The 115,343-nt window shown below is 56.3% G+C and carries 98 protein-coding genes, 3 pseudogenes and 2 riboswitches (2 of these 103 only partly in view); of the genes and pseudogenes, 69 read left to right on the forward strand and 32 right to left on the reverse strand.

Annotated features, from left to right (window positions below; all coding sequences use genetic code 11):
* The 9 genes from EH164_RS07550 to EH164_RS07590 form a co-directional block, all read left to right on the forward strand.
* Positions 1-1,073, forward strand: the 3' portion of a protein-coding gene (locus EH164_RS07550) for a YbfB/YjiJ family MFS transporter (RefSeq protein ID WP_124967811.1). 76 nt of this gene lie to the left of the window's left edge; only the last 1,073 of its 1,149 coding nucleotides appear in the window; its start codon lies beyond the left edge, outside the window; it ends in the stop codon at positions 1,071-1,073.
* Between the two features lie 103 nt (positions 1,074-1,176).
* Entirely contained in the window at positions 1,177-1,842 is a 666-nt protein-coding gene (gene folE / locus EH164_RS07555) for a GTP cyclohydrolase I FolE (protein ID WP_042717583.1), read from the forward strand.
* Positions 1,843-1,858: 16 nt separating this feature from the next.
* A complete protein-coding gene (gene yeiB, locus EH164_RS07560) occupies positions 1,859-3,019 on the forward strand; it encodes a DUF418 domain-containing protein YeiB (protein ID WP_124967812.1) in 1,161 nt (386 codons plus the stop codon).
* A gap of 155 nt (positions 3,020-3,174) precedes the next feature.
* The gene (galS, locus tag EH164_RS07565) at positions 3,175-4,200 is read left to right on the forward strand and encodes an HTH-type transcriptional regulator GalS (RefSeq protein WP_023479773.1); all 1,026 of its coding nucleotides are present in this window, start codon (positions 3,175-3,177) and stop codon (positions 4,198-4,200) included.
* Between the two features lie 295 nt (positions 4,201-4,495).
* Entirely contained in the window at positions 4,496-5,494 is a 999-nt protein-coding gene (mglB, locus tag EH164_RS07570; RefSeq protein WP_023479914.1) for a galactose/glucose ABC transporter substrate-binding protein MglB, read from the forward strand.
* An 84-nt stretch (positions 5,495-5,578) separates the two neighbouring features.
* Entirely contained in the window at positions 5,579-7,099 is a 1,521-nt protein-coding gene (mglA, locus tag EH164_RS07575; RefSeq protein WP_124967813.1) for a galactose/methyl galactoside ABC transporter ATP-binding protein MglA, read from the forward strand.
* Between the two features lie 15 nt (positions 7,100-7,114).
* Entirely contained in the window at positions 7,115-8,125 is a 1,011-nt protein-coding gene (gene mglC, locus EH164_RS07580) for a galactose/methyl galactoside ABC transporter permease MglC (RefSeq protein ID WP_023479719.1), read from the forward strand.
* Positions 8,126-8,265: 140 nt separating this feature from the next.
* The gene (locus EH164_RS07585; RefSeq protein ID WP_023479777.1) at positions 8,266-8,502 is read left to right on the forward strand and encodes a bssS family protein; all 237 of its coding nucleotides are present in this window, start codon (positions 8,266-8,268) and stop codon (positions 8,500-8,502) included.
* A 186-nt stretch (positions 8,503-8,688) separates the two neighbouring features.
* A complete protein-coding gene (locus EH164_RS07590) occupies positions 8,689-9,138 on the forward strand; it encodes a hypothetical protein (protein WP_241175038.1) in 450 nt (149 codons plus the stop codon).
* Positions 9,139-9,147: 9 nt separating this feature from the next.
* On the opposite strand, the gene sanA is transcribed toward EH164_RS07590, so the two are convergent.
* The 4 genes from sanA to EH164_RS07610 form a co-directional block, all read right to left on the reverse strand.
* Positions 9,148-9,861 carry an outer membrane permeability protein SanA gene (sanA, locus tag EH164_RS07595; RefSeq protein ID WP_124967814.1) on the reverse strand — a complete coding sequence of 238 codons (714 nt, stop codon included), beginning with the start codon at positions 9,859-9,861 and terminating at the stop codon, positions 9,148-9,150.
* A 123-nt stretch (positions 9,862-9,984) separates the two neighbouring features.
* Entirely contained in the window at positions 9,985-10,866 is an 882-nt protein-coding gene (gene cdd / locus EH164_RS07600) for a cytidine deaminase (RefSeq protein ID WP_124967815.1), read from the reverse strand.
* A gap of 129 nt (positions 10,867-10,995) precedes the next feature.
* Positions 10,996-11,691, reverse strand: coding sequence for a CidB/LrgB family autolysis modulator (locus EH164_RS07605; RefSeq protein ID WP_042715907.1), 696 nt, complete (start codon positions 11,689-11,691; stop codon positions 10,996-10,998).
* Positions 11,688-12,086, reverse strand: coding sequence for a CidA/LrgA family protein (locus EH164_RS07610; protein ID WP_054804179.1), 399 nt, complete (start codon positions 12,084-12,086; stop codon positions 11,688-11,690). Before EH164_RS07610 ends, EH164_RS07605 begins: the two co-directional genes overlap by 4 nt.
* A gap of 231 nt (positions 12,087-12,317) precedes the next feature.
* On the opposite strand from EH164_RS07610, the gene dusC reads away from it, so the two are divergent.
* The 6 genes from dusC to EH164_RS07640 all read left to right on the forward strand — a co-directional run bounded on the left by dusC (position 12,318) and on the right by EH164_RS07640 (position 20,070).
* Entirely contained in the window at positions 12,318-13,256 is a 939-nt protein-coding gene (gene dusC / locus EH164_RS07615; protein ID WP_124967816.1) for a tRNA dihydrouridine(16) synthase DusC, read from the forward strand.
* A gap of 328 nt (positions 13,257-13,584) precedes the next feature.
* Entirely contained in the window at positions 13,585-14,913 is a 1,329-nt protein-coding gene (locus EH164_RS07620; protein ID WP_124967817.1) for an OprD family outer membrane porin, read from the forward strand.
* A gap of 11 nt (positions 14,914-14,924) precedes the next feature.
* The gene (gene surE / locus EH164_RS07625) at positions 14,925-15,797 is read left to right on the forward strand and encodes a 5'/3'-nucleotidase SurE (RefSeq protein WP_124967818.1); all 873 of its coding nucleotides are present in this window, start codon (positions 14,925-14,927) and stop codon (positions 15,795-15,797) included.
* Positions 15,798-15,853: 56 nt separating this feature from the next.
* The gene (gene bglG, locus EH164_RS07630; protein ID WP_124971347.1) at positions 15,854-16,687 is read left to right on the forward strand and encodes a transcriptional antiterminator BglG; all 834 of its coding nucleotides are present in this window, start codon (positions 15,854-15,856) and stop codon (positions 16,685-16,687) included.
* A gap of 116 nt (positions 16,688-16,803) precedes the next feature.
* A complete protein-coding gene (bglF, locus tag EH164_RS07635; protein ID WP_124967819.1) occupies positions 16,804-18,663 on the forward strand; it encodes a PTS beta-glucoside transporter subunit IIABC in 1,860 nt (619 codons plus the stop codon).
* Positions 18,664-18,678: 15 nt separating this feature from the next.
* Positions 18,679-20,070: a glycoside hydrolase family 1 protein gene (locus EH164_RS07640; protein WP_124967820.1), complete on the forward strand. Its 1,392-nt coding sequence runs from the start codon at positions 18,679-18,681 to the stop codon at positions 20,068-20,070.
* 16 nt (positions 20,071-20,086) lie between these two features.
* Here the strand turns inward: EH164_RS07640 and EH164_RS07645 are convergent, their stop codons facing one another.
* Positions 20,087-21,001, reverse strand: a complete 915-nt coding sequence (locus EH164_RS07645) for a LysR family transcriptional regulator (protein ID WP_042715922.1) — start codon at positions 20,999-21,001, stop codon at positions 20,087-20,089.
* A gap of 72 nt (positions 21,002-21,073) precedes the next feature.
* Here EH164_RS07645 and EH164_RS07650 point away from each other — a divergent pair, with 72 nt between their 5' ends.
* On the forward strand, positions 21,074-22,030 hold the full coding sequence (locus EH164_RS07650; protein ID WP_124967821.1) for an MBL fold metallo-hydrolase: 957 nt from the start codon (positions 21,074-21,076) through the stop codon (positions 22,028-22,030).
* Between the two features lie 309 nt (positions 22,031-22,339).
* On the opposite strand, the gene yohP is transcribed toward EH164_RS07650, so the two are convergent.
* Positions 22,340-22,444 carry a small membrane protein YohP gene (gene yohP, locus EH164_RS22910; RefSeq protein ID WP_223284180.1) on the reverse strand — a complete coding sequence of 35 codons (105 nt, stop codon included), beginning with the start codon at positions 22,442-22,444 and terminating at the stop codon, positions 22,340-22,342.
* 88 nt (positions 22,445-22,532) lie between these two features.
* Between yohP and EH164_RS07660 the strand changes: the two genes are divergently transcribed.
* Positions 22,533-23,306: an SDR family oxidoreductase gene (locus EH164_RS07660; protein ID WP_124967822.1), complete on the forward strand. Its 774-nt coding sequence runs from the start codon at positions 22,533-22,535 to the stop codon at positions 23,304-23,306.
* Here EH164_RS07660 and EH164_RS07665 read toward each other — a convergent pair.
* A complete protein-coding gene (locus EH164_RS07665; protein ID WP_034813043.1) occupies positions 23,303-23,887 on the reverse strand; it encodes a DedA family protein in 585 nt (194 codons plus the stop codon). The genes EH164_RS07660 and EH164_RS07665 overlap by 4 nt on opposite strands.
* A 158-nt stretch (positions 23,888-24,045) precedes the next feature.
* On the opposite strand from EH164_RS07665, the gene EH164_RS07670 reads away from it, so the two are divergent.
* Entirely contained in the window at positions 24,046-24,633 is a 588-nt protein-coding gene (locus EH164_RS07670; protein ID WP_094421034.1) for a Yip1 family protein, read from the forward strand.
* A gap of 172 nt (positions 24,634-24,805) precedes the next feature.
* On the forward strand, positions 24,806-25,756 hold the full coding sequence (gene pbpG / locus EH164_RS07675) for a D-alanyl-D-alanine endopeptidase (protein WP_094421032.1): 951 nt from the start codon (positions 24,806-24,808) through the stop codon (positions 25,754-25,756).
* Here the strand turns inward: pbpG and EH164_RS07680 are convergent, their stop codons facing one another.
* Positions 25,757-26,311: a GNAT family N-acetyltransferase gene (locus tag EH164_RS07680; protein WP_023479793.1), complete on the reverse strand. Its 555-nt coding sequence runs from the start codon at positions 26,309-26,311 to the stop codon at positions 25,757-25,759.
* Positions 26,312-26,410: 99 nt separating this feature from the next.
* Positions 26,411-28,171: a D-lactate dehydrogenase gene (gene dld / locus EH164_RS07685; RefSeq protein ID WP_124967823.1), complete on the reverse strand. Its 1,761-nt coding sequence runs from the start codon at positions 28,169-28,171 to the stop codon at positions 26,411-26,413.
* 219 nt (positions 28,172-28,390) lie between these two features.
* Here dld and bglX point away from each other — a divergent pair, with 219 nt between their 5' ends.
* The 5 genes from bglX to EH164_RS07710 all read left to right on the forward strand — a co-directional run bounded on the left by bglX (position 28,391) and on the right by EH164_RS07710 (position 34,568).
* Complete coding sequence (gene bglX / locus EH164_RS07690) at positions 28,391-30,688, forward strand: beta-glucosidase BglX (RefSeq protein WP_124967824.1); 2,298 nt, start codon at positions 28,391-28,393, stop codon at positions 30,686-30,688.
* A 140-nt stretch (positions 30,689-30,828) separates the two neighbouring features.
* Positions 30,829-31,746 carry an ABC transporter substrate-binding protein gene (locus tag EH164_RS07695; protein ID WP_124967825.1) on the forward strand — a complete coding sequence of 306 codons (918 nt, stop codon included), beginning with the start codon at positions 30,829-30,831 and terminating at the stop codon, positions 31,744-31,746.
* A gap of 6 nt (positions 31,747-31,752) precedes the next feature.
* Complete coding sequence (locus tag EH164_RS07700) at positions 31,753-32,907, forward strand: ABC transporter permease (protein WP_124967826.1); 1,155 nt, start codon at positions 31,753-31,755, stop codon at positions 32,905-32,907.
* Entirely contained in the window at positions 32,900-33,847 is a 948-nt protein-coding gene (locus EH164_RS07705; protein WP_023479702.1) for an ABC transporter ATP-binding protein, read from the forward strand. The genes EH164_RS07700 and EH164_RS07705 overlap by 8 nt, the downstream gene beginning before the upstream one ends.
* On the forward strand, positions 33,831-34,568 hold the full coding sequence (locus EH164_RS07710; protein ID WP_124967827.1) for an ABC transporter permease: 738 nt from the start codon (positions 33,831-33,833) through the stop codon (positions 34,566-34,568). Before EH164_RS07705 ends, EH164_RS07710 begins: the two co-directional genes overlap by 17 nt.
* Here the strand turns inward: EH164_RS07710 and EH164_RS07715 are convergent.
* Both EH164_RS07715 and EH164_RS07720 read right to left on the reverse strand, forming a co-directional pair.
* A complete protein-coding gene (locus EH164_RS07715; protein WP_023479821.1) occupies positions 34,543-34,656 on the reverse strand; it encodes a protein YohO in 114 nt (37 codons plus the stop codon). The genes EH164_RS07710 and EH164_RS07715 overlap by 26 nt on opposite strands.
* Positions 34,657-34,716: 60 nt before the next feature.
* Positions 34,717-35,451 (reverse strand): MerR family transcriptional regulator, encoded by a 735-nt coding sequence (locus EH164_RS07720; RefSeq protein ID WP_124967828.1) that lies wholly within the window; start codon positions 35,449-35,451, stop codon positions 34,717-34,719.
* A gap of 219 nt (positions 35,452-35,670) precedes the next feature.
* On the opposite strand from EH164_RS07720, the gene EH164_RS07725 reads away from it, so the two are divergent.
* Genes EH164_RS07725 through EH164_RS07735 form a run of 3 tightly spaced genes read left to right on the forward strand, consistent with a single transcriptional unit; the run spans position 35,671 to position 38,595 of the window.
* Positions 35,671-37,359 (forward strand): sensor histidine kinase, encoded by a 1,689-nt coding sequence (locus EH164_RS07725; RefSeq protein WP_124967829.1) that lies wholly within the window; start codon positions 35,671-35,673, stop codon positions 37,357-37,359.
* Positions 37,353-38,072: a two-component system response regulator BtsR gene (gene btsR / locus EH164_RS07730; protein ID WP_124967830.1), complete on the forward strand. Its 720-nt coding sequence runs from the start codon at positions 37,353-37,355 to the stop codon at positions 38,070-38,072. Before EH164_RS07725 ends, btsR begins: the two co-directional genes overlap by 7 nt.
* A 52-nt stretch (positions 38,073-38,124) precedes the next feature.
* Positions 38,125-38,595 carry a DUF1456 family protein gene (locus EH164_RS07735; protein WP_023479843.1) on the forward strand — a complete coding sequence of 157 codons (471 nt, stop codon included), beginning with the start codon at positions 38,125-38,127 and terminating at the stop codon, positions 38,593-38,595.
* Positions 38,596-38,688: 93 nt separating this feature from the next.
* Here the strand turns inward: EH164_RS07735 and EH164_RS07740 are convergent, their stop codons facing one another.
* Positions 38,689-39,144, reverse strand: a complete 456-nt coding sequence (locus tag EH164_RS07740) for a YehR family lipoprotein (protein WP_023479721.1) — start codon at positions 39,142-39,144, stop codon at positions 38,689-38,691.
* Positions 39,145-39,234: 90 nt separating this feature from the next.
* Positions 39,235-41,265 (reverse strand): methionine--tRNA ligase, encoded by a 2,031-nt coding sequence (gene metG / locus EH164_RS07745; RefSeq protein WP_023479910.1) that lies wholly within the window; start codon positions 41,263-41,265, stop codon positions 39,235-39,237.
* A 165-nt stretch (positions 41,266-41,430) separates the two neighbouring features.
* Between metG and apbC the strand changes: the two genes are divergently transcribed.
* Positions 41,431-42,540 carry an iron-sulfur cluster carrier protein ApbC gene (gene apbC, locus EH164_RS07750; protein ID WP_124967831.1) on the forward strand — a complete coding sequence of 370 codons (1,110 nt, stop codon included), beginning with the start codon at positions 41,431-41,433 and terminating at the stop codon, positions 42,538-42,540.
* A gap of 531 nt (positions 42,541-43,071) precedes the next feature.
* Here apbC and EH164_RS07755 read toward each other — a convergent pair.
* The 4 genes from EH164_RS07755 to EH164_RS07770 all read right to left on the reverse strand — a co-directional run bounded on the left by EH164_RS07755 (position 43,072) and on the right by EH164_RS07770 (position 46,317).
* Positions 43,072-43,497, reverse strand: a complete 426-nt coding sequence (locus EH164_RS07755) for a GNAT family N-acetyltransferase (RefSeq protein ID WP_124967832.1) — start codon at positions 43,495-43,497, stop codon at positions 43,072-43,074.
* A 12-nt stretch (positions 43,498-43,509) separates the two neighbouring features.
* The gene (locus tag EH164_RS07760) at positions 43,510-43,845 is read right to left on the reverse strand and encodes an RcnB family protein (protein WP_124967833.1); all 336 of its coding nucleotides are present in this window, start codon (positions 43,843-43,845) and stop codon (positions 43,510-43,512) included.
* Between the two features lie 196 nt (positions 43,846-44,041).
* On the reverse strand, positions 44,042-45,055 hold the full coding sequence (locus EH164_RS07765; RefSeq protein ID WP_124967834.1) for a zinc-binding alcohol dehydrogenase family protein: 1,014 nt from the start codon (positions 45,053-45,055) through the stop codon (positions 44,042-44,044).
* A gap of 149 nt (positions 45,056-45,204) precedes the next feature.
* Complete coding sequence (locus EH164_RS07770) at positions 45,205-46,317, reverse strand: ABC transporter ATP-binding protein (RefSeq protein ID WP_094421008.1); 1,113 nt, start codon at positions 46,315-46,317, stop codon at positions 45,205-45,207.
* Positions 46,318-46,659: 342 nt separating this feature from the next.
* Here EH164_RS07770 and EH164_RS07775 point away from each other — a divergent pair, with 342 nt between their 5' ends.
* The 6 genes from EH164_RS07775 to EH164_RS07800 all read left to right on the forward strand — a co-directional run bounded on the left by EH164_RS07775 (position 46,660) and on the right by EH164_RS07800 (position 53,778).
* Complete coding sequence (locus EH164_RS07775; protein ID WP_076770150.1) at positions 46,660-47,895, forward strand: extracellular solute-binding protein; 1,236 nt, start codon at positions 46,660-46,662, stop codon at positions 47,893-47,895.
* Positions 47,896-47,952: 57 nt separating this feature from the next.
* Positions 47,953-49,260 carry a carbohydrate ABC transporter permease gene (locus EH164_RS07780; protein WP_124967835.1) on the forward strand — a complete coding sequence of 436 codons (1,308 nt, stop codon included), beginning with the start codon at positions 47,953-47,955 and terminating at the stop codon, positions 49,258-49,260.
* A 9-nt stretch (positions 49,261-49,269) separates the two neighbouring features.
* Positions 49,270-50,121 carry a sugar ABC transporter permease gene (locus EH164_RS07785; protein WP_042716650.1) on the forward strand — a complete coding sequence of 284 codons (852 nt, stop codon included), beginning with the start codon at positions 49,270-49,272 and terminating at the stop codon, positions 50,119-50,121.
* Positions 50,122-50,125: 4 nt separating this feature from the next.
* The gene (locus EH164_RS07790) at positions 50,126-51,313 is read left to right on the forward strand and encodes an arabinogalactan endo-beta-1,4-galactanase (protein ID WP_124967836.1); all 1,188 of its coding nucleotides are present in this window, start codon (positions 50,126-50,128) and stop codon (positions 51,311-51,313) included.
* A gap of 30 nt (positions 51,314-51,343) precedes the next feature.
* Positions 51,344-53,401, forward strand: a complete 2,058-nt coding sequence (locus tag EH164_RS07795) for a beta-galactosidase (protein WP_124967837.1) — start codon at positions 51,344-51,346, stop codon at positions 53,399-53,401.
* A 65-nt stretch (positions 53,402-53,466) separates the two neighbouring features.
* Positions 53,467-53,778, forward strand: a complete 312-nt coding sequence (locus EH164_RS07800; RefSeq protein WP_124967838.1) for a glucose PTS transporter subunit EIIB — start codon at positions 53,467-53,469, stop codon at positions 53,776-53,778.
* 137 nt (positions 53,779-53,915) lie between these two features.
* On the opposite strand, the gene EH164_RS07805 is transcribed toward EH164_RS07800, so the two are convergent.
* Positions 53,916-55,181, reverse strand: a complete 1,266-nt coding sequence (locus tag EH164_RS07805; RefSeq protein WP_124967839.1) for a maltoporin — start codon at positions 55,179-55,181, stop codon at positions 53,916-53,918.
* A 268-nt stretch (positions 55,182-55,449) separates the two neighbouring features.
* On the opposite strand from EH164_RS07805, the gene EH164_RS07810 reads away from it, so the two are divergent.
* The 7 genes and pseudogenes from EH164_RS07810 to EH164_RS07840 all read left to right on the forward strand — a co-directional run bounded on the left by EH164_RS07810 (position 55,450) and on the right by EH164_RS07840 (position 62,083).
* Complete coding sequence (locus EH164_RS07810) at positions 55,450-56,523, forward strand: LacI family DNA-binding transcriptional regulator (protein ID WP_124967840.1); 1,074 nt, start codon at positions 55,450-55,452, stop codon at positions 56,521-56,523.
* A 59-nt stretch (positions 56,524-56,582) separates the two neighbouring features.
* Positions 56,583-56,867 (forward strand): annotated as a pseudogene (locus EH164_RS07815) (ISNCY family transposase); the annotation flags it as partial.
* A gap of 76 nt (positions 56,868-56,943) precedes the next feature.
* Positions 56,944-57,039: riboswitch (TPP riboswitch) on the forward strand.
* Between the two features lie 67 nt (positions 57,040-57,106).
* A pseudogene (locus EH164_RS07820) lies at positions 57,107-58,405 on the forward strand (integrase).
* 82 nt (positions 58,406-58,487) lie between these two features.
* Positions 58,488-59,204, forward strand: a complete 717-nt coding sequence (locus EH164_RS07825) for a hypothetical protein (RefSeq protein ID WP_124967841.1) — start codon at positions 58,488-58,490, stop codon at positions 59,202-59,204.
* A 6-nt stretch (positions 59,205-59,210) separates the two neighbouring features.
* Positions 59,211-60,026, forward strand: coding sequence for a hypothetical protein (locus EH164_RS07830; protein WP_124967842.1), 816 nt, complete (start codon positions 59,211-59,213; stop codon positions 60,024-60,026).
* 313 nt (positions 60,027-60,339) lie between these two features.
* Positions 60,340-61,450: pseudogene (locus EH164_RS07835) on the forward strand (IS3 family transposase).
* Positions 61,451-61,624: 174 nt separating this feature from the next.
* Entirely contained in the window at positions 61,625-62,083 is a 459-nt protein-coding gene (locus EH164_RS07840) for a hypothetical protein (protein WP_124967843.1), read from the forward strand.
* A gap of 22 nt (positions 62,084-62,105) precedes the next feature.
* Here the strand turns inward: EH164_RS07840 and EH164_RS07845 are convergent, their stop codons facing one another.
* A complete protein-coding gene (locus EH164_RS07845) occupies positions 62,106-62,357 on the reverse strand; it encodes a hypothetical protein (RefSeq protein WP_124967844.1) in 252 nt (83 codons plus the stop codon).
* 365 nt (positions 62,358-62,722) lie between these two features.
* Positions 62,723-62,819, forward strand: a riboswitch (TPP riboswitch).
* 35 nt (positions 62,820-62,854) lie between these two features.
* Between EH164_RS07845 and thiM the strand changes: the two genes are divergently transcribed.
* The 9 genes from thiM (at position 62,855) to EH164_RS07890 (ending at position 72,307) form a co-directional block, all read left to right on the forward strand.
* On the forward strand, positions 62,855-63,637 hold the full coding sequence (thiM, locus tag EH164_RS07850; protein WP_124967845.1) for a hydroxyethylthiazole kinase: 783 nt from the start codon (positions 62,855-62,857) through the stop codon (positions 63,635-63,637).
* Positions 63,637-64,437, forward strand: coding sequence for a bifunctional hydroxymethylpyrimidine kinase/phosphomethylpyrimidine kinase (gene thiD / locus EH164_RS07855; RefSeq protein ID WP_124967846.1), 801 nt, complete (start codon positions 63,637-63,639; stop codon positions 64,435-64,437). Before thiM ends, thiD begins: the two co-directional genes overlap by 1 nt.
* 153 nt (positions 64,438-64,590) lie before the next feature.
* On the forward strand, positions 64,591-65,643 hold the full coding sequence (gene fbaB, locus EH164_RS07860) for a class I fructose-bisphosphate aldolase (RefSeq protein WP_023478565.1): 1,053 nt from the start codon (positions 64,591-64,593) through the stop codon (positions 65,641-65,643).
* 227 nt (positions 65,644-65,870) lie between these two features.
* Positions 65,871-67,025, forward strand: coding sequence for a mandelate racemase family protein (locus EH164_RS07865; protein WP_124967847.1), 1,155 nt, complete (start codon positions 65,871-65,873; stop codon positions 67,023-67,025).
* A 98-nt stretch (positions 67,026-67,123) separates the two neighbouring features.
* Positions 67,124-68,752: an ABC transporter substrate-binding protein gene (locus tag EH164_RS07870; protein ID WP_124967848.1), complete on the forward strand. Its 1,629-nt coding sequence runs from the start codon at positions 67,124-67,126 to the stop codon at positions 68,750-68,752.
* The gene (locus EH164_RS07875) at positions 68,749-69,786 is read left to right on the forward strand and encodes an ABC transporter permease (protein ID WP_124967849.1); all 1,038 of its coding nucleotides are present in this window, start codon (positions 68,749-68,751) and stop codon (positions 69,784-69,786) included. The genes EH164_RS07870 and EH164_RS07875 overlap by 4 nt, the downstream gene beginning before the upstream one ends.
* Positions 69,783-70,688: an ABC transporter permease gene (locus tag EH164_RS07880; protein WP_124967850.1), complete on the forward strand. Its 906-nt coding sequence runs from the start codon at positions 69,783-69,785 to the stop codon at positions 70,686-70,688. The genes EH164_RS07875 and EH164_RS07880 overlap by 4 nt, the downstream gene beginning before the upstream one ends.
* A complete protein-coding gene (locus tag EH164_RS07885) occupies positions 70,660-71,523 on the forward strand; it encodes an ABC transporter ATP-binding protein (RefSeq protein ID WP_124967851.1) in 864 nt (287 codons plus the stop codon). The genes EH164_RS07880 and EH164_RS07885 overlap by 29 nt, the downstream gene beginning before the upstream one ends.
* 10 nt (positions 71,524-71,533) lie before the next feature.
* On the forward strand, positions 71,534-72,307 hold the full coding sequence (locus EH164_RS07890; protein ID WP_124967852.1) for an ABC transporter ATP-binding protein: 774 nt from the start codon (positions 71,534-71,536) through the stop codon (positions 72,305-72,307).
* A 603-nt stretch (positions 72,308-72,910) separates the two neighbouring features.
* On the opposite strand, the gene yegS is transcribed toward EH164_RS07890, so the two are convergent.
* The 10 genes from yegS to yegD form a co-directional block, all read right to left on the reverse strand.
* Positions 72,911-73,813, reverse strand: a complete 903-nt coding sequence (gene yegS, locus EH164_RS07895) for a lipid kinase YegS (RefSeq protein ID WP_124967853.1) — start codon at positions 73,811-73,813, stop codon at positions 72,911-72,913.
* Between the two features lie 251 nt (positions 73,814-74,064).
* Positions 74,065-75,426, reverse strand: a complete 1,362-nt coding sequence (yegQ, locus tag EH164_RS07900) for a tRNA 5-hydroxyuridine modification protein YegQ (RefSeq protein ID WP_023479137.1) — start codon at positions 75,424-75,426, stop codon at positions 74,065-74,067.
* 117 nt (positions 75,427-75,543) lie between these two features.
* The gene (locus EH164_RS07905; protein WP_206430698.1) at positions 75,544-76,275 is read right to left on the reverse strand and encodes a tetratricopeptide repeat protein; all 732 of its coding nucleotides are present in this window, start codon (positions 76,273-76,275) and stop codon (positions 75,544-75,546) included.
* Between the two features lie 19 nt (positions 76,276-76,294).
* A complete protein-coding gene (baeR, locus tag EH164_RS07910) occupies positions 76,295-77,017 on the reverse strand; it encodes a two-component system response regulator BaeR (RefSeq protein WP_023479172.1) in 723 nt (240 codons plus the stop codon).
* Positions 77,014-78,486 (reverse strand): two-component system sensor histidine kinase BaeS, encoded by a 1,473-nt coding sequence (gene baeS, locus EH164_RS07915; RefSeq protein ID WP_023479228.1) that lies wholly within the window; start codon positions 78,484-78,486, stop codon positions 77,014-77,016. Before baeS ends, baeR begins: the two co-directional genes overlap by 4 nt.
* On the reverse strand, positions 78,483-79,898 hold the full coding sequence (locus tag EH164_RS07920) for an MFS transporter (RefSeq protein ID WP_124967854.1): 1,416 nt from the start codon (positions 79,896-79,898) through the stop codon (positions 78,483-78,485). Before EH164_RS07920 ends, baeS begins: the two co-directional genes overlap by 4 nt.
* Positions 79,895-82,972 (reverse strand): multidrug efflux RND transporter permease subunit MdtC, encoded by a 3,078-nt coding sequence (mdtC, locus tag EH164_RS07925; RefSeq protein WP_124967855.1) that lies wholly within the window; start codon positions 82,970-82,972, stop codon positions 79,895-79,897. Before mdtC ends, EH164_RS07920 begins: the two co-directional genes overlap by 4 nt.
* Positions 82,973-86,095 carry an MdtB/MuxB family multidrug efflux RND transporter permease subunit gene (locus EH164_RS07930; RefSeq protein WP_124967856.1) on the reverse strand — a complete coding sequence of 1,041 codons (3,123 nt, stop codon included), beginning with the start codon at positions 86,093-86,095 and terminating at the stop codon, positions 82,973-82,975.
* Positions 86,095-87,318 carry an MdtA/MuxA family multidrug efflux RND transporter periplasmic adaptor subunit gene (locus tag EH164_RS07935; protein WP_124967857.1) on the reverse strand — a complete coding sequence of 408 codons (1,224 nt, stop codon included), beginning with the start codon at positions 87,316-87,318 and terminating at the stop codon, positions 86,095-86,097. Before EH164_RS07935 ends, EH164_RS07930 begins: the two co-directional genes overlap by 1 nt.
* A gap of 175 nt (positions 87,319-87,493) precedes the next feature.
* A complete protein-coding gene (yegD, locus tag EH164_RS07940; protein ID WP_124967858.1) occupies positions 87,494-88,846 on the reverse strand; it encodes a molecular chaperone in 1,353 nt (450 codons plus the stop codon).
* A gap of 133 nt (positions 88,847-88,979) precedes the next feature.
* Between yegD and alkA the strand changes: the two genes are divergently transcribed.
* Complete coding sequence (gene alkA, locus EH164_RS07945; RefSeq protein ID WP_124967859.1) at positions 88,980-89,825, forward strand: DNA-3-methyladenine glycosylase 2; 846 nt, start codon at positions 88,980-88,982, stop codon at positions 89,823-89,825.
* A 149-nt stretch (positions 89,826-89,974) separates the two neighbouring features.
* On the opposite strand, the gene EH164_RS07950 is transcribed toward alkA, so the two are convergent.
* Positions 89,975-93,304 (reverse strand): diguanylate cyclase, encoded by a 3,330-nt coding sequence (locus EH164_RS07950; protein ID WP_124967860.1) that lies wholly within the window; start codon positions 93,302-93,304, stop codon positions 89,975-89,977.
* A 353-nt stretch (positions 93,305-93,657) separates the two neighbouring features.
* Between EH164_RS07950 and udk the strand changes: the two genes are divergently transcribed.
* The 3 genes from udk (at position 93,658) to asmA (ending at position 96,842) form a co-directional block, all read left to right on the forward strand.
* Entirely contained in the window at positions 93,658-94,299 is a 642-nt protein-coding gene (udk, locus tag EH164_RS07955; protein ID WP_023479149.1) for a uridine kinase, read from the forward strand.
* A gap of 85 nt (positions 94,300-94,384) precedes the next feature.
* A complete protein-coding gene (dcd, locus tag EH164_RS07960) occupies positions 94,385-94,966 on the forward strand; it encodes a dCTP deaminase (protein ID WP_023479188.1) in 582 nt (193 codons plus the stop codon).
* 25 nt (positions 94,967-94,991) lie between these two features.
* Positions 94,992-96,842, forward strand: a complete 1,851-nt coding sequence (asmA, locus tag EH164_RS07965) for an outer membrane assembly protein AsmA (RefSeq protein WP_124967861.1) — start codon at positions 94,992-94,994, stop codon at positions 96,840-96,842.
* Positions 96,843-97,283: 441 nt separating this feature from the next.
* Here asmA and EH164_RS07970 read toward each other — a convergent pair whose 3' ends face one another.
* Positions 97,284-97,868 (reverse strand): NUDIX domain-containing protein, encoded by a 585-nt coding sequence (locus tag EH164_RS07970; protein WP_124967862.1) that lies wholly within the window; start codon positions 97,866-97,868, stop codon positions 97,284-97,286.
* Positions 97,869-98,022: 154 nt separating this feature from the next.
* Positions 98,023-99,606 (reverse strand): TerC family protein, encoded by a 1,584-nt coding sequence (locus EH164_RS07975; protein WP_124967863.1) that lies wholly within the window; start codon positions 99,604-99,606, stop codon positions 98,023-98,025.
* Positions 99,607-100,292: 686 nt separating this feature from the next.
* On the opposite strand from EH164_RS07975, the gene EH164_RS07985 reads away from it, so the two are divergent.
* From EH164_RS07985 to cpsG, 15 genes are all read left to right on the forward strand, one after another.
* A complete protein-coding gene (locus EH164_RS07985; protein WP_023479113.1) occupies positions 100,293-101,435 on the forward strand; it encodes a polysaccharide export protein in 1,143 nt (380 codons plus the stop codon).
* Positions 101,436-101,440: 5 nt separating this feature from the next.
* Positions 101,441-101,884, forward strand: coding sequence for a low molecular weight protein-tyrosine-phosphatase Wzb (wzb, locus tag EH164_RS07990; protein ID WP_023479231.1), 444 nt, complete (start codon positions 101,441-101,443; stop codon positions 101,882-101,884).
* Positions 101,885-101,886: 2 nt separating this feature from the next.
* Positions 101,887-104,055 carry a tyrosine-protein kinase Wzc gene (gene wzc, locus EH164_RS07995; protein WP_124967865.1) on the forward strand — a complete coding sequence of 723 codons (2,169 nt, stop codon included), beginning with the start codon at positions 101,887-101,889 and terminating at the stop codon, positions 104,053-104,055.
* A 106-nt stretch (positions 104,056-104,161) separates the two neighbouring features.
* Positions 104,162-105,007 carry a colanic acid biosynthesis glycosyltransferase WcaA gene (wcaA, locus tag EH164_RS08000; protein WP_023479129.1) on the forward strand — a complete coding sequence of 282 codons (846 nt, stop codon included), beginning with the start codon at positions 104,162-104,164 and terminating at the stop codon, positions 105,005-105,007.
* Positions 105,007-105,498, forward strand: coding sequence for a colanic acid biosynthesis acetyltransferase WcaB (wcaB, locus tag EH164_RS08005; RefSeq protein ID WP_023479173.1), 492 nt, complete (start codon positions 105,007-105,009; stop codon positions 105,496-105,498). The genes wcaA and wcaB overlap by 1 nt, the downstream gene beginning before the upstream one ends.
* Positions 105,495-106,712, forward strand: coding sequence for a colanic acid biosynthesis glycosyltransferase WcaC (gene wcaC, locus EH164_RS08010; RefSeq protein ID WP_124967866.1), 1,218 nt, complete (start codon positions 105,495-105,497; stop codon positions 106,710-106,712). Before wcaB ends, wcaC begins: the two co-directional genes overlap by 4 nt.
* Positions 106,687-107,907: a colanic acid polymerase WcaD gene (wcaD, locus tag EH164_RS08015; protein WP_076770131.1), complete on the forward strand. Its 1,221-nt coding sequence runs from the start codon at positions 106,687-106,689 to the stop codon at positions 107,905-107,907. Before wcaC ends, wcaD begins: the two co-directional genes overlap by 26 nt.
* A gap of 13 nt (positions 107,908-107,920) precedes the next feature.
* Positions 107,921-108,667 carry a colanic acid biosynthesis glycosyltransferase WcaE gene (gene wcaE / locus EH164_RS08020; protein WP_023479138.1) on the forward strand — a complete coding sequence of 249 codons (747 nt, stop codon included), beginning with the start codon at positions 107,921-107,923 and terminating at the stop codon, positions 108,665-108,667.
* A 22-nt stretch (positions 108,668-108,689) separates the two neighbouring features.
* Positions 108,690-109,244, forward strand: coding sequence for a colanic acid biosynthesis acetyltransferase WcaF (gene wcaF / locus EH164_RS08025; RefSeq protein ID WP_042712841.1), 555 nt, complete (start codon positions 108,690-108,692; stop codon positions 109,242-109,244).
* A 25-nt stretch (positions 109,245-109,269) separates the two neighbouring features.
* A complete protein-coding gene (gene gmd / locus EH164_RS08030; protein WP_023479093.1) occupies positions 109,270-110,391 on the forward strand; it encodes a GDP-mannose 4,6-dehydratase in 1,122 nt (373 codons plus the stop codon).
* Between the two features lie 2 nt (positions 110,392-110,393).
* Positions 110,394-111,359, forward strand: a complete 966-nt coding sequence (locus tag EH164_RS08035) for a GDP-L-fucose synthase (RefSeq protein WP_124967867.1) — start codon at positions 110,394-110,396, stop codon at positions 111,357-111,359.
* Between the two features lie 2 nt (positions 111,360-111,361).
* Entirely contained in the window at positions 111,362-111,835 is a 474-nt protein-coding gene (locus EH164_RS08040; RefSeq protein WP_023479130.1) for a GDP-mannose mannosyl hydrolase, read from the forward strand.
* Positions 111,832-113,139: a colanic acid biosynthesis fucosyltransferase WcaI gene (gene wcaI / locus EH164_RS08045; protein WP_124967868.1), complete on the forward strand. Its 1,308-nt coding sequence runs from the start codon at positions 111,832-111,834 to the stop codon at positions 113,137-113,139. Before EH164_RS08040 ends, wcaI begins: the two co-directional genes overlap by 4 nt.
* Positions 113,136-114,572: a mannose-1-phosphate guanyltransferase gene (gene cpsB, locus EH164_RS08050; RefSeq protein WP_124967869.1), complete on the forward strand. Its 1,437-nt coding sequence runs from the start codon at positions 113,136-113,138 to the stop codon at positions 114,570-114,572. Before wcaI ends, cpsB begins: the two co-directional genes overlap by 4 nt.
* A 107-nt stretch (positions 114,573-114,679) precedes the next feature.
* A protein-coding gene (cpsG, locus tag EH164_RS08055; protein ID WP_023479224.1) for a colanic acid biosynthesis phosphomannomutase CpsG crosses the window boundary here: on the forward strand, positions 114,680-115,343 show its beginning. Its footprint extends 707 nt past the window's final position; 664 of the gene's 1,371 nt are visible here — the first part of the coding sequence; its start codon is at positions 114,680-114,682; the stop codon falls past the right edge of the window.

Here is a 115,343-nt window from a genome sequence, read left to right on the forward strand (position 1 = left end):
CACAGGTGCCGTTGATGATCCGCGACGGCCAGCTCACCCTCACCAGTGCCGGGCTGGTGGCAGCCATTAACTACCTTGGTTATCTGCTTGGTGCCTGGGATGCGATGCGCGCGAAGCGGCATATCGAAGTGCGCCTGTGGCTTGGCATTGGCGGCGCGGTGCTGCTCACTTTCCTCTCTGCGCTGGCAGACAACGCGCTGCTGCACGGCGCGATTCGGCTGATTATCGGCGCGATGAGCGGCTGGGGAATGGTGCTGATTGCTGCCTGGACCAATGAGCGGCTGGCTCATGCCGGAAAACCGGGCCTCAGCGCGGCGGTGTTTGCCGGGCCGGGCGCGGGCATCGCGTTAAGCGGCTTGCTGGCGGTGGCGATTCAGGCCAAAGGCTTAAGCGCTGCGTCAGCCTGGCAAGTTTATGGCGTGCTGGCGCTGCTGCTGGTGGCGCTGATTGCCCGCTACTTGCCGAAGCCCGGTGAGTGGCACCGCCCGGAGGTTAAGACGCAGCCTCTGCACCTGACGACCGATCTGAAACGGCTGGTCTGGAGCTATAGCCTGGCCGGGTTTGGCTATATTCTGCCCGCCACCTTTTTGTCGCAGATGGCGGCGCTGCGCTTTCCCGGCAGCCTGTTTGCCCAGTTTGTCTGGCCGGTTTTCGGCCTCGCGGCGGTGATCGGCATTGGCCTTAGTATTCTGCTGCGCCACTGCGGGCAGAGCCATCAGCGGCTGGCGATAGTCCTCTGGTTGCAGGGCGCGGGCGTGCTGGCGGCCTGGCTTCTGCCGGGGTTGAGCGGTCTGGTGTGCGGCGCGGTGCTGGTCGGCGGTGGTTTTCTCTGTGCGGTGCAGCTTTCACTGCTCTATGGCCGCGAGCTGGCACCCTACCACGCGCGTTATATGGCGGGGCTGCTCACCACCGGCTATGCCGTCGGGCAACTGGTCGGCCCGATGACCTCCGCGCTCTCGACCTGGCTTAGCGGACGCCTTGAGCCGGCGCTCGGTATCGCGGCGGTTGCGCTGGCGATTGGTGGTGTTCTGGTGTGGAAACGTCAGCCTGAAAGGCAGCGGCAATTTCAATAATTATCCCCGGCGGGCTGGATTATGTGCGCGACCTCACGCACAATGTTGCCTCACTTCGCCGCAACACGCGAAGCACGCCATACCTGCAGGAGAAGAAGAAAATATGTCATCACTCAGTAAAGAAGCGGCGCTGGTGCACGAGGCGCTGGTTGCCCGTGGTCTGGAAACCCCGCTGCGCCCCCCGGTGCAAATGGATAATGAATCCCGTAAACGCCTTATCGCCGGCCATATGACCGAGATCATGCAGCTGCTCAATCTCGATCTGAATGATGACAGCCTGATGGAAACGCCGCATCGCATCGCCAAAATGTATGTCGATGAGATCTTCTCCGGTCTTGATTACGCTAATTTCCCGAAAATCACCGTCATTGAAAATAAGATGAAGGTCGATGAGATGGTGACCGTGCGCGACATTACGCTCACCAGCACCTGCGAACACCACTTTGTCACGATCGACGGCAAAGCGACGGTGGCCTATATCCCGAAAGAGTCGGTGATTGGCCTGTCGAAAATCAACCGCATTGTGCAGTTCTTCGCCCAGCGCCCGCAGGTTCAGGAACGCCTGACCCAGCAGATCCTCACCGCGCTGCAAACCCTGCTTGGCACCAACAATGTCGCGGTATCGATTGATGCGGTCCATTATTGTGTGAAAGCGCGCGGCATTCGTGATGCGACCAGCGCCACCACTACCACCTCACTCGGTGGCCTGTTTAAGTCGAGCCAGAACACCCGCCAGGAGTTCCTGCGCGCCGTTCGTCACACTAACTGATTGCGGGAGCGCCAACATGGGAAGGAGCGTCACGCTCGATTTTATTCGTGGCCTCGCCATCCTTGGCATTCTGCTGCTCAATATCACCGCCTTTGGTCTGCCGAAGGCGGCCTATCTCAATCCCGCCTGGTATGGCGACATCACCCTGCATGATGCCTGGACCTGGGCGCTGCTCGACCTTTTTGCGCAGGTAAAATTCCTCTCGCTGTTCGCCATTCTTTTTGGTGCCGGGTTGCAGATGCTGCTGCCACGCGGCAAGCGCTGGATCCAGTCCCGCCTGACGCTGCTGGTGCTGCTCGGTTTCATTCACGCACTCTTCTTCTGGGAAGGCGATATTCTGCTGGCTTATGGCCTGGTGGGGCTTATCGGCTGGCGAATGATTCGCGATGCGCAGAGCGTGAAAGCGATGTTTCATACCGGCGTGGTGCTCTATCTCATCGGCATTGTTGTGTTGCTGCTGCTGGGTGCGATCTCCGCTACCACGCCGAACAACTCCTGGCTGCCCGATGCCGCCAACGTGCAGTATGAAGCCTGGTGGCGCACCAGCGGCACGCTGGTGGAGGGGCTGAGCAACCGCAGCGATCTCTTGTCAAACGCCTTGCTGGCGCTCGGCGTGCAGTATGGCTGGCAGCTGGCCGGGCTGATGTTGATTGGTGCTGCACTCATGCGCAGCGGCTGGATGAGAGGGCAGTTCCCGCTTCGCCACTACCGGCGCGTCGGCGCGCTGCTGGTGGTTACGGGAATGGCGGTAAATATTCCGGCCATTGTCGCCCAGTGGCAACTGGGCTGGTCTTACCGCTGGTGCGCCTTCTTTTTGCAGGCGCCGCGCGAGCTGAGCGCGCCGGTGCAGGCCATCGGCTATGCGGCGCTGGCGTGGGGCTTCTGGCCGCAAATCTGCGCCAGTAAACTGGTGAGCGCAATCGCCTGCGTCGGGCGTATGGCGCTCACTAACTATCTGTTGCAGACCCTGATCTGCACCACGCTGTTTTACCACTTCAATCTCTTTATGCGCTTTGACCGCCTGCAACTGCTGGCGATCGTCCCCGCCGTCTGGGCGGTTAATATCCTCTTCTCCGTGCTGTGGCTCAGGCGTTTTCGCCAGGGGCCGCTTGAGTGGCTGTGGCGTCAACTCACCGCCCGTGCGGCGGGCAGCGCATTACCTCCTACAAGCAGATAACGATCTGGATCACAATCGTTAACAAATGCGATGTAACCGTTTCCATTGATGTGATGCCTCTCACGTAGCAAAGCCACCGCGACTGCCAGAATAGCCTCCTTACTTTACCCAGGGGGTGCCTGTGACGTGCCGCCATTCAGACAAGGTGGGAAATAATGATCACCATTCGTGACGTTGCCCGTCATGCGAACGTCTCCGTCGCGACGGTTTCCCGCGTACTCAACAACAGCGCCCTGGTCAGCCAGGAGACACGCGAAACCGTGATGCAGGCGGTCGCCCAGCTCGGTTATCGCCCGAATGCCAACGCCCAGGCGCTGGCGACACAGGTGAGCGACACCATCGGCGTGATCGTAATGGATGTCTCCGATGCCTTCTTTGGCGCGCTGGTCAAAGCGGTGGATACCGTCGCGCAGGAACATCAAAAGTATGTGCTGATTGGCAACAGCTATCATGAGGCGGAAAAAGAGCGCCACGCCATTGAGGTGCTGATACGTCAGCGCTGTAACGCCCTGATTGTGCACTCAAAAGCGCTTAGCGATGAAGAGCTGACGGGCTTTATGGAGCAGATCCCCGGCATGGTGCTGATCAACCGCGTGGTGCCCGGTTACGCACACCGCTGCGTCTGCCTTGATAACGTCAGCGGGGCGGTGATGGCGACGCGCATGCTGCTGAATAACGGCCATCAACGCATCGGCTACCTCGCCTCCAGCCATCAGATTGAAGATAACGATTCGCGCCGCGAAGGGTGGTTCCGCGCGCTGGAAGAGCAGGGCATTGCCGCGCCGGATAGCTGGGTTGGCACCGGTTCGCCGGATATGCAGGGCGGGGAGGCGGCGATGGTAGAACTGCTGGGTCGCAATCTGCAATTGACCGCCGTTTTCGCTTACAACGACAGCATGGCGGCGGGCGCGCTGACGGCGCTGAAAGATAATGGCATTGCGGTGCCACAGCATCTGTCGCTGATTGGTTTCGATGATATCCCGATTGCCCGTTACACCGATCCGCAATTAACCACCGTGCGTTACCCGGTGGCGTCAATGGCGCGGCTGGCGACGGAGCTGGCGTTGCAGGGCGCGGCGGGCAAGCTCGATCCGCAGGCGGCACACTGCTTTATGCCGACGCTGGTACGCCGTCATTCCGTGGCGTTGCGACAAAGTGTGGCACCGATCACTAACTTGTAATGCGCCGCGATGTAACCGTTTTCAATCTGTGAGTAAATTCACAGTATCTTAACAAGGCGCTGACTATGATGTCAGCGTTTTGGAAGCTGAAACACGATGTAACGGTGAGTATTCATTTTTAATGAAACGTTCACGTAAAAGCATCGGATAAAGCGATCTTCTGGAGCGTTACCGAACACGGACGATTGAATTTTTTTAGCGTGGACGTCGGGTGTCAGTAACCTCTTCTTAACATACTGACCCGCCGAGCATTATTCACAAGCACTACCCTGCATATAATAAAACCGGAGATACCATGAATAAGAAGGTGTTGACTCTGTCTGCTGTCATGGCAAGCATGCTGTTTGGCGCAGCCGCACACGCAGCGGATACCCGTATTGGTGTGACCATCTATAAATATGACGACAACTTCATGTCCGTTGTGCGTAAGGCGATTGAGAAAGACGGTAAAGCAGCACCGGATGTGCAGCTGCTGATGAACGACTCCCAGAACGACCAATCCAAACAGAATGATCAGATCGACGTCCTGCTGGCAAAAGGGGTTAAAGCCCTCGCCATCAACCTGGTTGACCCGGCTGCGGCGGGCACGGTGATCGAGAAAGCGCGCGGCCAGAATGTGCCTATCGTCTTCTTCAACAAAGAGCCTTCCCGCAAAGCGCTGGATAGCTATGACAAAGCTTACTACGTCGGCACCGACTCCAAAGAGTCCGGCGTGATTCAGGGCGACCTGATTGCCAAACACTGGGCGGCAAACCCAGGCTGGGATCTGAACAAAGATGGTCAGATTCAGTTCGTGCTCCTGAAAGGCGAGCCGGGCCACCCGGATGCCGAAGCGCGTACCACCTACGTGATTAAAGAGCTGAACGATAAAGGCATCAAAACTCAGCAGCTGGCATTAGATACTGCAATGTGGGACACCGCCCAGGCGAAAGACAAAATGGACGCGTGGCTCTCTGGCCCGAACGCCAACAAAATCGAAGTGGTGATCGCCAACAACGATGCGATGGCAATGGGTGCGGTTGAAGCGCTGAAAGCCCACAACAAATCCGCGATTCCGGTATTTGGCGTCGATGCACTGCCAGAAGCACTGGCGCTGGTGAAATCGGGCGCGATGGCCGGTACCGTGCTGAACGATGCCAACAACCAGGCGAAAGCGACCTTCGATCTGGCGAAAAACCTTGCTGATGGCAAAGGCGCGGCAGATGGCACCACCTGGAAAATTGAGAACAAGATTGTCCGTATTCCTTACGTCGGTGTTGATAAAGACAACCTGGCGCAAATTACCGGTAAATAAGATTCAGTTCGACCGTTCTCACTGGGCGTATTGTTTAATACGCCCTTTTATAAAAATGATATGCCAGGCCAACAAGGTAGAATTATGGTCAGCAATAATACTCAGTCGTCAGGTGAATTCTTGTTGGAAATGAGCAATATCAACAAGTCCTTTCCCGGCGTAAAGGCGCTCGATAATGTCAATTTAAAAGTCCGTCCTCACTCTATTCATGCATTGATGGGTGAAAACGGTGCGGGTAAATCGACATTATTAAAATGCCTTTTTGGGATCTACCAAAAAGATTCCGGCAGCATTCTATTTCAGGGTAAAGAGATCGATTTCCACTCCGCTAAAGAAGCGCTGGAAAACGGTATTTCGATGGTGCACCAGGAGTTGAACCTGGTATTACAGCGTTCGGTGATGGATAACATGTGGCTCGGGCGTTACCCGACCAAAGGCGTGTTTGTCGATCAGGATAAGATGTACCACGACACGAAATCCATCTTTGATGAGCTGGATATTGATATCGATCCCCGTGCGCGTGTCGGGACATTATCCGTTTCCCAGATGCAGATGATCGAAATTGCGAAAGCATTCTCCTATGACGCCAAAATCGTCATTATGGATGAGCCGACGTCGTCGCTGACCGAAAAAGAGGTCAACCATCTGTTTAAAATTATCCGCAAGCTGAAAGAGCGTGGCTGCGGCATAGTTTATATCTCGCACAAGATGGAAGAGATATTCCAGCTGTGCGATGAAATTACCGTTCTGCGCGACGGGCAGTGGATCGCCACCCAGCCGCTGGAAGGGCTGGATATGGATAAGATCATTGCCATGATGGTCGGCCGCTCCCTGAACCAGCGCTTCCCGGACAAGCACAACACGCCGGGCGAGACCATTCTGGAGGTGCGTAATCTCACCTCCCTGCGTCAGCCGTCGATTCGTGATGTGAGCTTTGATCTGCGCAAGGGCGAAATTCTCGGGATTGCCGGGCTGGTGGGCGCGAAGCGTACCGATATCGTGGAGACGCTGTTTGGTATCCGTGAAAAATCGGGCGGCACTATTAAGCTGCACGGTAAAGCGATTAATAACCATACCGCCAACGAAGCCATTAATAACGGCTTCGCCCTGGTCACCGAAGAGCGTCGCTCGACTGGTATTTATGCTTATCTGGATATTGGATTTAACTCATTAATCTCCAATATTCAGAACTACCGTAACAAAGTGGGCTTACTGGATAACAGCCGCATGAAGAGCGATACCCAATGGGTAATTGACTCAATGCGCGTAAAAACCCCTGGCCACCGTACGCAAATTGGTTCGCTCTCCGGCGGTAATCAGCAGAAAGTGATTATTGGACGCTGGTTATTAACCCAGCCGGAAATTTTGATGCTTGATGAACCGACGCGCGGTATTGACGTGGGTGCGAAGTTTGAAATTTATCAGCTGATTGCTGAGCTGGCGAAAAGAGAGAAGGGGATCATTATTATCTCCTCTGAAATGCCTGAGTTGTTAGGCATCACTGACCGTATTCTGGTAATGAGCAATGGCCTCGTCGCTGGAATTGTTGATACTAAAACGACAACGCAAAACGAAATTCTCCGTCTTGCGTCTTTGCACCTTTAAGATCAGGGGCTCCTCATGAGTGCGTTAAATAAAAAGACTTTTCTCACTTATCTGAAAGATGGCGGTATTTACGTCGTTCTTTTAGTGTTGCTGGCCATTATTATTTTCCAGGACCCTACGTTCTTAAGCCTGCTGAACTTAAGTAATATTCTGACCCAGTCTTCAGTGCGTATTATTATCGCACTCGGCGTCGCGGGCCTGATTGTTACCCAGGGCACCGACCTCTCTGCCGGACGTCAGGTCGGGCTGGCGGCAGTGGTGGCGGCAACGCTGCTGCAATCGATGGAGAACGCCAACAAAGTGTTCCCGGAGATGGCGACGATGCCGATTATCGTGGTGGTGCTGATCGTCTGTGTTATCGGCGCGATTATCGGCCTGATCAACGGTATTATCATCGCTTACCTGAATGTGACGCCGTTTATCACCACGCTGGGCACGATGATTATCGTGTACGGTATCAACTCCCTCTATTACGACTTTGTCGGCGCGTCGCCGATCTCCGGCTTCGACAGCGGCTTCTCCACCTTTACCCAGGGCTTTATTGCGCTCGGCAGCTTCCGCCTCTCTTACATCACCTTCTACGCGCTGATCGCCGTGGCGTTTGTCTGGGTGCTGTGGAACAAAACCCGCTTCGGTAAGAACATTTTCGCTATCGGCGGCAACCCGGAAGCGGCAAAAGTGTCTGGTGTGAACGTCGCGCTGAACCTGCTGATGATCTATGCCCTCTCCGGCGTCTTCTACGCCTTCGGCGGGCTGCTGGAAGCGGGCCGTATCGGCTCGGCGACCAACAACCTCGGCTTTATGTATGAGCTCGATGCGATTGCCGCGTGCGTGGTGGGCGGCGTCTCCTTCAGCGGCGGTGTCGGTACCGTGCTGGGCGTGGTGACCGGTGTGATCATCTTTACCGTTATCAACTATGGTCTGACCTATATCGGCATCAACCCTTACTGGCAGTACATCATCAAGGGCGGGATCATCATCTTCGCCGTGGCGCTGGACTCCCTGAAATACGCGCGCAAGAAGTAATCCTTCTGCTCCGCTCTCAAGCCCGCCCTGTGCGGGCTTTTTTATTGCTCTGCCATTAGAAAACTTCATCTATTCAACATGGAGAAATCCCGCGTCGCTGCTACGCTTTATTAAGTCCCAACATTTATAAGGAGATTAGGATGAAGAATGAATTCGCTTTTCCGGCATTCCCCGTCACTGGATGGCAAGTGGGCGCGGTAGACAAGCAGCAGAGCATCGTTGTGAAATTTGGTTACAGCACTTCGCCTTATGGCCCGGGTGCATCGACTTTTGACTCGCAGTTTTTCAGCTTAACTCCCGATATGGTGCGCAGCCTGATCTACGATTTGCAGCGCAGCCTGACGGAGCATGAAATCGAGCACGAAAAAGTCGCCTGAGTTTCCCCTTTTTACCTCCGCAAAGGCACGTGTCATGCAGCTTGCGCTGCGTTGTCGTGTGCCTTGTTTGTGCTTTTAAAATCCCGCTCTGCGCGCATCTTATTGAAGAACCGATCAAATTTAAGGGGATTCTGAAGGCCTTCATCGCAGCGGCTACATACGCTTAAAGGACAATCTTTGAGAGTTGTGATTGCAGCTCAAGGGGCGCTTATGAATTTTGTTTTTTTTAGAGTTGACCACGCACCGCATGAAAAAACCAGTCAGGTGAATTTCGTTTTAAAAAATGTTGAACTGCTTCGTGATGGCGAAGTGATTGCTGTAATCGGCGATCTCACCGTCACGTCATTGCCGTTTTTCTACTTCTGCTCGGTGCAGACCGGGTTTCGCAAGATCGAGTACAGAATGGCTAACAACCCGCCGGCACGGATCACCTGCAGCGCAGGCTATCTGAAAACGGGTGACTATCTGGTGGAGACGCCGGAAGGGGAGAAGGTGATGCAGTTTAATGCGCTAAACGGCACATGGACGCTGGAGCGGAATGCCTCCGCCGTAATCGATCACCAGGGATTTCTTGCCCGTGATTTCACGCTTGTCCGCCCGGCGAAAAGCAGTGGCCGTACGGTGCCCTTCAATTAATCCGCTCTGCTACTTCTTTTTTTGCATATCAACTAACTGCTCGGCCGTGACTGCCGGATAGCCCTGAGCATCCTCCGGCACTTCATGCATCGCAGGGATCGGCACCAGAGGCCCAAGGAAGCGGGGTTCACGTTTAAACAGATAGAGATCTGCAATCGTCCCGAGCCGGGCGCCAAATTCGCGCGCCCGCACGCTCCACATATCTTTAGGCGACGGCACGGCGTAGCACTGCGCCTGAATGCCTAAGTGGCGGGCGATAAACAGCGCGCGTTCACAGTGGAAACGCTGGGTGATGATAATGAAGTCATTGGTGTCGAACACCTTGCGGGTGCGGACAATCGAGTCCAGGGTGCGGAAACCGGCGTAATCGAGCACGATATCCGCAGGATCAACGCCGCCGGCGATCAGATCTTTGCGCATCGTCACCGGCTCGTTATAGCTCTGTTGTGCGTTATCACCGCTCAACAGCAGGTAGTTCACCTTGCCGCTGTTATAGGCGTTAAGGGCACCCTGAATGCGGTAGCGGTAATATTGGTTGATCACACCAGTGCGGTAATATTTGGCAGTGCCAAGCACCACGCCGACCTGACGCCAGGGGAGATCCTGCAGGTCGTCGTAGATATAGGGGGCGGTTTTCCAGCTCATCCAGCGATCGAGACTCAGCGCGGTTAACACCAGCAGACCAATCAGGACTATCAGGCTGTAAAAAACACGCTTTAACATGAAGCAGGCTCGGTAAGGGATTGAAATTGCACTCAGGCTACTTTACCCACACCGCAAGCGCAAGAAACGGCAGCTCAATCGCGCTGTTTTTCATCACTGCGGCCTTAACCGCAGTGATGCGCATCATAGCGTTACGCGCTCAACCGCTTCGCAACCTAACGCACGCAGCGTTGCCGTTGTTGCATCCCACTGCGTTAAGGGCGCGTCAGCGCGTTCCGCCAGCACAGCGCGCGTAATATCCGGGTAGTCGAATCCGCTCAGGCTGAGCAAATTAAGCGCGCCCTGTAACGGCGGCAGCGTCGGGTTAAACGCCGCGTTCTCCGCATAACGTCCGCTGAAGATCTGCCCGTCGCGGCAGAGCAGGGCAACGCCGGAAGGGGAGTGAGTATAAGGGGAGTGGCTCTGGCTGGCTGCGGCAATCGCGGCCTGGGTCAGCGCATCGCCGTGCGGGGCGAAACCGTGATCCTGGGCGTCCATCAGCAGGGTTTTAATCTCCAGATCTTTCGGCCCAAAGGCATCCGGCAGGTAATCACCGAGCGTATGCGGCGCGCGGCCTGGCAGGTTAATGCGCAGCGAAAGCCCGCTGTTGAGTTCATTCATAAACTGCCGGCAGTGGCCGCACGGCGTGTAGTTGACGGTCACCGATTCCAGTGCGGTCTCACCGCGCAGCCAGGCGTGGCTGATGGCGCTCTGCTCGGCATGCACCGTCTGCTGCATGGTGGCACCGATAAACTCCATATTGGCGCCGAAATACCAGCTGCCGCTGACGCCGCGGGCAATCGCGCCGACATTGAAATGGGAGAGATCCGTGCGCGCGCAGGCGGCAGCGAGGGGCAGCAGCGCGAAGGCCAGTGCATCGGCATCCAGCTGGGTCGCGCTTTGCAACGTTGCCACCTGCTCCGCGCTCAGCATAGCGGGGAAGTGTTCATCCGCCAGCAGAGGCGCCAGCGCGGTCTGAAGTTCACCCGGCAGGCCGGAAAAAGCAGTGTGAAAACGAGAATGCATAGCAGTGCCTCATAGCAGTGTATTGGAGAGACAGTGTACGGGCCTGCTTCGCTTTTATATGTGACTCAAATCACAATGTTTATGCAACAAATGAAACGCATTAAAGAATTGCGCGACACATCGCAAATTTTAACCCCACAGCGCGATCAATAGCGGAAAGAGGAACGGCGCGATAAGCGAGGTGATAATCCCGCAGATCACCAGCGCCAGCGAGCTGAAAGCCCCCTCCTGGTAATCCAGTTCCGCGCTACGCGCGGTGCCCAGCGCGTGCGAGGCGGTACCCATTGCCAGCCCGCGTGCCGATTTGGTCTTGATGCCCATCAGGTTCAGCAAGGTGTGCCCAAAGACCGCGCCAAGCACGCCGACAAAAATCACGCACACCGCGCTGATTGCCGGAATGCCGCCAATGCTGCCGCCTACTGCCATCGCAATCGGCGTAGTGACGGATTTCGGTAATATCGAGGCGGCAATCTCGGGCGTCGCTCCCATTAATAGTGCGATAAGCGTTCCGCTGATCATCGCCACCAGGCTGCCGATAAAGCAGATGGTGATAATCGATTTCCAGCGCGCGCGGATCTGGTGCAGCTGTTCATAAAGAGGAAACGCCAGCGCGACGACTGCGGGTTGCAGCAGATCGTTGAGCACTTTACTGCCCTGGAAGTAGTGATCGTAGGGCGTACCGGTCAGCAACAGCAGCGGTATGATCACCACCATCGCGATAAGTAAAGGGTTGAGCAGCGCCAGCTTAAAGCGCGCGGCCAGTTTGCGGGCGGCGAAAAAGACCGCCAGCGTTAACGGCAGGGACCACCAGATATAGGCCATCACTCTTTTGTTTCCTCACGACCGGCCACTTTACGCTCGCCGTGTACCAGATGGGTACTCCAGCTCACCACCAAAAAGACCACCAGCGTGCTCACCGCGCAGGAGACCACAATCGGGCCGAACTGTGCGCGCAGCACGTCGTAATACTGCATGACGCCAACGCCGATAGGCACAAACAGCAGCGCCATGTAGCGAATCAGCAGAAAACAGCCGGGATTGACCCACTTCGCCGGCAGGATTTGCAGCGCCAGCAGGACAAACATAATCAGCATGCCAATAATGCTGCCCGGAATGGCGATCGGCAGCAGTGAGGCGACAAAAATACCGGCATATAAGCAGGCATAGATGAGTGCGAAGGCTCGCAGGTACTGCCAGATGATTATCAGTGATTTATTCATGGTGGAAATCCTTGCTGAAACGCATTCATCATACAATTTAAGCTAAAAACGTGCTACCGATCACATCATGAATTTTGAGCATACCAGACATTCCATTTGGTTAAATTATGTGTCCAAACCAGCCAGAGTGTGAAAAAAAGGGGCGCGAAGCCTTCAGCGCTCGATGATAATGGCACTTTCCTCGCTACCGGAGAGCGGCTACTATGTCGCCTCATTTTTTCGGGGTGATTTATGCGTGTATTACTGGCTCCAATGGAGGGCGTGCTCGATTCTCTGGTGCGCGAGCTGCTGACTGACGTCAATGATTATGATCTCTGTATCACCGAGTTTCTGCGCGTGGTCGATCAGCTGCTGCCGGTAAAATCCTTCCATAAAATCTGCCCGGAATTGCAGCGCCAGAGCCGCACCTCCTCCGGCACATTAGTGCGCATTCAGCTGTTGGGTCAATATCCAGAGTGGCTGGCGGAAAATGCCGCCCGCGCGGTTGAACTTGGCTCGTGGGGGGTTGATCTGAACTGCGGTTGCCCGTCGAAACTGGTCAACGGCAGCGGCGGCGGGGCGACATTACTCAAAGATCCGGAGCTGATCTATCGCGGTGCGAAAGCGATGCGTGAAGCGGTGCCGTCGCATCTGCCGGTCACGGTGAAAATTCGTCTTGGCTGGGAGAACTCCGCCCGCCAGTTTGAAATTGCCGATGCGGTAGAGCAGGCGGGTGCCAGCGAACTGACGGTGCATGGCCGCACGAAAGAGGATGGCTATAAAGCCGAGCGCATTAACTGGCAGGCAATCGGTGAGATCCGCCAGCGCCTGTCGATTCCGGTTATCGCCAACGGTGAAATCTGGGACTGGCAGAGCGCGCAGGCGTGCATGGCGGCGACCGGCTGCGATGCGGTGATGATTGGCCGTGGCGCGCTCAATGTGCCAAACCTCAGCCGGGTAGTGAAATATAACGAGCCGCGTATGCCCTGGCCTGAAGTGGTTGCGCTGCTGGCGAAATACAGCCGGCTTGAGAAGCAGGGTGATACCGGTTTGTATCACGTCGCGCGCATTAAACAGTGGCTGGGCTACCTGCGTAAAGAGTACGCCGAAGCCAGCGAGCTATTTGCGGAAATTCGCACCTACAAAACCTCTCAGGAAATTGCGGCGGCGATTGCCCGCGCTGAAATATAGAGGCATGTAACGCTACGATGTTATTGACTCAATTCGTAGCGTTATCTGAGTCACACTTTTACGCTCTTACCTAAATTGCTCATAGATTATTTCCAGGTGAGATGGTATTTATTTACCCACACCATCGCAGGGTTGTTACTGTTAAACAGGCAAAACCTAAACCATCAAATTCACCGCTTGTGAATTTCGGGTTTGGGTTTTTTTGTTTTGATGGTGTGCATAAATAAAAGCTGTAAAGCAAATAACTATAAGGAATTGCCTGAGCCTTACGCGTTAGCATTTTTTTTAACGCGGCAGTTGCGGCCAGCAATATAAAAACGGAATAAAAATGGCACATATTAAATTCGCCTTACCTTTGGCGTTCCTGTCAGGTATTAGCGGCACTTGCGCTTTTGCTAATAGTGAACTGCCCAACACTCAGGGTTTTATTGAAAATAGTAAGTTCGATGTCACGTTAAAAAATGTCTGGATGTTAAGTACTAATAACCAGCTCTCAGAAGCCGGTATTGGTGACCAGAATGCGTGGGCGCAGGGCGCGCTGCTGGATTATCAGAGCGGCTGGTTCCTCGATGCTATTGGTATCGATGCCTCCTGGTATAGCGTGGTCAAGCTCTATGCCAATAAAGACTTTGCCGGGCGCGATCTGCTGCGCGATGACAACGGTCATGCGGAAGGCTTCAACAAAGTTGGACAGCTTTACGCAAAGCTCAAATGGGAGGATGAGCACGCTTACGCCAGGCTCTACGCGGGCTGGAAGCAGCTTTATAAGTTCGGCGCGCTCAGCGTCACGCGTAGCCGGGCCGCGCCAAGCTCCTGGCAGGGAGTGAGCCTTGAGAGCGGCCTGGGCGATCTTTCAGCCCGCGCCGCCTGGGTCACCCGTTTTTCAGAACGTGACGAACCGGAAAAGCGCCGCTTTTATACCTTAAAAACTAATAAGCCCATCGATCACATTGTTACCGGTGATATAAGCTGGAGTCCTGATAAAAATACACGTCTAACCTGGCTGGCAGGCGAAAGTGATAATTATCTTTTACGGCAGGGAATAGAAGCGCAATTTTCATTTCCGCTGGCCGAAAAAGAGTCGCTTTTATTACGCAGCGCCTGGTATTACAATCGCGGGCTGGCAGAGTGGGAAGGTGCTCGCGGGTTTACGCATAGTGCGCAACATATTTTCGCGCTGGTGGGCTATCAATATTACGCAATGGAGTCAGGTGTCGCCTGGTCAAAAACAAAAGCGCCGTTAGATAATGGCCTGGGTCACTTTTATTGGCATATGGGTAAAAATACCCGTGGCGCATTCAATAGCCCGGCGGATGGCGAAGGTAATGATTACGTCAATGATAATGAGCAGATGATTTATTGGTACGGTAAATATGTTCTCTCGCCGGAATTGACTACAGGTATTTTTGCTAATTATGGTTTTGGGGCGAAATATCAGGGCGTTAAATTAACGCAGTGGGAATACGGCGGCTTTATTGCCTGGGTACCGAAATCCGTCTCTGGTTTATCGCTGTTTGCGGGCTTTGGCCCGAGCTACAGCTGGAAACTGGTGAAAGGCAAACCCTGGCTGACGGACGACAAGCGCGATTTCCACCGCTCACATGGCCTCGGCGGCGGCATCACTATGGAATACAAATTTGGTCTGCATAATCAATAAGGAGCTTCACCGTGAATAGAACGTTACTGGCACTTTTACTCACCGCACTCGCCTCCACCGGCGCTCATGCGGCTGAACGCGCAACGCGTATCTTACTGGTCAACGACGACGGCTGCGACTCCATCGGTACCATCTCCTTACAGGAAAAACTGGCCGCCAAAGGCTTTGATGTCTGGATGGTGGCACCCGCCACCAATCAGAGCGGGATTGGCTCGGCGATCACCTTCAAACCCAACAAAATCTTCGATGTGAAAAAGGTGGCGGAAAAACGCTACTGCTTCCCCGGCACGCCTGCGGATGCCATCGATTTCGGCCTGCTCGGTATTCTGAAAGAGAACCCGCCGGACCTGGTCATTTCCGGTGTTAACGATGGCCCGAACACCGGCGTGACCCAGCTTAACTCCGGCACCGTAGGCGCAGCGGTACGTGCCGTGCGCTACGGCTACCCGGCGATTGCCGCCAGCATCGGCTACCTGTTTACAGCAGAGGAGCAAAAAGCGGGCTGGCCGAGCACGCATAAATACTGGCCGGACTCTGTCGATTATGTGGTCTCGCTGGTCGATAAACTGCAGGCCAAACGCCAGGCTGGCCAGCCGCTGCTGCCAGCCGGATCCGGCCTGAGCATCAACTATCCTCCGCTGGCGAAAAGCGCGGTGAAGGGGGAGAAATTTATTGGCAACGAGGCCTTCCCGGAAGCACAGCACAGCTATGTGCTGCTGGAAGATGGGCGTGCGCAGCAGGTCATCAGTGAAAAGATCATGATGCCGAACGAATCAGACACCGATACTGGCTGGCTCAACAAAGGCTATATCACCCTGACGGTGTTCGATGGCCAGTGGAATGCGCCGCAGTATGAGGCCCAGTACCAGGCTCTGTTCCGCTGATGGTGTCACATATCGGCGAGGCAGGTTTCTCTTCCGGTCTGGTTCCGGCGGGCGGCATGCGTATCGCCAAAATATTAAATAATAACGTTGCAGTGGTGCTGGACGAGCAGCAGCGTGAGCAGGTGGTGATGGGGCGCGGCATTGCCTTTCAGAAGCGTCCCGGCGATCGGCTCGACGAGGGCGCGATCGAAAAGGTCTTCGCGCTGCAAAGCGACGATCTGGTGCGCCGCCTGGGCGAACTGCTTAACCAGATCCCGCTGGAGGTAATGACCACCTGCGATCGCATTATCGCGCTGGCCAGCGATCGGCTGGGGAAGTTGCAGGAGAGCCTCTATATCACGCTCACCGATCACTGTTACTTCGCCATCGAGCGGCAGAAAAAAGGTCTGCTTATCCGCAATGGATTGCTGTGGGAGATCAAGCGCCTCTACCCGAAGGAGTTCGCGCTCGGGCATGAGGCGCGAGAGATCATTGCCAGGCGGCTCGGCGTGTCGCTGCCGGAAGATGAAGCGGGCTTTATTGCGCTGCATCTGGTGACGGCACAGCTAAACAGCGCGATGCCGGAGGTGATGCACATCACCCGTGCGATGCAGGAGATCCTGCATATCGTGCAGTATCAGTTAAAGCTGGAGTATGACGAAGAGGGGCTGAGCTATCAGCGTTTTGTTACCCATCTGAAGTTCTTCTCCCAGCGCATGCTGAACAGGACGGTGGTGGATGATGACGATCTCAGCCTCCATCAGGCGGTAAAAGATAACTACCCGCTGGCGTGGAAGTGCGCCGAGAAAGTGGCGCTTCATCTGGCAACGACCTATCAGCGGCGGTTGACCAACGAAGAGACAATGTTTCTCGCGCTCCATATCGAGCGCGTGAGGAAAGAGCAGCGCTAACTGCACCTATGGGTTGTTACTGCATTAACGTGTGCAGGCAAAACCTGAGTCCGTCGCCGTAAGGTGACGTGGCTCAGGTTTTTTTTTACTCAGACACAAGAGGTAAGGACACAAGCATGGATTATCAAACGCTGGCGAACGTCATTCTCAGCCACGTTGGCGGCAAGGAGAACATCAGCAGCGTGGTGCATTGCGCTACGCGGTTACGCTTTAAACTCAAAGAGATGCAGAAGGCCAATGCCGACGGGCTAAAAAAGCAGCCTGGCATCATTATGGTGGTGGAGAGCGGCGGACAGTTTCAGGTGGTGATCGGCAACGATGTGCACGATGTCTGGCTGGCGGTATGCGATGCGGCCGGGCTAAAGGAGGATACGGCGGTTGTCGCAAGCGACGACAAAAGTTCGCTCTTTAGCCGCCTGATCGACATCATTTCAGGCATTTTCACCCCTTTTATCGGCATCCTGGCTGCGTCCGGCATCCTGAAAGGTGTCCTGGCGCTGGCGGTTGTCTGTAACTGGCTGTCGCCAGAGAGCGGCACCTATAAAATCTGGTTCGCTGCCAGCGACGCGCTCTTCTTTTTCTTCCCGCTGGTGCTGGGTTATACCGCCGGGAAAAAATTTGGCGGCAACCCCTTCATCACTATGGCAATTGGCGGAGCGTTAACTCATCCGCTGATGATCGCCGCCTTTGACGCTGCGCAAATGAGCGGGGCGGCGAGCGAAACCTTTCTCGGCATTCCGGTCACTTTCCTCAACTACAGCGGCTCGGTGATCCCGATTATTCTCGCCTCATGGGTCAGCTGCTGGCTGGAAAAGCAGGGCAACCGCTTTTTGCACTCAGCCGTGAAAAACTTCTTCTCGCCGGTGCTCTGCATTGCCGTCACTGTACCCCTCACTTTTTTGATTATCGGCCCGGTCGCCACCTGGCTAAGCCAGGGTCTGGCGAATGGTTATCAGGCCATCTATACCCTCTCTCCGTGGCTTGCCGGTGGCGCGATGGGGGCCATGTGGCAGGTGTGCGTGATATTCGGTCTGCACTGGGGATTAGTGCCGCTGATGATCAACAACATGGCCGTCTTCGGTCAGGACTCAATGCTGCCAATCCTGCTGCCTGCGGTGCTTGGACAGGTGGGCGCTACGCTGGGTATTTTCCTGCGCAGCCGCGACAAGCAGCAAAAAACATTGGCAGGTTCCGCCGTGGCAGCGGGTGTTTTCGGCATTACTGAACCGGCGGTCTATGGCTTAACCCTGCCGCTGCGCCGTCCGTTTATTTTTGGTTGCCTGGGCGGTTCACTTGGCGGAGCGATTGTCGGTTTTAGCGGCACGCACACCTACTCCTTCGGCATGGCGAACGTTTTCTCCTTCGCACAGATGATCCCGCCCGGCGGCATTGATGCCACCTTGTGGGGCGGCATTGTCGGCAGCGCGGCATCCTTTATGCTGGCATTACTGCTGACCTGCATTGCCGGGCTGCCGAAAGCGCCTGCAGCCGTAGCAGCTCCCGCGCCAAAACCGGATGCTGATGGGATGACGCTGCTGGCACCGATGAGCGGCAGCGTACTGGCGCTGGATCAGGTGACGGATGCCACCTTCGCCAGCGGTGTGCTGGGGGATGGCGTGGCGATTATTCCGGTGGACTGCCGGGTGGTCGCGCCGTTTGCCGGGGAGGTTGCCTCGCTGTTTGAAACCAAACATGCGATTGGGTTACTCAGCGACAGCGGAGTAGAGATGCTGATCCATGTCGGTATCGATACCGTCAAGCTGGAGGGTAAACCCTTCACCGCGCATGTCAGCGTTGGCGACAAAGTACAGCCGGGCGATCTGCTGCTCGAATTCGATCGTGCCGCGATCCTCGAAGCCGGCTTCGATCTCGCCACGCCCATCATCATCAGCAACAGCGACAATTTTGCCGGTGTAAATAACGTGGCATCCACTTCTGTTCAGGCCGGGAAGCCGCTTCTGGCGGTAGCCGTTTAATTAAAGGAGTAGAGAATGAAAACATTTCCAGCGGGATTTTTATGGGGCGGTGCCATTGCCGCCAATCAGGTTGAAGGCGCGTGGCAGGAAGATGGCAAAGGCCCTTCGACATCCGATATGCAGCCGAACGGCGTCTTTGGCGAGCTTGTTGAGCGCAAAGAGGGCGACAGTGCGCTGAAGGATGTGGCGATCGACTTCTACCACCGCTACCCGGAAGATGTCGCCCTGTTTGCCGAAATGGGCTTTAACTGCCTGCGTGTCTCCATCGCCTGGACGCGTATCTTCCCGAACGGTGATGAGAGCACGCCGAATGAAGCAGGGCTGGCCTTTTATGACAATTTGTTTGATGAGCTTGTGGAGCACGGCATCACGCCGCTGGTGACCTTATCCCACTACGAAATGCCATGGGGGCTGGTAAAAGGCTACGGCGGCTGGGGCAGCCGGGAGACGATCCGCTGCTTTGAGCACTATGCCCGCACGGTTTTTACCCGCTACCAGACGAAAGTGAAGCTGTGGCTCACCTTCAATGAGATCAATATGTCGCTTCATGCGCCGATGACCGGCGTCGGGTTGCCCAACAGCAGCAGCAAAGCGGAAGTCTACCAGGCGATTCACCATCAGCTGGTGGCGAGCGCGCTGGTGGTTAAAGCGTGCCATGAAATTATCCCGGATGCCAAAATCGGCAATATGCTGCTTGGCGGGCTGATGTATCCGCTCAGCTGTAAACCGGAAGATGTGTTTGAGACATTGCAGCAGAACCGTAGCTGGGCCTTCTTTGGTGACGTGCAGTGCCGCGGGGCCTATCCCGGCTATATGCTGCGCTACTTCCGCGATAACGGCATTGAGATTGAGATCACCGAGGAGGATCGCGAGGCGCTGCGCACCACGGTCGATTTCATCTCCTTTAGCTACTACATGAGCGGCTGCGTCACCGCCGATGAAGCGCTGAACGAGAAGTTGCGCGGCAATATTCTTAGCATGGTGCCCAACCCGCACCTGCCGAGCTCCGAGTGGGGCTGGCAGATCGATCCGCTTGGCCTGCGCACGTTGCTGAATGTGATGTGGGATCGCTGGCAGAAGCCGCTGTTTATTGTCGAGAATGGGCTGGGCGCGAAAGATAAGGTCGAGGCGGATGGCAGCATTAATGATGATTACCGCATTGCGTATATGAATGACCATCTGCTGCAGGTACGCGAAGCGATTGAGGATGGCGTCGAGATGCTGGGCTACACCAGCTGGGGGCCTATCGATCTGGTGAGCGCCTCGAAAGCGGAAATCTCCAAGCGCTACGGTTTTATCTACGTTGATCGCGAAGATGATGGCAGCGGCACGCTGGCGCGCAGCCGCAAGAAGAGCTTCTTCTGGTATCGCGACGTGATCGCCAGTAACGGCGCGAGCCTGAAGTAAAGGCCCTGGCAGAGCGTCAGACGATAAGCGCAGCGATAAAGGTTTTGAGCCACATCACCGCCGGATCGCTGCTGTGGCGCTGATGCCAGAGCATGGCCACTTCAATCGGCTCCGCGTCGAGCGGTAACGGGCTGCGCATCAATCCACGGGTGCGCTGCCACTCATCCGCCAGCCCGGCGGGCACTGTTGCCAGCGCGGGCATCGTCTCCAGCAAACCTGGCAGCGCGGCGAAGTGCGGCGTGGTGTAGTGGATCTGCCGTTGATAGCCGCGTTTTGCCAGCAGGGTATCAAAATGGCTACTGCTCGCTTCGCGATAGCTGACCATCAAGTGTCGCTGCGCGGCAAAAGTCTCCACATCCAGCGGTGCGCTGAGCGTTAATTGCTGCGGATGCCAGAGCGTAGCAAACGGCATGGTGGTTAACACTTCGCGCTCCAGCCAGCGTGGCCCGCCAACCGCGACGCTGACCGCCATATCCATTTCGCCACCCTCAAGCCGTGTGGCATCGCTGAAGGGATCGCTTGCCACCACGTTCAGGCGGATGCCGGGCGCATGCTGCATCAGCGCCGGAATCAGCTTCGGCATCAGCCATATCTCAACCCAGTCCGCCATGCCCAGCGTCAGCGTCGCCTTTGCGGTTTGCGCATCGAACGCCGCCTGTTGAAACAGCGCGCTCTGCAACTGCTCCAGCAGCGGCAGCAGTTCGCTGTGCAGTTCGCTGGCGCGGGCGGTGGGCTGCATTTTGTGACCGCTGCGGATAAACAGCGGATCGTCAAACAGCGTACGCAGGCGCGACAGCACGCCGCTCACCGCTGGCTGCCCCAGATGCAGCTTATCCGCCGCCGCAGAGACGCTCTGCTCGCGGTAAAGCACGGCAAAGGCGATCAGCAGGTTCAGATCGATCTTGCGGAAATCATTCTCTTTGATAGTCATTATTGCTCCAATCAATTGGAGTGATAGTAGCGGGCGCAGCATACTGGCGCAATGCAAAAGAGGAGAGAAAGAATGAAATATTATCCGCTACTGCTGGCGCTCTCTGCCGCCGGTCTGACTATGCAACACGCTATCGCCACGCCGCTTTCCACTCAGCAGGCACAAGCACCGGGCTACTACCGAATGGCGCTGGGCGACTGGCAACTCACCGCCGTTTCGGATGGGACGGTTAAGGTGCCGCTGGATAAGCTGCTGATCAATATTACGCCGCAACGCTTAGAGACACAGATGGCGCAGGCCAATATGGCAGTGCAGGCCGAAACTTCCATCAACGCCTTTGTGATTAACACCGGTAAGCAGCTGATTCTGGTTGATACCGGTGCCGGAGCGCTGATGGGCGATGCGGGCGGGCATCTGCCGGAGAATCTGCGCGCTGCGGGGATCGATCCTGCCGCCATTGACCTGGTGCTGCTGACCCATATTCATGGCGACCACTCCGGTGGCGTGCAGCGTGATGGCAAACCAGCGTTCCCGAATGCCACCGTGCGCGTCGACCAGCGCGATGTCGATCTGTGGCTCAATCCGAAGCGGGCGTCGGAGGTGGAGGAGGGGCAGCGTCACACCTTCGCCGAATCGGAACGTTCGCTGCGCCCGGTAATCGATGCCGGTAAGCTAAGCACTTTCCATGCGCCAACAGCGATCCTTCCCGGCATTGAGGCGATCCCTGCGGCAGGCCATACGCCGGGCAGCGTGATTTATCGCGTCACCCACGGCGGAAAAACCGTGATGCTGTGGGGGGACATTATTCACGCTCAGCCGGTGCAGTTGCCCGATCCCAAAGTGGCAATCCATTTTGACGTCGATCGCAAGCAGGCGGTGGCGACGCGCGAGAAGGTGCTGGCGGAGGTGGCGCGTGAAGGTGACTGGGTGGCGGCAGCGCATATCGCCTTCCCGGGGATTGGCAAAGTGATAAAAGCCGGGAACGGTTATCGCTGGGTGCCGATCAATTACAGCGCGAAGGGCGAGTAACATTTGCAAAAGGCCCGGTGGCATTAACGCGCACCGGGCCTCAATTTCCCAGGCCGGATAAGGCTTCGCCGCCGTCCGGCAATGTCGCAATGCCTGATGGCGCTTCGCTTATCAGGCCTACAACCCCCGCATCATCATGCGTTTTATCCGGCAAAAAGCCCGGTGACGTAAACGCGCACCGGGCCTGGATCTCCCAGGCCGGATAAGGCTTCGCCGCCATCCGGCAATATCGCAATGCCTGATGGCGCTTCGCTTATCAGGCCTACAACGCCCGAGTCATCCCGCTGAAGCCGCCATCCGGCAGGGGTCTTAGAAAATCATCTTAAAGACGCCGGTTACCACCAGCAGGCCAATCAGGAAAATAATCAGGATCGCCCAAAGTAAAAATTTCATCATTTTCGTCTTCCTTCTCATGTGTTAGTTACAGCAAGCCTAGTCAATCTCTCAACATTGCGCCTTTTTTCTATACTTAACTGCTTATTAAATAATCGGAGAGAAGCGCATGTCGGCAAACAAAGTAGCAATCGTCACCGCCGCAGACTCGGGCATCGGCAAGCAGAGCGCGCTGATGCTGGCAGAGCGGGGATTTGATATTGGCATTACCTGGCACTCGGATGAGCGCGGCGCGCAGGAGACGGCGCAAAAAGTGCAGGCCTTTGGCCGCCGGGCTGAGACCATCCAGCTCGATCTCAGCCATCTGCCGGAGGGCGCACAGGCGATTGAAACGCTCATTGCCCGCTTCGGGCGTATCGACGCGCTGGTCAATAACGCCGGTGCGATGAGCAAAGCGCCATTTCTCGACCTCACCTTTGAAGACTGGCGCAGCATCTTCACCGTCGATGTCGACGGCGCGTTTCTCTGCTCGCAGATCGCCGCGCGTCATATGGTGAAGCAGGGGCAGGGCGGGCGCATTGTCAATATCACTTCCGTTCACGAGCACACGCCGCTGCCGGAAGCGACTGCCTATACCGCGGCAAAACATGCGCTTGGTGGCCTGACTAAATCAATGGCGCTGGAGCTGGTGCCGCACAATATTCTGGTCAATGCCGTTGCGCCCGGTGCCATCGCCACGCCGATGAACAATATGAGTGATGACGATGCCAAACCCGGCTCGATGCCGAACATCCCGCTGGCGCGCCCGGGCACAACGCGGGAGATCGCCAGCATGGTCGCCTGGCTCTGCGCCGATGATGCCAGCTACACCACCGGGCAGTCGTTTATCATTGATGGCGGCTTTATGCTGGCAAACCCGCAGTTTAAACCGCAAAAAGCTTAGTTATCGCCCGGATTCTCTTCACGTTTTTTCCTGCGGTGGCGAAACCACCACCGCAGGCAGAAGACCAGCGCAATGGCAATAACCACCCAGATCCAGCGCTTCGCATGCTGATCGAAGGACTCCAGCCACGGCGTAATCACTTCCCCGCCAACATAGCCCAGCGTGGTGAAGATCAGCGCCCAGATAAACGCGCCTAAGATATTCAGCGGCAGAAAGATTTTCGGTTTTAAATGGCTGGTACCAATCAATATCGGCCCGATAATACGAAAGCCATACATAAAGCGTGTACCAATCACGAACAGATAGGGGTGACGGCGAATAAGCGCCTGCGCCTGATGGATCTTGCCGCGGTAGCGGGTAAAGCGGCGCAAAATTTTAACGCCATAGCGGCGGCCAACAAAGTAGAGCAGCTGATCGCCAATAATGCCGCCAAGGGCGACCGCGAGCACCACCAGCGGAAAGCGCAGCAATCCCTGATGCACCGCCACACCGCCAAGCAGGGTGATGGTTTCGCCTTCGGCGAGGCTGCCGACCAGCAGCGCGGCGTAGCCATACTGGCTAATAAGCTGATTGATATCCAGTGTCATTACATCCTCCTGTAAAACGTCTTTAAGCATATACCTGCATCCGGCTTTGCGCTGCGTTCAATCATTTCGGCTTTTTTCTGCTGTACAAAAAATAATCATAAAAGTGACGTATACTTACAGCTCGATGTTCGGGCTTTCAGTGAGGGGGCGTTATGAACCATGTCTGGGGACTCCTGTCCCATCCCGATCGTGAAATGCAGGTGATCAAACGCGAAAACGAGACCGTTTCGCACCACTACACCCACCATGTGCTTATCATGGCGGCCATTCCCGTAATCTGTGCATTTATTGGTACCACGCAGTTTGGCTGGAGCTTCGGCGAGAATGTTGTCGTGCCTCTGTCCTTATCTACCGGTTTCTACCTGGCAATTCTCTTTTATGGCCTGATGCTGGCGGGCGTCGCAGTGATGGGGCGCGTTATCTGGTGGATGGCGCGTAACTATCCGCAGCGTCCGTCGCTGGCGCGCTGCATGGTGTTTGCCGGTTATATCGCAACCCCGATGTTTCTCAGCGGCATTGTCGCCCTCTATCCGCTAGTGTGGCTCTGCGCGCTGGTCGGCACCGTCGCGCTCTTTTACACCGGCTATCTGCTCTATGTCGGCATTCCGACCTTCCTTAACATCAACAAGGAAGAGGGGCTGAACTTCTCCAGTTCAACGCTTGCCATCGGCGTGCTGCTGCTTGAGATCCTGCTGGCGCTGACGGTGATCCTTTGGGGTTATGGCTACCGCCTGTTTTAACTCTCCCGGCGTTGCTGGCACACCCTGCTGGCAACGCAATTTCTCGCAACGATTCTTCTCTGGCGGCAACCCTGCGCGGCGGCTATTATGCCAGAGCCAGCCCTGTTATAACTCTCATGAACAGAAGCGGTGTGCGTTATAGCGCGCGTGAATAATTTTCAGAAGCCTCACCATGCAGAAATTTCGAGTCTCTCTTTTAAGCCTGGCCCTTGCACTGAGTGCGCCCTTCGCGCCAATGGCGCAGGCAAAAACAGCCGTCGCGGTTGCCGCAGCCCAGCCGGAAATCGCCTCCGGCAGCGCGATGATTGTCGATCTGCAAACCAATAAGGTGATCTACTCAAGCCACCCCGATCTGGTGCGCCCGATAGCGTCTATTACCAAGTTGATGACCGCGATGGTGGTGCTGGATGCGCGTCTGCCGCTGGATGAAAAATTAAAAGTCGATATCAGCCAGACGCCAGAGATGAAAGGGATCTACTCCCGCGTGCGGCTGAACAGCGAGATCAGCCGCAAAGATATGCTGCTGCTGGCGCTGATGTCGTCGGAGAACCGCGCGGCCGCAAGCCTCGCGCACCACTATCCCGGCGGCTATAAAGCCTTTATCGCCGCGATGAACGCCAAAGCGCGCGCGCTGGGCATGACCCATACGCGCTACGTCGAGCCGACCGGCTTGTCGATCCAGAACGTCTCCACCGCCCGCGATTTAAGCAAGCTGCTGATCGCCACCAAACAGTACCCGCTGATTGGCCAGCTGAGCACCACGCGTGAAGAGATGGCGACCTTTGCCAATCCGGCCTATACGCTGCCGTTTCGCAACACCAACCATCTGGTCTACCGCGATAACTGGAATATTCAGCTGACGAAAACCGGCTTTACCAACGCTGCGGGCCACTGCCTGGTGATGCGCACGCTGATTGGCAACAAACCGGTGGCGCTGGTAGTGATGGATGCCTTTGGCAAATATACCCATTTTGCCGATGCCAGCCGCCTGCGTACCTGGATTGAGACCGGAAAAGCCCAGCCGGTGCCCGCTGCCGCGTTAAGCTACAAGCGCCAGAAAGCGGCGCAGATGGCACAAACGCCGCCAGGCTCGGCGGGCGAACTGACCGCGCAGAACGATTAATTACTCCGGCAGCGTCCAGTCACCGTCGTTGAGTGGACGCTGCATAATCAACGTATCCCGCCAGTCTCCCTGCTTATAGCCGACGCTGCGCAGTTGTCCGGCCACTTCAAATCCATGTTTTTTATGCACTCTTAGCGAACCGGCATTGTTATGCCCGTCGCCAATCACTGCGATCAGCTGCCGCCACGGCCCCTCTTCACAGCGGGCAATCAGCGCGCCAAGCAGCGCAGAGCCGATGCCGCGCCCGGTCATACTGGCATCAACATAAATCGACTCTTCAAGGGTGTAGCGATAGGCCGGACGCGGGCGATAGAGACCGGCGTAGCAGTAGCCGACAATCACGCCGTGAAAGAGCGCCACCAGCCACGGCAAACCGTCGGCGGCGAGCTTGCTCATGCGGCTGCGCATCTCATCAATGGTGGGAGGCACTTCTTCAAACGAGGCGCGGCCATTCAGCACGTGCCAGGCGTATAGGGAGGCAATGGCGTGTACATCGTCGGGGCGGGCGTCGCGCACCTCGACCGCAGGACCAGAGAGAATATCAACAGCTGACATCGGGCGCGCTCCTTTCAACGCAACGCGCCAGAGAGAGGATTCTCTGGCGCTGTCGCTACTCTATTACGAAAGGCGCACGTAGCACAAAACGGCGCGGGGCTACTTTATCGCCGGATCCGCGGGATGCTCTGCCGTAGCGGTCTCCTGCCAGAATTTGCGCTTACTCGTCTTACCAATACCGGGGTTCATGCTGTTAGTCGGATCATTTTCCCGATAAAAACGTTTGAGTGTCTCCGGGGCTTCATAGAGGTGACCGACATTATGCTCAGCGGGATATTGCGCGCCGCGCTGCGCCAGCAAGGCCAGCATCTGCTCCTTCAGAGCGTGCACATCGACGCCTTTTTTAACGATGTAATCCTGATGGAAAACGTGGCACATAAAGTGGCCGTAATAGAGCTTGTGCACCAGCTGGCTGTCAATCTCTGGCGGCAAGTGCTCAAACCACTCGGTGTCGTTGCGGCGCAGGGCGATGTCGAGCGCCAGAATATCCTCCACTTCGTCGGCATGCACCGCCTGATAGCGGATCGCGGCTCCGGCGGCAGCGAAACGGTGCAGAAACGCTTTGCTCCCTTCCTCCGGCGTACAGACAAAGAAGTCCCCTTCGGCGTCAGCGAAAAAGGCCTTCAGCCAGTTTTGCGCTTCATCAATGCCGCCGCCGGACATCTTCAGCAGCAGATGGTGCTCATACTTATCGCGCCACTCCTTCATGCGCGAGGGGAGATGCGAAGGGAAGAGACCGCTGATCTTTTGCAATGAGCGGTCGATAAAGTGCGGTTTAAACACCGTCGCTTTATCGAGCAGCGCGTCGGTACGCCCTTTAATGTTGAAAAAGAGCGGCATCTTGTCGGTGCCGAGTTTGTCGATCAGCAGGAAGGTGTCTTTGCCGTAGCGCTCGGCGATATCGTAAATATCGCGGTGCATGTACTCCCCGGCAACCGGCAGATGGTCGAAATTGGCCAGAATATGGCGGCGGATCTCCGTTAACACCGCAGTCTGGTTGGTGCCGATATAGAACACCTGCTGGCGTGCTTCCGCCGGGAAGGTGTCGAGACGCACGGCGAAGACCGCTAGCTTGCCCGCGCAGCCGGAGGATTCAAACAGGCGATCGGGGTCGGCGTTATAACGCGCCGGGGTTTCGGCTTCCACATCGCGCACGCGGTTGATGTAATCATGATCGTGGCCGTGGCGCTGGTCGTGAAGCACATCACCGGGTTGAATACGATCGTCATCCAGCTTGCCGAGGATCTGTTCCGGCGTTTCGCCAAGCTTAATGCCCAGATGATTGACCAGTTGCAGACGGCCCTGATCGTCAATGCGCGCAAACAGCGACATCTCGGTGTAGGCCGGGCCGCGCTGCACCAGCGAACCGCCAGAGTTATTGCAGATGCCGCCAATCACCGACGCGCCGATGCAGGAGGAGCCAATCACCGAGTGCGGCTCGCGTCCCAGCGGTTTCAGGGCTTTTTCCAGCGAGTAGAGCGTGGTGCCCGGGTAGGCCAGCACCTGCTCGCCGTTATCCAGCAGGTGCAGTTTATCGAGGCGCAGGGTGCTGATAATGACGATATCGCGGTCGTAATCATTGCCGTTCGGCGTCGAGCCTTCCGTCAGGCCGGTATTCGCCGCCTGCATGAGAATAATTTTGTCGGCAATCACGCAGGCATTGAGAACGCGCCATAATTCAACCAGCGTGCCGGGAAAGACCACCGCCAGCGCATCGCCCTGGCCGGAGCGGAAACCTTTACGGTAGCGGGCGGTTTTGGCCGGATCGGTCAGCAGGTGAGATGCACCCACTAATCGTTTGAGTTCGTTAATAAAAGTGTTATTTGACTGGGTCACGATCCACTCCTTGTGGCGAAGCATGAATAGAAAGGATGCTCTGCTTCACGCCGGTTGCAGGCTGCGTGAATGATATTGTGAATATTTCGTTACTAATGTTAGCTCCAGAGGATGCCCGAAGGGGAGCGAATTAACATAAAAATCAGAGCCAGGCGCTGCAAGACGTGCCAGGATTATGGCACACTGCGTTTTTCCGCGGCCCGTTACCGCGGTTTTTGCTGAAAATACAAGAGAGTAAACGACATGAAATGGCTATGTTCTGTAGGTGTCGCTGTGAGCCTTGCGCTGCAACCCGCGCTGGCCGAAGAGATGATCGCGAACCATCCTTTGACGCCGCAAGCCAGGGACGCCTTTGTCACTGACCTGCTTAAAAAGATGACCGTGGATGAGAAAATAGGCCAGCTGCGCCTGATAAGCGTCGGGCCGGATAACCCGAAAGAGGCGATCCGCGAGATGATTAAGGCAAGCCAGGTCGGGGCTATTTTCAACACCGTCACCCGCCAGGACATTCGCGCCATGCAGGACCAGGCGATGCAGCTTAGCCGCCTGAAAATTCCTCTCTTCTTTGCCTATGATGTGGTGCACGGGCAACGCACCGTTTTCCCTATCAGCCTTGGCCTCGCCTCCAGCTTTAACCTTGACGCGGTGAAAACCGTCGGGCGCGTCTCCGCTTATGAAGCCGCCGATGATGGCCTGAATATGACCTGGGCGCCGATGGTCGACGTCTCGCGCGATCCGCGCTGGGGACGCGGCTCGGAAGGCTTCGGGGAAGATACCTTTTTAACCTCGGAAATGGGTCGCACCATGGTGGAAGCGATGCAGGGCAAAAGCCCGGCGGATCGCTACTCGGTAATGACCAGCGTCAAACACTTCGCCGCGTATGGCGCAGTCGAGGGCGGTAAAGAGTACAACACCGTCGACATGAGCCCGCAGCGGCTGTTCAACGACTATATGCCGCCCTATAAAGCGGCACTCGACGCCGGCAGCGGCGGGGTGATGGTGGCGCTTAACTCTTTGAACGGCACACCGGCTTCCTCCGATTCGTGGCTGCTTAAAGATCTGCTGCGCGATGAGTGGGGCTTTAAGGGCATCACCATTTCCGATCACGGCGCGATTAAGGAGCTGATCAAACACGGCACCGCCGCCGATCCGGAAGATGCCGTGCGCGTGGCGCTGAAGTCCGGCATCAACATGAGCATGAGCGACGAGTACTATAGCAAATATCTGCCGGGGCTGATCAAATCCGGCAAGGTGACGATGGCGGAGCTGGATGACGCCACGCGCCATGTGCTGAACGTCAAATATGATATGGGGCTGTTTAACGATCCCTACAGCCACTTAGGGCCGAAAGAGAGCGACCCGCAGGACACCAACGCCGAAAGCCGTCTGCACCGCAAAGAAGCGCGGGAAGTGGCGCGCGAAAGTATGGTGCTGCTGAAAAACCGTCTGGAAACGCTGCCGCTGAAAAAATCGGGCACCGTGGCGGTGATTGGGCCGCTGGCGGACAGCAAGCGCGACTCGATGGGCAGCTGGTCTGCCGCCGGGGTTGCCGATCAGTCGGTCACCGTGCTGACCGGTATTCGTGACGCGCTGAAGGACAAAGGCCAGGTGATCTACGCCAAAGGAGCGAATATCACCAACGATAAAGGCATTGTCGATTTCCTTAACCTCTATGAACCGGCGGTGGTGGTTGATCCTCGCTCCCCGAAGGCAATGATCGACGAAGCGGTAGCCGCAGCGAAGAAATCTGACGTTGTGGTGGCGGTAGTCGGTGAAGCGCAGGGGATGGCGCACGAAGCCTCCAGCCGCACCGATATCACCATTCCGCAGAGCCAGCGCGATCTGATTACCGCCCTGAAAGCGACCGGCAAGCCGCTGGTGCTGGTGCTGATGAACGGGCGTCCGCTGGCGCTGGTGAAAGAGGATCAGCAGGCTGATGCCATCCTGGAAACGTGGTTTGCCGGTACCGAAGGCGGCAACGCCATCGCCGATGTGCTGTTTGGCGACTACAACCCTTCCGGGAAATTGCCGATGTCCTTCCCGCGCTCGGTGGGGCAGATCCCGGTCTACTACAGCCACTTGAATACCGGTCGTCCTTATAACGCCGATAACCCGAACAAATACACCTCCCGCTACTTTGATGAAGCCAACGGCCCGCTCTATCCCTTCGGCTATGGTCTGAGTTACACCACTTTCAAAGTGTCGGATGTGAAGATGTCTGCGCCAACCCTGACCCGCGGTGGCAGCGTGGATGCAAGCGTCGAGGTGACCAATACCGGCAAGCGCGAAGGGGCGACGGTGATCCAGATGTATGTGCAGGATGTCACCGCGTCAATGAGCCGCCCGGTGAAACAGCTGCGCGGCTTTAAGAAGGTCAACCTGAAACCGGGTGAGACGCAGACCGTCAGCTTCCCGATCGATGTCGACGCGCTTAAGTTCTGGAACCAGCGCATGAAGTACGACGCCGAGCCGGGCAAGTTCAACGTCTTTATCGGCGTCGACTCCGCCCGCGTCAACCAGGGCGAATTTGAATTAAAGTAACCACTCATCAGGCCGGGCAACCGGCCTTTTTTATTACCCGCTTTACCGTTTCGCACCGCTTCACCTTCGCGTCGCTATTTTTCAGCTACGCTTTTTTCTCAAGCTGCTGATAAAGGCAGTAAAAAAATGAGGGATAAATTATGACACTCAGCCGAAAACTTGCCTGCTCAGTGGCGCTAATCGCCGCCGTAAGCTTACCGTTGCAGGCCGCAGAACCGATCAAAGTGGGATCGAAAATCGACACCGAAGGCGCGCTGCTGGGCAATATCATTTTGCAGGTGCTGGAGAGCCACGGCGTAAAAACCGTCAATAAAGTGCAACTCGGCACCACGCCGGTGGTGCGCGGTGCCATCACCTCTGGCGAGCTGGATATCTACCCGGAGTACACCGGCAACGGCGCGTTCTTCTTTAAAGAGGAGAACGATCCGGCGTGGAAAAACGCGCAGCAGGGCTACGAGAAGGTGAAAAAACTCGATGCGGAGAAGAACAAGCTTATCTGGCTGACGCCTGCTCCGGCTAATAACACCTGGACCATCGCCGTGCGTCAGGATCTGGCGCAGAAGAACAAACTCACCTCCCTCGACGATCTCAGCCGTTACCTGAAAAACGGTGGCGAGTTCAAACTGGCTGCCTCGGCGGAGTTTATTGAGCGTGCCGATGCGCTGCCTGCCTTTGAAAAAGCCTACGGCTTCGATCTGAAGCAGGATCAGCTGCTGTCGCTGGCCGGTGGTGACACGGCGGTGACCATCAAAGCGGCGGCGCAGCAAACATCCGGCGTTAATGCTGCGATGGCTTACGGCACCGACGGCCCGGTAGCGGCGCTCGGCTTGCAGACATTAAGCGATCCGAAAGGCGTACAGCCGATCTACGCCCCGACGCCGGTGGTGCGTGAAGCGGTGCTGAAAGCCTACCCGGAACTGGATAGCTGGCTGAAGCCGGTCTTTGCCAGCCTCGATGAGAAGACCCTGCAAAAGCTGAATGCCAGCATTGCGGTGGAAGGGCTGGATGCGAAGAAAGTCGCGGCGGACTACCTGAAAGAAAAAGGCCTGGTGAAATAAGGCGTGATGGAGGGATCGAAACGCTGCCACAACCGCGTGCTGTTACTGCTGGTTGTACTGGGAGGGCTGGCGGCATGGCTGCCGTTTATCAACTATGCGCCAAACCGGCTGGTTTCCGGCGAAGGGCGTGCGCTGTGGCAGCTCTTTAGCGGCCTGTGGCTGCTTGCGCCCGCGCTTTTGCTGATCCTCTGCTTTGTGCCGGGGCGCAGTGCGCAGGCGGCAATGCTGGTTCTGGCTGAACTCCTCTTCTGCCTGCTGGTGTGGAGCGCAGGCCGCGCGGCAACGGATCTGGCGCAGAGCGGCAGCGCGCTGGCGCGCACCTCACCCGGCAGCGGCTTATGGTTATGGCTGGCGCTCAGCCTGCTCGCCTGTAGCGATGCCATTCGCCGCCTTGTTGCTCACCCGGTGTGGCGCTGGCTGCTGCATATGCAGATTTGGCTACTGCCGCTCTGGCTGCTGCTCAGCGGCGAGCTGGATAACCTCTCGCTGCTGCATGAGTACCGCAACCGCCAGGAGGTGTTCAATGATGCGCTGGCGCAGCACTTAACCTTGCTGTTCGGCACGCTGCTCCCGGCGTTAGCCATCGGTTTCGCGCTCGGGCTGTGGTGCTATCGTCATCCGGCGCGGCAGGGGCCGGTCTTTACCGCGCTCAACATTATCCAGACTATCCCCTCCGTTGCGCTGTTTGGCCTGCTGATTGCACCACTCGCCGGGCTGGCGCAGCACTTTCCGTTCCTCGCATCGATAGGCATTGCCGGTACCGGCATCACACCGGCGCTGATTGCGCTGATCCTCTACGCGCTGCTACCGCTGGTGCGCGGCGTGGTTGCCGGGCTGAACGAAGTCTCCGCCGATGTGCTGGAGAGCGCACAGGCGATGGGCATGAGTGCGTCGCAGCGCTTCTGGCAGGTGCGGATTCCGCTGGCGCTGCCGCTGTTACTGCGCAGCCTGCGGGTAGTGGCGGTTCAGACGGTTGGCATGGCGGTGATCGCCGCGCTGATTGGCGCAGGCGGTTTTGGCGCGCTGGTCTTCCAGGGGCTGCTCAGCAGCGCGCTGGATTTGGTGCTGCTCGGGGTGATCCCGGTTATCGGCCTGGCGGTAGTGATTGACGCCCTGTTTGATCTTGCCCTCGCGCTGTTGAAGGTAAAACACCATGATTGAATTTCACAACGTTTCCAAAACCTTTGCCGGGCAGCGGGCGGTTAACCAGCTAAATTTGCAGATGAAAACCGGCGCGTTTTCCGTGCTGATTGGCACCTCCGGCTCGGGAAAATCGACCACCCTGAAGATGATTAACCGCCTTGTTGAACATGACGAGGGAACGATCACCTTCGCCGGGGAGGAGATCCGCAGCCTGCCGGTGCTCGAACTGCGCCGCCGCATGGGCTACGCCATTCAGTCGATTGGGCTTTTCCCCCACTGGACGGTAGCGCAGAACATCGCCACCGTGCTGCAACTGCAAAAGTGGTCGCGCGGCAAACGCGACGCGCGGGTGGATGAACTGATGGCGCTGCTCGGGCTGGAGCCGGGGCTGCGCGATCGTTTTCCACACCAGCTTTCCGGCGGGCAGCAGCAGCGTGTTGGCGTCGCCCGCGCGCTGGCCGCCGATCCGGAAGTGCTGTTGATGGATGAACCCTTTGGCGCGCTCGACCCGGTCACCCGCAGCGCCCTGCAACAGGAGATGGTGCGCATACACCGCCTGCTCGGGCGTACCATTGTGCTGGTGACCCACGATATTGATGAAGCGCTGCAATTAGCCGATCACCTGGTACTGATGGATGGCGGCAACGTCGTGCAGCAGGGGACGCCGCTGGAGATGCTGACCGCGCCGCAGAATGAGTTTGTGCGCGAATTTTTTGGCCGCAGCGAGCTGGGCGTGCGCCTGCTCTCTCTGCGCCAGGTAAGCGACTATCTGCGTGACGAACCGGTCAGCCACGGCGAGCCGTTGCAAGCGCAGATGAGCCTGCGCGAGGCGCTCTCCGCTTTTGTCGCCCAGCGTTGCGAGGTGTTGCCGGTGCAGGATGCCAATGGGCAGCCCTGCGGCAGCCTCCATTTCCGCGATCTGTTACGCGGGGAGGCGGGCCGTGAAAATATTGCGTGATCCGCTGCTCTGGCTGCTGGCGCTGTTTATCGCGTTGCTGATGTGGTTGCCCCACAGCGCGCCGCTGTTTAGTGCGCTCTTTCCGCAGTTGCCGCGCCCGGTCTATTTGCAGGAGAGCTTTGTCGCGCTGACCCTTGCCCACTTCTCTTTGGTGGCGCTCTCGAGCGTTATTGCGGTGGCGATTGGCATGGGCGTCGGCATTGCCGTGACGCGACCCGGTGGGGAAGAGTTTCGCCCGCTGGCAGAAACTATCGCCGCCGTCGGGCAGACCTTTCCGCCGGTGGCGGTGCTGGCGATTGCGGTGCCGGTGATGGGCTTTGGCAAAGCGCCCGCCATTATCGCGTTGGTGCTCTATGGTGTACTGCCAATTTTACAGGGGACGCTGGCGGGGATCGCTGCGGTTCCGGCAAGCGTACAGAGCGTGGCGCAGGGGATGGGCATGAGCGGCTGGCAGCGGTTGCTCAAAGTGGAGCTGCCGCTGGCCGCACCGCTGATTGTCGCCGGAGTTCGCACATCGGTGATTATCAACATCGGTACGGCAACCATTGCTTCTACGGTCGGGGCAAGCACGCTGGGAACGCCGATCATTATCGGCCTGAGCGGGTTTAATACGGCCTATATTGTGCAGGGGGCAGTGCTGGTGGCGCTGGCGGCAATCATTGTCGATCGGGGCTTTGAACGGCTGGCGCTACGGCTCAACCGGCACCGCCGCGCACGATAAACGAATAACCAGCCAGCATTACGCCGCCGATCCCGCCGATGGCCATCAGCAGAAAGATCGCGATGACAAGAATTTTACCAGGCTTCATCTCAGGCTCCTTTTAAGTGAGGCCGGCATTATAAAGGCATTGTGAGTTGTTAATGAAACATTAAATGCCGAGAAGCCACACCTGATGCCCCGTCTCCTGCCAGGCCTGCAATTGCTGCTGCTGCGCGGGGGAGGGGGAGTCGCCGCACCACACCAGCAGCATCTTGCCTTTGAACATCTCCGGATGAAACTGAGTGAACGGGTGCGCAAGAATGCCGACCTGCCACTCCTGCTGGCTGGCGATCCAGCCTTCAATCCACATCCGCGTGCTGTCCTGGACACCCCAGCCGACCACCAGCGCCGGACGGCCATGCGCCTGCTGCCGCGACGCCGATAAGTTGTCGGCTATCAGGCTAATCAGAATGCCATCCAGCAGGCTAAGCTTTGCCTGGTAAGCGGAGCGTGTGCCCTGCAAGCGTGCGCGTAAGGGGTTAATCAACTGGTGCGCCAGCGTTTTTGCCGGGTGGTCGCGCATCAACTCGCTCAGCCACTGCTGGAGGGTGTTGCCATCTCGCTGTTGCAGCAGATGCATCGCCCGCTCCTGATGGCTTTGCCAGACGTAGTGACGCTTGTCGCTGCTGTTCGCCAGCAGCGCCTGAACTTTACTTACCTGCACGCCCGATTCAACCCAGTGCTGGATTTCACGAATACGATCGATGTCCGCCTCGCTGAAGAGCCGGTGGCCGCCATCCGTGCGTTGCGGGGTTAACAAACCATAGCGGCGTTGCCACGCACGCAGTGTGACGGGGTTGATATCGCATAACAGAGCAACTTCACCAATAGTGTAAAGCGCCATGATCTCTCCTTTGCTTCCCGAATGCCGGTATAACTTTAGACCTTTCTTAGGGGTGAAGACAACAACAGTAACGTTTTGTTTACTCTTTATTCATAACTGCGCATACCCAGGCACAATATGTGACTCAGAGCACGAATTTCTCTTTTTTTAACCTCTGTCGAAGAAACCATCGCCGACTCGCTGTATGTTACGCGCTTTATGTGATGTGGTGTGGCGGGTATGTACGAGTTCAATCTGGTGTTGCTGCTGCTTCAGCAGATGTGTGTGTTTCTGGTGATCGCCTGGCTGATGAGCAAGACGCGCCTCTTTATCCCGCTGATCCAGGTCACCGTGCGTCTGCCGCACAAGCTGCTCTGTTACGTCACCTTCTCCATTTTCTGTATTCTTGGCACCTATTTCGGCCTGCATATTGAAGACTCCATCGCCAATACCCGCGCGATCGGCGCGGTGATGGGCGGCCTGCTTGGCGGCCCGCTGGTCGGCGGGCTGGTGGGGCTGACCGGCGGGTTGCACCGCTACTCAATGGGCGGCATGACCGCGCTGAGCTGCATGTTCTCGACCTTTGTCGAAGGGCTGCTTGGCGGTCTGGTGCACAGTTTTCTTATCAAGCGCGGGCGCACCGATCGCGTCTTTAACCCCTTTACCGCCGGGGCGGTCACCTGCGTGGCGGAGCTATTGCAGATGGTAATTATCCTGCTGATTGCCCGCCCCTTCGAAAGCGCACTGCATTTAGTGCAGAGCATCGCCGCGCCGATGATGGTGACCAATACCGTCGGCGCAGCGCTGTTTATGCGCATCCTGCTCGACAAGCGCGCCATGTTTGAGAAATACACCTCGGCATTTTCCGCCACGGCGCTGAAAGTGGCGGCCTCCACCGAAGGCATTCTGCGCCAGGGCTTTAATGAAGAGAACAGCATGAAGGTCGCGCAGGTGCTCTATCAGGAGCTGGATATCGGCGCGGTGGCGATAACCGATCGCGAACGGCTATTAGCCTTTACCGGCGCGGGGGACGATCATCATCTGCCGGGAAGGCCTATCTCCTCCGTCTGGACGCAGCGGGCGATTGAGACCGGCGAAGTGGTCTACGCCGACGGCAATGAGGTGCCGTACCGCTGCTCGCTGCACCCGCAGTGCAAGCTCGGCTCGACGCTGGTGATCCCGCTGCGCGGTGAAAACCAGCGCGTGGTCGGTACCATCAAACTTTATGAGGCGAAAAACCGCCTCTTTAGCTCTATCAACCGCACACTGGGGGAGGGGATTGCGCAGCTGCTCTCGGCGCAGATCCTCGCCGGGCAGTATGAGCGGCAAAAAGCGCTGTTGACCCAGTCGGAGATCAAACTCCTGCACGCGCAGGTCAACCCGCACTTCCTGTTTAACGCGCTCAACACCATTAAAGCGGTGATCCGTCGTGACAGCGATGAGGCCGGGCTGCTGGTGCAGTATCTCTCGACCTTTTTTCGTAAGAACTTGAAACGCCCCGCAGAAATCGTCACCCTTGCGGATGAGATTGAGCATGTAAATGCTTATTTGCAAATTGAAAAGGCGCGCTTTCAGGCGCGGTTGCAGGTACGGCTTGAGGTGCCGGAGGCGCTGGCGCACTTACATCTGCCCGCTTTCACCTTGCAACCGATAGTCGAAAACGCGATCAAACACGGCACGTCTCAACTGCTGGGCGTAGGGGAGATCACCCTGCGTGCCAGCCAGCAGGCGCAGCATCTGGTGCTGGATATTGAGGATAACGCCGGGCTTTATCAGCCGAAAAAGGATGCCGGTGGCTTAGGAATGAGCCTGGTGGATAAGCGGCTGCGCGCCCGTTTTGGTGACGAGTGCGGCATCAGCATTGCCTGCGAGCCGGATCTTTTTACCCGCATTACCTTACGACTCCCTCTGGAGGAAGAGGCATGTTAAGAGTGCTGATTGTTGATGACGAACCGCTGGCGCGGGAGATGTTGCGCAGCCTGTTGCAGGAAGAGCGCGACATTGAGGTGGTGGGCGAGTGCGGTAACGCCATTGAAGGGATTAGCGCGGTGCATAAACTGCGCCCCGACGTGCTGTTTCTTGATATCCAGATGCCGCGTATCAGCGGGCTGGAGATGGTCGGCATGCTCGATCCCGGCAACCGCCCCTATGTCGTGTTTCTCACCGCTTTTGATGAGTATGCGGTGCAGGCTTTTGAAGAGCACGCTTTTGACTACCTGCTCAAGCCGATTGAAACGCAACGGCTGGCGAAGACCCTCAACCGCTTACGTCAGGATCGCGGCGTGCAGGATGTGTCGCTACTGGCAGATAATCAACAGCCGCTGAAGTTTATCCCCTGCACCGGCCACAGCCGCATCTGGTTATTGCAGATGGAGGAGGTGGCATTTGTCAGCAGCCGGATGAGCGGCGTCTATGTCACCAGCCACGAAGGCAAAGAGGGCTTTACCGAACTGACGCTGCGCACGCTGGAGAGCCGCACGCCGCTGGTGCGCTGCCACCGGCAATATCTTGTCAATATGGCTTTTCTTAAGGAGATCCGCCTTGAGGATAATGGCCAGGCCGAGCTGCTGCTGCGCGACGGGCTGACGGTGCCGGTGAGTCGACGCTATCTGAAAAATTTAAAAGAGGCGTTGGGGTTGTAAATTCCTGCGCGATGCCTACACTGCGCGCTGGTTCATCATTTCGGAAAGAGACATGCTAAATAACGATATCCTGCGCAGCCTGCGTTACACCCTGCAGGTCGACAACACCGCCCTGGTGCGCATTCTGGCGCTGGCGGACACTGAAGTCACGGCTGAACAGCTGGTTCCGTGGCTGCGTAAAGAGGATGAGGAGGGGTATAAACCCTGCCCGGATATTGTGCTGTCGGCGTTTCTTAATGGGCTGATTTATGAGAAGCGCGGCAAAGATGAGAGTGCGCCGCCGCTCGCCATGGAGCGCAAGCTCAACAACAATATCGTGCTGAAGAAGCTGCGCATCGCCTTCTCGTTAAAGACCGACGATATTCTGGCGATCCTCACCGAGCAGCAGTTCCGCGTTTCAATGCCGGAAATTACCGCCATGATGCGCTCGCCGGAGCATAAGAATTTCCGCGAATGCGGCGACCAGTTTTTGCGCTACTTCCTGCGCGGGCTGGCAGCACGTGGGCAGAAACCAAAGAGTTAACGGGCGTTTTTAGCCGATAAAAAAACCGCATACACGCGAGGTGATGCGGTTTAATTAGCCCGGCAGACAAGATGCTACCGGGCAATAAACAACTTATTTCACTTCTTTAAAGCCGCGCGCTTTCAGTAACTCTTCTGACTGCTTCATGCTGATTTTACCGTTAACCGTGCCGGTAAATTCAGAACCCTGCAGGCTGTTCAGCTGAGCGAAGTCCACTTCGTTGTAGTCAACTTCCAGCGTCTCCTGAGCATAGGTCTCTTCATACGCTACGCTCTCTTTCACACCTTTCACGCTCTGGTATTTTTTGCTAATCGGATCCAGAACTTTCATCGCTTCTTCTTTGGTTTTCGCGCCAATAGAGGAGTATTCGATTTTGTTCTTCGCGGTCTGACGCTCTACTTCATCACCCTTGTAGTAGTAAGTCAGCGTCACTTCCGTACCGCCCGTCGCCCAGGTAAAGGTCTTGCTCTCTTCTTTATCACCACAGCCGGTCAGGCCAACAACTAAAGCGACAGAAAAGAGTGCTGCAATGATTTTGCTGAATTTCACGATAATCCCCTATTTTCCATGTGAGGTAATGTTTTGTAAGACTGCGTATAACAGTATAGAAAAAGGCGCTGAATTCAGCGCCTTATTTTTTTATTTAACTTGTTGGCCCGCTTTTGCACCGCTATCCGGGCTAAGCAGGAAGATATCGCTGCCGCCAGGACCCGCTGCCATCACCATCCCTTCGGAGATACCAAAGCGCATTTTGCGCGGCGCGAGGTTAGCCACCATCACCGTCAGGCGGCCAATCAGCGCGCTCGGATCCGGGTAGGCAGAGCGAATGCCGGAGAAGACGTTGCGCTTCTCACCGTCGAGATCGAGCGTCAGGCGCAGCAGCTTATCTGAGCCTTCGACAAACTCGGCGTTCTCAATCAGCGCCACGCGCATATCGACTTTGGCGAAATCGTCAAAGGTGATGGTCTCCTGAATCGGGTTATCAGCCAGCTCGCCCGTTACCGGCGCGGCTGCGGCTTTGACTTCCTCTTTCGACGCTTCCACCAGTGCTTCCACCTGTTTCATCTCGATGCGGTTATAGAGCGCTTTAAACGGGTTCACTTTATGGCCGAGCAGCGGTTCGTTAATCGCATCCCACGTCAGGGTGGTGTTGAGGAACGCTTCGGTGCGCGCGGCCAGCGATGGCAGAACCGGCTTCAGCCAGGTCATCAACACGCGGAACAGGTTGATACCCATTGAGCAGATGGCCTGCAGATCGGCATCGCGGCCTTCCTGTTTCGCCACTACCCACGGAGCCTGCTCATCAACATAGCGGTTCGCCACGTCGGCCAGCGCCATGATTTCGCGCACCGCTTTACCAAACTCGCGGCTCTCCCACGCGCTGCCAATTGCGGCGGCGGCGTCGGTGAAGGTTTTATACAGCGCCGGGTCGGCCAGCTCTGACGCCAGCACGCCGTCGAAGCGTTTGGCGATAAAGCCCGCGTTACGCGAAGCCAGGTTCACCACTTTGTTAACGATATCGGCGTTCACGCGCTGGACGAAATCCTCCAGGTTGAGGTCGATATCATCAATGCGCGATGAAAGCTTGGCGGTGTAGTAGTAGCGCAGGCTGTCGGCATCAAAATGGTTCAGCCAGGTGCTGGCTTTAATAAAGGTACCGCGCGATTTGGACATCTTCGCGCCATTAACCGTTACATAGCCGTGAACAAACAGGTTGGTCGGCTTGCGGAAACCGCTGCCTTCCAGCATCGCCGGCCAGAAGAGGCTGTGGAAATAGACGATATCTTTACCGATAAAGTGATAGAGCTCGGCGTCGGAATCCTTCTTCCACCAGTCGTCAAAGTTGAGATCGTCGCGCTTGTCGCAGAGGTTTTTGAACGAACCCATGTAGCCAATCGGCGCATCCAGCCAGACGTAGAAATATTTGCCCGGCGCGCCCGGAATTTCAAAGCCGAAGTAGGGCGCATCGCGGGAGATATCCCACTGTTGCAGACCGGATTCGAACCACTCCTGCATTTTGTTCGCCACCTGCTCCTGCAGCGCGCCGCTGCGGGTCCACGCCTGCAGCATTTCGCTAAACGACGGCAGGTCGAAGAAGAAGTGCTCGGAATCACGCATTTCCGGCGTCGCGCCGGAGACCACCGACTTCGGCTCAATCAGCTCGGTCGGGCTGTAGGTCGCGCCGCACACTTCGCAGTTATCGCCATACTGATCCGCCGCTTTACATTTCGGGCAGGTGCCTTTTACAAAGCGGTCCGGCAGGAACATGCCTTTTTCCGGATCGTAGAGCTGGGAGATGGTGCGGTTTTTGATAAACCCGTTCTCTTTCAGACGGGTGTAGATAAGCTCGGCCAGCTCGCGGTTCTCATCGCTGTGCGTTGAGTGGTAGTTGTCGTAGCTGATGTCGAAGCCAGCAAAATCGGTCTGATGCTCCTGACTCATTTCGCCAATCATCTGCTCCGGGGTGATCCCGAGCTGCTGTGCTTTCAGCATAATCGGCGTGCCGTGGGCATCGTCCGCGCAGATGAAGTTGACCTGGTGGCCGCGCATTCGCTGGTAACGGACCCAGACATCAGCCTGGATGTGCTCCAGCATATGGCCGAGGTGGATGGAGCCGTTGGCGTACGGCAGCGCGCACGTTACCAGAATTTTCTTCGCGACTTGAGTCATAGTTGGCATTACATCTTCTTGAGAAAAAGGGGTTCCGATATTACCAAACCGCATCGATCTGCGCCAAGCGATAAGGGCATTAATCCATAAATGGATAATTATTCCCTTTGGGGTAAACTTGAGCGCTACAAATGTCGTTTTCAGAACAACTACAAAGGAGTCGGGATGAGTTCGCAATCCCAGGCCAAATCCCCGGAAGCCTTACGGGCAATTGTCACCGGGACGCTGGCCGATTTTCAGCACCCCACCCTCAAACATAACCTGACAGCGCTGAAAGCTGTCCACCATGTTGCATGGCTGGATGAGACCCTGCACGTCGAATTGCTGATGCCGTTCGTCTGGAGCAGCGCTTTCGAAGAGCTGAAAGCCCAGTGCAGCGCCGAACTGCTGCGTCTGACCGGCGCGCGCGCCATCGACTGGAAGCTGTCGCACAATATCGCCACCCTGAAGCGGGTGAAAAACCAGCCGGGCGTTAACGGCGTGAAAAATATTATCGCTGTCAGCTCCGGCAAGGGCGGGGTAGGGAAATCCTCTACCGCCGTTAACCTTGCGCTGGCGCTGGCTGCGGAAGGGGCGAAAGTCGGTATTCTTGATGCCGATATCTACGGCCCGTCGATCCCGATGATGCTGGGCGCGGAAAATGAGCGTCCGACATCACCAGATGGCACGCATATGGCGCCGATTATCGCTCATGGCCTGGCAACCAACTCGATTGGTTACCTGGTGACGGACGATAATGCAATGGTGTGGCGCGGGCCGATGGCCAGCAAAGCGCTGCTGCAGATGTTGCAGGAGTCTATGTGGCCGGATCTCGACTATCTGGTGCTCGATATGCCGCCAGGCACCGGTGATATCCAGCTGACGCTGGCGCAAAACATTCCGGTGACCGGCGCGCTGGTGGTGACCACGCCGCAGGATATCGCGCTGATTGATGCTAAAAAAGGCATTGTCATGTTCGAGAAAGTGGAGGTGCCGGTGCTCGGTATCGTGGAGAACATGAGCATGCATGTTTGCAGCAACTGTGGTCACCATGAGCCGATTTTCGGCAACGGCGGCGCAGAGAAGCTGGCGGAGCAGTATCACACGCAACTGCTGGGCCAGATGCCGCTGCATATTTCGCTGCGTGAAGATCTCGATAAGGGTACGCCGACGGTGATCAGCCGCCCGGACAGCGAGTTTACTGCCATCTACCGCAACCTTGCCGGTCGCGTAGCTGCCCAGCTTTACTGGCAGGGCGAGATCATCCCCGGTGAGATCGCGTTCCGCGCGGTGTGATTGACGATGCCGGATGGCGGCTACGCCTTATCCGGCCTACGGGCACGAATTCGCTGAAACGGCGTAGGCCGGATAAGCGTTTTACGCGCCATCCGGCAATGGGGTTGGATTGGTGGAATGGTTCCGTTCACCAGGCGTGCGGCGGAATGTTTTACTCATCGGTGCGGTGAACGGGACAAGGGGAGCGGCCGCGCTCCCCTTGTCAATCCCCGCGGCCCCGCGAGGAAATCGGTGCTTCGCACTACGCTCACCTCCCGCGTGCCTGACTGCGGCCCGCTCGACTCGACCTGCTCGCCCGTTCCGGGACTCGCTCCCTGTCTCGGTTCGCCTCTGTCCGCCATCCATGGCGTCCAGACCTTGTCATTCACGCTTCGGTTCGCCGATTTCAGCGGGGGTCAACACCGCCGCTGTAAGATGGGCGTCCAATTAAAAATTGTTGCTGCTGGAACCGTGTAGGCCGGATAAGCGTTTACGCGCCATCCGGCATTATGTTCGCGGCTTCGCCTTATCAGGCCTGCGAAATGACAAAACCTACTTCAACACATAGTGCATCAGCACATAATCCCCCTGCGGGGAGACGCCTTTGGCCTCAACGCGCCAGCCGTGGCGCTGATAAAACTCGAGCGCAGTTTTATTGCGCAACAAACACTTCAGCGCGCCGGTGCTGCTAAAGGTGCTCTGCACATGCTCAAGCAGCGCGCTGCCGACACCTTTTCCCTGAAACGCAGGGTCGATAAACAAGTTATGCAGGAAGTTATCGTTCTCCAGGACCGATGCGAACCCCATTCGATGCCCATCCTCTTCCGCCACCCAGATCACCTCTCCCAACGTCGCGGAGTCAAAATCTTCCAGAGCCCAGTCGCGGCTATCCAGCCAGGTCCAGGCTTCTTTACGGGCATGCAGATACAGGGTACGCAGAAACGGCCTGTCACTCTCCTGCCAGCGGCGGATAATCACAGGCGCTCCCGGTTAACGATGATAGAAAATGTCGCCATTGTAGGCTTTGAGGATTTTGCCTTCGGCATCGGTGATCAACACGTAGTTGCCGCCCATGTAGGTCCAGTGGCTACCGGCATCCGGCGCGGGAAGGTTACGCAACTTCCACTGCTTAATGTTGTAATCGTCGCTGCGGTACATCTCCGGCACCGTGTCGCCAATGGTGAATTTGGTAAAGTCGGCAACAAACTCTTTCACTTCAAACGACTGTGTGCCGCTTGCAGGCGCTGTCGCGGGCGGGGTTTCAGCATAGGTTGCTGAAGCCGTCGCCAGCAGTGCACCCAGAAGCATCATTTTTGTTTTACGCATACTCTCTCCAGGTTGTTCTTATACATTTCACGTAGTTGCATAAATAGCACGACATCATTGCCGTTTACAGACAGCGGAGCAACCAGCAAAAAATAACGCTTTGGTAAAAAGTGTAAGCAAACCCAGGAAAAAGCAGTGCGGGCGGAGAACGAATTTCGCCCTTCGCCCGCTACGTTTGGGAGTAATCCTGGCAGGATCAGCCCGCAAACCCCTCAAGCACGATTTTGCCCACCGCGCGCTGGCTCTCAAGCAGCGCATGGGCCTTACGCAGGTTAGCCGCGGTGATGGCACCGCCGTGCTCGCCCAGCGTAGTTTTCAGCACGCCGCTGTCGATCAACTCCGCAACCCGCGTCAGCAACTGGTGCTGGGCAATCATATCGTCGGTGGTGAACATCGAGCGGGTAAACATAAACTCCCAGTGCAGCGAAAGGCTCTTCGCTTTCAGCGGCATCGCATCCAGGCTGTCGGGGTCGTCAATCAGCGCCAGCTTGCCCTGCGGTTTGAGGGCGTTAATCAGCTGCTGATAGTGATCCTGCGTGTTGGTCAGGCTGGCAACGTGCGTCACCTCTTTGATGCCGATCCGCGCCAGCTCTTCGGTGAGTGGCTTGCTGTGGTCAATCACATGGTGCGCGCCGCGATCTTTCACCCACTGCTGGCTGGCAGAACGCGAGGCGGTGCCGATCACCGTCATGCGCGTCAACTGGCGCGCCAGCTGCGTCAGAATCGAACCGACACCGCCCGCAGCGCCGACAATCAGCAGCACATCGCCGTCGTTGCCATTTTCTTTTACGCCGAGGCGGTCAAACAGCAACTCCCAGGCGGTAATGGCCGTTAAGGGCAGAGCGGCGGCAGAGGCGTTATCAAGGGAAGCGGGTTTACGCGCCACAATACGCTCATCAACCAGCTGATATTCGCTGTTACTTCCCGGGCGGGTTAATGCCCCGGCGTACCACACTTCATCGCCCGGCTGAAACAGGGTGACCGACTCGCCGACCTCTTTCACGACGCCTACCGCGTCCCAGCCGAGCACGCGCGGCGTATCGGCATTAAAACCGGCACGCACTTTGGTATCCACCGGGTTCACGGAGATGGCTTTCACTTCCACCAGCAGATCGTGTCCGCTGGCCTGCGGTTGGGGCAGGTCGATATCGGTGAGGGCATCGAGGTTGCTGCCGCCAGCGGCGGCGCGGGTAATGGCGATGGCTTTCATAACAGGCTCCGTTTTGTTGGGTTTTCATCACTACCGGTAAGGGTAGACAACGCAGCTTTGATGAAAAACCCGCAAAATGGAGCAGCACTTATCGCTCTCGAGTGAAAATGCAGTGCCGGATGGCAGTTCCGCCTTATCCGGCCTGGAAGTTACATATCGTGGTTGGGCACCGGGATATCGGCGCTGACGCGCTGATCCTGCTCGTCAAAGATCATGCAGTGGCGGCTGTCGAAGGCGAGGGCGATCTTCTGCCACGGGCGGAAATGCACATCGCCCGGCAGCAGGATTTTAATATTGTCGTGACCATAACATTGACCAAACAGATAGGTGTTGTTGCCCAGCCGCTCTACCACTTCGCACTGAAACTCAAGGGGCACGCCGCCCGTCATCTCTGTTGCGAGGTGCTCCGGGCGAATACCGAGCGTAATGGCCGCGCCCACCTCCAGCGGTGAGGTGGTAATGCCGAGCGTCAACTGATGGCCCTGAGCAAGGGTAATAGTGACTTCACCGGGCTGCCACTGGCTTACCGTTGCGGGGAGGAAGTTCATCTTTGGCGAGCCGATAAAGCCAGCGACAAACTTGTTTTTCGGGTTGTAGTAGAGCGACATCGGTGAGCCCATCTGCTCAACGTTGCCGTAATTCATCACCACGATTTTGTCCGCCAGCGTCATCGCTTCCACCTGGTCATGGGTAACATAGACCATGGTGGTTTTCAGCTCCTGGTGCAGACGGGCTATATGCAACCGCATCTCGACGCGCAGTTCGGCATCGAGGTTAGAAAGGGGTTCATCGAACATAAAGACGCGCGGGTTACGCACAATCGCGCGGCCAATGGCGACGCGCTGGCGCTGGCCGCCGGAGAGCTGCTTCGGTTTGCGATCCAGCAGGTGGCTCAGTTGCAGGGTCTTCGCCACCATCTCCACCTGGCGGCGGATCTCCTCCTTCGGCACTTTGTTCACTTTCAGCCCGTAGCCCATGTTCTCCGCCACAGTCATATGGGGGTAGAGCGCATAGGACTGGAACACCATTGAGACACCGCGATGGGCGGGCGCGACATCGTTCATCACTTCATCGCCAATCAGCACTTCGCCTTCGCTCACCTCTTCCAGCCCGGCAATCATGCGCAGCATGGTGGATTTCCCGCAGCCGGAGGGGCCGACAAACACCGCAAACTCGCCGTCATCAATCGACAGATTGACATTGTTCAGCGTCACCGTGTCGCCAAACCGTTTGGTGACATTTCTCAGTCGTATATTGGACATCAACGTTCCCCGAATGTAATAGCCGTTACTGGCCGTTTGTCAGCTGTTTTGTTTAACGTATAACAATCAGGAGACAGTGCTGCTCAACGGCGAAAAATCATGGTCTGACTATAACTTCCACGGATTTAGCGCCCTATACTCAATTTTCATTTCTGTAACATTGGTCACATAACGCAACGTTTATTCTCGTTTTATCAGCGCGTAAAGCGTAGCGTATAACAAATCCGATAAGGCGAATGAATACGTCTTAAGCCCTGCAATATCAGGTGGTTTGCCAGAGCAGTGACCTGATGATGCGCCATAAAAACCATGAAATTGTTATACCTTGACATGAGGTTGATAATGAAAAAGAAGACCCTTACCGCACTGATTTTGACAACCCTTGCCGCCGGGCAGCTTGTCGGCTTGCAGGCGCACGCCGCCGCACAGCAACTCAATGTCTGGGAAGACATCAAAAAATCGGCGGGCATCCAGGATGCGGTGCGCGATTTTGAGCAGAAATATAACGTCAAAGTTAACGTGCAGGAGATGCCCTACGCCCAGCAGCTGGAGAAACTCCGCCTTGATGGCCCGGCGGGCATCGGCCCGGATGTGCTGGTGATCCCCAATGATCAGTTGGGCGGCGCGGTTGTGCAAGGGCTGCTGACCCCCCTGAATCTGGACAAAGAAAAGGTTGACGCCTTTACGCCTGCCTCCATCAACGCCTTCCGCCTCGACAACACCCTGTATGGCGTGCCGAAAGCGGTAGAGACGCTGGTGCTGATCTACAACAAAGATCTTATCGACAAGCCGCTGCAAAGCCTGCCGGAGTGGCTCGACTACTCGAAAAAACAGCGCGCGCAGAACAAATATGGCCTGCTGGCGAAGTTCGATCAGATTTACTACAGCTGGGGCGCGATTGGCCCGATGGGCGGCTATCTGTTCGGCAAAAACGACAAAGGCGGCTATAACCCGCAGGATATCGGCCTGAATAAACCCGGCGCGGTAGAAGCCGTTACCTTCCTGAAAAACTTCTATGCCGAGGGGGTATTCCCGTCGGGGATCCTTGGCGATAACGGGCTTAACGCCATCGATTCGCTGTTTACCGAGAAAAAAGCGGCGGCGGTGATCAATGGCCCGTGGGCGTTCCAGCCCTATGAAGCTGCCGGCATTAACTACGGCGTTGCGCCGCTGCCGAACCTGCCGGATGGCAAACCGATGAGCTCTTTCCTCGGCGTAAAAGGTTATGTCGTCTCGACCTGGAGTAAAGACAAAGCGCTGGCGCAGCAATTTATCGAATTTATCAACCAGCCGCAGTACGTGAAGACGCGCTATATCGCCACGCGCGAAATCCCGGCGCAGAAAGCGATGATTGACGATCCAGTGATTAAAAACGACGAGAAGGCGAGCGCCGTAGCGGTGCAGGCCGCCCGCGCAACCGCAATGCCGGGCATTCCGGAGATGGGTGAAGTGTGGGGCCCGGCGAATGCCGCGCTGGAGCTGAGCCTCACCGGTAAACAGGCACCGCAGGCGGCGCTGGATGCCGCTGCTAAGCAGATCCAGATGCAGGTCGAAGCGATGCAGGCCAGTAACCAGTAACCGCGTGTTGGTACAGAGACGGGAGGGGGACCTCCCGTTGTCGAAAAGGAGTCGTACGTGATTATCAGTCCCAGCGAACATTTTGCCAAAGCGCCCGGCGCAGGGCGTCACGCGTGGTGCGGGCTGCTGTTGGCCATCGTGCCGGGCTTTGGCCAGTTCTACCATCGCCAGTGGCTGAAAGGCCTTATCTTTCTTGTGCTGCTGGCGAGTTTTACCGGCATCTTCTCTGATTTTTTGCGCGAAGGGCTGTGGGGGTTATACACCCTTGGCGAAGAGGTGCCGCGCGACAACTCCATCTTCCTGCTGGCGGAGGGGATCATCAGCGTGCTGATTATCGCCTTTGGCCTGATGGTGTGGGGGCTCTCAATGCGCGACGCGTGGCTGAATGGTAAAAAACGCGACGCCGGTAAGCCGCTTAACAGCGTGCGCAAACAGTACCAGATGCTGCTCAGCGACGGCTTTCCCTACCTGATGATCAGCCCGGGCTTTATCCTGCTGGTGTTCGTGGTGATTTTTCCGATCCTCTTCGGCTTCGCCATCGCCTTTACCAATTACAACCTCTACCACACGCCGCCCGCTAAACTGGTCGACTGGGTCGGGTTAAAGAACTTCATCAATATTTTTACCCTGTCGATCTGGCGCTCAACCTTCTTCGACGTGCTGCAATGGACGGTGGTGTGGACGCTGCTGGCGACCACCTTGCAGTGCAGCGTCGGCGTGCTGCTGGCGATTCTGGTGAACCAGAAAGATCTGCGCTTTAAGCCGCTGGTGCGCACCATTTTTATCCTGCCGTGGGCGGTGCCGGGCTTTGTCACTATTCTGGTTTTCGCCGGGATGTTTAACGACTCCTTTGGCGTCATTAACAATGCGATCCTCGCCTTTTTCGGCATCGACCCGAAACCGTGGCTGACGGACCCCTTCTGGACCAAAACCGCGCTGATCATGATGCAAACCTGGCTCGGTTTCCCGTTTGTCTTTGCCATGACCACCGGCGTATTGCAGGCGATTCCGGACGATTTGTATGAAGCGGCGAAGATGGATGGCGCGGGCACCTTTACCCGCCTGCGCACCATTACGCTGCCGCTGGTGCTCTACTCGATTGCGCCGATCATCATCACGCAATACACCTTCAACTTTAACAACTTCAACATCATCTACCTGTTTAACAACGGCGGACCGGCGGTAGCTGGCGCGAACGCGGGCGGCACCGACATTCTGGTGTCGTGGATCTATAAGCTGACGATGTCCTCATCGCAGTACGCCATCGCGGCCACCATCACCATCCTGCTGTCGATTTTTGTTGTCGGCCTGGCGTTGTGGCAGTTCCGCGCCACCAAATCGTTCAAAAACGACGACATGGCATAAGGGAAGAAAATGGCTCAATCACAAAGTATTCGCCGCGAGAAGGTTATTCGCCTGACGCTCTCCTGGCTGGTGATAGCAGCGGTATCGCTGACGATTATCTACCCACTGGTGTGGACGATTGGCGCGTCGCTGAATGCCGGCAACAGCCTGCTCAGCACCTCGATCATCCCGGAAAACCTCTCGTTCCAGCACTATGCCGATCTCTTTAACGGCCAGGTGAACTACCTGACCTGGTACTGGAACTCGATGAAGATCAGCCTGCTGACGATGATCCTGACCTTAATTAGCGTCAGCTTTACCGCCTACGCCTTTTCGCGCTTTCGCTTTAAAGGCCGCCAGAACGGGCTGATGCTCTTTTTACTGTTACAGATGATCCCGCAGTTCTCGGCGCTGATTGCGATTTTCGTTCTCTCGCAGCTGCTTGGGCTTATCAACAGCCATATGGCGCTGGTGCTGATCTACGTTGCCGGGATGATCCCGATGAACACCTATCTGATGAAGGGCTACCTGGATGCCATTCCGCGCGATCTGGATGAGTCCGCGCGCATGGACGGTGCCAGCAACTTCCGCATCTTTATTGAGATCATCCTGCCGCTGTCGAAACCGATTATCGCGGTAGTGGCGCTCTTCTCCTTCACCGGCCCGCTGGGGGATTTCATCCTCTCAAGCACCATTTTGCGCACGCCGGATAAATACACGCTGCCGATTGGGCTTTATAACCTGGTGGCGCAAAAAATGGGTGCCAGCTACACCACTTACGCCGCGGGTGCAGTGCTGATTGCGGTGCCGGTGGCGATCCTCTACCTGGCGTTACAAAAATACTTCGTCTCCGGCCTCACCTCCGGCAGTACAAAAGGATAAGCATATGAAAAGACTGACTCCCGCTCTGCTGGCGGTATGCCTCGCTGCCAGTTTTTCTGCTAGCGCGGTGACCACGCGCCCGTTTACCCAAATGCCCGCCGACTTTATTAAAGGGGCGGATATCTCCACGCTGCTCGATGCGGAAAAGCACGGGGCGAAATTCTATAACGACAAAAATCAGCCGCAGGATGCGCTGGCTATCCTGAAAGCCAACGGCGTCAACTATGTGCGCCTGCGGCTGTGGGTCGACCCGAAAGATGCGCAGGGCAATGCCTATGGCGGTGGTGATAACGATCTCGCCACTACCCTTGCACTGGCGAAGCGGGCAAAAGCGCAGGGCATGAAGCTGCTGCTCGATCTGCACTACAGCGATTTCTGGACCGATCCGGGCAAGCAGTTCAAGCCGAAAGCCTGGGAGAAGCTCGATTATCCGCACTTGAAAAGCCGGGTGCATGACTACACCCGCGACACGATTGCGCAGTTTAAGCAGGCGGGCGTGCTGCCGGATATGGTGCAGATCGGCAATGAGATCAACGGCGGCATGCTCTGGCCGGAGGGCAAAAGCTGGGGGCAGGGCGGCGGCGAGTTTGACCGGCTGGCCGGGCTGCTTACTGCCGGGATCGATGGGGTCAAAGAGAACCTGAATAACGGCGAGCAGGTGAAGATCATGCTGCACCTCGCCGAAGGGACCAAAAACGACACCTTCCGCTGGTGGTTTGATGAGATAACCAAACGCAACGTGCCTTTCGATGTGATTGGCCTGTCGATGTACACCTACTGGAACGGGCCAATCAGCGCCCTGCAGGCCAATATGGATGACATCAGCAAGCGCTACAACAAAGATGTCATTGTCGTCGAAGCGGCCTACGCCTATACGCTGGCGAACTGCGATAACGCCGAGAACAGCTTCCAGGCGAAAGAGGAAAAAGCGGGGGGCTACCCGGCCACGGTGCAGGGGCAGTATGACTATGTGCACGATTTAATGCAGTCGGTCATCAATGTGCAGGGCCAGCGCGGCAAGGGCATTTTCTACTGGGAACCGACCTGGATTGCCGTCCCGGGCAACGGCTGGGCCACGCCCGCCGGTATGAAATATATCAATGACCACTGGAAAGAGGGCAATGCGCGAGAAAACCAGGCGCTGTTTGATTGCCAGGGAAAAGTGCTGCCGTCGGTGAAAGTCTTTAATTAATTATCGTGTTGTAAATTTCAGGAATGAATAATGAATAAATTTGCGCCTTTAAGCCCGAAGGTCGTCTCGCTATTGCATGGCGCGGACTATAACCCGGAGCAGTGGGAAAACTATCCCGGTATTATCGATAGCGATATTGCCATGATGCAGCAGGCAAAATGTAATGTGATGTCGGTCGGGATATTTAGCTGGTCAAAACTTGAGCCGCAGGAGGGGGTATTTAATTTCGCCTGGCTCGATGAGGTCATAGAAAAATTATATGCCGCCGGTATCCATATATTTCTCGCTACGCCGAGCGGTGCGCGTCCGGCATGGATGTCGCAAAAATACCCGCAAGTGCTGCGCGTCGGGCGCGATCGCGTGCCCGCGCTGCATGGCGGTCGCCACAACCACTGCATGAGCTCACCGGTCTACCGTGAAAAGACGCTGAAGATCAATACGCTGCTGGCGGAGCGTTACGGGCAGCATCCGGCGGTGCTCGGCTGGCATATCTCCAATGAGTATGGCGGCGAGTGCCACTGCGATTTATGCCAGCAGAAATTCCGCGACTGGCTAAAGGCGCGCTATCAGACGCTGGAGGCGCTGAACCACGCCTGGTGGAGCGACTTCTGGAGCCACACCTACAGCGACTGGTCACAAATCGAGTCCCCTGCGCCGCAGGGCGAAGTCTCCATCCATGGCCTGAATCTCGACTGGCGGCGTTTTAACACCGCCCAGGTAACCGATTTCTGCCGCCATGAAGTTGCCCCGCTGAAGGCCGCCAACGCGGCGCTGCCGGTGACCACCAACTTTATGGAGTACTTCTACGACTACGACTACTGGCAGCTTGCGGAGGCGATCGACTTTATCTCCTGGGACAGCTACCCGATGTGGCACCGCGATAAAGACGAAACCCAGCTTGCCTGCTATACCGCCATGTATCACGACATGATGCGCACCCTGAAAGGCGGCAAGCCCTTCGTGCTGATGGAGTCGACGCCGAGCGTCACTAACTGGCAGCCGACCAGCAAGCTGAAAAAGCCGGGGATGCATATCCTCTCCTCATTGCAGGCGGTGGCGCACGGCGCCGATTCGGTGCAGTACTTCCAGTGGCGCAAAAGCCGTGGCTCGGTGGAGAAGTTCCACGGTGCGGTGATTGACCACGTGGGCCATCTCGATACCCGCGTTGGCCGTGAAGTCTCCGCCCTCGGCGAGATGCTCAGCAAGCTGACGCCGGTTATGGGCTGTCGCACCGAGGCGCGGGTGGCGATTATCTTCGACCAGCAGAACCGCTGGGCGCTGGATGATGCGCAGGGGCCGCGCAACAAGGGCATGGAGTATGAGAAGACGGTGAACGAACACTACCGTCCCTTCTGGGAGAAGGGCGTGGCGGTGGATGTGATTAATGCCGATGCCGATCTCAGCCGCTACCATTTAGTTATCGCCCCGATGCTCTATATGGTGCGCGATGGCTTCGCTGAACGCGCCGAGACCTTTGTCGCCAGCGGCGGCCATCTGGTGACCTCTTACTGGAGCGGCGTGGTCAATGAGAGCGATCTCTGCCACCTGGGCGGTTTCCCCGGTCCGCTGCGTAACCTGCTCGGCATCTGGGCGGAGGAGATCGACTGCCTCGACGATAACGAACGTAACCTGGTGCAGGGGCTGGCGGGCAACGAAGCGGGCTTACAGGGGCCATACCAGGTGCGCCATCTCTGCGAGCTGATTCAGCTTGAGGGCGCGCAGCCGCTGGCAACTTACCGGGATGATTTCTATGCTGGTCGCCCGGCGGTAACGGTCAACGCCTTCGGCAAAGGCAAAGCCTGGCATATCGCCTCGCGTAACGATCTCGCCTTCCAGCGGGACTTCTTCGCCAATCTCATCGACACGCTATCGCTGCCGCGTGCGCTTAACGTTGAGCTGCCGCCAGGCGTTGTGGCGACCGCGCGGGAAGATGGCGAGCAGGCATTTGTCTTTATTCAGAACTTCACCGCCCAGGCGCAGAGCATCACGCTGCCGCCGGGTTATCACGACTGCCTGAGTGACGCCGCCGTCAGCGGTGCGCTGGCCCTCAAACCCTGGGATTGCCGCGTCGTTCGCCGCGACGCATAAGTCCACTCTGCGCGCCTGCCCATCCGGGCAGGCGTTTTTTTATCTGCTGATTACGGAGACCTGCAATGGTAAGCCTTAAATCCTTCCTGCATTACTTCTCTGAGGCCAAACCGGCCACCCCGCTCAGTGAGGCCGAGGTGTTGAAAATTGAGCGACTGGCCGCGGCGTTTGGCGGTGAGGCAAATATTGAACAGGTTGATGCCTGCCTGACCCGCCTGCGCGTCACGGTAAAAGAGTTAACCCGGGTTGATTCCCAGGCGCTGCAGGATGAGGGTGCGCTGGGTGTGATTATTCTCGGTCAACAGGTGCACGCTATTTTCGGCAAGCAATCTGACGCGCTGCGTAAATTACTCGATGAGCGTTTCTCTTCCCGTTAGCAATAAAAAAGGGATACCCGAAAGGGTATCCCAAATAAACAATAACGAACGTAGTGGCAATATAAGCCTGCAAGTCTCAGAGATAACGAACGAGGTTAATTAGGTACGCTTTTTAAAACGGTAAATATAATGGCTGTTTACCACCAGGCTTCCACCTGCACACCAAAGTTCCAGGTATTATTTTTGGTGCCATCTTCAAAGGATTTACCATCTTCAGAGTCATTTAAATAAGAGGCGAAGAGGCGCAGCTCCGGGCGCGACATAAAATCGGAACCGTCGGCAAGACCCAGCGCGACAGTGTACTTCTCGCCGCTCTGCTTATAGTTGGTGCCGTTTTTGTAATTATCCTTCTGGTAAAAGCCGCCCACTTCACCAATCAGACGCACATATTCGGTGAACTGATACTGCGCACGACCCACCAGCGACACCAGACGGGATTTGTCGGTAAAGGCAGTGGTGTCTTCGGCTGCGCCATAGGTCAACACATGGTTAAAGGAGAAACGGTCGGTAATTGGGATCAGCCCGGTGTTGATCACGCGATAGCCGGTAGCGTCGTTGACATAGTTCCACATGTCGTACCAGCCGCCGCCCTGCGACACCATATTCTGCGCCAGCCCTTTGTTGGCGTACTGCAACACCAGCTTGTTATAGCCGCCAAGCATATCCTGGCTGATTTCACCGGTCAGCATCACGCCATCATCCGCGTCATACAACCCGCCGTAGGCCTTCTGCTTTTTGGTGGGATTCGGCATGGCGTAATCAATGCCAAACTCCGTCCACGCGCCCGCCCACGGTTTCCAGCCGGCATAACGCAAGTCGAGATAGTTGATATTGACGTCATTGTCGTTATCAACGCGGTAATCCACGTCATTGGCATCGCCGCGAATCCACGCAAAAGAGACGGCGCCCGGCCCGAAGGTGTAGTTTTCGATCCCCGCGCCGGAGCCGGAGATATTCCAGTATTTGGTATCGATAATGTGCAGATCGTGGCGCTGATAGTAGCGTTTACCGCCCCAGATCACCGCATTGGGATCGTTGGGGATCAGCCCTTTGATCTGCAGGTTCAGCTGGCGTAAGCCGAACTGCGCATCGTCACCGATGGTGGTTTCATTATCGTTGGAGCCATCCGACACCATGCTGACCATGCTGTCGAGGTAAAAGCTGACGTCATCTTTTTTGTAGACTTCCGAGCCCAGCTCAAGCTCGCCGTAGGTGTCGGATTCATTGCCCAGACGACCAATCTTATTTTTCTGCCACTCCACCTGGCCGCCGTCGCCCGACACGCCCACGCCGCCGCGCAGGTAGCCGTGAAAATCGATGGGTACCGAGGTGGCCGCCATCAGCGAGGTTGAGGTCAGCGCAGCGGCTAACGCAAGAGAGAGTGTGCGTAGTGGAGTCTTCATCGTGTTCCTCTTATTGTTTTGTATTACGTTCACATAATCGCAGTCATAAAATGCTTAAATGTAAAAACAGGCAAACTGAGGATCTGAAATGTGTGATTAAGTGCAAATAAATCAGCGATTTTTGTTACAGGTGGAGAATTCGTTCACATTTATGCGTATTGTGAGCGTGATACTTATTGGCGGCTGAAGCGGCGAGGAAATGAGCGGTGAGCGTTTTTTTTGATCTGCCCTGTTACAATTGGCGCATAACAACATAAGGAACCGGACCATGAAGTCTAAAAGCGCGACGTTGGAAGACGTTGCCCGCCATGCGGGTGTCTCCTATCAGACCGTGTCCAGGGTACTCAATAAATCTGCCAATGTATCCGAAGCCACGCGTCTCAAGGTTGAGAAAGCGATAGAGTTGCTGCGTTATGTGCCGAATCGGCTGGCGCAACAGCTGGTCGGTAAGCAGAGCCAGACCCTTGGGTTGGTCACCACTTCTCTGGCACTGCATGCCCCTTCTCAGGTGGCGGCGGCGGTAAAACGCTATGCCAATCTCGACGGCTACCAGGTGCTGATCTCAATGATTGATGAGAACGTCAATCATGATATCCAGTCGGCGATTAACGAACTGAAGTCGCAGCTGGTTGATAAGGTGATCATTAACGTGCCGCTGGAGACCGATGAAGCCCAGCGTATTGCGGCTGACAATGATGATATTGTCTGCCTGTTTCTCGACGTTGATCCTTATAGCTCGGTGTTTAATGTTTCGTTTAACCCGGCGGACGGTACCCGTGCGAGCGTCAAACATCTCTATGATTTAGGCCATCGCGATATCGCGCTGTTGGCGGGGCCTGAAAGCTCCGTGTCGGCAAAACTGCGGCTGAAAAGTTGGGTGGATACCCTTGATAGCTACGGCCTGAAACCGGTGAAAGTATTTCACGGCAACTGGGATGCCCAGAGCGGTTACGCAGGCGCACTACAGATGCTGCGCGAAACGCCGAATTTTACCGCCGTTCTGGTCGGGAACGATCAGATGGCGCTTGGCGTGCTGAGCGCGTTTCATCAACATCAGATCGCCATTCCCGGCGAGAAATCGGTGATCGGTTACGACGACACCTATGAAAGCTCCTTCTTCCACCCGTCGTTAACCACCGTTTCTCTGGATCTTGATTTGCAGGGCAAAGAGGCGGTGCGTCGCCTGCTCGACAGCGGCCACGGCGACGCCGCCCGTAGTTCATCCGTGCTGCCTGCGCGGCTGATTGTGCGTCACTCTACCGGCGCATTGCAGGAGCAGGGCGCTAACCTGCAAGAGATAGCCCAGCAATTGCAGGTTATTGCGCATAAGTTGATGAAATAACGATTTCATTCCTGGCATTTATTTGCCCGATGGCGCTGACGCTTATCGGGCCTACGCACCAGGCGCCACAGCATGAGGACCAATTGATGACGATTGCACAGCAGCTTGAACAAAGGGGTATCGAAAAAGGTCTCGCAAAAGGCATTGAGCAGGGTATTGAACAAGGCATTGAGCGAGGGATCGAACAAGGCATTGAACTCGGCGAGCAGCGCGGTATCGAGAAGGGGCGCAAAGAAGAGGCGTTCCGCATCGCCCGGACGATGCTGCAAAACGGCCTCGATCGCAGCACGGTGATTAGCATGACCGGGCTTACCGAAGCGGAGCTGGAGCAGATTCGCCACTGACTGCACGGGCAAATGCGCATTTACACCGTCAACTATCAGGATTAAGCTACTGAACAGTTTCACCACAATTTATTGATGTTATGACTCGGGGTGCCCTTCTGCGTGAAGGCTGAGAAATACCCGTACCACCTGATCTGGATAATGCCAGCGTAGGTGGCCAAGATTTTGTTTATTATTCATGAGATTATGTTTCTTTTTGTCTGTGTGTAATGCACCTAAGGTAAAAAAAGAGCATGATCATGAGGTACAAAACTCTGTCATACACGTTTCAACGAAACGGTAATTACTATCTACAAATCCGGCTTTCAAATGGCAGGATGTATAAAAAATCACTCCTTACTGATAGCTATCATCAAGCCTCAGCTTTGATGATTAACATCACTCCGCACATCCCATTTGTTAAATCATTAGCAACTCCGACTCCCATGTTTGACGCGTTTATCCCAAACCTGATCGTGTCAGAACGTAGGACTGTGACACTTCCGCTGTTATCCAGTCTGCCGCTTGTTGTATCCCCTAAAATTGGGGAGCCACCGGCACAAGTTGAGCCGGAAAACGCATTAACTCTCTCTGATGCTTAGGCTATGTACAAAGCCGAAAAGGGGGGAGTTGGACTAAATCGATCTTAATGGCAAATGAACGTTACATTGAAGTATTGCTTATAGTGTTGGGGGAAAATACGGACGTAACTGCGATCACCAAACAGGACATTAGACAGGTGATGGAAGTTGTTGAGAACCTCCCTAAGCGCGTTGTACAGCCTTATCGATCAATGACCATCCAGCAACTGATAGAATGTGATGATGTGCCACCGGATGATCTCGTGGGTGTTGAAGCTATTCATAAGCACCTCAAAATCTACAAATCCTTGTTAAAAAGTTTTCTCACTGAAAGCAAAGACGTTTTGCAGAAGTCCCCAACTGATGGAGTAGTAGCAGCACCTTCAAAAGCGAGGTTCGGTGCTTACAGCACAGCAGAGATGAAAAAGTTTGTGGGGTGGGCGCTAAAACAGCCTGACAACTGGCAAAAGTGGATCACATTGCTGTTGGCATACACCAGAGCCAGAAGAGGCGAGACTGCCAAACTGGAGAAGTCACAGATAAAATTCGATGAAGACAGCCAACGGCATTACTTCCTGATTGCAGAGGGGGGCGGGGAAAAGTGAAAACGCTACCAGACAAGTAGTGATCCACTCGAAATTGAGCGAATGGGGATTTATGGACTACGTTGATCGCCAATGGAAGGAGCGGATTTTCTTAGAGGTTGCAGGAACGAACATGACGAAGATAGGAAAAATGTTTTCAGATCTCCGTGATCAGCTTGGTATTGCGTATCTCGATGATTACGGGCAAAGACGACTTTTGCACAGTATTCGTCATCCTGTTTGCTCCACTGCAATGGCTGGATGGGTAAAGAACATTCTGCATCTACAACAAACGGTTGGTCACGAGAAAAATGGCGGGATTACTAAACGCTATTTACATACATTCCCACTGCAAAGCATTTGCTATGTGATCGATGGTTTAAACTGGGAATAATAAATTTTGGTTATGTGCTTGTATTTATTTTTTTTTCATGGATGATGATTTATCTGTAGGCTTCTAATTTATGGGGTTTGAGGTGTTACTAAATAAATTAACCGTTGAAAAATTCCATTCGATAATGGAAAGTATTCTCGAGCGATTAGAGAAAGATGACTATCTCTCATGGGATTTTATCAATCGGTTATCTAAAAATGGATGGGTTCCCCCATTAGCTTTTGATTGTTATGATTACTTTCAATGCCCGTCATCAGAATTATCAGATAAAGAAATTGAATTAGGGTTCATGAGTTTTTTTGAACTTAATTTTGAAAGCGTATTTTTCAAAATAATAAATCTTGAAGAGGAACAAAATCCTTTTATCCACAAGATGTTATTAGAGGTAATTCAAGCATACAGGCAAGGATTTTATCAAATCTGTATTCCTTCATTGTTTGCAATACTTGAAAGGTATTTGGCTGATCTTTCAAATGATGGTGACTTAAGTAATGTGAAGTATGGTATGGGTTTGGCTCGAAAAGTTTGGATTGAAAAAGATAAGAACGGTCAATTTATTGAAACTGATGGTGAAATTCCTTACCAGTTTGTGCAGAGTTGCTATTTAATTAAACAATTCTTAGATAAGTATTTTATGAGGATTGATTTTGAAAGTTTTGATTCGTTAAATAGGCACGCATTTGCCCATGGAAGACAACAATATTATGCAACTCGCGTTGATGCTGTAAAATTAATTTTTGTTATTACAAACATTATTAGTATGTATTATGAAATTGAGTTCATTACTTCTGAGGAATAATAATAAATGGTTAATTCAGTTGTAACAAATAAAAAAGGGAAAGGGATTTTTAAACGAGATGAATGGATTAAAGAGTCAAAAAGTCTTTATCTGTCTGCAAAGTTACTACGTAGTCAAGGAGATGAGAGTAAAAGAAAATTCTCTGATGCTAATAAAAATGATAAGACTATTTATGAATTGATAGGCATAGCGACTGCAACAGATAAAAGCAGTCGTCTTTTATTAGGTTATGCTTTTGAATTGCTATTGAAATCAGCAGTTTTACTTATGAACTATGGCGCTACTGAAAATACAATCTCTCAAAAATTTAAGTTTTACAGCCATGATTTACTATCTATGATTAAAGATTTAGAACTATCTCTATCAAATTATGATTTGAATTTATTGGAGCTTTTGTCTCAAGACATAGTACAACAAGCCAGGTATCCAATAGGAATTATAAAAGATGAGCTTTATTTAAAAACGATTAATGAAAGAAATGCTAACCTAGCAAATAATAAGTTGTTCAATGAAATGATTTCCTTATACGATAAAATAAAGTCAATGGTGGTGAAGTTAGATAATGATGTGGAGAATTGTGCTCATTTCAATTCATTAACTTTTAAAGATCTATCATTTTTTATGAGAGGCGGTGGAGGGTTAAATGCTCGTTGCATCGTAATTTATTCCTCTGATTACCCTCAAGAGAAAAAAACAAAGTCTTATTTAAAAAGCATTCTTGACCGAAACCGAATTGGGATAATGCGCTGGTATACAGTTTATTGGGATGAATACAACTTTTTTGAAGATACAGGTAAAAAACTAATTCCACTGAAAGATTAATTCGGTTTGTTAGGTAATAGTAATTTCTATGGCTAAATCGACTAAAAAGCGAATTAGTATTCATTGTCAAAAGGTGCGTGTGTATTTGCAGTGTTCGGACGGTCTGATTGTCACTATCTCTGTATAATTGGCATTGTTGTAAACGCAAATCTTCGCGTTGTCTGTCTCCCGTTCGTCTGTCAAAGCTAATGTGATCCCTGCGTGGGCCAGGGCTGGCTGAATCGCCACGGGTTCAACAGACACCTCCGACTCATTTAAGATGACTTAAAGAGAGGTGCACATGAGCGGTACGCGTTATCCCTAAGAGTTTAAAATTGAAGCAGTCAAACAGGTTGTTGATCGTGGTTATTCTGTTTCCAGCGTTGCGACACGTCTTGATATCACCACCCACAGCCTTTACGCCTGGATAAAGAAGTACGGTCCGGATTCTTCCACTCAGAAAGAACAGTCAGATGCTCAGGCCGAGATCCGCCGTCTCCAGAACGAGCTGAAGCGGGTTACCGAAGAACGGGACATATTAAAGCCGCGGCGTACTTCGCAAAGCTGTCCGACTGAGGTACGCCTTTATCCGTGACAACACCCGTTGCTGACCTGTTCGCCTGCTCTGTCGGGTGCTGGATGTTCATCCCAGTGGTTTTTATGCCTGGCTTCAGCAGTCGCATTCACAACGCCATCAGGCAGATCTGAGACTGACGGGACAGATTAAACTGTTCTGGCTGGAATCGGGATGCGTCTATGGTTATCGCAAGATCCATCTGGATCTGCGGGACAGCGGGTAACAGTGCGGAGTCAACAGAGTCTGGCGACTGATGAAACGTGTCGGGATGAAGGCTCAGGTCGGCTACCGGAGTCCGCGGGCACGTAAAGGCGAGGTCAGTATCGTGTCGCCCAACAGGCTCCGGCGACAGTTCAATCCGGATGCTCCGGATGAGCGTTGGGTAACGGACATAACTTACATCAGGACCCACGAAGGCTGGCTGTATCTTGCCGTGGTTGTTGATCTGTTCTCACGCAAAATTATCGGCTGGTCCTTGCAATCCCGGATGACAAACGACATTGTCCTGAACGCACTGCTGATGGCTGTATGGCGGCGTAATCCCCAAAAACAGGTGCTGGTTCATTCGGACCAGGGCAGTCAGTACACAAGCCATGAGTGGCAATCATTCCTGAAATCACACAGCCTGGAGGGCAGCATGAGCCGTCGCGGTAACTGCCACAATAATGCGGTCGCAGAAAGCTTTTTCCAGTTGCTGAAACGCGAACGGATAAAGAAAAAGATCTACGGAACGCGGGAAGAAGCCCGCAGTGATATTTTTGATTACATCGAAATGTTTTATAACAGTAAGCGTCGACATGGTTCGAGCGATCAGATGTCACCGACAGAATATGAAAACCAGTATTATCACCGACTCAGAAGTGTCTAGATTATCCGTGGCGATTCACATTAATTTCCAGGCAAGAGCTTCACAGGCCAGCTTTATGCAATCGCTCACGTTGTCTACTTTGAGCGGTCAATCATCAACGGATGGCTAACTTGTGTTGTCGCATAGAGGCTATGCTAAAATGTCGGTGCTGAATTTAAATTGAAGGAATCTAAATTGAACTTTGATGATTTGTCTTCCGAAGAACTTGACCAGCATGTTATGGAGCGCCTTGTATTTGCAGAAGAGGAATTATCTCCGATTTTGAAGGGGCATCTATTTATTGAAAAAGTTCTTGAGACATTAATTTCAAGGAACCTTGTTGAGCCTAAGGCATTTTTCAGATCTACCCGTTCTTATGATTTAAAAGTAGATTTGGCTTTTGCTATGGGCTTACTCAATAATAAATACTACTCTGCATTCAAAGCGATAAACAAGGTGAGAAATAATTATGCGCATAAACATGATTACAAAGTAACTCTTGAAGAATTGAATGCTTTCAAATTTGATTGGGTTGAAGTTCAGAACAAAGCATTCGCTGTAGCATATGAGAAAAGTATTGGCGAGGGTGCAAGTATTGCCACAATGTTTTTATGTTGGAAAGCAATACATCTGCTCGATAAACAAGAAGATTAAAAAGGGGCTTGCGCCCCTTTTTTCATTTACGCCCTTTGTTGGACTGAGCCAGAACAGAGGCGGCAAGTTCTTTGGTCAATTCGCTTGAGCGAGGGTTGTTAAGGGCAGCAGATGCTTTATGTTCCATTGCACCGCTTGTTTGGTGCGAAGAACCCTTTTGAGCCAGTGCTGAACCAGCAAGGCTCTTTTGGATTCCAGATGCGTTAGGGTTGTTCAAGGTTTGTGCTGCTACTGATGCGACTTTGCTTGATGTTTGCTTTGAGTTATTAGCCATTCTTAACACCTATTCAGGAAGTGAATTGTTGTACATGTTGTATCTTTTTTATGAATAAACACAACATGTAGTGTTGATGCTAATTCTCACCGCTTCGCTTTGCAATAATGAAAACACAGTTTACTGGTTAAATTTACAGTTGATAAATTGTGCGGTATTTTATGCTGCTAAAGTGACTTCGTTTACGTGATTCATAGGTGTTAACACTGGTTTTGTTGATTGGTATTTGATCAATGGTTGTGAATTTAGTGGGGTACAAACTGAGGTACAAGGTGGGGGACAGCGTGAAGACGCGATAACCGGAAGGGCGGGCTTGCGTTAGCAACCCACTTACCCTAAGCTGGCAAAAAGTAAAGAGATTCAATCTATATGACTCGGGGTGCCCTTCTGCGTGAAGGCTGAGAAATACCCGTACCACCTGATCTGGATAATGCCAGCGTAGGGAAGTCAGATGCCTGCCCGGCATCCCTTCTTCACGCCGGGCAGGAGCAAAAAAGATGCAACCTGACCTGCTTGATCCTGTGCACTCTGCACACGCGTTACAACAACTCCGTACACTCTCTCCCCTGGTTCACTGTATGACGAATGACGTCGTACAAACCTTTACCGCCAACGTGTTGCTCTCGCTCGGCGCCTCACCAGCTATGGTAATCGATCGTGAAGAGGCGCAGCAGTTCAGCGCCATCGCTGATGCCTTGCTTATTAATGTCGGCACGCTGACGCGCGAACGCGCTGAGGCAATGCACGCCGCAATTGAGAGCGCCAACCGCGCGCAAACGCCCTGGACGCTCGACCCTGTTGCCGTTGGCGCGCTCGCGTTTCGCACCGTTTTCTGCCAGCAACTCCTCTCCCTGCGACCGGCCGCTATCCGTGGCAACGCCTCTGAAATCCTCGCCCTTGCCGGAATGCCGGGCGGCGGGCGCGGCGTCGACACCACCGACAGCGCGCTGGCAGCATTACCCGCGGCGAAGCAGCTGGCACAACAGACCGGTGCGGTGGTCGCCGTCACCGGCGAGATTGATTACATCACCAATGGTAGAGAAACCCTGAGCGTCAGCGGCGGCGATCCGTTGATGACGCGCGTGGTTGGCACCGGCTGCGCGCTCTCAGCCGTGGTGGCCGCCTGTTGCGCGTTGCCCGGCGAGCGACTGCTCAATGTCGCCTCGGCCTGCCGGATCATGAAGCTGGCGGGCAGCCGCGCGGTGAAGCAGAGCGCGGGCCCTGGCAGTTTCGTCCCCGCCTTTCTTGATGCGCTGGCGGCAAACGGGGAGGGGGTGTAATGAAACGGATTAATGCCTTAACCATTGCTGGCACCGACCCCAGCGGCGGGGCGGGGATCCAGGCGGATTTAAAAACGTTCTCGGCGCTGGGGGCTTATGGCTGTTCGGTGATCACCGCGCTGGTGGCGCAAAATACCCGTGGCGTGCAGTCGGTGTACCGAATTGAGCCTGATTTTGTTGCCGCCCAGCTGGACTCCGTGCTGAGCGATGTGCGCATCGACACCACCAAAATCGGCATGCTGGCGGAAACCGATATTGTGGAAGCGGTGGCAGAGCGTTTACGGCATTACCGGGTGCGCAATGTGGTGCTGGATACGGTAATGCTGGCGAAAAGCGGCGATCCGCTGTTATCCCCTGCGGCGGTCGCCGCCCTGCGCCAGCATTTACTGCCGCAGGTTTCCCTTATCACGCCCAATCTGCCGGAAGCGGCGGCGCTGTTAGATGCGCCCCATGCGCGCAGCGAGCGCGAGATGCATGAGCAGGGCAAGGCCCTGTTAGCGCTCGGTTGTGAAGCGGTATTGATGAAGGGCGGTCATCTGGAGGACGCCGAAAGCCCCGACTGGCTCTTTACTCGCGATGGCGCGCAGCGCTTCACTACCGCGCGGATTGTGACAAAAAATACTCACGGCACAGGCTGCACGCTCTCGGCGGCGCTGGCTGCGCTGCGACCGCGCCATACCGGCTGGGCTGAAACGGTTGCAGAGGCGAAAACGTGGCTGACCGCTGCGCTGGCACAGGCCGATACGCTTGAAGTGGGAGAGGGTATCGGCCCGGTTCACCACTTCCATCACTGGTGGTAAATCAGAAACCGAAACGTGCCAGCAGAATAAGCTGAAAAAATGCCGGGCGGTGGACATTCTGACGCCAGAGTACCAGGCTTAGTTTGCCCATCGCCAGGCAAGGTGGGTAAGGACAATCCAATTCGCGAAGCGCAAGCTTACGGGAGCATTGTAATGACTGATATTGTGCAGTTACTTGGCAAAGACGCCGACAGCCTTCTGCAACACCGTTGCATGACCATTCCTGCCGACCAGCTCTATCTGCCCGGACACGACTACGTCGACCGCGTGATGATCGACAACAACCGCCCGCCTGCGGTGTTGCGAAATATGCAGACCCTTTACAACCACGGGCGGCTGGCAGGCACGGGGTATCTCTCCATTTTGCCGGTCGATCAGGGGATTGAGCACTCGGCAGGCGCGTCGTTTGCCGCCAATCCGCTCTACTTTGACCCGAAAAATATCGTCGAGCTGGCGATTGAAGCAGGCTGTAACTGTGTGGCATCAACTTACGGCGTGCTGGCTTCGGTCTCTCGCCGTTATGCCCACCGCATTCCGTTCCTCGTGAAACTCAACCATAACGAAACCCTCAGCTACCCGACCACCTATGACCAGACCTACTACGCCAGCGTTGAGCAGGCGTTCAATATGGGTGCGGTAGCGGTCGGTGCGACTATCTACTTTGGCTCGCCGGAATCCCGTCGGCAGATTGAAGAGATCTCCACCGCCTTTGAGCGCGCTCACGAACTGGGCATGGTGACGGTACTGTGGGCCTATCTGCGCAACTCCGCGTTTAAGAAAGATGGTGTCGATTACCATGTTTCAGCGGATCTCACCGGCCAGGCAAACCACATTGCTGCCACCATCGGCGCGGATATCGTGAAGCAGAAGATGGCGGAGAATAACGGCGGCTATAACGCGGTGAAATTCGGCTATACCGATGAGCGCGTCTACAGCAAGCTCACCAGCGACAACCCGATCGATCTGGTGCGCTACCAGTTAGCCAACTGCTATATGGGTCGCGCCGGGCTTATCAACTCCGGTGGTGCTTCCGGCGGCGAGGCGGATCTCACCGAGGCGGTACGCACGGCGGTGATCAACAAACGTGCCGGCGGCATGGGGTTGATCCTCGGGCGTAAAGCGTTCAAGAAAACGATGGCCGACGGCGTGAAGCTGATTAATGCCGTGCAGGATGTCTATCTCGACGAGAAGATCACCATCGCCTGATCGCTGTTGTTGCCCCTTTCCGCCAGGAAGGGGGCTTTATCTCTCCTGCGCATCTTTCCCCCACGGACTCCGATCACATTTCCGTAACCTTTTGTGAAAAGTATCACGCATCCTTGTGCGCATGCCCAAAAAATGGTCGCTGCTTAGCGCTATTTGTCCGAGGATGTGACCAGGTTTTGTGCATATATTTTGTTCTGAAACAGCTTTTCAAAACTCAAGGATACGGAATGAAAATTGAATCTGTAAACGTCACCGTCTTTCAGCACCCCACGCGACGGGTCTCTGACAGCGCCGGGCACTCCCATCCCGGGCCGGAGACGCAGGCGAAGATGGCGATGTTAACCATCACCGCAGACGACGGCAGCACCGGTTACTCATTCGCCCCGCCGGAAGTAGTGCGTCCGTTTGTGCTCACCGCATTCTTCCGCAAAGTGATGGTCGGCCAGGATCCCTTTAACCGTGAGCGCATCTGGCAGGATCTGGTGCACTGGCAGCGCGGTAGCGCGCATCAGCTGACCGAACGCGCGCTCTCGTTTGTTGAGCAGGCGCTGTGGGATTTGATTGGCCGCAAGCTCAATATGCCGGTCTATAAACTGCTCGGCGGCTACCGCGATAAAGTCCCGGCGTACGGCAGCACCATGTGCGGCGACGATCTCGAAGGCGGTCTCTCCACGCCGGAAGAGTACGCGGCTTTTGCCGAAACGCTGGTGGCGCGCGGTTATAAGGCGATCAAGCTGCACACCTGGATGCCGCCGGTGAAGTTTGCCCCGAACCCGAAAATGGATATCAAAGCCTGCGCCGCGGTGCGTGAAGCGGTCGGGCCCGATATCGATCTGATGATTGATGGCTACCACTGGTACAGCCGCACCGAAGCGCTGTGGATTGGCAAAGAGCTGGAGAAGCTGAACTTCGCCTGGTTTGAAGAGCCGATGGAGGAGGAGAGCATGTCCTCTTACGCCTGGCTGGCGGAGAATTTATCGATCCCGATTATCGGCCCGGAGAGTCTTGGTGGAAAACACCATAGCCGCGCTGACTGGGTGAAAGCGGGCGCCTGCGACATCCTGCGCGCCGGTGCAAACGGTGTGGGCGGCATTTCGCCGACGCTAAAAGTGGCGAACCTCGCCGAATCCTTCGGCATGGATTGCGAAGTGCACGGCAACGGTGCGGCGAGCCTTGCGGTTATCGGTGCGATCCGCAACTGCCGCTGGTATGAGCGCGGCCTGCTGCACCCGTTCCTCGACTACGACCAGCCTGCCGCCTATCTCAACAGCATCGTCGACCCGATGGATGACGAGGGCTTTGTGCATCTGCCGCAGCGCCCGGGACTCGGGAAAGATATCAACTTTGCCTTTATCGAAGCCAACACCGTCAGCCACGACTGAACAATAAAAAATACCCGGGAGCACTGACTTTCGGGACGCGTGGGCCGGTTTGTGTGCTTGTCACCGCCGGCAAAACGTACCCTACAGGCGACAGATAGATGAAAAAAAACTCCCTCGCGGGCGCGTGCATACTCGCGCTCTCGTTGATGGTGGGCAGCGGCGCGGCAGAGGCAAAAACGCCGCCCGATCAGCTCATCATCGGCATGAACATGAACAACCTGCTGACCCTCGATCCGGCGGCGATGACCGGCAATGAAGTGGTCGGTATCGTGGTCAATCTCTACGACTCGCTGGTGGAACTGGACCCTAACGAGCTGACTAACGTAAAACCAGCGCTGGCGAAAAGCTGGAGCGTCAGCCCGGATGGCAAAAGCCTGACCTTTCATCTGCGCGACGACGTGAAATTTCACTCCGGCAACCCTTTAACCGCAGAGGATGTGGTCTGGTCGATGCGCAGGCTGTTGCACCTTAACCTCGCGCAGGCCTCGGTGTGGAAATCCTACGGTTTCAGCAAAAAGAATATCGACCAGCAGATCAGCGCCCCGGATGCCTACACGGTAAAAATCACCCTGCCGAAAGCCAACGACCCGCAGCTGGTGCTCTACTCCCTCGGCGCGCTGGGCAACCTGGGCGTACTCGACAGCAAAACCGTGCAGCAGCATGCGGTGAATAACGACTGGGGCAACCGCTGGCTGACCACCAATGAAGCGGGCTCCGGGCCGTTTATGCTCGAGACCTGGCAGGCGAAAGATGTGCTGCGCATGAAGCGTAACCCGCACTACTGGCGCGAAGAGCCAAAGCTGAGCCGCGTGGTGCTGCGCCATTTCCAGGAGTCGCAAACCCTGCGCCTGATGCTGGCGAAAGGGGATCTCGATATTGCCAACAACATGGCGGTATCGGATATCAATGCGCTGCGAAAAGACCCCAATGTTACCGTCGAGGCGGTGCAGAAGGGCACGGTCTACTACGTGGCGATGAGCGTGAAAGAGCCGCACTTCGCCAATGCAAAAGTGCGCGAAGCGGTGCGCTACCTGATTGATTACCAGGGCATCAATAACGCGCTGATGCCGGGCTACGGCGTGCTGCATCAGCGGCCGATCAAAGCGGGAATGCCCTCAACGCTGCCGGACCCCGGCTACCGGCTCGATATTCCGCGCGCCAAAAAGCTGCTGGCGGAAGCGGGCTACCCGCAGGGCTTTGACACCACGCTGCGCGTGCTGGCGGATCAGCCGTTTCTCAATATCGCCATTGCCGTGCAGTCGACGCTGATGCAGGCCGGGATCAACGCCAAAATTATTACCGGCACCGGTAACCAGATCTACGGCGCGATGCGCGAGCGTAAGTTCGACATGCTGGTCGGGCGCGGCGGCAGCGGCGTTGAGCCGCACCCGCACTCCAGCCTGCGTGCGCTGGTTTATAACCCCGATAACAGCGATGAAGCCCGGCTGACCAACTTCCAGGGCTGGCGCACCAGTTTCTACGATAAACAGCTCAACGAGATGATCGACCAGGCGTTGCTGGAGCGCGATCCGAACAAACAGAAGGCGGATTATCAGCAAATTCAGGTGCGTTATGACCAGTTGATCCCGGCGCTGATCCCGCTGTCGCAAATGGTCGATTCGGTAGTGGTGCGCAATGAGGTGAAAAACTTCCAGTCGCATCCATCGGCAACCACCTTTCTGCGTGAGGTCTACAAACGCGACGGCGCTGAAGGAGAGAAACCATGAGTATGCTACTGCTTGCCCGCGGCTCGCGGGCCCGGCGGGTCTCGACGCGCCTCACCCAGGTGGCGATCACCCTGTTCGGATTGCTGTTGCTGACCTTCTTTATTGGCCGCGTGATGCCGGTCGATCCGGTGCTGGCGATTGTCGGTCCCGATGCCGATCACAGCACTTATCAGCAGGTTTACCACCAGCTTGGCTTTGATCAGTCCCTGATGACGCAGTTTGGTATCTACCTCAACAACCTGCTGCACGGCAATTTGGGCAATGCGCTGCTGACCGGCAAACCGGTGCTGGACGATATTCTGCGCGTCTTCCCGGCAACGCTGGAGCTGGCGACCTTCGCCATTATTGTCGGTGCCGGCCTGGGCATTCCCCTTGGCGTGCTGGCGGCAGCCCGGCGCAACAGCGTGGCCGATTACGTGGTGCGCATCATCAGCCTTGCCGGTTACTCCACGCCGATTTTCTGGGTCGGCATGATGGGGCTGCTGCTGTTTTACGCCTGGCTCGGCTGGGTTGGCGGTGCCGGGCGGCTCGATCTGGGGCTCGATGGCCTGGTGCCGCGTCGCACCGGCTTGATTACCGTTGATGCGCTGCTGGCGGGCAATGGCCAGGTATTCTGGAACGCGCTCAACCATCTGGTGCTGCCCGCTTCGCTGCTCGGCTTTCACTCGCTGGCCTACATCAGCCGCATGACGCGCAGCTTTATGCTGGCGCAGCTCTCGCAAGAGTTCATCATCACCGCGCGGGTCAAAGGGCTGACCGAGCGGCAGGTTATCTGGAATCACGCTTTTCGCAATATTCTTGTTCAGCTGTTAACGGTGGTGGCGCTGGCCTACGGCTCGCTGCTCGAAGGAGCGGTGTTGATTGAAACGGTCTTCTCCTGGCCCGGTTTCGGCTCCTATCTCACCGGCAGCCTGCTGCTCGGCGATATGAATGCGGTGATGGGCTGCGTGCTGCTGGTGGGGGTGATCTTCGTGCTGCTGAACCTGCTCTCCGACATGCTTTATCAACTCTTTGATCCGAGGACGAAATCATGACGGTCTCATTTGATTCGCCTGTTTCAGCCGCCCGCCGCGAGCGCAGCCAGCGCATCAGGCGTGGCTTTGGGCGCACGGCGGGGTTTATTGGCAAAATGGCGCGTAACCCGCTCACCGCTATCGGCGGCAGTATTATCCTGCTGCTGCTGATTGTGGCGATCTTCGCGCCGCTGATTGCCCCTTACCACCCGCTGGTGATGGATCTCAACAATGCCCTGAGCGCGCCGAGTGCCGCCCACTGGTTCGGCACCGATGAGTTCGGGCGCGATATCTTCAGCCGCCTGGTCTATGGCTCGCGCATTACGCTCTATATCGTGCTGCTGGTCTCCGTCACCGTCGGCCCGCTCGGCCTGCTGCTCGGTGTTACCGCCGGTTACTTTGGCGGCAAAGTCGATATGGTGCTGATGCGCGTCACCGATATCTTTATCTCCTTTCCGAGCCTGGTGCTGGCGCTGGCGTTTGTCGCCGCCCTCGGCCCCGGCCTTGAGCATGTGGTGATCGCCATTACGCTCACCGCCTGGCCGCCGATTGCGCGGCTGGCACGGGCGGAAACCCTGTCGCTGCGCCAGGCCGATTTTATCTCAGCGGTGCGTTTGCAGGGCGCTTCGCCGGTGCGCGTGCTGTGGCGACACATTGTGCCGCTCTGCCTGCCGTCGGTGATTATCCGTATCACCATGAATATGGCGGGCATCATTCTCACCGCCGCCGGGCTTGGGTTTCTCGGCCTCGGCGCGCAGCCGCCTGATCCGGAGTGGGGCGCGATGATCTCCAGCGGGCGCACCTACATGATGGAGTGCTGGTGGGTAGTGACCATTCCGGGGCTGGCGATTTTGATCAACAGCCTGGCGTTTAACTTCTTAGGAGACGGCTTACGTGACATCCTCGATCCCCGCAGCGAATAACTCGCCGCTTCTCGATGTGCGCAACCTGCACGTCGATTTCGTCAACGCAGGTGCGGTCACCCACGCGGTGCGCGGCGTCTCTTTTACCCTCGGTCAGGAGAAGCTGGCGATTGTCGGCGAATCCGGCTCCGGTAAATCCACCGTCGGGCGGGCGCTGCTGCGCCTGCACCCGGCGAAAGCGCGGATCACCGCCGAGCGTATGCAGTTTGGCGATATCGATCTGCAACAGCTTACCGAGGCGCAGATGCGCCAGGTGCGCGGTAAACGTATCTCGATGATTATGCAGGACCCGAAGTACTCCCTGAACCCGGTGGTGTGCGTCGGCGACCAGATTGCCGAAGCCTGGCTGACTCACCATCCGGGGCAGAAAAAGGCGGCGAAAGCCAAAGTGCTGGAGATGCTCGATGTGGTGCGCATTCGCCAGCCGGAGCGGGTCTATCATCTTTATCCTCACGAGATTTCCGGCGGGCAGGGGCAGCGCATCATGATCGCCATGATGCTGATCACCGACCCGGAGCTGGTGATTGCCGATGAACCGACCTCCGCACTGGATGTGTCGGTGCGTTTGCAGGTGCTGGGGCTACTGGACGATCTGGTTAAATCGCGCGGGCTGGGGCTGATTTTTATCAGCCACGATATCAACCTGGTGCGCAGCTTCTGCGATCGCGTGCTGGTGATGTATGCCGGGCGCGTGGTGGAATCTATCGCCGCTAAAGATCTTGATAATGCGCAGCACCCCTATACGCAGGGGTTGATTCACGCCCTGCCGGAGATCCATAACCGCCGCCCGGTGCTGCCGGTGTTGCAGCGTCAGGCCAGCTGGCTGGGCGAGTGAGGAGAGCCATATGATTACTGTAAATCACCTGAACCTGACGTTTGGCGAAGGGGAGAAGCGCAACCAGGTGTTGAGCGATGTGACGTTTGCCGTGCAGCCGGGGGAGATTTATGGCCTGGTGGGCGAGTCGGGTTCGGGTAAAACCACGGTGCTGAAATGCCTGGCGGGGCTGTTTACCCACTGGGAGGGCGAGCTGGCGATTAACGGTCAGCGGCTGGAGAAGCGCCTCAGCCGGCCGCGCTGTCGGCTGGTGCAGATGGTGTTTCAGGACCCTTATGGTTCGCTGCATCCGCGCCATACCATCGGCGATATTCTCGAAGAGCCGTTGCAAATCCACGGTATTAACGATCGCGATCGGCGCATCAACACGCTGCTGGATAAAGTCGGCTTAAGCCGCGCCTTTCGCGAGCGCTATCCGCATCAGCTCTCCGGCGGACAGCGTCAGCGTGTGGCGATTGCCCGGGCGCTGATTCTCGAGCCGCGCGTGCTGCTGCTCGATGAGCCGACCTCGGCGCTGGATGTCTCGGTGCAGGCGGAGATCCTCAACCTGCTGGCGGCGCTGCATCAGGAGTCGCAGTTAACCTATTTGATGGTGACGCACGATCTGGGGGTGATTGCCCATCTCTGCCAGAAAGTGGCGGTGATGCAGCATGGGAAAATCCTTGAAACCTTAACGGTGGATGCGCTGGTCAGCGGCGCGGCGCAAACGGATTATACGCGGATGCTGGTGAATGCCAGCCAGCAATATAGCCGCGAGATGGCGCGCGAGGTAGCGGCGTATTGATCACCGGTATATAGCCGCTGGAACGGCGTAGGCCTGATAAGCGTAGCGCCATCAGGCATTATCACCGCGGCACCATTGCCGGATGGCGGCTAAGCCTTATCCGGCCTACGGGTACAGGGTTGCTGAAACGGCGTAGGCCGGATAAGCGTTTTACTCGCCATCCGGCATTGGCGGCGGCATGTTGCCTTGGTGGAAGGGTTCCGTTCACCAGGTGTGCGGCGAAATATTTTTATCACCGGTGCGGTGAACGGGACAAGGGGAGCGGCCGCGCTCCCCTTGTCAATCCCCGCGGCCCCGCGAGGAAATCGGTGCTGCGCACTGCGCTCACCTCCCGCGTGCCTGACTGCGGCCGGCTCGACTCGACATCCTGTCTCGGTTCGCCTCTGTCCGCCATCCATGGCGTCCAGACCTTGTCATTCCCGCTTCGGTTCGTCGATTTCAGCGGGGACACAACCCCGTCGCTGTCATATTGCAGATAAAAACAAAGTCGGTGTCGCTGAAAGCACGTTTTTGTAGGCCGGATAAGGCGTAGCCGCCATCCGGCAATCGGTGCCGCGGAGAGAATGCCGGATGGCGCGTACCGCTTATCCGGCCTACGAGATGCTATCGCAATAACGGGCAATCCGGCGGCAGGCGGCACTGCAACGCATTGGGGAGCACTTCCATGCGGAAATGCTCGCCGCGCAGCGGTTCGCCGTCGAGGTTAAAGGTCATTTCATGGGGAGCAGTGATCTCAAACCACGCCGAGTGACCGTCGATAATATGCGGATTATCCTCCTCCTGCTGGGTCAGCGTAGTGAAGAGGGCAGGGATAATCTCATCCCCGGTAAAAATCCGCAGCTGCAACTGCCCATCATTAATCAGCGCCTCCGGGCAGAGCTGCTGGCCGCCGCCAGCCTGGCGACCATTGCCAATACCGATCACCAGCGCATCTCCCTCCCAGTGAAAATCCTCGCCGCGAATCACACAATGGTCAGATTTCAGCATATCCATGCGCATCAGGCCGTGGATCAGATAGGAGACACCGCCGAGCGCGGCTTTCAGTTTTTCCGGCGTTTCGCTGGTAATGCGCGTTCCAAAACCGCCCGTCGCCATATTGATAAAACAGGTCTCGTTGTTCACTTTCGCAATATCAATCGGCACTGCTTTACCGACAATCGCCAGCTGTAGCGCCTTATCCAGCGCTTCCGGGATGGCAGTACTGGTGGCGAAATCATTGGCGGTACCAAGGGGCAGAATACCCAGCACCGGTTTACTCTCTCCCGGGCAGTTAACCAGCGCGGTCGCCACTTCATTGATGGTGCCATCGCCACCGCCAGCAATCACCGTCGCGACGCCAAGCTGCTGCGCTTCTGCCACATAACGTGCGGCATCGCCTTTTTCCCAGGTGACGCGCACCTGAATATCCATACCCTCATCGCGCAGCAAATTTATCGCTTCGCGCAGCGGCTCGTCACCGGCGCTTTTGCCGTTAAGGATCAATAAGCTTGTGGGAAATGTACTCATTCTCTTCGTCCTGACAAAAAATCCATGACGAAAGTGTATCTCAGGAAAAGCGAAGGCGTGGAAAAAGCAGATAAAGGGAGAAAAAAATAAGCCTGCGTAAGGGAGATTACGCAGGCTAAGGAGGTGGTTCCTGGTACAGCCAGCATTTATGGGTTATGTTTTTTCAGCGGAGTGCATAATAACCGCATTAAACGTGGCGGTGTGTGATCCGATTCTAAGAATCTTCGCAGCGTAAAAATAACCCCGCTAAATTACTTTCCGTGCGGGTTTCTGGTTGTCTGACCAGTGAAATTGCGCATCAACAGCGCGTACTCCAGAGGCATATCCTGGGGAACCGGCAGCCACACGGTATAACCATCTCCCGGCGCCACAGACATCGCTTCGCCTTTGCCGCTCTCCATCTGCTCCAGCGTAAAGTTGACGTTGCCCTGCGGCGTCATCAATTCAAGGCTGTCGCCAACGGAGAACTTATTTTTCACCCGCACCGCCGCGAGATCGCCTTTGCGCTCGCCGGTGAACTCGCCGACAAACTGCTGGCGCTCAGAGAGCGAGTAGCCGTAGTCGTAATTCTGGTAATCATCATGGGTATGACGGCGCAGGAACCCTTCGGTATAGCCGCGATGCGCCAGCCCTTCCAGCGTCTCCAGCAGTGAAGTATCGAACGGTTTGCCCGCTGCGGCATCGTCAATCGCTTTGCGGTAGACCTGCGCGGTGCGCGCGCAGTAGTAGAAGGATTTGGTGCGGCCTTCGATTTTCAGCGAGTGCACGCCCATCTGCGTCAGGCGCTCAACGTGGGCAATCGCGCGCAGATCTTTGGAGTTCATGATGTAGGTGCCGTGCTCATCTTCAAAGGCGGTCATATACTCGCCCGGACGCTGCGCCTCCTCAATCATAAACACCTTATCGGTCGGCGCACCAACGCCGAGGGTCGGCTCAACGTTCTGTACCGGGATTGGCTCGTGAACGTGCACGATGTTACCGACCGCGTCCTCTTTCCCTTCCTGGACGTTATACTCCCAGCGGCAGGCGTTGGTGCAGGTGCCCTGGTTCGGATCGCGTTTGTTGATATAGCCCGACAGCAGGCAGCGGCCGGAGTAGGCCATGCACAGCGCGCCATGAACGAAGATCTCCAGCTCCATCTCCGGCACCTGGGCGCGGATTTCGGCAATCTCTTCCAGCGACAGTTCGCGGGAGAGGATCACGCGCGTCAGCCCCATCTGTTGCCAGAACTTCACCGTCGCCCAGTTGACGGCATTCGCCTGCACCGAAAGGTGAATTGGCATCTGCGGGAAGTGTTCACGAACCATCATGATAAGCCCCGGATCGGACATAATCAGCGCATCCGGCCCCATCTCCACCACCGGTTGCAGATCGCGGATAAAGGTTTTCAGCTTGGCGTTATGCGGCGCGATATTCACCACCACGTAGAACTGCTTACCCAGCGCGTGGGCTTCGTTAATGCCGATCTGCAGATTTTCGTGGTTGAATTCGTTATTACGCACGCGCAGCGAGTAGCGCGGCTGGCCTGCGTAAACGGCATCCGCGCCGTAAGCGAAAGCGTAACGCATATTTTTCAGCGTTCCCGCCGGGGAGAGAAGTTCCGGTTTAAACATGATGATCTCATTCTGATGACAGGTCAGATCGCCCCATTCTCATGGGGCGGCAGGGGAGTTCCCCTGAATTTAGGGCGGGAATTGTAGCGCTGCGCGCCGGGGGAGTAAACCGGCGTCTCAGTCGACGCGCAGATAGGTACCGTCGGCGCTGACGTTATGACCAAAAGCGCAGTTGTCGATGTTGTCGGTTTTCATAGCGAGACTTTTTCCATCCGGCGAAAGCGCCAGCGAAATCTTACAGGTAGTGCCTAAATCCGAAATGACGATATCGCCTTTACCCTCTTTCAGCGTCACTTTTTCACTGAACTCGCCGATATTCGGCCCGGAGTAGAGCCCCATCAGACCGTAGTAGGCACCTTCCCAGTCAGCTTTATAAGTGTCGTTGCCCTGCGATGTCAGCTTGAGGGTCTGGAAACCACTGCGTCCGGAATATTGCCAGTACTCACCGGCAGGGGAGGTCGGCTTCGGCAGCGCGTCAAGTTTGTCCTGGATGCGCGACAGGTTATATTTCGACTTCTCGTCATCCGGCATGATGGTCAGCCACGCCTGCGCTTTGCGGTATTCGCCCTGGCGGATCCAGGTCAGCGCGACGTTATTGTAGGCGGTGGCGATCAGCACATCATTGGGATCATTCTTGCCAAACTCGCACTGCTCAAGCCACGCTGCCTGCTGCTCAAAGGCTTCACGCGCTTTCGGGTAGTTTTTCGCGCTGTAGAAGGTCTCGCCCTGTTTTGCATAGCTGCTGATTTTTGCGCAGTCAGCCTTCATTTGCGCTTCGGTAATCTCTGCCTGGCACCCGAAGGCCGCGAATATCAGCGCCAGCGCGCCGTAGGTATATTTCCTCACCATCCCTTCCTTATAAAAAGAGTTACGCCAGTTTGCAGGCGTCCGCCTCCCAGCGATAGCCCACGCCGTAGACCGCGCGAATAAAGGATTGCTCCTCGTCCAGCGCTTCCAGTTTGCGACGCAGGTTTTTGATATGACTATCGATAGTGCGGTCGGTCACCACGCGGTAGTCATCATACAGATGATTGAGTAATTGTTCGCGCGAGAAAACTTTACCCGGTTCGCTGGAGAGGGTTTTCAGCAGGCGGAACTCGGCGGGCGTCAAATCGAGCAGCTTGCTGTGCCAGCTCGCCTGGAAGCGCCCTTCATCGACAATCAGCGGGCTTTCGGCATCAAGCTGCTGCAATTCGCGCTGCGGTTTGCAGCGGCGCAGAATGGTCTTCACCCGCGCCACCACTTCGCGTGGGCTGTAGGGTTTGCAGATGTAGTCATCGGCCCCGATCTCCAGCCCCAGCAGGCGGTCGATCTCTTCGATCTTGGCAGTCACCATGACAATCGGCACATTGCAGAAGCGGCGAATTTCGCGGCACAGCGTCAAGCCATCAACGCCTGGCAGCATCAGGTCGAGCAGGATCAGATCCGGCGGCGTCTGGCGCACGTAACTGAGCACCTGATCGCCATGGCTAATCAGCGACGGCGCATAACTTGCCGCGCGCAGATAGTCGATCAGCAACTGCCCAAGCTTCGGTTCATCTTCGACGATCAGGATGCGCGGCGTATTTTCATCAATGGGTAACTCGGTCATACATCTCTCGATTTATCGCGTTCAAGCGGAAGTTCAACTGTAATGCTAACCCCGCCAAATGGCGAGTGCGCGGCATGGATAGCGCCACCGTGCGCCTCCACAATATTCAGACAGATTGCCAGCCCCAGCCCGGAGCCACCGCTGGCGCGGTTGCGCGAGCCTTCCGTGCGGTAGAAGCGCTCAAACAGGCGCTGCAACTGCTCGTCACTCACTCCAGGCCCGCTGTCGGCAAAGCGCAGCAGCAGGGTATTATCACGCGGGATAAGCTGGATAAGCGTTCGCCCGCCGCTGTCGGTATAGCGCAGGCTGTTCTCCAGCAGATTATTAAACAGTTGCATCAGACGATGGGGATCGCCAAACACCGTTGCGCTCTCCGGCAACTCCAGCGACAGCGTCAGATTGCGGCTGGCGAAGCGCTCGCGGAACGCGCCAGCGGCAATCTCCACCAGCGAGACGGCATCCACCGATTTTTTCTGATAGGCCAGCGCCCCCTCATCGGACATCGATAGCTGATGCAGATCGTCCACCAGTTTGGTAAGCGTGGCGACCTCAGCCTGCAAGGAGGTGACCGACTCAGGCGTGAACTGCCGCACGCCATCCTGAATCGCCTCCAGCTCGCCGCGCAGCACCGCCAGCGGCGTGCGCAGCTCATGGGAGATATCGGCCATAAAGTCGCGGCGCATCTGCTGGTTCTTCTCAAGGGTGCTGGCGAGCTGGTTAAAGTCCTGCGCCAGCCTGCCAATCTCATCCTGGCTGCCCGGTTTCACGCGGGTAGAAAAGTCGCCCGAGGCGAGTTTATGGGTGCCGTCCACCAGCCGTTTCACCGGAGCCAGCAGCCCGCGCGCCAGCGGGAAGGTGGCAATAGCGGCCAGCAGTGTGGCGAGACCGACAATCACCCAGCTGGTGCGCCGCTGCTGGCGGTCAAAGTTGATATCGGTGTTGCGCGTCAGCTTTTTCACCGGCGAGGCGATCACCCAGCCGACGGTGGCATTATTCACTTTGATCTCGCGCTGCGTACCATCCACCGGCACCGGCGAGTGTGGGCCAACCAGCACCCGTTTTTGCTGATCCAGCACCCAGAAGCGGGTACGCCAGCCGTGGGGCGGCATATCCGGGCGATCCGGCGGGCCTGCGTCCTCTTGCGGACCAGGGCCGCGCCCGCGATCGGGGCCGCCGGGGCCAGGACGGCCGTCATCATGCTCATTTTCCCGGTCAAAGGAGCGCAGGATCTGGAAAATCATCCGGTCATTGTGGCGCAGAAACTGCCAGTCGCCGTGCTGGGTATACTGCTCGGCGAGCGTATCCGTCAGCATCTGCAAGCGCAGGTCGTTGCCGCGCTTGATGTAGTTCATAAAGTCATGCTCAAAGCTGATGCGCACCGCCCAGTGGGTAGCGAACAGCAGCAGAATGCAGGTGGTGAGAATGGCGAGAAAGAGTTTGGCCGTGATCCCCGGCCGCCAGAACCTCATGATGTTCTCCTGTTGCGACGGGCAATCACCGCATTTTGGCTGGCGTCATCGGGCACGCGGGCAAAAAGGGCCGCCGGCAGTGCAATAATCACCGCCATCGTCAGATAGGTATAAAGAAAGACTTCGTGCGCCATGCCGCTGTCCGCCGAGAGATGCTGCTGACCGAAGAGGCCGAGCAGCAGACCGGCGACGCTGACGCCAATACTCATCGAGAGCTGCATAATCATCGACAGCATACTGTTGCCGCCGCTTGCCAGCTCATCGGGCAGATCCTTCAGCGTCAGGGTGTTCATCGACGAGAAGCGCATCGAGTTAATCATCCCCTGGCAGAAGAGCACCACCGGCAGCAGGTAATACCAGCCAAGCAGCGCCGTCGCCATAAACAGCAGGCTAACCAGCGCGAGGCCAACGGTTGAGGCGACCAGCACGCGGCGATAGCCAAAGCGGTTAACCACCTGCACAACGATCCGCTTCATCCCCATGCTGCCGAGCACCATCGGGATCATCATCAGCCCGGCATGAAACGGCGAAAAGCCGAGGCCGATCTGCAAAAAGACCGGGGTCATAAAGGGCAGCATGCCGCTGCCGATACGCCCGGCGAAGCTCCCCGCCAGCCCCAGCGAAAAGCTGCGGGTGCGGAACAGACGCAAATTAAACAGCGCCCGGTCATTGCCCCTCGCGTGCAGAAGGTAGAAGAGAATCGCCGCTGCACCTACTGCCACCAGACCGCCCAGTTGCCAGAGCGTCAGGCCAAGGCCGCGGCTGCCGTCAAGCGCCAGCGTCAGCGTCGCCATGCCGCCCGCCAGCAGCACAAAACCGGAGAAATCGAAGCGGCGGGTTTGCAGGGTGTAGTTCGGCATCAGGCTCAGGGTGGCAATCGCGCCAATAATGCCCACCGGCAGGTTAATCAGGAAGATCCAGTGCCAGGAGGCGTACTCCACCAGAATACCGCCGAGCGCCGGGCCGAGCAGCGGGCCGACCTGGCCTGGCAGCGTCACAAAGGTCATCGCTGCCATATAGTGGGTGCGCGGCACGATCTTCATCACCGTTAAGCGCCCGACCGGTACCATCATCGCGCCGCCAAAGCCTTGCAGCACGCGCGCCAGGATCAGCTGATCGAGCGTGGCGGCCAGCGCACAAAATAGCGACCCGGCGGTAAAGAGCACAATCGCCACGCAGAAGATATTGCGCACGCCAACCCGGTCGGCCAGCCAGCCGCTGGCGGGCAGCATCACCGCAACGGTCAGCACATAGGAGACCACCACCATATGCATATGCAGCGGGCTCTCGCCGAGGCTTGCCGCCATCGAGGGGAGGGCGGTGTTAACAATGGTGGTATCCAGCGACTGCATAAAGAAGCCAAAGGCGACTATCCATAACTGCCAGCGGATCTGTTTTGGTAACTCATTCATTCACTTACGGGCTCTCTCACTTTGCGACTAAACCGCGCGCGCAGACGATCAAAGAAGAGGTAGACCACCGGCGTGGTATAGAGCGTCAGCAACTGGCTCATCACCAGCCCGCCGACAATGGTAATACCGAGCGGCTGGCGCAACTCTGAACCATCTCCGCTGGAGATCACCAGCGGCAGGGCACCAAACAACGCCGCTAGGGTGGTCATCATAATCGGGCGAAAACGCAGCAGGCAGGCCTGGAAAATCGCCTCTTCGGCACTCAGTTGCCCCTGGCGCTGCGCCTCGAGGGCGAAGTCGACCATCATAATGGCGTTTTTCTTCACAATCCCGATAAGCAGCATAATACCAATCAGCGCAATCAGGCTAAACGGCGCGCCAAACAGCTCCAGCGCCAGCAGTGCGCCAACGCCTGCCGACGGCAGGGTCGAAAGAATGGTCAGCGGGTGAACATAGCTCTCATAGAGAATGCCGAGCACGATATAGACCGTGGCGATGGCGGCGAGGATCAGGATCACCTGCGAGTTCATCGTCTCCTGGAACACCTGCGCGGTTCCGGCAAAGCTGCCGCGCACGCTGTTTGGCACGCCAAGCTGCGTCATGGTGCGGTCAATCGCCTCGCTGGCCTGCGAGAGCGAGACGCCCGCTGGCAGGTTAAAGGCAATAGTTGAGGCCGCCGACAACCCCTGATGATTAACCGACAGCGGCGCATTGGCCGGCTGCCAGTGGGCAAAGTAGGAGAGGGGAATCGACGCGCCCGCATCGTTGATGATGTACATCTTATCCAGCGCGCTGACATCCTGGGTGTAGCGCGGGTCGACCTCCATCACCACTTTGTACTGGTTAAGCGGCTGGTAGATGGTGGAGATCTGTCGTTGACCGAAGGCGTTATTCAGCAGACTGTTCGCCGCCTGCACGCTGATACCGAGGCGGGTCATGGTTTCCCGGTCATAGACCAGGTTCATCTCCGCGCCATTATCCTGCTGATCCGAGTTGACATCCGCCAGCTCCGGCAGCGCCGCAAACGCTTTGCGGATCTTCGGCTCCCACTCGCGCAGGTCGCTTAAAGAGTCCGACAGCAGCGCAAACTGGTAGCTGGCATTGGCCTGGCGGCCGCCGACGCGGATATCCTGCACCGCCATCAAAAAGAGGCTCGCGCCCGGCTCTTTTGCCAGCTTACTGCGCAGGCGGTCAATCACCTCCTGCGCGGTGGCGTGGCGCTGGTCGCGCGATTTGAGGGTGATAAACATCATCCCGCTATTCACCCGTGAGCCGCCGGTAAAACCGGTGACGTTATCCACCGCCGGATCCTCGCGGATGATCTGCATAAAGTCCTGCAACTTGCCGCGCATCGCCTGGAAGGAGATGCTCTGATCCGCCTGAATACCGCCCATCAGCACGCCGGTATCCTGCTCCGGGAAGAAGGTTTTTGGAATCGAGATATAGAGCCAGATATTGAGCGCGATAGTGCCAAGCAGCACCACACCAACCAGCCGGGCGTGGTTAAGCACCCATTTCAGCGAGCGGGCATACTGCTGCTGGATGCGGGTCAGCAGGCGGCCAACGCCTCTCTCCCGCGTGCGGCTATGCGGCTTATGGGCTTTGAGCAACCAGCCGCACATCATGGGCGTCAGGGTGAGTGAGATCAGCAGCGAAATGCCAATCGCCACCGACAGCGTAACGGCAAATTCGCGCAGCAACCGCCCCGGCAGCCCGGCCATCAGCAGCAGCGGCAGGAACACCGCCACCAGCGACAGGCTCATCGACAGCACCGTAAAGCCCACTTCCCGCGTCCCTTGCAGCGCCGCCTGTAACGGCTTCATTCCCGCTTCGAGATGACGGGAGATATTCTCCAGCACCACAATCGCGTCATCAACCACAAAGCCGGTGGCGATGGTCAGCGCCATTAATGACAGGTTGTTGAGGCTAAAGCCGCACAGATACATAGCGGCAAAGGTGCCAACCAGCGATACCGGCACGGCCACCGCCGGGATAAAGGTCGCCCGGCCTGAACGCAGGAAAAGGAACACTACCAGGATCACCAGCGCGACGGAGATCACCAGCGTCTGCTCCACTTCCGCCAGCGAGGCGCGAATGGTCGGCGAGCGATCCTGAGCGATTTGCAGGTCAATGGCGGCGGGAATGGTCTTTTGCAACTCCGGCAGGCGGGCGCGAATGCTGTCCACCGTCTGGATAATATTGGCTTCCGGCAGTTTACGAACCATCAGCAAAATCGCCGGTTTGGCGTTGGTCATCCCGGCGTTGCGCACATCCTGCACCGAGTCGGTGACCGTGGCGACATCGCTTAAGCGTACTGCGGCACCATTTTTATGGTGAATAATCAGCGGCTGGTACTCCGCCGCAGTTTTTAACTCATCATTGGTCTGCACCTGCCAGCGGTGCGCGCCATCCTCCAGCGCGCCCTGCGGTTTGCGCACGTTGGCATTGCTGATGGCCGTGCGTACCGCATCGAGAGAGACGCCCTGGTTAAACAGTGCCTGCGGGTTGAGATCGACACGCACGGCGGGCAGGGAGCTGCCGCCGACATCGACATCGCCGACGCCGTCGATTTGCGACAGGATTTGCGCCAGCTGCGTTGAGGCAAAGTCATACAGCTCACCCTGGGAGTAGGTATCCGAGGTGAGGGTGAGGATCATGATTGGCGCAGCGGAGGGGTTCGCTTTGCGATAGGTCGGGCGGCTCGGCATGCCGCTCGGCAGCAGGCTCTGCGCGGCATTGATCGCCGCCTGCACATCGCGCGCCGCGCCGTTGATATCGCGGTCGAAATTGAACTCAAGAATAATGCGCGTGCTGCCAAGGGAGCTGGAGGAGGTCATCTCGCTCACTCCGGCAATGCGCCCCAGCGAGCGCTCAAGCGGTGTGGCGACCGACGAGGCCATGGTCTCCGGCGAAGCACCGGGCAGCGAGGCGCTGACCATGATCACCGGAAAATCGACCTGCGGCAGCGGGGCGACCGGCAGCAGCCGGAAGCCGAGAATGCCGCACAGGGTAATGGCGAGCGAAATCAGGATCGTCGCCACCGGGCGGTAAATGAAGAGGGCGAAAAACTTCACTTACGCCTCCTCTTCACGCTGCGGAAAACGCTTTTTCGCCGCCAGCGCCAGGCGGTCGAAGAGCAGATAGATCACCGGCGTGGTAAACAGCGTCAGCACCTGGCTCACCAGCAGGCCGCCGACCATGCCGATCCCCAGCGGGCGACGCAGCTCTGCGCCAACGCCGGTGCTAAGCATCAGCGGCAGCGCGCCGAGCAGCGCCGCCAGTGTGGTCATCAGGATCGGGCGAAAACGTAGCAGGCAGGCCTGGAAGATGGCATCGCGCGGCGACATGCCCGCTTCGCGCTCGGCGGCGAGGGCGAAGTCGATCATCATGATGGCGTTCTTCTTCACAATGCCGATCAGCAGGATGATGCCGATAATGGCGATCACATCGAGCTCGCTGCCGGAAATCATCAGCGCCAGCAGCGCGCCGACGCCCGCCGTTGGCAGCGTCGAGAGGATGGTTATCGGGTGGATAAAGCTCTCATACAGCACGCCGAGTACGATATACATCGCCGCTATCGCCGCAACAATCAGCCAGATGGTGCTTCCGAGCGCCGCCTGGAACGCCAGCGTGCTGCCCTGGAATTCGGTGCGGATATCGGTCGGGAAGTGGAGGGTTTTTTCGCTCTCCTGCACCGCGTCGACCGCATCGCCCAGCGAGTAGCCGTCGGCGACGTTAAAAGAGATGGTGGTCGACGGGAACTGATCGAGATGGTTGATGCTTAACGGCGCATAGCGCTGCTCGATTTTGGCGATCGACGACAGCGGCACCACGCCGCCTTCGCTGCTGGTCAGGCGAATATTATCCAGCCCGGCCAGGCCCGGCGTCTGCGTGGTGTCATGCTCCAGCACCACCCGATACTGGTTCGCCTGGGTGTAGATGGTGGAGATCAGGCGCTGACCAAAGGCGTTGTAGAGGGCGTTATCAACATCCGCCATGCTGATACCGAGGCGGCTGGCGCTGTCGCGATCCACGTTGACGTAGGCCACCAGCCCTTTGTCCTGCCAGTCGCTGCTGACATCCGCCAGCTGCGGCATCGCTTGCAACTTACTCACCAGCTGCGGCACCCAGGTGCTGAGCGCGTCGAGAGAGTTGGCCTGTAGGGTGAACTGGTACTGGGTGCGGCTGACGGTGGTGTCGATGGTGAGATCCTGCGTCGGTTGCAGATAGAGCGACATGCCGGGCACATTGCCCGCCGCCTGCTGCAACCGCTCAATCACCGGCTGGACGCGAACGTCGCGCTCTTCCAGCGGTTTCAGGTTAATCTGCAACCGCGCGCTGTTAAGAGAGGGGTTCGTGCCGTCGACGCCAACGAAAGCGGTGAGGCTCTCCACGGCCGGATCGCGCAGGATAATATCCGCCACCTGGCGCTGGCGCTCCGCCATGCTGGCAAAGGAGGCGGATTGCGGTGCCTGCAACGTGCCCTGAATAATGCCGTTGTCCTGGATCGGGAAGAAGCCTTTCGGAATAAAGATCCACAGCATCACCGACAGCAGCAGCGTGCCGAGGGCGACGCCAAGGGTCAGCCACGGGTGATTAAGCACGCGGCTCAGCAGACGGCCGTAACCGGCAATCACCCGCTCAAAAAAGCGCTCCGAGGCGCGGGAGAAGCGGTTCTGCTTGCGCAGGGATTCCGCACTAAGCATGCGGGCGCACATCATCGGCGTTAAGGTCAGCGACACCACGGCGGAGATCAGAATGGCAATCGCCAGCGTGACGGCAAACTCACGGAACAGCCGCCCAACGATATCGCCCATTAACAGCAGCGGGATCAGCACCGCAATCAGCGAGAAGGTGAGCGAGATGATGGTAAAGCCAATCTCGCCTGCGCCTTTCAGTGCCGCATTCAGCGGTTTTTCGCCCTTTTCGATATAGCGCGAGATGTTTTCGATCACCACAATCGCGTCATCGACGACAAAGCCGGTGGCGATGGTAAGCGCCATCAGCGTCAGGTTATTGATGGAGAAATCGAGAAATACCATCGCCGCAAAGGTGCCAATCAGCGACAGCGGCACCGCAACGGCGGGGATAATTGTCGCCGGAATATTGCGCAGGAAGAGGTAGATAATCATCACCACCAGCGCAATCGCCAGCATCAGCTCAGACTGCGTATCACTTACCGAGGCGCGGATATTGTTGGTGCGATCCGAGAGCACCTTCACGCTGACGGATTTCGGCAGGCTCTCAGTCAGCTGCGGCAGCAGGGCATGGATATTATCCGCGGTATCGATAATATTGGCGCCCGGCTGGCGCTGCACATTCATCACAATCGCCTGCTGCTTGTTCGCCCATGCGCCGAGCCAGCTGTTCTCTGCACCCTGTTCAACGGTAGCGATATCCCCTAAGCGGATCGGCGCACCGTTCTGGTAAGCGATAATCAGCTTGCGGTACTCCTCGGCGGACTGCATCTGGTCATTGGCTGAGAGCGTGACGGCGCGGGTCGGACCATCAAGGCTACCTTTCGCCGAGTTGACGTTAGCGTTGCTGATGGCGGTGCGCACGGTTTCGCTGGTCAGCCCCAGCCCGGCAATCGCCTGCGCGTTAAGTTTGACGCGCACCGCCGGACGCTGGCCGCCGGAGAGCGTTACCAGCCCGACGCCGGAGACCTGGGAGATCTTCTGCGCCACGCGCGTTTCCACCATATCCTCCACCCGCGTCATCGGCATGGCGGAAGAGGTGACCGCCAGCGTCATGATCGGCGGGTCGGCGGGGTTCACTTTGTTGTAGACCGGCGGGTTCGGTAAGTCCGAAGGCAGCAGGCTGTTGGCGGCGTTCATTGCCGCCTGCACTTCTTGTTCGGCAACATCCAGCGGCAGGCTCAGCTGGAATTGCAGCGTGACGACCGACGCGCCGCCGGAACTCTGCGAAGACATCTGCTTTAAGCCCGACATCTGGCCAAACTGGCGCTCAAGCGGCGCGGTAATGGCAGAAGTCACCACATCCGGGCTGGCGCCAGGGTAGAGCGTCACCACCTGAATGGTTGGATAATCCACTTCCGGCAGCGCCGAAACGGGCAGAAAGCGGTAGCCGATGATCCCGGCCAGCAGGATCGCCACCATCAATAGCGTGGTGGCGACCGGACGCAGAATAAAGAGACGCGAAGGGCCGCCCGTCCGGCCCGGCGGTAACAGCTGCATCAGCCTTGTGCTCCTTTCGCCGGACGTTCACGCTTCGCGGGCAGGGTTTCTGCGTTGCTGGCGTCCACCACTTCGACCTGCGCGCCCTCTGTCAGACGGTCGATACCGTCAGTGACGACGCGATCGCCTGCCGATAACCCGGCGCTAATCACCACTTTCTGGCTGTCCTGAATACCCGGGGTCACCGTGTGTTTGCTGACCTTGTTCTTATCGTTCAGCACCCAGACGAAGTTGCCTTCATTGCCCATTTGCAGCGCTGCGGCGGGGATCACCACCGCATCCTGCTGGGTGGCGACCAGCATACGGGCGTTAACAAACTGGTTCGGGAAGAGGGCGTCCTGCTCGTTGTCGAAACGCGCTTTCAGCTTGATGGTGCCGGTGGTGGCGTCGATCTGGTTATCCAGGCTCAACAACGTACCGCTGCTGAGCTTCTGTTTATTGGTGCGATCCCAGGCTTCCACTACCAGTTTCTGCCCATTTTTCTGCGCCTGCACCACGGTGGCGATGTCGCTCTCTGGCAGAGTAAAGATGAGATCGATCGGGTGGGTTTGCGTCAGCACCACAATACCGGTGGTATCGCTGCTGCTAATCTGGTTGCCGACATCGACCTGTTTCAGGCCGACGCGTCCGCTGACCGGCGCGGTGATGCGGCTCCACTCCAGCTGTAGCTGGGCGCTGGCAACGGAGGCTTCATCCGCTTTAACGGTACCTTCAGATTCACTGACCAGCGCCTGCTGAGCGTCGAGATCCTGGCGCGAGACAAGGCTGGTTTTCGCCAGCTGTTGATAGCGGGCAAGATCGCGGCGGGCATTGGCAAGCGTCGCTTTATCCTTCGCCAGCTGGCCCTGCGCCTGTGCCAGCGCGACGTTGAATTCGCTGGGATCGATCTCCGCCAGCAGATCGCCAGCATTCACCTGCTGCCCCTCCTGGAAATGGATAGCTTTGAGCTGACCCGAGACGCGGCTGCGCACGGTAACGGTATTCGCTGCGGTAATTGTGCCGAGGCCGGAGAGATAGCGCGGAACGGATTCGCTGGTGGCGGTCGCCGCCTGTACCGGCGGCAGTGCGCCGCGCATGCCGTGACGTCCGCCGCCTGAAGGCGTTTGTTGCCCGCTTGCCGTGGTGGTTGAGGCGCTGTGCGCAAAATAGTACCAGGCCGCACCAGCCAGTGCGATGACCAGTGCCGCGACAACGGTGCGGCGAAAAGTGACTCGTCCTTTCATCGTTATAGGTATCTCTTTAAATCGAATGGCGAAGTAATAGTAGTGTAGTCACCCTGAAGCGCAGAAAAATGGAGGAAAAATGAAACACTGTCTGGAAACGTAGTCACGACAGATAATTTGCGTTAGGGAGATTTTGTAGCAGAAAGCATGCCGGGTGAAGCCACCCGGCAGATAATCAACGGAAGACAACCTGTGCCCAGCGGGCCAGCCCGGCGGTCACCGAGCCGAAGTCATCACCACCGGCTATGGTGATGCCGGGCAGCGTTTCCGCCAGCGCTTTTTTGATAATCGGTGAACGGGCGCTGCCGCCGGTTAAGTAGATCACATCCGGCGTCTCATTACTGGTTGCCAGCGCCAACTGCACCTGCTCAATAATGCGCTGTAACGGCTGGTTAAGGGCATTTTCAAGCCCCTGCTGATCGATGGCGGTGGCGAGGCTGTCGCTGATAAATGGCAGCGAGGCGGTCACCTGCTGCGTGTCGGAGAGGGCGATTTTGCTCTCTTCCGCGCTGCGCACCAGCCGGTAGCCGAGGCGCTGCTTCCACACTTTTACCAGCAGAGCGACCTTTTCTGCGTCGCGCGCATCGCGCAGCAGGTCGTTTAACAAGCGGCCGTTTGCCGTGCTGTAAAACTCCGTCTGCGCCGGAACATCGTTGATCGCCACCGCGTTCCACCACGGCAGGATCGGCAGCGCAATGCCTTTTTCCGTCTGTCCGCCCATGCCGAGCAGCGGCATCAGGTTTTTGAACGCCAGCGCGATGTCGAGATCGTTCCCGCCAACGCGGCAGCCGCTGTGACCGAGCAGGCTGGCGCTGCGATCCGCTTTCTCGCGCCACTGCGGACCCATCAGGATCAGCGAGCAGTCGGTGGTACCGCCGCCGATGTCGACCACCAGCACGCGTTTCTCTTCATTTAATGTCGCTTCAAAATCGAGCCCGGCAGCGACCGGTTCGAACTGGAACACCACCTCTTCGAAGCCTGCACGCGTTGCGGCGCGCTCAAGGATGCCCTGCGCCTGGGCGTTAGCCTCATCGCCGCCGAGCCCCTGGAAGTTGATCGGCCGGCCAATCACCGCCTGGCGAATCGTCTCTGGCAACTGGCTCTCTGCCTGCTTGCGGATATGCAGCATCATGGCGCAGACCAGATCCTCAAACAGCGCGATCTGCTGCGGCTTCAGGCCGCTGGCACCGAGAAACGACTTCGGTGATTTGACGAAGTAGACCTCCTCCGGATCGCTCACATACTGGCGCAGCGAGGCGAGGCCGAACTGGACGCTGGCGGCGTTGACCTCAATGTCCTCTTCGCGGTTGAAGCTCACCGCCCGGCGCAGCAGCGCCTGGGTTTCACTCCCCGTTGCCGGAACCTGATGGTGGCGATAGAGCCACTCGCTTACCGCTTCGCGCGTCGGCGCGCAGAGCATCGACGGCAGTAAGGTACTGTTATTTTCCATGGTCAGCAGCTGTGGCGCGTTATCGCGCATCACCGCTACCGAGCAGTTTGCCGTACCGTAGTCAAAACCAATAAACACCGTGCAATCCCCATGCCTGTGAAGAAGGGGGGCGACTTTAGCCGAATGCGTGCAGGGCGACAACCGGAATATGAAAGCAAGGCGAAAATTCCCTGAGTTGTTATGCTTTTAGCATTATCAGCGGGGAGATGGTATGCACACACTGCACTGGCAGCCGCCCTATGACTGGGCGTGGATGTTGAGTTTTTTAGGCGCACGCGCCGTCGCGGGCGTGGAAGTGGTGAGCGAGACGCGCTATGTGCGCTCGTATGCCTTTGGTGCTCATCGCGGGATTATCACCGCCGAGCCGGATGAGGCGAGCGCGACGCTGAAGGTCACTTTAAGTGAGGGGCTTGAACCGGTTGCGGAGCACTGTTTGCAGCGGCTGGAGAGGTTATTTGATCTCACCTGCGAGCCGGAGCGTATCAATATGCGGCTTGGCGATCTCGCCGCCGCGCGCCCTGGCCTGCGGCTGCCCGGCTCGATCGACCCCTTTGAGCAGGCGGTGCGCGCTGTGCTCGGGCAACTGGTGAGTGTGGCGATGGCGGCAAAGCTGACGGCAAAAGTCGCGCATCGTTATGGCGATGTGATGGATGAAGCACCGGGGTTTATCACCTTTCCCACCGCGCAGCAGATTGCCGCCGCCGATGCACAAGTGCTGAAAAGCCTGGGGATGCCGCTAAAACGCGCCCAGGCACTGATTACCCTTGCCGAGGCTGCCTGTGACGGCTCTTTCCCGCTACAGAAGCCGGACGATGTGGAGCAGGGGGTAAAAGCGCTGCTGAGTTACCCGGGGATTGGGCGCTGGACGGCGAACTACTTTGCACTGCGCGGCTGGCAGGCGAAAGATATCTTCTTACCGGACGATTATGCGATTAAGCAGCGTTTCGCCGGCATGACGCCCGCACAAACGCGCCGTTATGCCGAGCGCTGGCAACCGTTTCGCTCTTACGCGCTGTTGCATATCTGGTTTACCCAGGGCTGGTCGCCCGAGCAGTAATGCAATGCCCGATGGCGCTTCGCTTATCGGGCCTACGGAAAGTCCGGCGCTAATGCCTGATGGCGCTGCGCTTATCAGGCCTGCGGGGAGTAGGTATACGGTCTCTGGCTGGGATGTAGGCCGGATAAGGCGTAGCCGCCATCCGGCAGTTAGTTGATGGCGAAATAACTGGTATTGAGCATCAAATCGAGCGGGTGCGCCTGGGAGATGGTATCGCCATAAATCAGGTCAATGCCAATCCCGGAGAGGGTATCCATCATCATCGGTTGATGCGTCGGCCCGGCAATGCTCTTCAGCCCCAGGCGCTGCGCATGCCCCTGAATAATGGTCACCATCATCTCATCCATCAAATTGCCATGCACGTTAGAGACCAGCTCCGGCTCCAGCAGCAGATAATCAGCCATATGCGGTGTAATGCGCTCGAAAACATCGAGATCGTGCCCGACACGGCTGAGGATAATGCGACACCCTGCATGGCGCAGGCGTCTGAGGTTTTCAAGCCGGGTATGGCCTTCGCGCACCAGCGCATCTGCCGGGATCACCAGATGCAGCAGACGCCCCGGCATCGGGCCACTCTCAAGCATAGATAACAGTTCATCCACCAGGCTACTGCTTGCCAGACCGTGCACCGAGAGGGGCAGGGCGACACCCAGCCCTTTGGCGGTGATGGCGGCCGCATGCTTGTTGAAAAACTCATGGAAGAGACGCTGGTCGAGGGCGCGAATCAGCTCCGGCTCGTGGAGCCCGGCGCGAAACGCGTGCTCCTCCATAACTTCGCCTTCGCTGGTCCATAAGCGCAGGGAGAGTAGCCAGAAGTTACACGCTTCCGGCACCCGCGGCGAAGCGACGCCGCGCGCAATCATTAACAGATGGTTCTCTTTAATGATGCGCCACTGCTCCTCCAGCGACATCATTGAGCGCTCATGCTGCATCAGACCCTGCTTCGGTTCATAAACCGTCACCCGGCCGCGCCCGCTATGCTTCGAGGCGTAACAGGCGATATCGGCCTGCGACATCACTTCGGAAGCCTGATGGTTATACTCATCGATGATCGTGATCCCGGCACTGGCCCCGATACGATGTTCGCGATCCTCCCAGCTGAAGCGATAATCATTGATCGCTTCAATCATACGACCGGCGATATAACGCGCGCTTTCGACATTACACTCTGGCAGCAGCAGGCCAAATTCATCGCCGCCCAGGCGGGCAAGAATATCGGTGGAGCGCAGCAGGCTGAGCATCAGCGTCGAGATTTCGCGGAGCAGCGTATCCCCGGCGGCATGCCCGGCGCTATCGTTAACTGCTTTAAAGCGGTCGAGATCGATAAACACCAGCGCATGGCGTTGATGGTACTCCTGCACCGTCGACAGCAGGCGTTTCAGGTTCGCCTCGAAGCTGACGCGGTTCGCCAGATGGGTAAGGGCATCGTGCGAGGCGCTGTAGCTCAGCTGGCGCAGCATTTTGCGTGACTCGGTCACATCCTGGATAACCAGTACTGAGCCGATATTCTGCCCGTCGAGAGTGCTGAGTGGGGTAATGGTGTAGTGAATGTCGAAGCTGCCGCCCGCGCGGCAGTGCAGCACCACATCCTGTTCGATATCCGTGCGTGACATATCGCCACTGTGAATATTTTCCAGTACCGGACCGCTATCGCCAAAGGTGATATGCAGCACCTTCAGCAGAGGCTGACCCATGGCGCTCTCTTGCGACCAGCCGCTCATCTTCTCGGCGACCGGGTTCATAAAGGTGACTTTCATCTCGACATCGGTACAGAGCACCGCTTCGCCGATGGAGTCGAGTGTAATGTGCAGCCGCTCCTTCTCCTGGTAAAGCGCCTCGTTAAGCTGCTTCACCTCCGTCATATCCATACTGACGCCGAGCAGCCGTTCGACCTCACCCTGCTTATTAAGCACGCGGTTTGCCAGCGAGCGAATATGGCGGATGCCATCTTTCACGGCAATGCGGAACTCGAGTTTGAAGGCAATGCGCGACGCCAGCGCGTCACGGATCACCCGCTCGGTTTCCGGCCGGTCTTCCGGCACAATACGTTCGTACCACAGCTGCCAGGTCGGTTTGAGATGCGCAGGCACTTCATACATCTCGAACATCCGTTTATCCCAGCTGATGATGTCCGGCTCCAGCTCCCACTCCCAGATACCGATACCGCCCGCTTCGTTAGCGAGGGTAATGCGCTCCATCAACCGTTTGTTGACCCATTCGGTCTGCTTCAGATCGTTAATGTCTTCAACCTGGGCAATAAAGTAGAGCGGAGTGCCGTTGGCGTGACGCACCACCGAGACGGCCAGTAACCCCCACACCAGATCGCCGTTGCGCGTGTAGTAGCGTTTTTCCATCGAATAGCTGGCAATTTCGCCGCGCGTCAGCTGCTGTAACTGCGCCATATCCCGCGCCAGATCTTCCGGCCAGGTGAGCTGCTGGAAGGTCATCAGACGCAGCTCCTCCTGGCTGTAGCCGAGAAACTGGCACAGCGCTTTGTTAGCCTGTAGCCACTGGCCGTCGGTACCGACCAGCGCCATACCGATGGCTGAATACTCCATGGCGTTACGAAAACGCGCCTCGCTCTCAATGATGTGCTTGCGCTCGGTGCGAAAGGCGTACATCACCATGGTCATGACGTGCACCGGCAGAAGGATCATCAGAAACGGCAGCCACGGCGCGTTTATCATCACGCCGCTTTTCGAGAAGCTCACGACGTTGGGATCGATAGCGATCACCAGCGACGCCACCATCACAGTCGCAAGATAAATTAAGAAGGCCTCCATACGTGGCAGGCGTACCGCGCTCCACATCAGCAGCACAATCACGGCGGTAAAGGGCCACGGCAGATAGTGCAGCGCCAGCCAGCTCAGCGTCAGCGTCAGGCCAAGAGTAACCAGCGTTTCCAGCAGGAGTTTCGGATTGCGGTGGCGCAGCAGGTAGTGGGGTTTAAAGAGCAGACCGAGCGGCACCAGCGCCAGCGCACCAATCGCTTCCGATAACATCCAGATAATAAAGGTACGCAGCAGGTTATCTGTCGGTACCAGCAAGCAAATCAGCACCCCGCCAATCAGCGGCGGTATCAGCACGCTGCCAATGACAAGGCGTATCCAGTCGGCAAGATTTTTAAGCGGATTATAAGAAGGCAGCAGTTTGCGCAGCAGGATCGCGCCTGCGACGGCTTCAACGATATTGACCAGCGGGTAGCGAAGATCAACAAAAGAGGGTGAAAAGAGCGTGACGGTGGCGGCGATGTTGCCCAGCGCGTAGGCAAGGGCAATGCCCGGCCACATCTTGCCAGCATGGCGGTAAAAGGCCACGATCATGATCGCGGTGGGGAACCAGAGCGGCGCAATAATGGTGCCAAATCGAATCAGCTCAAGGGAGAAGAGCGTGAAGATAAAAGAGAGCAGTCCAAGACTTATTAGCCGCAGCACGGGATGTGGTGTGGTAACCAAAACGTGTTGGTATTGTTTTTTCATTACCGCTTTATCCGCAACCCTGTGCCGTCCGACACGGCGGCCGACGAATGAAATGAGAATTTCGGATTATGCTAGTACAAACAATTTACAATTCCTATGGCGCGCGCTCATAAATTGACATCATAGTGTTATTAATTACTTAGTGAATGCATAAAACGCGCCCGGTGCGTCATTTTTACCCACCTTGCTGAGAAAAAAAGCGCGCAGTTTGGCGAAAAATGCCGCCATTTTTGCTTATCGCGTTCACCCGCGCTTTCGACTGGTATCGCGGCGGTGAAATCCCTATAATTGCCGCGTTTGACGCCAAGGCGTCTTCCTTCCTTTACATCCAGGTTAATCAGGTCCCTAAATTTATGACTGATCAGTCACATCAGTGCGTCATCATCGGCATCGCCGGCGCATCTGCTTCAGGTAAAAGTCTTATTGCCAGTACGCTTTACCGCGAGTTACGCGAGCAGGTGGGTGATGAACACATTGGCGTTATTCCCGAAGACAGCTACTACAAAGATCAAAGCCATCTGTCGATGGAAGAGCGTGTTAAAACCAACTATGACCATCCGAGCGCGATGGATCACAGTCTGTTATTCCAGCATCTTCAGTCCCTTAAGCGCGGCGAATCCATTGAGTTACCGGTCTACAGCTATGTTGAGCATACCCGCACCGCAGAGACCATTCGTATCGAAGCCAAAAAAGTCATCATTCTGGAAGGGATCCTGCTGCTGACCGACTCTCGCCTGCGCGATGAGATGAACTTCTCCATTTTTGTCGATACGCCGCTGGATATCTGCCTGATGCGCCGCATCAAACGCGACGTGAATGAACGCGGGCGTTCGATGGATTCGGTCATGGCGCAGTATCAGAAAACCGTGCGCCCGATGTTCCTGCAATTTATCGAACCTTCCAAACAGTATGCCGACATCATCGTGCCGCGCGGCGGCAAGAACCGTATCGCCATCGACATTCTGAAAGCCAAAATCAGCCAATTTTTTGAATAATACATGTTAGGCTGTCAAACTCAGTGTTAACTACCCGTCCCCTGAGGCTTTTTCAGGGGCGTGTCGCACCAAAGGAGAATGTGCCATGCGTCTTTGTGACCGCGATATCGAAGCCTGGATGAATGAGGGCCGACTCGCAATTAACCCGCGTCCGCCGGTAGAACGAATTAATGGTGCGACGGTGGATGTCCGTCTGGGCAACAAATTCCGCACATTCAGTGGTCATACCGCAGCATTTATCGATCTGAGCGGGCCGAAACAGGAAGTGACCGCCGCCCTCGATCGGGTGATGAGTGATGAGATTGTCCTCGCCGATGGCGAAGCCTTTTTCCTCCATCCGGGCGAGCTGGCGCTGGCGGTGACCTATGAGTCCGTTACCCTGCCGGCGGATCTGGTCGGCTGGCTCGATGGCCGCTCATCGCTGGCACGATTAGGGCTGATGGTGCACGTCACCGCGCACCGTATCGATCCCGGCTGGTCTGGCTGCATCGTGCTGGAGTTCTATAATTCAGGCAAACTGCCGCTGGCCCTGCGCCCCGGCATGCTGATCGGCGCGCTGAGCTTTGAGCCGCTCTCCGGCCCGGCCGAGCGCCCTTACAACCGCCGCGAAGATGCGAAGTATCGCGATCAGCAGGGCGCGGTTGCCAGCCGTATCGATAAAGACTGAGCAAGTTATCTCTGCAGAGGACGCCATGAGAAGAGTGTTAACCACGCTGATGATTCTGTTGGTCGTGCTGATTGCCGGCCTGTCAGCGTTGGTGTTGCTGGTCAACCCCAACGATTTCCGTGCTTATATGGTGCGTCAGGTTGAAGCGCGTAGCGGCTATCAGTTACAGCTTGATGGCCCCCTGCGCTGGCACGTCTGGCCGCAGCTCAGCATTCTCTCAGGGCGCATGACGTTAACCGCGCCGGGCGCGCAGACGCCGGTGGTTAAAGCAGACAATATGCGCCTCGACGTCAATCTCTTACCTCTGCTTTCCCACCAGCTGCATGTTAAGCAGGTGATGTTAAAAGGTGCGGTGATCCAGCTAACGCCTGAAACCCAGGCCGCGGTGGATAAAGACGCACCTGTCGCACCGCGTGAAAACACTCTGCCGCAGGCGGAAGAGGATCGCGGCTGGTCCTGGGATATAGGCAGTCTGCAGGTAGCGGACAGCGTGCTGGTGTTACAGCATGAGAACGATGAGCAGGTGACGGTGCGCGATATCCGGCTGCAGATGGAGCAGGATGAGCAGCACCAGGCGGCGCTGGAGTTCTCCGGGCGCATCAACCGTAATCAACGTGATTTGACCCTCGCGCTGCGCGCGAATCTCGACGCGCGCGACTATCCACACAACCTCTCTGCGGTGGTGGATAGCGTCAAGTGGCAGCTGCGCGGTGGCGATGTGCCATCACAAGGTATCGAAGGTGAAGGCGAGTTGCAGGCGCAGTGGCAGGGCGAACAGCAACGCCTGGCGCTGAGCGCGCTGAAGCTGCGCGCCAATGACAGTGTTCTGACCGGGCATGGCAGCGTGACCTTTGGCACTTTGCCGGTCTGGGCGCTGGATTTGCAGTTCGATAATCTCAATCTCGATAACCTGTTGCCGCCGCAAAATAGCGCAACGGATAACAGCGCACCGGATCAGCAGGGCCAGGCGCAAAGCCGCCCGCCGCGTCCGGTGATCGCCAACAGCGCCGATGTACCGCACTTCAATGGCCTGCGTGATTTCACCGCCCAGGTGGGGATCAGCGCAAAAGCCGTGCGCTGGCGCGGGATGCAGTTTGCCGATGTCAGCGGGCAGTTCAATAACAACGCAGGCCTGCTTGTCATCCCGACCTTGCAGGGCAAAATGGGCGCCGGGCAGATCTCTCTTCCAGGGCAGCTGGATGTGCGCCGCGATGCCTCGCGGGCGGTGTTCCAGCCGCGCCTCGACAATGTTGAGATTGGCGACATTCTGAAAGCCTTTAATTATCCCATCGCGCTTACGGGTAGCCTCTCAATGGCGGGTGATTTCTCCGGCCCGAGCATTGATGCCGAAGATTTCCGCCGTTTGTGGCAGGGCGAAGCGCATGTTGAGCTGAAAAATAGCCGCATGGAAGGGCTCAACTTCCAGCAGCTGGTGCAGCAGGCGGTGGCGCGCAGCACCGATGTGCAGACGCAGGAAAAATATGACACTGCAACGCGGCTCGACAGTTTCAGCAGCGATCTGGCGCTGAAAGCGGGGCAGATGACGCTGAGTAATATGCAGGGCAGCTCGCCGCTTATTGCCCTGACCGGTGAAGGCAAAATGGATCTGGTCAAAGAGCAGGCGGATACCCGCTTCAATATTCAGGTGCTGGGCGGCTGGCAAGGGGAGAGCGAGCTTATCGACTTCCTGAAGACGACGCCGATCCCGCTGCGTGTTTATGGGCCGTGGCAGGCGCTCAACTACAATCTGCAGGTAGATCAGCTGTTGCGTAAGCATCTGCAGGATGAGGCGAAACGCCGCCTGAGCGACTGGGCGGATCGTAACAAGGACAAGCAGAGCAGCAAAGATGTGAAGAAGCTGCTCGATAAGATGTAAGGATGCCGCCGTTGGGCGAAATGCCTGATGGCGGCTTCGCCTTATCAGGCCTACAGGGATGGTGCGGGGCAAAATGCCTGATGGCGGCTGCGCCTTATCAGGCCTACAGGGATGGTGCAGGGCGAAATGCCTGATGGCGGCTGCGCCTTATCAGGCCTACAGGGATGGTGCAGGGCGAAATGCCTGATGGCGGCTGCGCCTTATCAGGCCTACAGGGATGGTGCGGGGCAAAATGCCTGATGGCGGCTGCGCCTTATCAGGCCTACAGGGATGGTGCGGGGCAAAATGCCTGATGGCGGCTGCGCCTTATCAGGCCTACGGCGATGGTGCAGGGTAAAATGCCTGATGTCGGCTGCGCCTTATCAGGCCTACAGGGATGGTGCAGGGCGAAATGCCTGATGGCGGCTGCGCCTTATCAGGCCTACGGGCGTTATGAGGGTATTAAAGAACGCCTTCTAAGGCCAGGTGCTGGAGCAGCATAATGGTTTTGCCATCGGCAATCTCTCCGCTGCGGATAGCGGCCAGCGCGTCAGTAAATGTCATTTCCACCACTTCAATATCTTCCCCTTCCTCAACCAGACCGCCGCCGTTGCCGGTACGGCGGCTCTCGTCATATTCAGCGATAAAAAAGTGCAGCTTCTCACTGACCGAGCCTGGGCTCATCCAGGCTTCGAATACCTTTTCAACCCGCTCAAGACGGTATCCGGTCTCCTCTTCAGCCTCCTGTTTTATGCGCGTCTCCGCATCCAGCTCATCCAGCAGCCCGGCGGCGGCTTCCAGTAAAAAACCTGCATGATCGTTCACAAACAGCGGTAAGCGAAACTGCCGGGTAAGGATCACGCTGCGTTTACTGCGGTTGTATAACAGGATCGTTGCGCCGTTGCCGCGGTCATACACCTCCCGGCTCTGACGCTGCCACTCCCCGTTGCGGCGGCGAAAATCGAAAGTGTATTTCGTCAGCTTTCCCCAATCCCGCGACAACGGGATCGCGGTGATAATGCGTGCTTGTGCCTGTTCAGCTTGCATAAATGCTCCTTTGTGCAGTTTCAGGCATCATAACGCGCTAATTCGTGCGCAAACAAGAAATTTCGTGCAGATTACTGCCAGCGAGGGCTGGGGCGCGTGTTGTCAATGCGGGGGAGTAAGCAAGGAGAGTGAGCCGGGGCGAACCCCGGCTGCTTTACACTTCGTAGTCGGAAGGAGCGTCGCTGGCTATGGGAATAAGCTGCACTTTCTGCACCCGGTGGCTCTCAACCTCCAGGGTTTTGAGTCGGAAATCGCCAACAGTCACCTCTTCGCCAGGAGCGGGAATACGCTGCAGATGCTCCATCAACAGCCCGGCGATGGTGTGGTAATCGCGTTTATCATCCAGCGGCAGCGGCACATACTGCACCAGATCTTCCAGCGGCATATGGCCGTTAGCGGTCCAGCTGCCATCGCTGTTTTTCTGGATATCATGGCGGGCGTCAATCTCCTCCACCTCGTTGGGCAGGTTGCCGGCGATGGTCTCCATCACATCACTTAATGTCACTACTCCTTCGACCGAACCGAACTCATCGACCACGAATGCGAAGTGGGTACGGGCATTGCGGAACTGCTCCAGCGCCTGCAACAGCGGCAGTCCTTCAGGGAAGACCAGCGGCTGGCGCACCAGCACGCGCAGATCCAGCGGTTCGCCGTGCAGGGACTGCTGCAACAGATCGAGAATATGCACCACGCCGAGCAGCGACTCCTCCTGCTCGCCGCCGGTCACCACAATGCGCGTATGCTGGTTTTTATCCAGCAGGGCGCGCACCTCCGCTTCCGGCGCGTTGAGATCGATATGTTCGATATCGTGACGCGAGGTCATGATGCTGCTCACCGTGCGCTGATTGAGGTTCAGCACGCGCTCAATCATCCGCCGCTCCTGTGGGTTGAAAATCTGCGCATCGTCGCTGTCGCGCAGCATCGAGGCGGTTTGCGCATCCAGCTCGGCATCCTCTTTACGCCCGCTGAGCAGGCGCATCACCGCTTCGGTGGTGCGCTGGCGCAGCGTATGGTTGGCAAACAGGAAACGGCGGCGGTTAAAGATAGCCAGCTGATTGAGGGATTCAATCATCACCGAGAAGCCAATCGCCGCATAGAGATAGCCTTTCGGAATATGGAAGCCAAAGCCTTCCGCCACCAGGCTAAAGCCGATCATCAGCAGGAAGCTGAGACAGAGGATGACAATTGTCGGGTGATTATTGACAAAGCGGGTGAGGGCTTTGCTCGCCAGCAGCATCAGCGAGATAGCGATAATGACCGCGGCCATCATCACCGCAAGATGGTCAACCATGCCGACGGCGGTGATCACCGAGTCGAGAGAGAAGACCGCGTCGAGCACCACGATTTGCGCGACTACTACCCAGAATTTTGCCCCGCCCCGCTGGCTGGGGTTATCACTATCTTTTCCTTCAAGCCGCTCATTCAGCTCTACCGTGGCTTTAAACAGCAGGAACAGGCCGCCGAACAGCATGATCAGATCGCGGGCGCTAAAGCTTAAACCGCGTACGGTGAACAGCGGTTGCGTGAGCGTCACCAGCCACGAAATGGAGGCCAGCAGCACCAGACGCATCAGCATAGCGAGGATTAAACCTGTCACGCGCGCACGGTCGCGCTCTGAGGGCGGTAATTTTTCCGCCAGAATGGCAATAAAAACCAGGTTATCGATACCGAGCACTAACTCAATGACCACCAGCGTGATCAGCCCGGCCCAGATTGATGGATCTGCAATCCACTCCATTTTTAGCGTAAAACCTTATATAAGTTGGGAGTTGTGATGAAGAGATCATGGGTAACTTTCCGCATGAATGCAATGCCGCCTGCGATTAATCTTATTTAATAAGATATTTAAGAGTTATTTAATTACATTCCCGCACGGTGATTAAGTTTATTTATACCTGATTAAGGCACGAATTTAGGAACTATCGTATGGGGTGGGCTGCATCCCTAAGTTGTCAATATAAGTTAATTCCTAAAAACCTGAAAACCCGACGTTAATATTATTCTTAAAAAAGCTTCTGTCAGGAGATGCCGCCTTGCCTGCCCTTGGCTTAGCTGCAACAATTCCATCGGCATCTTTCAAATATACCTGCGATGTTAATTTCCGCGTTGTTATTCGATGCGGAAAAGGATACCCGCCGTATTTAGCGCGCGCCGCAGTTGGCGCCCTGACGAGGATGTAAAGGATGACTATCAACGACATATCGATGATCAGTGCATTGGTAACTGGAAGCCAGGGGCGGTAGCATGCCTGTTGGCATGACTGCAGCCAGATTATTCTGTAATGTCATGGGGTTGGATAAATGCTTTTTAGGACTGATGCTAGTTATATTCCTGGTGAATTAACTGCATTCTGATTCTGTGTACTGCTTGAGCGCTTATTTAAATCGCACAGGATAATTACTCTGCCATAGTGATAATTAATCAATGATGAAATCTAAAATGAAATTGATGCCATTATTGGTGTCCATAAGCTTAATGAGTGGCTGCACCGTATTCCCGGGTAGCAATATGTCGACATCGGGAAAGGACGTGATTAAACAGCAGGATGCTGACTTTGATTTAGACAGTATGGTGAACGTTTATCCTTTGACTCCGCGTCTGATTGAGCAGCTGCGCCCGCGCGTAAACGTTGCTCAACCTAACATGTCGCTGGATCAAGAGATCTCCTCTTATGAATACCGCGTCGGACCAGGCGACGTCCTGAGCGTCACTGTGTGGGATCACCCGGAATTAACCACCCCTGCCGGTCAGTATCGCAGCTCCAGCGATACCGGTAACTGGGTGCAGCCGGATGGCACCATGTTCTACCCCTATATCGGCAAAGTCCGCGTGGTGGGTAAAACCCTGGCCGAAATCCGTAGTGATATTACCAGCCGCTTAGCGACCTATATTGCCGACCCGCAGGTGGACGTTAATATCGCCGCGTTCCGCTCGCAAAAAGCCTATGTCTCTGGTCAGGTTAATAAATCAGGCCAGCAGGCGATCACCAACGTGCCGCTGACCGTGCTTGACGCCATCAACGCCGCGGGCGGTCTGACCGATCTTGCCGACTGGCGCAACGTCGTGCTGACCCACAAAGGCAAAGAGGAGCGCATTTCTCTGCAGGCGCTGATGCAAAACGGCGACCTCAGCCAGAACCGCCTGCTCTACCCGGGCGACATTCTGTTTGTTCCGCGCAATGACGATCTGAAAGTGTTCGTGATGGGTGAAGTGAAAAAACAGAGCACCCTCAAAATGGACTTCAGCGGCATGACGCTGACCGAAGCGCTCGGCCAGGCAGAAGGTCTCGACCTGACCTCCTCCAACGCCAGCGGTATCTTCGTCATCCGTCCGATCAAGAACGGCGAGGGCGGTCGCGGCAACAAGATTGCCAACATCTACCAGCTTGATATGTCGGATGCCACGTCGCTGGTGATGGCCACCAACTTCCGCCTCCAGCCTTACGACGTTGTTTATGTCACCACCGCACCGGTATCGCGTTGGAACCGTCTTATCAACCAGTTGCTGCCAACCATCAGTGGCGTTCGCTACATGACGGATACGGCCAAAGATATTCATACGTGGTAACAGGCATGTTCAACAAAATTCTGGTGGTTTGTGTGGGGAACATTTGTCGTTCCCCGACAGCGGAACGGCTCCTGAAAAAATACCACCCCGGGCTCACGGTTGAGTCCGCCGGGTTGGGCGCACTGGTCGGGCATAGCGCAGATGCCAACGCCACGGCCGTGGCGGCAGATAATCAACTCTCACTGGATGGGCATGTCGCACGCCAGATTTCAGGGAAATTGTGTCGTGAATTCGATCTGATTCTGGTCATGGAGAAGCGACACATCTCCCGCTTGTGCGAACTTACCCCCGAGATGCGTGGAAAGGTCATGTTGTTTGGCCACTGGGATAACGAACGGGAGATCCCCGATCCGTATCGCAAAAGTCGCGAAGCTTTTGAAGCCGTTTACACCTTACTTGACCAGTCTGCCCGCCTTTGGGCGCAGGCATTGCAAGCTCAGCAGGGATAATAATGACAGAGAAAACACACCATTCGCATTCTGCTACGTCGGCAGTGGGCAATGACGAAATCGATATTGGCCGTCTGCTCGGCACAATCATTGAGGCTCGCTGGTGGGTGCTGGGCATTACCGCGCTATTTGCCCTCGCCGCGCTCGTTTACTGCCTGTTCGCCACGCCCATCTATAGCGCCGATGCGCTGGTGCAGATCGAGCAGAATACCGGCAGTTCGCTGGTGCAGGATATTAACAGCGCGCTGAGTAACAAACCGCCAGCGTCGGAAGCGGAAATCCAGCTGATCCAGTCCCGACTGGTGCTGGGCAAAACCGTTGACGATCTCGACCTCGACATCTCGGTGGTGAAAAATACCTTCCCGCTGTTCGGCGCGGGTTGGGATCGCCTGATGGGGCGGCAGAATGAGACCGTTAAGGTCACCTCATTCGAACTGCCGAAAGGGTGGGCGGATCAGACCTTCACTCTTAAAGTGCTGAGCCCGAAAACCTATCTGCTGAGCAGCGACGGTGGGTTTGAAGCGCGCGGTGAAGTGGGCAAACCGTTGAGTAAAGAGGGCGTCACCATGATGGTGAGCGCGATTCAGGCCTCTGACGACAGCGAGTTTACCGTCACCAAGTTCTCGACCCTTGGCATGATCAACAACCTGCAAAACAACCTGACGGTTGTGGAGAACGGTAAAGACACCGGCGTGCTGAGCCTCAGCTACACCGGCGAAGATCGCGATCAGATCCGTGCCATTCTCAACAGCATCACCCGCAACTACCTTGAGCAGAATATTGAGCGCAAATCGGAAGAGGCGGCGAAAAGCCTTATCTTCCTGGATAAGCAACTGCCGGAAGTGCGTCACAACCTCGATGTCGCGGAAGATAAGCTCAACGCCTATCGCCAGACGAAAGACTCCGTCGACCTGCCGCTCGAAGCGAAGTCAGTGCTCGACTCGGTGGTTAACATCGATGCGCAGTTGAACGAACTGACCTTCAAAGAAGCGGAGATCTCCAAGCTCTACACCAAAGCGCACCCGGCGTACCGCACGCTGCTGGAAAAACGCCAGGCGCTGGAAGATGAGAAGGCGAAGCTCAATAAACGCATCACGGCCATGCCGCAGACCCAACAGGAAATTGTGCGCCTGACCCGCGATGTTGAATCTGGTCAGCAGGTCTATATGCAGTTGCTGAACAAACAGCAGGAGCTGCGTATCACTCAGGCGAGCACCGTGGGCGATGTGCGCATCGTTGACCCGGCGATCACCCAACCTGGCGTGCTGAAGCCGAAAAAAGCGCTGATTATTCTCGGCAGCATTATTTTCGGTCTGATTATCTCCGTCGTTGGCGTGCTGCTGCGTTCCCTCTTCAACCGCGGTATCGAAAGCCCGCAGGTGCTGGAAGAGCACGGCATCAGCGTCTATGCCAGCATCCCGCTCTCCGAGTGGCAGAAGGAGCGTGACAACGCGCAAGTCGCCAAAGGCGCACGCCGCTTCAAGCAGAGCCAGCTGCTGGCCGTGGGTAACCCGACCGACCTGGCAATTGAAGCGGTTCGCAGCCTGCGCACCAGCCTCCACTTCGCCATGATGCAGGCCAACAACAATGTGTTGATGATGACCGGGGTCAGCCCCTCCATCGGTAAAACCTTTGTCTGTGCCAACCTTGCTGCGGTTATCAGCCAGACCAACAAGCGCGTGCTGCTGATCGACTGTGATATGCGTAAAGGCTACACCCACGAACTGCTGGGTACCGACAATATCAACGGTCTGTCAGATGTGCTGGCAGGGAAGGGCACCATCGAGAGCTGCGCGAAGCCAACTTCAATCAGCAACTTTGACCTGGTTCCACGCGGTCAGGTGCCGCCTAACCCTTCTGAACTGCTGATGAGCGAACGTTTTACCCAGCTGGTTGAGTGGGCGAGCAAAAACTACGACCTGGTGCTGATCGATACCCCGCCAATCCTCGCGGTGACCGATGCGGCCGTAGTAGGTCGCCACGCGGGCACCACGCTGATGGTGGCGCGTTACGCGGTCAACACCCTGAAAGAGATCCAGACCAGCCTGAGCCGCTTCGAGCAGAACGGTATCCAGGTGAAAGGCGTCATCCTGAACTCCATCTTCCGCCGCGCAACCGGCTATCAGGATTACGGCTACTACGAGTACGAATACAAGTCCGACTCGAAATAACAAGACTTATACCTCTACCCTCAGCGTGCTTCGCCCTTCCCCTTAACGGGGGGAGGGCGTAAGCGAGGGCAAAAAGCGGCATGTGGAACGCATTAGGGATCGCATCATGAGCACAACAGCAAACCCATTAATTTCAATTTATATGCCTACCTGGAACCGTCAGCAGCTGGCCATCCGCGCCATTAAATCGGTGCTGCGCCAGGATTATCCGCACTGGGAAATGATCATTGTCGATGACTGCTCCGCGTCGTTCGATCAGCTGCAGCAGTTTGTTGACGAGCTGAACGACCCGCGCGTCAGCTATACGCGCAACGACTTCAACTCCGGTGCCTGCGCCGTGCGCAACCAGGCCATTCTGCAGGCGCGTGGACAATACATTACCGGCATCGATGATGATGATGAGTGGACGCCAAACCGCTTATCAGTCTTCCTCGCCCATAAACATCTGCTCAATACCCGCGCGTTTCTCTACGCTAATGATTATGTGTGCCAGGGCGAAGTCTACGCGCAGCCGGCGAGCCTTCCGCTGTACCCAAAATCGCCGTTCTCCCGCAAGCTCTTCTACAAACGCAATATCGTCGGCAACCAGGTTTTCACCTGGGCGTGGCGGTTTAAAGAGTCGCTGTTTGATACCCAACTGAAAGCCGCCCAGGATTACGACATCTTCCTGCGTATGGTTACCGAGTATGGCGAGCCGTTCAAAATTGAAGAGGCGACGCAGATCCTGCATATCAACCACGGCGAGATGCAGATCACCTCTTCACCGAAGAAGTTCTCCGGCTACTTCCACTTCTATCGCAAGCACAAAGATAAGTTCGACCGTGCCAGCAAGAAGTATCAACTCTTCACCCTCTACCAGATCCGCAACAAGCGGATGAACTGGCGCACGCTGTTGACGCTCTTTTCGGTGCGCAACGGCAAACGTCTGGCTGATGGGCTGCGGGGTAAATAATGCGACTGGAAGATTTTCGCGCAAACCACTGGAATTTGCGCCCGTGCTGCATGGTTGCCGCCTACCGTATCGCGCACTTCTGCTCGGTGTGGCGCAAGAAGCATGTGATTAACAATATCTGGGCCGCGCCGGTCATTCTGCTCTACCGCTTTATCACCGAATGCCTGTTTGGCTATGAGATCCAGGCGGCAGCAACTATTGGTCGGCGTTTCACCATTCACCACGGTTATGCGGTGGTGATTAATAAAAATGTCGTCGCGGGTGATGATTTTACTATTCGCCATGGTGTGACCATCGGCAACCGCGGTGCCGACAGCCTGGCCTGTCCAGTCATTGGCAACGGCGTTGAGCTGGGTGCGAATGTGGTGATGATTGGTGATATCACCATTGGCAACAATGTCACCATCGGCGCAGGCAGCGTGGTGCTCGACAGTGTGCCGGACAACGCGCTGGTGGTGGGTGAAAAAGCGCGCGTGAAGGTGATTAAATGAATATTTTGCAGTTTAACGTACGCCTCGCAGAGGGCGGTGCTGCGGGTGTTGCGCTGGATCTCCACCAGCGCGCACTGCAGCAGGGTTATCAGTCGCGCTTTATTTATGGCTACGGTAAAGGCGGCAAAAAGAGCGTCAGCCATGACAACTATCAGAACGTCTATAAACAGACGCCGCGTCTGACCTCGATTGCCAACCTGGCGCTGTTCCGCCTCTTTAACCGCGATGTTTTTGGCAATCTCAATAATCTCTATCGCAACGTGACCCGCAGCGAAGGGCCGCTGGTGCTCCATTTTCATGTCATGCACAGCTACTGGCTCAACCTTGAGGATCTGGTGGCGTTCTGCCAGCGCGTGAAAGCGCACAAACCGGACGTCACCTTCGTCTGGACGCTGCACGACCACTGGAGCGTCACCGGCCGCTGTGCCTTCACCGACGGTTGCGAAGGGTGGAAAACCAACTGCCAGAAGTGCCCGACGCTGAGTAACTACCCGCCGGTCAAAATCGATCGCGCGCATCAGTTAGTAGGCCGCAAGCGCCAGCTGTTTAATACCATGCTGTCACTGGGCTGCCAGTTTATCTCTCCAAGCCAGCATGTGGCTGACGCCTTTAACAGTCTGTATGGCGCAGGCCGTTGCCAGATTATCAACAACGGCATTGATGTGGCGACAGAGGAGATCCTCGCCCAACTCGCGCCGGTCAAAGTGACGCAGGGGAAACCGAAGATCGCCATCGTCGCCCACGATTTACGCTACGACGGTAAAACCAACCAAAAGCTGGTGCGCGACATTATGGCGCTTGAAGATCGCGTCGAGCTGCACACCTTCGGTAAATTCTCCCCGTTTGAGGGGCCGCAGGTGGTTAACCACGGTTTCCTCACCGATAAGCGTAAATTGATGAGCGAACTCAATGAGATGGATGCGCTGGTCTTTAGTTCGCGCGTCGATAACTACCCGCTGATCCTCTGCGAAGCGCTCTCCATCGGCGTGCCGGTGATCGCTACCCATAGCGATGCGGCGCGGGAAGTGCTGCAAAAGTCGGGCGGCAAGACCTTCAGTGAAGAGGAGGTGCTGCCGCTGGTGCAGTGCCATAAAGCAGAAATTGCCCAGGCGGTGTTTGGCGAGAGCCTTGACGCGTTTCGTGCGCGCAGCCGCCAGGCCTATAGCGGTCATCAGATGCTGGAGGAGTATGTCTCGTTCTATCAGAGTCTGTAGCTATCTGCTGCTGCCGTTGATCTACCTGCTGGTCAACGTGAAATTATTCCAGCTCGGTGAGAGCTTCCCGATCACGATTGTGACTTTTTTACCGGTGATGCTGCTGCTCTACGTTGAGCGCATCAACCTGAAAAAATTGATGTTAGCGCTGATGCTCGGTGCGGGATTAACGCTCTTCAACTTTATTTTCGGTAAGTCACTGGATGCCAGCAAATATGTCACGTCGACAATGCTGTTTGTTTACATTGTGATCATTATTGGCATGGTATGGAGTATTCGCTTCAAAACGATCTCGCCGCATAACTATCGAAAGATTTTGAGATTTTTCTATATGGTAGTGGCGTTAATTGTCACGCTCGCCGCAATGGAGATGGCTCAGATCATTCTTACTGGCGGCAGTAGTTTGATGGAAATAATTTCGAAATATCTTATTTACAGCAACAGTTACGTGCTGAATTTTATCAAGTTCGGTGGTAAGCGAACCACGGCACTCTATTTCGAACCGGCATTCTTCGCTCTGGCGTTAATCTCAATTTGGCTCAGCATCAAACAGTTTGGTATCAAAACGCCGAAGACCGATGCTATGATTCTGGCAGGGATAGTTCTCTCAGGATCGTTCTCCGGGGTAATGACATTTATCATGTTTTACCTGCTGGAATGGGCGTTCCAGTATCTCAATAAAGAGGCGATTCAAAAGAAATTACCGCTGGCAATTATTTCACTTGCGGTGTTTGTCGTGGGCCTCGTATTTGCTTTTCCTTATATTGCAACGCGTATTGGCGATTTGGGAACGGAAGGATCCTCCTCTTATTACCGAATTATCGGTCCGCTTGTGATGGTTGGATATTCGCTGACCAATATTGATGGCGTAGTAAGATTCGGCTCACTTTATGAATATGTCGCATCATTCGGAATCTTTAACGGTGCAGACGTCGGGAAAACAATAGACAATGGGTTGTATCTGCTGATCATTTATTTTTCATGGTTAGCGGTAATACTGACCGGATGGTACATGTTTAAAGTCGCTAAAATGACGATGAATGCTTTTGGCAACAATCAGAATTTTCGCGTTCAACTTTTCTTGTTTACCCCGATCTCGTTGTTTTTTACGGGGTCAATTTTTAGTCCGGAATATGCATTCTTAATTGTTTGTCCATTTATTCTTCGTAAAGCGTTGAATATTGTCAGTTCATGAGAAGGTGGGTCACATGCTGCTAAGTGTTATTACTGTCGCGTTTCGCAATTATGAAGGTGTGATGAAGACCTGGCAGTCGCTGGCTCACCTGGCGAAAGCGCAAGATATCGAGTTCGAGTGGATTGTGGTCGACGGCGGTTCACAGGACGGCACTGAGGATTTTCTGAAAAGCCTCAACGGACAATATAATTTACGTTTCATAAGCGAACGCGATAAAGGTATTTACGATGCCATGAATAAAGGCATCGATATGGCCTCCGGACGTTTTGCGATATTTCTTAATTCTGGCGATATTTTCCATGAAGAGATCGTCGATGTTGTTCGCCAGTTAAGCGAAGCGAAAGAGACCGCAATGTATATCGGCGACGCGCTGCTTGATTTCGGCGACGGCAGCAAGCTGCGTCGCAATGCGAAAAGCGGCTGGTATATTTATCACAGCCTGCCGGCCAGCCATCAGGCGATCTTTTTCCCGGTGCACGGGTTAAAAACGTACCCCTACGATCTGCAATTTAAAGTCTCATCCGATTACGCGTTAGCGGCCAGAATGTTTAAAGCGGGCTTTCCGTTTAAGCGTCTGAAAGGGCTGGTATCTGAATTTTCGATGGGCGGTGTATCCACTTCTAATAACCTCGAATTATGTCAAGACGCCCGTAAAGTTCAGCGCATGATATTACACGTTCCCGGCTTCTGGGCAGAATTATCCTATATGTTGCGTTTACGGACGACGGGTAAAGCAAAGGCTTTATATAACAAAGCGTAACGCCCGGACATAAGGAAAGAATATGCAAGATTTAAACGGATTCTCCGTGCCGAAAGGCTTTCGGGGCGGGAACGCTATTAAGGTTCAACTGTGGTGGGCGGTGCAGGCGACATTATTTGCCTGGTCTCCGCAGGTGCTTTATCGCTGGCGCGCCTTCTTATTACGCCTGTTCGGCGCGAAGGTAGGTAAAGGCGTAGTGATTCGACCTTCGGTCAAAATTACCTACCCATGGAAATTAACCCTGGGTGATTACAGCTGGGTGGGGGATGACGCAGTGTTATATACGCTCGGCGATATCACCATCGGCGCAAATTCTGTGGTGTCACAGAAGTGTTATTTGTGCACCGGCAGTCACGACTATATGAGCGCGCATTTCGATATTAACGCGACGCCTATCGTGATTGGCGAGAAGTGCTGGCTGGCGACGGATGTGTTTGTTGCTCCCGGCGTTTCTATCGGCGACGGCACAGTCGTCGGTGCGCGCAGCAGTGTTTTTAAATCGCTACCGGCAAATGCAATTTGTCGGGGCAATCCCGCAGTGGTAACGCGCGAACGCGTTGAAAAGGTAACTCCCTAACAGGGAACATTGAGGAAAATAAATTATGTCTAAAGTCGCTCTCATCACCGGCGTTACCGGGCAAGATGGCTCTTATCTGGCAGAACTGCTTCTGGAAAAGGGTTACGAAGTTCACGGCATCAAACGCCGCGCTTCCTCTTTCAATACTGAGCGTGTTGATCACATTTATCAGGATCCGCACACAAGCAACCCGAAATTCCACCTGCATTACGGCGATCTGACCGATACGTCAAACCTGACCCGTATCCTGCAGGAAGTGCAGCCGGATGAAGTGTACAACCTGGGTGCGATGAGCCACGTTGCGGTCTCCTTCGAATCCCCGGAATACACCGCTGATGTCGACGCCATGGGTACGCTGCGTCTGCTGGAAGCGATCCGCTTCCTGGGTCTGGAGAAGAAAACCCGTTTCTATCAGGCATCCACCTCTGAGCTGTATGGCCTGGTGCAGGAAACTCCGCAGAAAGAGACCACGCCGTTCTACCCGCGCTCTCCGTATGCCGTTGCCAAACTGTACGCTTACTGGATCACCGTGAACTACCGTGAATCCTACGGCATGTACGCCTGTAACGGCATCCTGTTCAACCACGAATCCCCGCGTCGCGGCGAAACCTTCGTGACCCGTAAAATCACCCGCGCGATCGCCAACATCGCTCAGGGCCTGGAATCCTGCCTCTACCTCGGCAACATGGACTCCCTGCGTGACTGGGGCCATGCCAAAGACTACGTGAAAATGCAGTGGATGATGCTGCAGCAGGAACAGCCGGAAGACTTTGTTATCGCGACCGGCGTGCAGTACTCCGTACGTCAGTTCGTAGAAATGGCTGCCGCTCAGCTCGGTATCAAACTGCGCTTCGAAGGCACTGGCGTAGAAGAGAAGGGTATCGTTGTTTCCGTAACTGGCCACGATGCGCCGGGCGTGAAACCGGGCGATGTGATTGTTGCCGTTGACCCGCGTTACTTCCGTCCTGCTGAAGTGGAAACCCTGCTGGGCGACCCGACCAAAGCGCACGAAAAACTGGGCTGGAAACCGGAAACTACCCTGCAGGAGATGGTCTCCGAAATGGTGGCAAAAGATCTGGAAGCAGCGAAAAAACACTCACTGCTTAAGGCCCACGGTTACGAGGTTGCCATCGCGCTGGAGTCCTGAGCATGACCAAACAACGTGTTTTTGTGGCTGGCCATCGCGGGATGGTGGGGTCAGCCATCGTACGGCAGCTCGAACAGCGTGCGGATATCGAACTGGTGCTGCGCTCGCGCGAAGAGCTGAACCTGTTAGATGCCGCGGCGGTGGACGCGTTTTTCGCCAGCGAACGTATTGACCAGGTCTACCTGGCAGCAGCGAAAGTGGGCGGTATTGTGGCGAACAATACCTACCCGGCGGACTTCATCTACGAAAATATGATGATTGAGAGCAACATCATTCACTCGGCGCACAAGCACGACGTGAACAAGCTGTTGTTCCTCGGTTCGTCCTGCATCTACCCGAAACTGGCGAAGCAGCCGATTGCTGAAAGCGAGCTGCTGCAGGGGACGCTGGAGCCGACGAACGAGCCGTACGCGATTGCCAAAATCGCCGGGATCAAACTGTGCGAATCGTACAACCGCCAGTATGACCGCGATTACCGCTCGGTGATGCCGACCAACCTGTATGGTCCGCACGACAACTTCCACCCGAGCAACTCGCACGTTATTCCTGCGCTGCTGCGTCGTTTCCACGAAGCGACCCAGGAGAATGCGGCAGACGTGGTGGTGTGGGGCAGCGGCACGCCGATGCGTGAATTCCTCCATGTGGATGATATGGCAGCAGCCAGCATTCATGTGCAGGAGCTGGCGCGCGAAGTGTGGCAGGAGAATACCGAGCCGATGCTGTCGCATATCAACGTCGGTACCGGCGTTGACTGCACCATTCGCGAACTGGCACAGACGGTTGCAAACGTTGTGGGCTACAAAGGCCGCGTGGTGTTTGACGCCACCAAGCCGGACGGCACGCCGCGTAAACTGCTGGACGTGACCCGTTTGCATCAACTGGGCTGGTATCACGAGATCTCACTGGAAGCGGGGCTGGCAAGCACCTACCAGTGGTTCCTTGAAAACCAGCACCGGTTCCGGGGGTAAGCATGTTTTTAAGTCATGAAGATTTTGCCACGGTGGTGCGTTCCACCCCGCTGATCTCCATCGATCTGATCGTGGAGAACTCACGCGGCGAGTTTTTACTCGGCAAACGCACTAACCGTCCGGCCCAGGGATACTGGTTCGTGCCGGGCGGACGCGTGCAAAAGGACGAGCCGCTGGCAGCCGCTTTCGAGCGGCTGACTCAGGCGGAACTGGGACTGCGCCTGCCGATGTCGGCAGGTGAGTTTTACGGCGTCTGGCAGCACTTCTATGACGATAACTTCTCCGGCCCCGATTTTACGACCCACTACATCGTGCTCGGCTTCCGTCTGCGCGTGGACGAGGAGACCCTCGCCCTGCCAACGGAGCAGCACGATGACTATCGCTGGGTTTCGCCGGAGGCGTTGATTGCCGACCCGCTGGTGCATGACAACAGCCGCGCCTATTTCCTCGACGCGCAGGGAGTGCCGGGCTTATGAAAATCCTGGTTTATGGCATCAACTATTCGCCGGAACTGACCGGGATCGGTAAGTACACCGGCGAAATGGTGGAGTGGATGGCCCGTCAGGGCCATGACGTTCGCGTCATCACTGCGCCGCCGTACTACCCGGAGTGGAAAGTCGGGCACCCTTACAGTGCCTGGCGCTGGCGTAAAGAGCAGGGAGCCGCCACGGTGTGGCGCTGCCCGCTCTACGTGCCGAAGCAGCCGTCGACCATCAAGCGTCTGCTGCACTTAGGCAGCTTTGCCGTCAGCAGCTTTTTCCCGCTGATGGCCCAGCGCAGCTGGAAGCCGGATCGCATCATCGGCGTGGTGCCGACGCTGTTTTGCACGCCGGGCATGCGCCTGCTGGCAAAACTGAGCGGCGCCCGCACGCTGCTGCACATTCAGGATTATGAAGTGGACGCCATGCTCGGGTTAGGCATGGCGGGCAAAGGTAAAGGCGGCCTGGTGGCAAAGCTGGCGGCCGCGTTTGAACGCAGCAATCTGCATAACGTTGACAACGTCTCTACCATCTCCCGCTCGATGATGAACAAAGCGCGTGAGAAGGGCGTGTCAGCCGACAAGATTATCTTCTTCCCGAACTGGTCCGAAGTGGCGCGTTTTCGTGATGTCGACGCGGCAAGCGTTGCGCAGTTACGCCGCGACCTCGGTCTGCCGGATGACAAAAAAATCATTCTTTACTCCGGCAACATCGGTGAGAAGCAGGGATTAGAAAATGTGATTGAAGCCGCTGCGCGACTGAAGGGCCATCCGTGGCTGTTCGCTATCGTCGGGCAGGGCGGAGGCAAAGCGCGGCTGGAGAAAATGGTCAGCGAGCGCGGCCTCGACAATGTGAAATTCTTCCCGTTGCAGCCTTATGAAGCGCTGCCGGCGCTTCTCACGCTTGGCGATTGCCACCTGGTTATCCAGAAGCGCGGCGCGGCGGATGCGGTATTGCCCTCCAAGCTGACCAACATTCTGGCGGTAGGCGGCAATGCGGTGATCACCGCCGAAGAGAGTACCGAACTTGGCCAGCTCTGCCTGAATGAGTCTGGCATTGCGGTCTGCGTCGAACCGGAATCGGTCGATGCGCTGACCTCGGGCATTGAACGCGCGTTAGCGCTGCCCACAAACAACACGGTGGCACGTGAATATGCCGAACGCACGCTCGAAAAAGAGAACGTGTTAAGCCAGTTTATTGCAGATATCAGCCCGGAGAAATCCGCGACGCCCGCAGCCGCCCACGATGGCGCGGCGCATGAGGCGCGCCTCAATTTCGACGGCAATGGGGATAAATCATGAGTCAAACGCAACTCTATCCGGTCGTGATGGCCGGGGGCTCCGGCAGCCGTCTGTGGCCACTTTCCCGCGTGCTTTACCCTAAACAGTTTCTCTGCCTGAAGGGCGATCTCACCATGCTGCAGACCACCGTCTGCCGCCTGAACGGCGTCGAGTGCGGAAGCCCGGTGGTGATTTGTAACGAGCAGCACCGTTTTATCGTCGCAGAACAGCTGCGCCAGCTTAACAAGCTGACGGAGAACATCATTCTTGAACCGGCAGGCCGCAACACCGCACCGGCGATTGCGCTGGCGGCGCTGGCGGTTAAACGCCACAACCCGGATAGCGATCCGCTGATGCTGGTGCTGGCAGCGGACCACGTTATTCAGGATGAAGAGGCGTTCCGTACTTCGGTACGTAATGCCATGCCGTATGCCGAGGCGGGCAAACTGGTCACATTCGGTATCGTGCCGGATATGCCCGAAACCGGTTACGGCTACATCCGCCGCGGTGAAGTCAGCCCGGGCCAGGTCGATGCTGTGGCGTTTGAAGTGGCGCAGTTTGTCGAAAAACCGAACCTGGAAACCGCGCAGGGGTATGTCGCCAGCGGCGAATACTACTGGAACAGCGGCATGTTCCTGTTCAGCGCCGGTCGCTACCTGGAAGAGCTGCAAAAATATCGTCCCGATATTCTCGAAGCCTGTGAAAAGGCGATGGATGCCACCGACCCGGATATGGACTTTATCCGCGTTGATGAAGAGGCGTTCCTCGCCTGCCCGGAAGAGTCTATCGACTACGCGGTGATGGAACGCACTGCCGATGCGGTGGTGGTTCCGATGGACGCAGGCTGGAGCGATGTTGGCTCCTGGTCCTCTCTGTGGGAGATCAGCCAGCACACGCCGGAAGGCAACGTGCATCACGGCGATGTGATCAGCCACAAAACCGAAAACAGCTACGTCTATGCCGAATCCGGTCTTGTGACCACCGTTGGCGTAAAAGATTTGGTGGTGGTGCAGACCAAAGACGCCGTGCTGATCGCCGACCGTAACGCGGTGCAGGATGTGAAAAAGGTGGTCGAGAAGATCAAAGCCGAAGGGCGTCACGAGCACCATATTCACCGCGAAGTTTACCGCCCTTGGGGCAAATATGACTCCATCGATGCAGGCGATCGCTACCAGGTGAAACGCATCACCGTGAAACCAGGCGAAGGGCTGTCGGTGCAGATGCATCACCATCGCGCCGAACACTGGGTGGTGGTTGCCGGTACGGCGAAAGTCACCATCGATGACGAAGTCAAACTGCTGGGCGAAAACGAATCTATCTACATTCCGCTCGGCGCGCGCCACTGCCTGGAAAACCCGGGCAAGATCCCTCTCGACCTGATTGAGGTACGCTCCGGTTCGTACCTGGAAGAGGATGACATTGTGCGCTTCGCCGATCGTTACGGACGTATTTAACGCCCATTGCCGGCCCGCCGCGCGCGGGTTCGGCCAGAACAACTATTGATAACATTTATGTGGCCAGTTGCGGTCAAGGCTGACTGTTGCCTGAAGAAGAGGTAATGATGGAAAAATTAACCTGTTTTAAAGCTTACGATATTCGCGGAAAGCTGGGCGAAGAACTGAATGAAGATATAGCCTGGCGTATTGGCCGCGCCTACGGGGAATACCTGAAGCCGCAGACCATTGTGCTCGGCGGCGATGTGCGTCAGACCAGCGAATCGCTGAAGCTGGCGCTTGCCAAAGGCTTGCAGGACGCTGGCGTTGATGTGCTGGATATCGGTTTGTCCGGTACCGAAGAGATCTATTTCGCCACCTTCCATCTCGGCGTTGACGGCGGTATCGAAGTGACCGCCAGCCACAACCCGATGGACTACAACGGCATGAAACTGGTGCGCAAAGGCGCACGCCCAATCAGCGGCGACACCGGCCTGCGCGACGTGCAGCGTCTGGCAGAAGCCAACGACTTCCCGCCGGTAAACCCGGAAAAACGCGGCAGCTACAAGCAAATCTCCCTGCGCGATGACTACATCGACCATCTGCTTGGCTACATCAACACCGCTAACCTCAAACCGCTGAAACTGGTGATCAACTCCGGTAACGGCGCCGCAGGCCCGGTGATCGACGCCATCGAAGCGCGTTTCAAGGCGCTGAACGTGCCGGTGAGCTTTATTAAAGTGCACAACGAGCCGGATGGCACCTTCCCGCACGGGATTCCTAATCCGCTGC

It is taken from the genome of Kosakonia sp. CCTCC M2018092 (assembly GCF_003864115.1).
Classification (GTDB): domain Bacteria; phylum Pseudomonadota; class Gammaproteobacteria; order Enterobacterales; family Enterobacteriaceae; genus Kosakonia; species Kosakonia cowanii.

Coding starts and splice junctions, on each gene's coding strand:
- folE (WP_042717583.1), top strand. CDS start 1,177: ATGTCATCACTCAGTAAAGAAGCGGCGCTGGTGCACGAGGCGCTGGTT.
- yeiB (WP_124967812.1), top strand. CDS start 1,859: ATGGGAAGGAGCGTCACGCTCGATTTTATTCGTGGCCTCGCCATCCTT.
- galS (WP_023479773.1), top strand. CDS start 3,175: ATGATCACCATTCGTGACGTTGCCCGTCATGCGAACGTCTCCGTCGCG.
- mglB (WP_023479914.1), top strand. CDS start 4,496: ATGAATAAGAAGGTGTTGACTCTGTCTGCTGTCATGGCAAGCATGCTG.
- mglA (WP_124967813.1), top strand. CDS start 5,579: ATGGTCAGCAATAATACTCAGTCGTCAGGTGAATTCTTGTTGGAAATG.
- mglC (WP_023479719.1), top strand. CDS start 7,115: ATGAGTGCGTTAAATAAAAAGACTTTTCTCACTTATCTGAAAGATGGC.
- EH164_RS07585 (WP_023479777.1), top strand. CDS start 8,266: ATGAAGAATGAATTCGCTTTTCCGGCATTCCCCGTCACTGGATGGCAA.
- sanA (WP_124967814.1), bottom strand. CDS start 9,861: ATGTTAAAGCGTGTTTTTTACAGCCTGATAGTCCTGATTGGTCTGCTG.
- cdd (WP_124967815.1), bottom strand. CDS start 10,866: ATGCATTCTCGTTTTCACACTGCTTTTTCCGGCCTGCCGGGTGAACTT.
- EH164_RS07610 (WP_054804179.1), bottom strand. CDS start 12,086: ATGAATAAATCACTGATAATCATCTGGCAGTACCTGCGAGCCTTCGCA.
- dusC (WP_124967816.1), top strand. CDS start 12,318: ATGCGTGTATTACTGGCTCCAATGGAGGGCGTGCTCGATTCTCTGGTG.
- EH164_RS07620 (WP_124967817.1), top strand. CDS start 13,585: ATGGCACATATTAAATTCGCCTTACCTTTGGCGTTCCTGTCAGGTATT.
- bglG (WP_124971347.1), top strand. CDS start 15,854: ATGCGTATCGCCAAAATATTAAATAATAACGTTGCAGTGGTGCTGGAC.
- bglF (WP_124967819.1), top strand. CDS start 16,804: ATGGATTATCAAACGCTGGCGAACGTCATTCTCAGCCACGTTGGCGGC.
- EH164_RS07640 (WP_124967820.1), top strand. CDS start 18,679: ATGAAAACATTTCCAGCGGGATTTTTATGGGGCGGTGCCATTGCCGCC.
- EH164_RS07645 (WP_042715922.1), bottom strand. CDS start 21,001: ATGACTATCAAAGAGAATGATTTCCGCAAGATCGATCTGAACCTGCTG.
- EH164_RS07650 (WP_124967821.1), top strand. CDS start 21,074: ATGAAATATTATCCGCTACTGCTGGCGCTCTCTGCCGCCGGTCTGACT.
- yohP (WP_223284180.1), bottom strand. CDS start 22,444: ATGAGAAGGAAGACGAAAATGATGAAATTTTTACTTTGGGCGATCCTG.
- EH164_RS07660 (WP_124967822.1), top strand. CDS start 22,533: ATGTCGGCAAACAAAGTAGCAATCGTCACCGCCGCAGACTCGGGCATC.
- EH164_RS07670 (WP_094421034.1), top strand. CDS start 24,046: ATGAACCATGTCTGGGGACTCCTGTCCCATCCCGATCGTGAAATGCAG.
- pbpG (WP_094421032.1), top strand. CDS start 24,806: ATGCAGAAATTTCGAGTCTCTCTTTTAAGCCTGGCCCTTGCACTGAGT.
- EH164_RS07680 (WP_023479793.1), bottom strand. CDS start 26,311: ATGTCAGCTGTTGATATTCTCTCTGGTCCTGCGGTCGAGGTGCGCGAC.
- dld (WP_124967823.1), bottom strand. CDS start 28,171: ATGCTTCGCCACAAGGAGTGGATCGTGACCCAGTCAAATAACACTTTT.
- bglX (WP_124967824.1), top strand. CDS start 28,391: ATGAAATGGCTATGTTCTGTAGGTGTCGCTGTGAGCCTTGCGCTGCAA.
- EH164_RS07695 (WP_124967825.1), top strand. CDS start 30,829: ATGACACTCAGCCGAAAACTTGCCTGCTCAGTGGCGCTAATCGCCGCC.
- EH164_RS07700 (WP_124967826.1), top strand. CDS start 31,753: ATGGAGGGATCGAAACGCTGCCACAACCGCGTGCTGTTACTGCTGGTT.
- EH164_RS07705 (WP_023479702.1), top strand. CDS start 32,900: ATGATTGAATTTCACAACGTTTCCAAAACCTTTGCCGGGCAGCGGGCG.
- EH164_RS07715 (WP_023479821.1), bottom strand. CDS start 34,656: ATGAAGCCTGGTAAAATTCTTGTCATCGCGATCTTTCTGCTGATGGCC.
- EH164_RS07720 (WP_124967828.1), bottom strand. CDS start 35,451: ATGGCGCTTTACACTATTGGTGAAGTTGCTCTGTTATGCGATATCAAC.
- EH164_RS07725 (WP_124967829.1), top strand. CDS start 35,671: ATGTACGAGTTCAATCTGGTGTTGCTGCTGCTTCAGCAGATGTGTGTG.
- btsR (WP_124967830.1), top strand. CDS start 37,353: ATGTTAAGAGTGCTGATTGTTGATGACGAACCGCTGGCGCGGGAGATG.
- EH164_RS07735 (WP_023479843.1), top strand. CDS start 38,125: ATGCTAAATAACGATATCCTGCGCAGCCTGCGTTACACCCTGCAGGTC.
- metG (WP_023479910.1), bottom strand. CDS start 41,265: ATGACTCAAGTCGCGAAGAAAATTCTGGTAACGTGCGCGCTGCCGTAC.
- apbC (WP_124967831.1), top strand. CDS start 41,431: ATGAGTTCGCAATCCCAGGCCAAATCCCCGGAAGCCTTACGGGCAATT.
- EH164_RS07760 (WP_124967833.1), bottom strand. CDS start 43,845: ATGCGTAAAACAAAAATGATGCTTCTGGGTGCACTGCTGGCGACGGCT.
- EH164_RS07765 (WP_124967834.1), bottom strand. CDS start 45,055: ATGAAAGCCATCGCCATTACCCGCGCCGCCGCTGGCGGCAGCAACCTC.
- EH164_RS07770 (WP_094421008.1), bottom strand. CDS start 46,317: ATGTCCAATATACGACTGAGAAATGTCACCAAACGGTTTGGCGACACG.
- EH164_RS07775 (WP_076770150.1), top strand. CDS start 46,660: ATGAAAAAGAAGACCCTTACCGCACTGATTTTGACAACCCTTGCCGCC.
- EH164_RS07785 (WP_042716650.1), top strand. CDS start 49,270: ATGGCTCAATCACAAAGTATTCGCCGCGAGAAGGTTATTCGCCTGACG.
- EH164_RS07790 (WP_124967836.1), top strand. CDS start 50,126: ATGAAAAGACTGACTCCCGCTCTGCTGGCGGTATGCCTCGCTGCCAGT.
- EH164_RS07795 (WP_124967837.1), top strand. CDS start 51,344: ATGAATAAATTTGCGCCTTTAAGCCCGAAGGTCGTCTCGCTATTGCAT.
- EH164_RS07800 (WP_124967838.1), top strand. CDS start 53,467: ATGGTAAGCCTTAAATCCTTCCTGCATTACTTCTCTGAGGCCAAACCG.
- EH164_RS07805 (WP_124967839.1), bottom strand. CDS start 55,181: ATGAAGACTCCACTACGCACACTCTCTCTTGCGTTAGCCGCTGCGCTG.
- EH164_RS07810 (WP_124967840.1), top strand. CDS start 55,450: ATGAAGTCTAAAAGCGCGACGTTGGAAGACGTTGCCCGCCATGCGGGT.
- EH164_RS07830 (WP_124967842.1), top strand. CDS start 59,211: ATGGTTAATTCAGTTGTAACAAATAAAAAAGGGAAAGGGATTTTTAAA.
- EH164_RS07845 (WP_124967844.1), bottom strand. CDS start 62,357: ATGGCTAATAACTCAAAGCAAACATCAAGCAAAGTCGCATCAGTAGCA.
- thiM (WP_124967845.1), top strand. CDS start 62,855: ATGCAACCTGACCTGCTTGATCCTGTGCACTCTGCACACGCGTTACAA.
- thiD (WP_124967846.1), top strand. CDS start 63,637: ATGAAACGGATTAATGCCTTAACCATTGCTGGCACCGACCCCAGCGGC.
- fbaB (WP_023478565.1), top strand. CDS start 64,591: ATGACTGATATTGTGCAGTTACTTGGCAAAGACGCCGACAGCCTTCTG.
- EH164_RS07865 (WP_124967847.1), top strand. CDS start 65,871: ATGAAAATTGAATCTGTAAACGTCACCGTCTTTCAGCACCCCACGCGA.
- EH164_RS07870 (WP_124967848.1), top strand. CDS start 67,124: ATGAAAAAAAACTCCCTCGCGGGCGCGTGCATACTCGCGCTCTCGTTG.
- EH164_RS07875 (WP_124967849.1), top strand. CDS start 68,749: ATGAGTATGCTACTGCTTGCCCGCGGCTCGCGGGCCCGGCGGGTCTCG.
- EH164_RS07880 (WP_124967850.1), top strand. CDS start 69,783: ATGACGGTCTCATTTGATTCGCCTGTTTCAGCCGCCCGCCGCGAGCGC.
- EH164_RS07890 (WP_124967852.1), top strand. CDS start 71,534: ATGATTACTGTAAATCACCTGAACCTGACGTTTGGCGAAGGGGAGAAG.
- yegS (WP_124967853.1), bottom strand. CDS start 73,813: ATGAGTACATTTCCCACAAGCTTATTGATCCTTAACGGCAAAAGCGCC.
- yegQ (WP_023479137.1), bottom strand. CDS start 75,426: ATGTTTAAACCGGAACTTCTCTCCCCGGCGGGAACGCTGAAAAATATG.
- EH164_RS07905 (WP_206430698.1), bottom strand. CDS start 76,275: ATGGTGAGGAAATATACCTACGGCGCGCTGGCGCTGATATTCGCGGCC.
- baeR (WP_023479172.1), bottom strand. CDS start 77,017: ATGACCGAGTTACCCATTGATGAAAATACGCCGCGCATCCTGATCGTC.
- baeS (WP_023479228.1), bottom strand. CDS start 78,486: ATGAGGTTCTGGCGGCCGGGGATCACGGCCAAACTCTTTCTCGCCATT.
- EH164_RS07920 (WP_124967854.1), bottom strand. CDS start 79,898: ATGAATGAGTTACCAAAACAGATCCGCTGGCAGTTATGGATAGTCGCC.
- EH164_RS07930 (WP_124967856.1), bottom strand. CDS start 86,095: ATGCAGCTGTTACCGCCGGGCCGGACGGGCGGCCCTTCGCGTCTCTTT.
- EH164_RS07935 (WP_124967857.1), bottom strand. CDS start 87,318: ATGAAAGGACGAGTCACTTTTCGCCGCACCGTTGTCGCGGCACTGGTC.
- alkA (WP_124967859.1), top strand. CDS start 88,980: ATGCACACACTGCACTGGCAGCCGCCCTATGACTGGGCGTGGATGTTG.
- EH164_RS07950 (WP_124967860.1), bottom strand. CDS start 93,304: ATGAAAAAACAATACCAACACGTTTTGGTTACCACACCACATCCCGTG.
- udk (WP_023479149.1), top strand. CDS start 93,658: ATGACTGATCAGTCACATCAGTGCGTCATCATCGGCATCGCCGGCGCA.
- dcd (WP_023479188.1), top strand. CDS start 94,385: ATGCGTCTTTGTGACCGCGATATCGAAGCCTGGATGAATGAGGGCCGA.
- asmA (WP_124967861.1), top strand. CDS start 94,992: ATGAGAAGAGTGTTAACCACGCTGATGATTCTGTTGGTCGTGCTGATT.
- EH164_RS07970 (WP_124967862.1), bottom strand. CDS start 97,868: ATGCAAGCTGAACAGGCACAAGCACGCATTATCACCGCGATCCCGTTG.
- EH164_RS07975 (WP_124967863.1), bottom strand. CDS start 99,606: ATGGAGTGGATTGCAGATCCATCAATCTGGGCCGGGCTGATCACGCTG.
- EH164_RS07985 (WP_023479113.1), top strand. CDS start 100,293: ATGATGAAATCTAAAATGAAATTGATGCCATTATTGGTGTCCATAAGC.
- wzb (WP_023479231.1), top strand. CDS start 101,441: ATGTTCAACAAAATTCTGGTGGTTTGTGTGGGGAACATTTGTCGTTCC.
- wzc (WP_124967865.1), top strand. CDS start 101,887: ATGACAGAGAAAACACACCATTCGCATTCTGCTACGTCGGCAGTGGGC.
- wcaA (WP_023479129.1), top strand. CDS start 104,162: ATGAGCACAACAGCAAACCCATTAATTTCAATTTATATGCCTACCTGG.
- wcaB (WP_023479173.1), top strand. CDS start 105,007: ATGCGACTGGAAGATTTTCGCGCAAACCACTGGAATTTGCGCCCGTGC.
- wcaC (WP_124967866.1), top strand. CDS start 105,495: ATGAATATTTTGCAGTTTAACGTACGCCTCGCAGAGGGCGGTGCTGCG.
- wcaD (WP_076770131.1), top strand. CDS start 106,687: ATGTCTCGTTCTATCAGAGTCTGTAGCTATCTGCTGCTGCCGTTGATC.
- wcaE (WP_023479138.1), top strand. CDS start 107,921: ATGCTGCTAAGTGTTATTACTGTCGCGTTTCGCAATTATGAAGGTGTG.
- wcaF (WP_042712841.1), top strand. CDS start 108,690: ATGCAAGATTTAAACGGATTCTCCGTGCCGAAAGGCTTTCGGGGCGGG.
- gmd (WP_023479093.1), top strand. CDS start 109,270: ATGTCTAAAGTCGCTCTCATCACCGGCGTTACCGGGCAAGATGGCTCT.
- EH164_RS08035 (WP_124967867.1), top strand. CDS start 110,394: ATGACCAAACAACGTGTTTTTGTGGCTGGCCATCGCGGGATGGTGGGG.
- EH164_RS08040 (WP_023479130.1), top strand. CDS start 111,362: ATGTTTTTAAGTCATGAAGATTTTGCCACGGTGGTGCGTTCCACCCCG.
- wcaI (WP_124967868.1), top strand. CDS start 111,832: ATGAAAATCCTGGTTTATGGCATCAACTATTCGCCGGAACTGACCGGG.
- cpsB (WP_124967869.1), top strand. CDS start 113,136: ATGAGTCAAACGCAACTCTATCCGGTCGTGATGGCCGGGGGCTCCGGC.